The following is a 115,343-nucleotide window of genomic DNA, read 5'->3' as shown; positions in this document are numbered from 1 at the left end:
ATGTGTTCACTTTCGATAAATCAATCCGTTTATATTGAAAGGCAGCTTTTAAAGAATTATTTCGCATGGAGGGCCTCCTTTTCCTGCTGTGATTCTGTGACAGCCCGATATAAATCAGAACGGTTCAGCAAATCGTTATGAGAGCCTATGTCCAGAATTTCCCCTTGATCAAGCAGGAGAATACGATCTGATTTTTTAGCAGTGGTTATTTTCTGTGTAATTAAGAGTACAGTACACTGATAGTTATCCAGCGCTTTCAGGAACCGTGCTTCTGTAGCTAAATCAAGAGCACTGGTGCTATCGTCCAGCATTAAAATTTTCGGTTTACGGATAAGCGCCCGTGCAATGGATATGCGCTGTTTTTGTCCGCCTGACAGATTTACTCCTTTTTGACCGACTCTTGTTTCATATTGATGTTCCAAATTTTGAATGGTTTCATGAATTTGTGCATCCTTTGCCGCCTGAATCACTTCTTCCATTGTTGCATCTTTTTTTCCAAAAGCGATATTATCAAAAATGGACCCGGTAAATAAAAGCGGCGACTGCGGCACATAGCCGATACTATTTCGTAAAGCTTTAAATGAATAGTCCTCTAAAGATATATCATCTACATAAATCTTCCCTCCAGAGGCCTTATAAAGGCGGGGCATTAACTGGAATAAAGAAGTCTTCCCGGAACCGGTTGCTCCTATAATTGCAAGACGTTCACCGGAATTCACGGAAAAAGATATATCGGATAGTGTTTCATCTAATGCACCTGGATAGCGGAAAGAAACATCTTCATAAACGATACAACCTTTAGATACAGAATAATCCGTCTGCTTCTGCTCCTCCTGTTCTCCATCGTCTTCTATCAGTACCTCATTAATTCGCTCGACAGATGCTTTTGTTCTGGAAAGAGCCATGATAATGAAAGAAAACATAGAAATAGACATTGCTACACGTAGTGCATAATTAATCATCGTTACAACCTCTCCAATATTTGCCTGCCCATTAATCGTTTGAATACTTCCAAACCAAATAATAAAAATTAAACTTAAATTCATCACAAAAAGTAAAATTGGTCCAGTTGATTCTACGATTCGAAAAGTTTTACGTGTTGTTAATGCAAGTGTACGGTTGGCATCATCAAATCGGTTTTCTTCTGTGTAACGGCGTGTAAAGGCTTTGATAAGTCTCATGCCGGCAAGGTTTTCCTGCATCACTCGATTGACACTGTCCACTTGACTTTGTACCTGCTTAAATAATTTGCTTGAAATCTTTAATACCCATAAAAGAAACAGAATAAGAAGTGGAACAGTAATTAAAAAGATTAATGCCAGCCGGGCGTTTACCATAAAAGCCATAATAACACCGCCAATTACAGTCAAAGGTGCCTTTGCCATAACGCGCAGAAGCATGAAAACGGTATTTTGAATCTGCCGGATATCATTTGTAAATCTGGTAACTAAAGAGGATGTAGGATATTTATTCAATTTTGCATAGGAAAAGCTTTGAATCTTTGCAAATAATTCTTTTCGTAAATCATAAGCATAGGAAAAGCTGACATGAGACGAAAGAAAAGAGTTCAGAACTCCTGCAAAAAATGATAATAAAGCCAAACCAATCATAATCGATCCCCAAAATACAATATTCTGGATATCCTGATTCACAACCCCCTGATTAATCATTAATCCTAAGAATAGAGGAAGCAATAACTCTACTGCCAGCTCGATAAGCATAAGTGAAAATGCAATAATCGAAGGAAATTTATAAGGACCTAAATAAGAAAAAACTTTTCGCAAATAACCCACCTACCAACCAAAGAAGTAAAAGTATTCAGTTAAAAATAAATTGTTTATTTTATTATAGAATGAACGCCGATAAATAAGCCAGTATTTAGTTCGGGTTACGAAATGATGATTAAAGTCATCATACCCCCGTTATTATTGAAGCAGTTCAGGCATTATTCTATATTAATTGACATCACCAAGATACACAGGTAATTCCTTCCCCAAAGTATAAGCAATAATCTTTTCTCTTATTGCCTGGGGGTATAATCGATAATTCATTATATCTGATATCGGCAGTCTTTCAACACTTATTTGCCCGTCATCAGGCACAACACCATTTCCTATCTCTTTATTGCTGCTTATAATATCACATAAAAACATATATTCTACTTGGTGTAATTCAGAATCAAACTCAAAATGCTCATGGTTTTTACCGATATATTCTCTTATAAACAAGAGATTACCTATTTCAACATCTGCGTTTATTTCTTCTATACATTCTCTTTTTAACGTTTGATGCAGTGTTTCCTCATGTTCTTGACCACCGCCAGGTAAAATAAAATAATATCCATCTTTATCTAGTTTTTTAATGACTAACAGCTGCTTATCCTGAATAATAATTGCTTTTGCTGAGTTTCTTATGTTCATTGTAATCCTCCTTCATTTCAGTAATGTCTTTATAATTTCGACAACTTCTATGCGCCCGTCTATTAAGGTTTCAATTAACGGTTCTTTACCAAGCTTATTAGGTTTATTAGCCCAATAGTAATCTTCGTTTCTATTAATTTCCTCCACATCGCCAGTACCATCAAAAATATTATAGGCATCACCATCAAACGTTCTGTCATCTGTTTGTAATTTCACTATTTGATAAACCTTTCTATTACTATTTATAAATGAAGCAGCCCACATTTCTGCACCTGGCAAAGTTTTTGAGGTGTATAAACAAGACATTCTGGATGGATAATTCGTATATTTTTCCTTTCTAACTTGTTCTAAGGCTAGTTCTCTGTGTGTTCTGACTGTCCAATACTCTATATTTGAATTTATAAATTCGGAAAGTTCATCCACAGGATTATCACCATCTAATATTTTTTTACAAGTCATAACCCGATTATAGATTCCATTATAGCGGGTTTCGTCAAAAATGATTATTTGCCCGGCCTGCATAGGCTTTTCAGTAACGACATGATATAAATACGTTGCCATAAGTATTGTACCCCCTTCCTTAATTCATGATAATAATAAATTGTAATCGATCCCATACTAAAATTCCTCATTTTGCAGGTCCATCATTGACATATCCTAAAAACGTCAATTTACCGTCTTCGTTCTCTACAATACGATACGGTTCAATTTGATCAAAGTATCGCCTGACAAACCTACCTTCGCCTATCGGATAGATTTCAATATGAAGATTGCCTGAGAATCTTACAAAATATAATTTTCCATTAATAAAATCTACTTCGATCTTATCTTTCAGATATATACTGCAATACTTTTCAAGCTCGTGTGCACGAAGAGGAAATTCTTGATATTTTACCGGGATGTCTACCTCAACATGATGCAGAATATCTGCAATTGCATTGCCCAATCTATATTAATTGATAGCTTCATTTTCAAAAAGAATGTCATCATTTTTTATAACTTGAATAACTCCGTAGAAATCCCACAACTCCAGATATTTGTTGATATATGTATCTATTTTTGATTTTATTTCCTGCATCATCGTCCACTCCTTATAAATACTCTATTGATCCCCGCTCTCTAAAAAAAATTCTTCAAAACGAAAAAAGACACATCCATAATAATGTGTCTTTTTTCGTTTTGAAGAGAAAATATTCTCTATGAACCGCTTTTAGTAAGTGACTCCGATTGGGCTCGAACCAACGACCTCTTGCCTGTCAAGCAAGCGCTCTCCCAGCTGAGCTACGGAATCGTATGTAGGTACAATAAATATTATACAACCAAATCATCAAGAAAACAAGCTAACAATATTTGAGCGATCGTTATAATTTTATAATCTAAAGAAATTAGTAGAATACTGCAGCTATCAAACTAATAAAATACAATTGAACCAAGAATCTCTTCTTCTGCTTATCCATAAATATAATTATTTTCAGCACTATCATACTGGAATTTCCTTAATAAATCAGGATTATTATTATATTAAAACGAAAAATGAAAGCGTTGACATAAAAATCACATTCATTTATACTAACCAAAAATGAACAAATGACTTAAAGTTTGCACTTTTGTTCAAAATCAGTAAATAAGGCTCTTATAAGAAACGAAAAGGAGTGATTTACTTACCAAAATAAACATCTGAACTAATTGAAAAATTTTATTTTCATTATATTTAAACCAGATCAGAGGTTCTTATCAAAATCACTTAATACGAGCCTTCCTTTTTGTCCATCATGATGTGAATATGAAAGAGAGAAGTTACAGCAAAATTCAAATCCTGCCACATGCAGCATTCTTAAAAAACCACGACATTTACCGTGATTGTAGCCACGCAGGAAGCGAATGAAGTGTACGTGTACAGCAGCTATTTCTTCAAAATAGAAATTTCAGAGTAAATTGCTGGAATAAGGAGGAATCAATAGATGGTTTTAGGAATTAAAATAAAACAATGATTATCACTGGAATAACGATTGGGCGTAATGCTGATGCGATAAAATTTGAATTACAGGGGGAATTATAATGTCATTAGTTGCTATTTTAGCTGCCTTTGGCGGTGGAGTATTTGGTGCACTTATTGGTGGTACAACGGCCTTTATCTTTACCGGGTTTTTAGGAATGGCCGGAGTTGCTGCAGCAGTAGCAGCCGGCAGTACATTGATATTAGATTATATTGCTTTCGGCCCTTTCTTTGGCCCGCATGTAGCCTTTGTCGGAGCTGTAGCGGCAGCGGCTTATGCAGGAAGAATTAGCAAGAAGCGTTTAGAAAGCGCTACCTTTATTACCAATCCGGTTAATGCAAAAACAATTCTTGGCGATCATGAGGATAAAGATAAAATTTTTGCTGAAGATGACAGGCATGTTGATGGTGCAGATACAACTGTTCCTCTATTCAAAACAACTGACCCTATGGTACTTATCGTTGGAGGTATATTTGGGGTTTTAGGCTATCTTGTTGAATATCTATACGGTCCGGTCCTTGGTATTCCAATTGATACAATTGCTTTAACAGTTGCTACATTTGCTATTATTACCCGTTTTGTATTCGGCCATTCAGGTTTAACAGGTATTTTTCCTGCAAATGAAAAGCGGTTTCCGTTCTCAGGAAAAATGTTACTTTTCAACGCTATATGGGGGTTTGCATTTGCTGGTCTGGTAGGTTACGCGGCAATTGCATTAGATATTGATAGTATTGGTTTCACTATTAGTGCAGCATCGCTTATCTTCTTATATTTTGGATTAAAATTCCCTGTATCTCATCATGTATCCATGGTTGCCGGCCATGCAGCAATTGCCTTGGCAAGCCCATGGTTAGCAGCATTATTTGGTTTATTCGCTGTTATTACAGGAGAATATGTACAGCGTCTCTTTAATACACATGTTGATACGCATGCCGATATGCCAGCGATTGTAATCGCATTCTGGAGCTTTATTGTTCTGGGAGTTATTGCACCATTTATTTAAATAATTTTTGAAATAAGCTCATATTTGCTATTGATTTAGCAGGTATGAGTTTTTCTTATCCTCAAAATTTCCGGCAGCATATTTTCTAATACTATGATATGACTCTCACTTGCGTCTTTCTTTCAACTTAATCCTCTTATCAAATACATTTTTATCCCGTTTCTGAGCACAATATAAAATATTGTGTACAGTATAAAGGAGCGTATAATATGTCTAGTTACATCAGTATGTTTGTAGAGGTTATCTTTGGATTTTTTGCTTTATTTTTAATCACGAAAATACTAGGAAAGACACAAATTTCACAGATCACCCCATTTGATTTTATTTCTGCATTATTATTGGGTGAATTAGTTGGGAATGCTTTATTTGATCCAAAGGCAGGAATAGGAGAAATAGCCTTTGTTGTAGCTCTTTATGGTATTCTTATGTATATTGTGGAAATTATTTCACAAAAGTATAAGCGAACGCGGCATTTACTTGAAGGAAGTCCAACAATAGTAATTTATCGCGGAAAGCTTGTCAGGGATATGATGAAAAAAACCAAGCTGGATATTAATCAACTGCAGCATCTTTTAAGAGAAAAAGACGTCTTTTCCATCAGCGAGGTTGAATTTGCCGTGTTAGAAGCAAATGGAACCGTATCTGTTCTTAAAAAAACGGATTATCAAACTCCTACGCGCAAGGATTTAAAATTATCTCCTCAAGATGTAGCATTACCAATTACTCTTATTAATGACGGAGAAATTATAAAAGATAACTTGGAAGAGAAAAACCTTCCCGTTTCCTGGTTGGAGGAATCTATCCGTGAACAAGGGTATAAAGATATTTCAGAAGTTTTTTATGCAGAATACACAAAAGGAAATCCATTATATATTGTCCCTTTCTTTAATCGGGAGCATCAGAAATATAGCGATTTTGATTGAAATTAATTTTATAACTATTTGAAAGTACTTTGAATATCCACCTCATTGAAAACATTTTCTTAACATAACATGAAAATAAAAGAAGCATTCCTTTTATAATTAGAGGAATGCTTCTATACGTATTTATTAATATATCTGCCTTTACCCGTAATCAAGGAGGAGTCTAATGGCAGGTCTAACTGTTTTTGAGGTTCAGGTCTATTGCGAAAATAACGGTCATATGTTGCACTTAGCTCCTGATGCCTCCGTTCCAGCTGAACCTTAAAAGAACCTTCTATATGATGGTCTTTTTTCTGTGTCGGCTGCAGCCTTTGCTGATAATCAATATACTGTGAGTTCTGAACCGGAAGAATATATCCCATCCTCTGCACCTCCCTTGTATCTTCAATTATATATACCCCGTTTCAGAAATATGAAACCGTTTTATTTACACATTATTATATACAGATTATTTTATGTTGTATAGTCAGAATTTTATTTTTATTGAAATAGCCCTTCCCATAGCTACACTCGCCCACACCAACACTGGGAAGACACATATCCTATAAGGAAAGAAAATTCAAATTGTGAAAGGAGCATTTTCTCATGGGTTGTGGAAAAAATTATGATACCGGAAGTTGTGTTGCAGATATTTTAAAAGACATTGTTGATGCTCAAAACGATATTGTAGAAAACTGCTGTGATACGAGCTGTGAACAATCAATTAACGACCTTTTATGTACAAACGAGGTAAGTAATGATTTAGATACGGTACCTGTTATTCTATACTGCAAAGATTGCAAACCATTTAAAGGGTTCGGCACAACAAAAAATCATCACAACAAAATGAATCCAATTTTATCTAGTTTTATTTTCAGGGTAAAGAAAGTAGATAAAGACAATTGCGCTATTCTTGAGTTACTACTCAGTGATGGAGAAAGCTGTGGATTTGATCATATGAAGGATCCGACTGATCAAAATACAGAAGACCTGGAAGCAACAGGCATTTGTATCACAGTAGACTTAGATTGTTTTTGCCATGTTACCTGCCTGCCGGCAATCAGAGCATTTCATTAAAATAATTCTCATTAGAAAACTTGGTTGTCACCAAGCCTTTAGGTGACAGCCTTAGTTACACTTATGCAGTAAGAAAGTATAAACTTTCTTAACTGCCAAAAGAGACACCATCCAGGGAGACCCTCCCGGATGGTGTCTTTTAAAATCCTAATAATTGAATATTTTCGATATCTTTTATTGCAATCTCTATTTTATTTTTACGATTATTTAATTGTAAAGCCAATGTATCTGCATTGTTTTCACGAATCACGCCACGATACTTCTTCTTGGAAACTGTCATTATTTCACATTTTATCGGAGGAGCAAATTCAGAACGGTTTGTTAAATAATTTATTTTTTCAGCAATTGTCATTTCCATAAACTTCTTCTTGCTTGATTGCTGTTCTGTTGTTTTGGAGTTGTCTTCATCTGCATTTTTTCTATCTTTTGATTGTGTTTTTTTCATTGACGGAACAGATTTCATCTCCGTTTGCAGCTTTCGCCTGTAATCACCTACATAGTTTTCTTGCATTGGAGCTGAAAATTCCTGCAGCTGAGGCTGGCTAATGTAGAGTAAGGGGGCTTGCGCTTTATTTTTATTTGTCATCATTCATCCACCTCTTTTGGCTTTCTTAGCTTATCTTGTATAGTGTATGAACCTAGAATTTGATTTGTGTCTGGCCTCATAATTGCGCCAATTGACTAAATAAAAGGGACTGCCGCCAAAATGGTGACAATCCTCTTTTTCATCTTATTATCAAATTAAATAACTCATAAATGCAGTTGCCATTCCGAAATAAATCAATGTAGAAATAAGATCATTGATGGTTGTAATAAAAGGTCCCGATGCCACTGCCGGATCAATATTCAGGCGGTTCATCAGCATTGGAATAAGAGCACCTGCAAGCGTTGCTACGAGAAGAGAACCCATAATAGATAAACCTAAAAGAATACCTAAATAAATATTGCCCTGCCAAATAAAAATAATCGTAGCAAGAATGATTCCGCATAATATCCCATTAATTAGCCCCGTTAATGCTTCCCGGCCTAAAAGCTTCCATTTTCCGGTATTTTCAAACTCTCCCGTTGCCATTCCTCGTACAGATACAGCAAGTGCCTGCGTTCCTGAATTACCTGCCGTTCCTCCAATTAAAGGAATAAAGGCCGCTAAAATAGCTACTTGTTCCAAGGTCTTTTCAAAACTGGCAATTAACGTAGCAGTTAACATCCCTAAAAATAGCAGGATAACCAGCCAGGGAAGTCTTTTTCTTGCAGAACGAATCGCAGTATCATCTTTAATGTCCGTATTGGACATCGCTGCTAATTTGGAGTAGTCCTCACTTGCTTCTTCTTCCATAACGTCTAAAATATCATCAACTGTGATAATACCAAGAAGATGATCTTGAAAATCAACTACCGGAAGTGCGAGAAAATCATAATCTCTAAACATCTGCGCAACGTCTTCCTGGTCTTTTGCGACAGATACAGCCACCACTTTCGTACTCATAACTTCTTTAATTAAAGTATCACTGTCTGCAATGATTAAATCTCTGATAGATAGGACACCTACTAAGCGTTTACTGTTATCCAGAACAAACAAGTAATAAATCGTCTCTGCATCCGGTGCTTCTTTTTTTAATTGCTGCATAGTCTCCGCCACGGTCTGATCCTCAAAAAGTACAACATACTCCGTGGTCATGATACTACCGGCGGTTTTTTCTTCATAATGAAGAAGCTGCTTAATATCATCAGCAGATTCTTTATCCATGATTGTCAAATAACTGACTACTTTTTCTTTATCCAGTTCATTTAAAATATCTACTGCGTCATCGACAGGCATTTCGCTAAAAATCATCGCAGCATATCTCGGATCCATCTCCTCAAAAAACTCAACGACATCATCTAAATCAATGTTAATTAATATCTCTGACATTTCTTCAGGAGATAAATACGTGTATATCTGCGCTCTTCTGTCTTCATCCTGCTGCTGGAAAAACACAGCCTGATCATACGGATGGATTTCGAGAAATTCTGTTCGAAACTCCTCCATATTTCCATTTTCTAATGCTTCTTGAACTTTATCAATATGTTCTTGAAACTGTTCTTCATATTGAACATCATATTGATCCTTTTTCATAGCAGTTCCTCCTTTCTTTTCGCTAGTTTTTATATACTTACACATCCTACCCTATTTTACAAGAAGAGAAACAAATAGCAAGCCTTATCTATAATAAAAAGAGTGTCCATGGTGATCTTATCAGTTGTTATTTTGCTGATCAATCACTTAAAATCGTTTTTTATTATTAGATCTGTAAGCTGCCTGAAAACGCCGCTCCTATTAACATGGAAAAGGGTAATGTCTCCTTTTATCATCTTTCCCCCCCTTCTTTTTTATTGGTCATGGTAAATTTTATTACCCAACACTCACTTTATGTATTTCTTTTCTATTTGTCAATTATATTTTATGAACGCTATTATTTTTCGTTAAGGAAACATTTTATTCTGCTAATTTATTTTAATGATTAGGCTGCTATATTAAGTATGCTTAACACCATTGTAGAAGAAACGCTTAAAGACAAGAATACGTTTTACAACGAAGGAATATAATTTGTATTCAATTTTACATGTATTAGCTAAAAGAAAGTTATACTATAGAAGTAAAGCTACATTCATCGATAACAGGAGGATTTAGGATGCAGTTAGATATTATTGGAGATGTGCACGGATGTTTAGACGAGCTTTTGGAATTGCTGGAAACACTTGGATATCGTCAAGTGAACAACTTCTATTCTCACCCGGAAGGCAACAAGCCTGTATTTGTAGGAGATTTAACAGATCGCGGTCCAAATTCCATAGCTGTTATCCAGCTTGTCTATCAATTAGTTATAGAGCAGGAAATCGCCTATTATGTACCGGGAAACCACTGCAATAAGCTTTACCGTTATTTTTTAGGAAACCGGGTACAGGAAAAACACGGCTTAGAAACAACAGTTGCTGAATGGAAGAGCTTAAAAGAAGCTCAAAAAAAGAACATTCAGGAAAAGTTTATGACACTTTACGAGAACGCTCCTTTATATTTATATTTTAAAAACATGAATTTAGTTGTGGCCCATGCAGGGATTAAAGAAAATTTAATCGGAGAGATGAATTCACGTACAAAGACGTTTGTTCTCTATGGAGATGTTACCGGTAAAACAGATCATCAGGGCCGCCCTATTCGCCGGGATTGGGCAAAGCACTATAAGGGAGAGCCATGGATTGTTTATGGTCATACACCAGTTATAGAGCCGCGTCAAATCAACCGGACAATGAATATAGATACAGGCTGTGTCTTCGGGAATAAACTGACCGCCTTCCAATTTCCAAAACAGAGGCTTGTTTCTGTTCCATCAAAACAAGCCTTTCAGCTTGAACGTTTCACAGATTTCACTGGTGATTAATGGCCAATTTTTCTTTGCACGCAGCCATATCCAGTGGCAGCCCGCAATTAAATTTCATTCTTTTATTTTGAAAAGGATGTGTCCATTCTAATTCTGCACAATGCAGTGCCTGGCGGGAAATAACATCTGTTTTACCTCCATAGAGATCATCACCGAGCAGCGGATGGCCAAAATGGCTGAAATGAACACGAATTTGGTGCGTCCGGCCGGTTTTCAGTTGAACACGTAATAGAGCAGCTCCGGCAAGTACCGACAATGTCTGGTAGTCCGTAGCTGCTTCCTTCCCTTCTTTCCAATTTACCTCCCGTTCTATTATCGAGATTTTCTTCCGCGCGATTGGTGCATTTATAGTACCGGCAGGATGATTCATTTCCCCTGTAATAATCGCTTCATATGTACGTTTAATTTCATTCTTTTTTTGTGCCTCTGACAACAAAGCATGAACATAGCGGTTTTTTGCAATTAAAACAAGACCAGACGTGTCTTTGTCTAATCTTGTTACGATATGCACTGTTGCCGGATGACCAGTTGATTGATAATAGGCCAGAACTCCATTTGCTAACGAATTTTGACGGTCGTTCATAGAAGGGAGACATGCCTTCCCGGCCGGTTTATTTAATACTAAATGATCTTCATCCTCATACAGAATTGAAAGTTCCATCTCTGTTGCTTCAATACTGCCTGAAGCTTCTTCCGGAAAAATAACGGTTAATTGATCATTCAGCTTAAGTGTTTCTGTTATATAACTGTCCTCTGCATTAATTAAAAATTTGCCGCCCTCTTGTTTCATTGCAGTCAGCAGTCTTCTTGAAAAACCTTGTTTTTTCTGTAAAAAATCCTTAATGGTAAGCTTGGCGTTCATTTGATCAATCACCCAGCTTTTTTGTATGCTTGCAGTCACTTAGTCCACCTCAGTAACAAATGAATCTCTCACACGATGCCAAAAAGGAAACTGTCTGAATCGGGCAAAGCGTATTTTATCCTTTGCCACACGGCATTGAATCGATTTGACTTCATGATAATTTTTCGTGAAATGGTCAATTTGAATTAAGAAGGAATTATCAACCATCGGCTTTAAAAAACATGTATGGTGCTTAGGCAAGACTAATGGTGAACCGATAGTACGGAAAACACGATTATTAATCGAAGCATTTTCCGTTATTTGGATTGCTTCTAAGGATGGATGAATAATCGCTCCTCCGAGTGCCTTATTATAAGCTGTACTTCCAGAAGGTGTGGATATACAAATTCCATCTCCGCGGAATGTTTCAAAATGCTCGCCCTTCAATTCCACATCTAATACAACAGAGGATCCATCTGCTGTTTTAATCATTGCTTCATTTAAAGCAAGATGCCTGTCTTCCTTTTTACCTAAGTCATCACGGATGATTACTTCCATTAATGGATATTCTACAGTTTGAAACGGTGTCCTTGCAATCTCAACCAAGAGCTTCTCCACTTCTTCCTGCGTCCAATCCGTATAAAACCCTAAATGTCCGGTATGAACCCCGATAAAAGCTGTTTCCTTTAAACGATGGGTGTAGCGATGGAAAGCCTCTAAAAAGGTTCCGTCACCGCCAACTGAAATGGCCAAATCAGGCTCTTCTTTATCATATTCCAATCCATAAGACTCCAAATATTGCCGCATCATGTTTTTTATTTTATTTGATCGCTTGTCTCCTCTAGAAACAATTTTAAACTTCATTATATTTTCCCATCCTTTATCTATGATTTACGATGAAAAACACGTTGAGCTTCATGGATTTCGCTTCTGATTTTAGACATTTCTTCATCTAATTTAAATGCAGCCTCGGCAGCTTTTTGCAAACGCAATTTAACCTCTGAAGGTAACTTTCCTTCATACTTATAATTTAAAGAATGCTCATTGGTTGCCCAAAAATTCATCGCAAGTGTACGTATTTGGATTTCAGCTAAAACTATAATCTGACCTCTGACTGTTTCAACTGGATATTCGATAATCATATGATAAGATCTATAACCGCTATCCTTCTTGTGAAAAACATAATCTTTATCTTCAATAATTTGAAAATCACTGCGTTTTCGCAGCATCTCAACTATGGGATAAATATCGTCAACAAACTGACAGACAACTCTTATCCCTGCTATATCCTGTAATTTATCTAAATTCTCAAGAGGAATCTGTCTTTCCCGTGCTTTTTCTATAATGCTCGGGATTGGTTTTACTCTTCCTGTTACAAATTCAATTGGTGAATTGCTGGATTCTCTTTCGTATTCCGAACGAATCCCTTTTAACTTTACTTTTAATTCTTCTACTGCCTGCTTATATGGCGCTAAAGTTTTTCCCCAGTCCATCGAACCACCCTATATGTAAACTAATATGATCCTCTTTATTTTATCACAGAGTAGCATTAGTACAAAGGAAAGAGGAAATTAAAAAAATGCTGTCTATATTACAACCTGATTCCCCAAAAATACAAGCTGGTATTTTCTATAGAGGTAGATCTGGTTTCTCTGTCAGTTATGCAACATTGACTATTGCATAGAAGGTTTCTTTTTCCAGTTGTGTTATTGAAACTGCTTGTTAACCCTGCTCTCATAGTTATTTTTTGCAATGCTTCTCAATACAAGCCATAATAGAGATAATCTAATTTTAGAACTGGAGATTTATGAATGAGCCAAGAAGTAGAAATTGAATTTAAGAACCTGTTAACTATTCAGGAATATAATCTATTAGCTGAGGATTTATTTTCACAGACAGAAATGATAGAGCAGATAAATTATTACTTTGAAACAGATTCTTTTGACTTAAAGGTAAATCACTCTGCATTACGAATACGGAAAAAAAATGAAACATATACTTTAACATTAAAAGAACCCCATCCAGATGGGTTGTTAGAGACACATGACACACTGACAGAAAAAGAATTTATATCCTGGACTTCCGGCAAACCAACGGAAGCCCCCAATGTAATGAAACAGTTGAAACAACTATCTGTTGATCTGTCATCCCTGAATTATGTGGGAAGTATGACCACCTTCCGAAAAGAAATGCCTTATCAGGACACATTAATTGTTTTAGATAAAAGTATTTATTTAGATACAGAGGATGCTGAACTGGAATTAGAAGCAGCTTCAAAACACCATGGGGAAAAGATTTTTAACAGTTTATTAGCAAACTATCATATCCCTGTCCGGCAAACTCCTGCTAAAATAGCACGTTTTTTTCACCAAAAACAGAGTAATTCCTTGTAGGCTGTGACCATTTATAAACCGGTATTTATTCTCAGTAAACAACAATCATTATGTATCTACTGTAATAACTAATGAAACTTAATCTATCTGTTACGGTACAGATTATTTGATGAAGTGAATCCATATTGCTACAATACTATTACAAGGAGCACTAATTATGAAACAATTTAAAAGAGAAACTGTATATGATGGAATTGGCGGTTATGAGAAGATGGAGGAGATTGTGGAAACATTCTATGGATATGTTAAACAGAATCCTGTTCTGATACCACTATTTCCGGAAGACTTGACAGAAACAATGCATAAGCAGAAATTATTTCTCACACAACTTTTTGGCGGGCCCAGGCTGTATGAAGAAGAACGCGGGCACCCTATGTTAAGAAGAAGGCACCTTCCTTTTCCAATAACACCAAGTGCCAGAGACGCCTGGTTAGCTTGTATGAATCAGTCACTAGTAGAAAATAAAGTACAAGAACCATATTATACGGAAATGATTGAGCGTTTGACATTGACCGCCAATCATATGATGAACACCCCTGAATCTTAGAAAGGAGCATTCAAAATGAATGGGAATCAACAAGAACTATCATCTTCTAATCAAATAGACCCTGCTTTTAACTACATGAAATATGTGCAAAAACCGATTGAAATGTATGTTTTTATTGATCCATTATGTTCTGAATGCTGGGCACTGGAGCCTTATCTAAAAAAATTGTATGTTGAATACGGCCGTTTTTTTACGATAAAGCATGTGATCAGTGGACAACTAACTGCATTAAATCCAAATGGATTAAATAAAATCAAACAAAAAAAACCGTCCCGATTAGCTCCTTTTTCAACCAGCCATGAGGGCCTTGATTATCCTTGGGTTCCTGCTCTTGCTATTAAAGCTGCTGAATTACAAGGTAAAAAAGCCGGAAAACAATTTATCCGAAAAATGCAGGAGACTTTGTTTTTTAATAAACAGAATATCTGTAATGAAGAAATTCTATTAAAATGTGCAGTGGATGCTGCCTTAGATTTAGAAGAGTTTCAGAAGGATCTATTCTCTGAAACTTCCAAACGTGCATTGCAATGTGATTTGAAGCTTGCATGTGAGATGGAAGTAGATTATACACCCACCATTGTTTTATTTAACCAGGAAGTGGAAGACGACGGTGTGAAGCTTTCCGGTCTTTATCCATATGATATATATGAATTTGTATTGAAAGAAATTTTGCAGCGCACCCCCATCCCATCTGTGAAGCCGTCTTTAATTAATTATTTGAAGCTGCAGCAGACAGTGGGAACGAGAGAAGTATCTGTTATCTATGACTGGTCAATTGATCAAACGGAAAAAGAACTAAAAAAACTGCAATTCCAGCAAATTATTGAAAGAATACCTGAAAATAATGAATCTTATTGGAGATATCTCGGGACGATGTAAGTGGTGGTGCAACCATATTTAACAGGCCTGTTAAATGCACTTATTGATCTTCTAATACTATAAATAAAAACCTGATCCGAGTTGAGAGGCTTGGATCAGGTTTTTATTTATATAGTGCAAAAAAAAAGATACACGGGGCAGCGTGTACCTTTTCTTTCCGTCTTTGTATAATTACAAAGGGGGGATGGGAGAAAGTTTCATGATCAAACAAAAGGGGTATTTGTTTGTAATCAACTTACAATTATATTTTAGCAAGTTCCTTTTCAAATTTCAATAACTTTGTTCATCTTTTCACAAAATATTCACTTCTAAGAGGAACAACTCGGACATATAATTCAATACTAATAACCCAAAGCCATTTTTAATAAAGGAGGATTCCTTATGCGACGCAATTACTTTCCTCTCTTATTCATTTTATTAGTTATTCTTGCCTTTTTCTTCAATTTATTAGGATTTATGAATATGGTTCCAATTTATATAACGCTCCCTTTGTTACTCGCGTCCATTTATTGTATGCTCTCTTCCATTGCGCATCAGAACACAAAAGGATATCGACGATAAGATTGAAAATGAAATCAACTATATGTAAAACGGCCAGACAGCTTCATAGCTCATCTGGCCGTTTGATTTTCGTACGCAGCTATTCGCAATTCAAAATCTGTATTGCAACAATAGAGAATCTTTTACTTATCCAGTAACTCTTCCATTTCCGTCAGTTTTTCTTCAAAGACATCTAAAGCATCTAAAATAGCTTGTTTATGCGTCATATCTACACCAGCTTTTTTCAATACATCAATAGGATCCTCACTGCTTCCAGATTTCAAGAAACCTAAATAACGGTCTACAGCCCCTTCTTCACCATCCAGAATCTGTTTGGATAATGCAGTGGCCGCAGAATAGCCTGTTGCATATTGATATACATAATAATTCATGTAAAAATGTGGGATACGTGCCCATTCCAAGCCGATTTTCTCATCACTTACAACATCTTCCCCATAATACTTTTTGTTTAAATCATAATAAACTTCTGTCAGCCTGTCTGCAGTTAATGCTTCACCATTTTGAGCCAATACATGAATATCATGTTCAAACTCAGCAAACATGGTTTGACGAAATACTGTTCCACGGAAGCCTTCTAAAAAGTGATTTAGAATATACAGCTTTTCTTTTTCATCATCAAGGTGTTCTAATAAATAATCGTTTAATAAGGCTTCATTCGTTGTAGAAGCAACCTCTGCCACAAAGATAGAATAATTACCGTAGCGGAACGGCTGATTCTTTCTGGAATAGTAGCTGTGTACGGAATGTCCAAGCTCATGAGCCAGCGTAAATGTGTTATTCACATCATCCTGCCAGTTCAAAAGAATATATGGATTCGTTCCATACGTACCGGATGAATATGCGCCGCTCCGCTTCCCTTTGTTTTCTTCCACATCAATCCATCGTTCACCAAATGCCTCTTCTAAAATGCCTGCATATTCCTCACCTAAAGGCTTGAGACCTTCCTGTACATGTTTTTTCGCTTCATCATAAGTAACAGGCATTTTCACATCTTTGACTAATGGTGTGTATAAATCATACATATGCAGCTCATCTACACCAAGAATTTTCTTTCTTAATTTTGCATAACGGTGTAATAATGGTAATTTTTCATGCACTGCCTCGATTAAATTATCATAGACTTCTTCAGGAATATGATTATTATCCAGGGCTGCCTGTCGTGCACTTTCATAATTGCGAACTTTCGCATTGAAATTATGTGATTTTACTTCTCCACTCAATGTGGAAGCAAATGTATTTTTAAATGAACCATACGTGTCATACATTGCATTGAAGGCCTGCTCACGCACACTCCGGTCGGATGACTCTAAAAAGGTAGAGTATCTGCCATGGGTCAGTTCTACTTCTTCTCCATCTTCATTTGTGATGGACGGGAAGGTCAAATCTGCATTATTCAGCATACTGAATGTTTGTGATATTGCTCCCAACGGTTCGTCCGCTTCTGCAAGTAATACCTCTTCCTTCTCACTCAATACATGCGGGCGGCTGCGATTGATATCATCCAAAACCTTTTTATAATTTTGGAGCTCTTTATTTTCTTCCATAAACTGCTTGAGCTGCTCTTCCGGTATTTCCAGAATTTCTGGTACAAGAAAACTAAATTGACTGGATGCAGCAGTCAGCAGATTTTCTGCTTGTGCATTTAAACCTTGATAATAGGAATTTGTTGTATCCTGGTCTGTGCGCAGATGTCCATAAACATATAACTTACCCAGACGTTCTGATAACTCATCCTGCAGCTGAAATGCTTTTAATAGCGTATCCGAGGAGGTATTCAATTTTCCTTTATACGCTGCCAATTTTGAAATATCATTTTTCAGGCTTTGGAATTCTTCTTTCCACTTTTCGTCTGTTTCAAAAATATCCTCCAGACGCCAGGTTAACTCTTCAGGTATTTCATCACGCTTTGGTAATTGCTTTGTTGCTTTTGCCATACGATTATTGCCTCCCTTTTTTACAAATGAACAGTATTTTCAGTATTTGACTCATCTCAGGTTGCTTATTTAAAATGTTATACTGTTTTTATTCTTCTTATTTAGTATAACGAAATAAGTGGTAATCATGCTCGTATTTTGCTTTTTTTTCCGTGAAAAACTGTTTAAAAAAAGATTGATCTCCTAAAAAGGCTTGTTCTTGAGAGGAATAGCAGGTGATTTCCCGGTTTGTCCGAAGAATCGTGGAGGAGTGTGTTTCAATATAGCCTGCTTGCTGCAACTGCCCCAGATAAATCTCGAGCGCATCAGAAAAATCTGAGTTTTCTTTGCTGTAGAAGGAATAAAGTATATCTTTTATCTGGTTTATGTGTACGCTGTCACCTGTTTTTAAATCCGCCAAGCAGCATACATATAATTCTGCTTGCCATTTATAATATGGAACAGTTACGGAAGCAAGATATGGAGTAGGCAAAAAACAAATACTCGGTAAATACTGAAAGAGGTAGCCTCTTCTATATAGCCATTTACGCAGTTTAAATATTTCTCCATAGAAATCGTCTACTTTTGTACGTCGGCGAGATACCATTTTTACCCAAACGGCTGCAAAGTTTTCTGGTTTTGTTTCTTTTTGAAAGAGATGCTTAAAATGAAGTTTATGAAGAGGACACACCAGCTGCTTAGCAAAAAGCCTTGAGGCTTGAAGAGGATATAAATGATGAAGTACAGCAATTTCTGATATGAAGGGGTCGTAAAAAAATAATTGCGGATAATCCTTTTGTGGTGAAGAGCGGATAAACACATCCAAAAATTGATTAAGTTGAAACATATATGCTCCTTTTTGTTTCAAATATTTCGCTCCTAAAATCCAAACCGGCTTAATCCCCAATGAATTATAGCCTTGTACCCGGCTTAATACTACTTCTCTTGGTATTCTGGCACACTGAAATTCTACAGCAATTTTCTTCCCGCCAATGTTGATAAAAATATCAGCTCTTTGGGAAATCTCCGGGAAATAAGCTTCTAATTCTACCTGCATATTAAAGCGGTTTAACCAATTAAATAATTGCAGCTTCCCTTTTTCATGATACGGCCCTTCCCCTCCTCCCGAAAGCAGACATTCTGTGTTTGGCAAATGCGCAAAATGGGCTGTGACTCTTTCCCCTGACCGGATAATTACTCTTTCCTTACATGCTGGACAATAAAACAAATCTTTTTCCTGTTTCCAATCTGCTACCTTTTCCAGTGAATACCGGAATAGCAGAACAGACTCTCCTTTTTTATTTATAGCCCGCTGCAATTTTTATCACCTCCAGTACTATGTATTTCGACAGCATTCCTTCTTTTCCTGCTAAAATAGAAAAGAATTTATTTATACTGCGATATAGTCTGGATAGCGAAGTGTTTTTCGCTTCAATATGTAACTCAATGATATTGAGTAAAAAACCCATAAGAAAAACCTACAACAAATCGTTCATATGATTTCTTGTAGGCCTTATATTATACATCTTTAGGAAAATACTGGCGAACCTGTTCAAACGCATCACTTTCCATAATTCTCTTTCCATACTCTTCAAGCAAGTGAACAGAAATAGATGAGTCTGTCGCAAATTCAAGTACTTGACTGATGACGTCTTCCTGACGATGCTCATCTAATACATCATAGGAAAATTCGATATATAAATAGTATTTGTCATTGTAGGAATATAAAGTTTCTTCTCCAAAATCACTTACATTCTGCAGCTGGTGACTAAGCTGAATCATATTCTCAAATTCATCAAATTCTACAATAATCCATAAATTCTCTTCCATTAAATCATCCGTCTTCTCATCTTCATCTTCGTCTTCCTTTTTACTATCCCCAAACTTCTCATCCAAAATATTTTCAAGCTGATCGTCTACTGGCAAATCAATATTTCCATCCTCTGTTTCCAGTTCGAGATGTTCGCCGTTTTTAGAGACTTTTGCTTTTGTAACAATAATTTCAAGCCCTTTTTCCATAGCTTGAACTTGTATCCAAAGCGGCCCGTCAGGATTAAAATCTTCACGATAATTTACTTCATCCATCATCTGCCAAAATAATTGCTCGCTTCTTTCACGATTATACCAAATTTCTTCTTTTTCAAAACCGAGTTCTTCTATATCAACATAAGAAATATAAAATTTAATGGTGTTTTCATTAATTCTTTCTATCTCCACAGTAAGCTCCCCCTTGTTATTAAGATAGAATCATCTCCTGCATGTTCATCTTACACAATGCCTGAGCCGACAGCATGTAATCAATATTTATATAATAGATGTACCCAAATCAGTGTATTCCTAATCATGAATCCCTTTTATCATATTGTATGCAAAAATGCAATCCACAAGAAATGAATATGCCTAGTTATCATTAATTTTCTGAAAAAACAGTTGATGTTCCCGATTATTTCCTGCTAAATATCAATGTGTTCACACTTTTTATTTAGTTAGTTATTCTAACGTATTTCAAGTGTTTTGTCATTTATCAGGGCTTTTTCATTAGAAAAAGTTTTGTTTTCCACTAATAAAGATGCCTGCTTTGAAAGGATGCACTATTACAGCTTTCTGGGCATTTGTATTTCAGATTCAGCTGTCTGAGAAAACCAAGAAAATCACTTATTTTTTAAAAAGGGGTTTCCCTTAAGATACTCGCTCCGTCTTTAGTGTTCCCACAAAAGTGGTATATGCTCCAATATTTTTATAAACTAAACCTTTAAAAAACACTCTCTTACAGTCCGCAATCATAAGTAAAGGCACAGAAAGAATCTGCGCCTTTACTCACTTATTTATTTATTTATTATTAATTAACCATTCGCTGCGCTTCACGCAATTGGAATGTTCTAACTGTCCTTGGTAAGAAACGACGAATTTCATCTTCGTTATAACCAACTTGCAGCCTTTTTTCATCTAAAATAATAGGACGGCGTAATAAGCCGGGATTTTCTTGAATTAAATTAAATAAATCTTTCATAGGCAGCTGATCAATATTTACATTCAACTTTTGAAAAACCTTCGACCTTGTTGAAATAATCTCATCTGTTCCATCCTCAGTCATACGCAATATCTCTTTAATTTCATCGAGAGATAAAGGCTCAGAAAAGATATTACGTTCTGTAAAAGGAATATTATGCTCTTCCAGCCATGCTTTTGCTTTTCTACATGAAGTACAGCTTGGTGAGGTATAAAGTGTTACCATAAAACTTCACTCCTCAATCTATTTTATATTTTCGACAATCCTACTTGACTTTATTAAATAATAATAAGTCTAATCTATATATACTTATTATACACCAAACATCTAATAAAAGGTAGGGGGTGCGATAAAATGATTTATTTAATTTATCGTACCGCTTCTCACATATTTTAAGATTCCCTTATCCAATTGATAATAAACATATTTTCATAAATAAAATACTGCTGCATAAATCTCCGCACAAAATGAATCTGTCTATTCTCCCTTTATGCCAACCTTCATCCTTATTTTAACATTTTTCAATTGAAAACATTATATCAAAAATTCACCATAAAAAACTCTTGCTTTTTTTATTAAAAGGACATTATGATAATTAACATAACTTTCAATGTTAGGTTTTATGACATTTAATTTTTAAAGGGGGATATCCATTGAAAAAGGTGGAAGCAATTATACGACCAGAGAAATTTCAAGATTTACGGGAAAGATTAGCATCTATCGGGTTCGACGGCTTGACAGTAACAGAGGTAGCCGGAACTGGCAAACAAAAAGGAAAGGTTGGGGTATACCGTTCTACAGAATTCGAGGTTACCTTACTTTCCAAGCTAAAAGTGGAATTAGTTGTTTCTGAGGAAAGAGTAGATGATATTGTCACTCACATTATCGATGCTTGTAAAACAAATCAGATTGGCGACGGAAAAATTTTCATTTCTCCAATTGCGCAGGTAATTCGAATTCGTACTGGTGAAACTGGAACAGAAGCAATTTATTAAATTTCAGGAGGAAATCATATGTTAAAAAAAACCTTTATATCAGCGATCTTATTATTTTTATTTGTCACACCAGCATATGCCGCTGTGCCAACTGTAGAATCGTTAGAGCTGTCCATTAACCTTGTATGGGTTATGCTGGGGGCATTTTTAGTTTTCTTTATGCATGCAGGCTTTGCAATGGTTGAATCAGGATTTACCCGTTCTAAAAATACATTGAATATTTTAATGAAAAACTTTTTAACAATTTGCATTGCTTCTATACTGTTTTTTACAGCCGGATACGGAATTATGTTTGGCTCCTCTGCAGGGACTTTTATCGGAACGGATGGTTTCCTGTTAAGCGGGGTAGATGATATCGGGTTCTTTGTCTTCCAAGCAATGTTTGTTGCAACTTGCGCAACAATTATGTCTGGAGCAGTTGCTGAGCGGATAAAATTAGGCAGCTATACACTTATTGTTGTTGCAATGACTCTATTCATTTATCCAGTAGTCGGACACTGGATCTGGCAAGGAGATGGATGGTTAACCGCTCTTGGATTCAGCGATTTTGCCGGCTCTACAGTAGTCCATTTAACTGGAGCAATCGCAGCATTCATGGTTGTATTCATTCTTGGACCAAGAATTGGAAAATATAATGGTAAAAAAGTTAATGTTATCCCGGGACACAACTTACCGTTAGGAGCACTTGGCGTGTTTATCCTATGGTTAGGATGGTTTGGGTTCAATGGAGGCAGTACACTGGCAGCTGACCCCTCTCTTGTTCCGAATGTTATTGGTACAACTTTATTATCTACATCTGCAGCATTGATATCCTCTTCTTTTTATACGAAATTGCGCTTCAAAAAGGTAGATGCCTCTCTGTCGATGAATGGCGTTTTAGGCGGTTTAGTAGGTATTACTGCAGGAGCAGCAGAAATTTCATTGGGCGGTTCTATTATCGTCGGTCTTGTCTCTGGTATTTTACTTGTGGAAGCAATCCGCTTTATTGACACCAGATTGCGGCTTGATGATCCTGTCGGAGCTATTGCAGTCCATGGGGCATGTGGAATTTGGGGCACAATAGCTATCGGATTTTTCTCTATTGATACTGGTTTATTTTACGGAAATGGGTTTAGCCAATTAGGAATCCAGGCAATTGGAATTTTAGCAGTAATTATTTGGGTATCTGCAACTATTGGCGGATTTACTTATCTGTTAAACAAGGTCTCCCCTATCCGTGTTTCTGCCGGTGAAGAAAAAGCAGGGCTGGATTTCACTGAACATGGTTCCAGCGCTTATAATTTTAAAGATAGTTACCTGGAAGGAACAGCAAACACAAAAGCACCGCTGGCTCTGGCCGATAGACTTAATCACTCCGAACCTGCTGTGGAAGGCTCAACAAAGTCATAAACATTAAGAAAAGCTGTAGAACAGATTCTACAGCTTTTCTTTACTAATTTAACAAGCTTACTATTTTTTTCTTGAAATAGAAGGCACCATCTATTCAAGGATGGCATCCTCGATTTCCTCTTCGTATTTACATTTTAATTAGATTTCTTCCGCTTTTGCATACCAGCTAAAAGATTATCTGATTTTTCATCTTCATTATAATGCAAAACCTCTTCAGAAGGCTGATATTTTTTTCCGTAAATTTCTTTGTCTTTATATGTATGAATATCGTCATACATTTTTTTCATTTGACCATAAATCACTTCTTCTGAATCATCCTGCGGTGACCAATATAAAATCTCCATAGGTGTTTCTTCATTTGTTGCCAATGACCTGCGGTTATAGCCAATAGATCTTGCATGATGAAAACCTTCGCGGGAATAGAATTTTAATCTTTTTTCCGTATCTGTATCATCATAATCAATTGGCTCCACTTCCAAAATAATCGCCTTATTTTTTTCCTTGAGTTTATTCATCATTTGATGACCAATACCTTGTCCGCGTGTGTTCGAAGACACCCAGAGGTAATCGATAAAAATAAATGTATCAAATTCCGCATACATCAATACATGCTTTGGGCTTTCATCTTTAAAATAGACATCACCCTTTTCTTCCAGCAACAGCTCCATATGCTTCTTCGATTTCATTTCTTCCACTGGAAAATAATCGTTCAGTTTTTCATACCAATTCATTCAGGTTGCTCCTTTTCGATTATTGTCGTTTTATTATAACCGATATCATTTTAATTGTGAAATGATACCGGATAAGAACGGGCAAAACAAGGACTGCCTTTTCACAATAAGAAAGGACCAAATTCAATGGATTCGTTATAAAAGGCTGCAGAGCGTTCTCTGCAGCCTTTTATTATTTACCAATTAAATAATCTACGTTCTCTGTATAATTATTACCTGCGTTCCATAATAAATATTCTTCAATGTCATTATCATATAGTGCTTTAATTTGCGCTTCTACTTCTTCTTTACCATACTGAAATGTCGGTCCGCTGTATAGCCATGGGGCACTGAAATCCTGCAGCCATGGACGAGATACAGGCGGATCATCTAAAGCACCTAATACTTCATTCTCTACCTTCGAGTATTCATTAACTATATTATACGGTTCTTCATCCGGGTTGGAAATTCCAAAGTAAGAACCCCAATGGCTTGGATAAATCATAGATGAAATAATATCCACGTTCTCTGAGATTTTCGAGAAGTTTTGACCAATTCCCGGTGTTTCTTCAATTGTTGCAGCATACCCGAAAATATCTACGGATACATCCACATCGTAATCGCTTAGTTCTTCATGGGCATAATCAACAAAATCTGTCACTGCTTCGACACGCTTTTGAGTATTATCCATATCCAAATCTGCATAATCTCCCATGGAATATTCCAATTCTTCATCTCTTTCTTCAAAGCCTTCCGGGAATCGGACATAATCAAACTGGATTTCTTTAAAGCCCATTTCCGCTGCCATTTTGGCAATTTCTACATTATATTCCCAGACTTCTTTTTCAAATGGATTGACAAAAGCATCTCCTTTTGGATTCTTCCATACTTCCCCGTTTTCTTTATAGGATAGATCCGGGCGGGCTTCAGCTAAAATATTATCTTTAAAAACAACAATACGCGCAATGGGATAAATCTCTTCCTGTTCCAAACGTTCCATCATTGCATCAGGATCAGAAATAAATGTTGTTCCTATATCTTCATATACCGATCCTTCTTCAGGAGCGAAAGTGATATGTCCGTAATCCTCTTTCACATCAATTACCATTGAATTTAAATCAGTTGAAGATACCAAATCTATTAAACTTTCCATCTTTTCTCCGCCGGCAGAATTTCCAGTTACATAGATTCCCCGTACTGCATCCGGATATGTAAAGTTATAATCAGATGTAATGATAAAGCGGCTAAACCGCTGAGACAGATCAATTTCCGTTAAACCGGTCGTTCGCTCTTTATGCGATTTTGCTTCAACATCCGCACCATCCTCTGCATGAACTACATTTGCTTGTCCCAGCCCAGTAAATGCCGCACCGGCAACAGCAAAACTAACTAACAGGCTCTTCCATTTCCTCATCCAATCAATCTCCTACATATGTATTTTATTATAGTATAAAGGAATGGTAGTATTTTTTAAAAGGAAAACTCGAAAAAAGCGGAAAAAAGTTTTATTTTAAAATAAGACCTTATATTTTGTCATTTTCCAAATACTTGCATAGACTGCTTGCAATTTGTCAAAAATAAATTTATAATGAACTTAATTTAATATTAGAAGCATTGAAGAAGTTATAGTACATCTTTCCCGCTGATTTTTAGAGAGCTTGTGGTGCTGCAAACAAGTATCAAGGTTAGATGGAATTGGGCTTTGGAGCTTTATTTTAACAATGAAGTGATTCTATTTATAGAATAATCAGGGTGGCAACGCGGTTCATTCGTCCCTATTTTTGGGAATGAGTGGGCTTTTTTTATTGCCTGGGAAATACTTCAACCAACCCCAGCTTCTATTAAGTAAAGGCTACTGCTTCTTTGAATAATGCTCCAGTCATCTGAAGCATGAATAACAAATATCTTTTCTGCTTTTAAATAAATGAATGAGGTGAAGACATTGCAAACTATTTTTTCAGGAATTCAACCCAGCGGTACATTAACTTTAGGCAACTATTTAGGTGCCCTTCAACAATTTGTCGAATTACAGGATGAATATGATTGTTATTTCTGTATTGTTGATGAGCATGCAATAACAGTTCCACAAGACCGGTTAGCTTTAAGAAAGAACATTAAATCATTAGCTGCTCTTTACTTAGCTTCGGGGATTGATTCAAATAAAGTAACACTTTTTGTCCAATCAGAAGTTTCAGAGCACACACAGCTGGCTTGGATTTTACAATCGATTAACTATGTCGGTGAGCTGGAAAGAATGACACAATACAAAGACAAGTCAAAAGGACAGGAAGCAGTCTCTTCCGCTTTATTGACCTATCCTACACTGATGGCTGCTGATATCTTACTATATAATACCAATGTCGTTCCTGTAGGAGATGATCAAAAGCAGCACTTAGAGCTGACTCGTAATTTAGCACAGCGCTTCAATCACCGCTTTAACGATATCTTCACTATTCCAGAAATCCGTATCCCTAAAGTCGGTGCCCGTATTATGTCTTTACAGGAACCTACAAAAAAAATGAGCAAATCCGATACGAACCAGAAGGGCTTTATTTCTATGCTTGATGAGCCGAAACAAATCGAGAAGAAAATAAAAAGTGCTGTAACGGATTCAGAAGGTGTCGTAAAATTTGATAAGGAAAATAAACCAGGTGTCTCCAATTTATTAACGATTCATTCTGTATGTACAGGAGAGTCTATCGAGAGACTCGAAGAAAAATATGCAGGTAAAGGCTACGGAGACTTTAAACAAGGTGTAGCAGACGCTGTTATCAGTGTTTTAAAGCCAATTCAGGATAGATATAAAGATTTAATCGACTCTGAAGAGCTTGACCTTATTCTTGATAAAGGAGCTGAAAAAGCTTCATTTACAGCTGGAAAGACGTTAAAAAAAGCCAAGAAGGCTGTAGGGCTTGGCAGGGTTAGAAAATAAAAGTATTGAATAAAACCCAAGGAAACTGAATTTGCCCGTTTCCTTGGGTTTTTTTAATTTTGCTTAGATGTATTTTCTTCAGACTCCATTTCAGACTCCCACATTTTTTCCAGGAAAGCCTGTCCGCGGATTAGTTTTCTGCAAAGCTCTTCATGTGCTGAGCTCCATCCATCCTTCAATCCGTTATACAGTGCCTCCCAAACTTCCTGTTCATCCATATATTTGATAGAAGGGTATTTTTTGGGATCCCATTCCGTAAGCCAGTATCTCAGCTCTTGTTTATTATTCGTTGTCTTTAATTGATCTAATCCAATCATTAAAAGCTGCTTAAGCTGGCGTTCTCTTCTTGTCAGCCCATGAATAAAGGATGGCGGCATAGACAGCATATGATAATCCTTTTGATAATTCTCATTTTTAAATGTATACGATTTTTGCTCTGCTTTTTCAATCATGCTATACACCAATTGTTCCTGTCTGGGAATTAACCTGCTTTTTCTTACAGGAATATAATATCCCGCCGTATCAAAAGCAAGTATTTCCGCACCGTCTGTTACCACAGCAGCATATTCTAATACCGTTCTTTTTTGACCTTTTCGTATTGTGGCCCTTTTGTAAATACTATCGAGTAAATCCTTTGGGAGTTCGCGAATATCGTTTTCAATGTATTCGAAAAGCTCACTCGATATGTACAGCAGTGGAACTTGGTCTAACAATTCAATTGAATCAGACTTCCTCCATTCATGGAAGGGGCATACATTATATCCGTTCTCTTCCCCTTCAAACCAATTTACCCAAGCATCATGTAAATATAACATTTCCTAACCCCACCTTATCTTCCATTTAATATCTCTTAGTTCAAAAGAGGAGTATGTTCAAACCTTTGGTCATACTGTGACGTCTATTACTTCCTTTTGAACATGAAGGTTAAAATACATTATGACCATCTCCCATATTTTTATGCGAAATCCCTTATTTTTCTATGTTAAAATGACGGAGTGAAATCAATAAAAGCAGTAATCCTAAAGGAAAAAAATAGCACTCCGGTCTTCCAGCTATAAAAATAAAATAGTCTGCCCAGGTTAATCCGGCGGGGAGAAAATTGAAATATGCTATGATCGTAACACTGCCTGTAACTGTCATTCCAAACCCGACTAAAAATAAAAAGAAAGACCCCATAGTTTCGCCTCACTTGCTTGTCCATTTACTGTCATTCTATGTGCTTGTCCACCGAAAAATACGAGGTTTTATAAAATCTAAAAAAAGCCTATCTCTTTTTAGAGATAAGCTTCTTATCATTATGCTTCATATTTTTTAAAGACAAGTGCTACATTATGTCCGCCGAAACCTAGGGAGTTACTTATTACTGCATTAACTTCCTGTTTTCTGGCTTCATTTGGTACATAATCTAAATCACATTCAGGATCTGGATATTCATAATTGATCGTTGGAGGAACAATTCCATCGACAATTGCTTTAATGGAAATAATCGCTTCAATAGCTCCTGCCGCTCCCAATAGGTGACCAGTCATTGATTTGGTTGAAGAAATTGCTAAGCTGGAAGCTTTTTCACCAAAGACCGTTTTAATTGCCTCCGTCTCATATTTATCATTTAAGTTCGTACTTGTACCATGTGCATTCAGATAATCAATATCCTCAGAATTCAATTTTGCATCATCAATAGCATGCTGCATGGCACGGGCAGCACCTTCTCCGTTTTCCGCCGGTGCAGTTATATGATACGCATCCCCTGTTGCTCCATAGCCAACAATTTCTGCATAAATCCTGGCACCGCGTGCCTTGGCAGATTCAAGTGATTCTAAAATAAGAATACCTGATCCTTCACCCATTACAAAACCATTTCTTTCTTTATCAAATGGGCGGCTTGCTTTCTTCGGATCTTCTGTCGTGCTTAGTGCTTTTGCAGAAGTAAATCCTGCAAATGCCATATCGCTGATTGGTGCTTCTGTACCGCCAGTAATCATTGCATCGGCATCTCCGCGTTGAATTACTTTGAAGGCATCTCCAATAGAATTCGCACCAGAAGAGCAGGCAGTTACGGTACAAGCGTTAATTCCTTTGGCGCCTAATTGAATGGATACTTGTCCTGCAGCCATATCAGGAATCATCATTGGCACGAAAAATGGGCTGACACGTTTAGCACCCTTTTCCAAAAACTTGGAATGCTGGTCCTCCCAGGTCTTCATACCGCCAATGCCGGATCCAATCCAGACACCAATACGGTCTGCATTTTCATCAGTAATTTCCAGATTTGCGTCTTCCACTGCCATTTTTGCAGCCGCTACAGCGTATTGCGTAAATGGATCCATCTTACGTGCATCTTTCTTCTCCATATACGCAGCAGGGTCGAAATCCTTCACTTCTGCAGCTGCTTTAGCTGTGAATAATTCTTTATCCACCTTTGTTACAAAATCAATACCAGACTTCCCGTGAATGATGCTTTCCCACATCGTAGAAACATCATTGCCGACAGGAGTTACTGCCCCCAGCCCAGTTATTACGACTCTTTTTCCCACAATTTATATCCTCCTTTTACTAGATGAGACTTACCTGCCCCAGCGCATAGCAACCGCTCCCCAGGTTAAGCCTCCTCCAAATCCTACTAATACTACTAAATCATTATCTTTTATTTTACCCTCTTTTACTGCTTCAGATAAAGCCATAGGAATCGAAGCGGAAGAATTATTTCCAAAACGTTCAATGGATTTCGCCATTTTATCCTCGGAAATTCCTAATCGTTCTCTTGCTGCTTCCATGATTCGAATATTTGCCTGATGTGGAACAAGATAATCAACATCATCACGGGACAGCCCTATTTTTTCAACAACATTTATTGTAGACTCAGGCATCTGTCTCACCGCAAATTTAAAAACTTCTCTTCCATTCATTATTATATGGTCTTCTTTATTTAAGTAAAGTTCTTTGCCGCCGGCACCATTTGCGCCAAGTTCAAAAGAAAGTATGCCTTTCCCTTCAGATACCTCACCAATTACTGCAGCTCCGGCACCGTCCCCAAATAAAACGCATGTGGAGCGGTCTGTCCAGTCTGTAATTTTAGATAGCTTTTCAGTCCCGACAACGAGCACGTTTTTGTACGTACCTGCAGCGATAAATTGATTTGCCGTAATAACACCATACATAAATCCGGCACAGGCTGCGCCAATATCCATCGCAGCTGCGTTTACAGCTCCCAATCTATCTTGAATCAGACAAGCAATCGACGGAAAAGCTGTATCCGGGGTAACTGTTGCTACCAGGATTAAATCAATATCCGCTGCTTTTACATCAGCTTCTTTTAAAGCTTCTATGGATGCATGATACGCCATATCGGAAGTATCAATATCGTCTGTAGCTAACCTTCTTTCAAGGATTCCTGTTCTGGTTCGAATCCATTCGTCGTTGGTATCAACAATTTTCTCTAAATCATTATTTGTAACTACATTTGTAGGTAAATAATGGCCGGTCCCTAAAATACCGATACTCATCTAACCGCGCTCCCCTTCTTTATATAACATCACTATCAAACATTATGACTTGGTACTAATTTTAAGACAAAATGAATTGGATAGCAAGTTACAATTTCAGCTTCCCCCATGAACCCGCACTATCCAATCGCTTTGTTAATATTCATTTGGCAATAGACCTGTTTCAATATATTCTTCGATATCTTCTTCTACCTGCATTTTTACATATCCAGGGACAGAGGAATGAATCTCACCAAGGGAAATATAACCATCTTTAAAATCATAGGTGTAAATTTTCCCTTCCAGGTCTTGTTTATTAAATTCATCTGCTACTGATTTATACAATTCGCCAATATGTTGAATGGTACTGGTCAAAACAGCGTCAGGAGCAACCTCCATCTGATCCATCATATAACCAATTGCAAAAAGACCATCATTTTCTGCCTTTTTTATTATGCTTTCACTAAAAGCATCTCCGATCGGGTAGAAAATATCTACTCCCTGCTGCTTCATTTCAGTGTACTTTTCCAGAGCAAGATCAACATTATTCCAATCATTTATATAATCAAATTTTATATCCGCCTCTTTGTTTACATATTTTACTCCTTCAAAGAATCCCTCTATCTCAGGTTGCCAGACATAGGCAGCAATAATGCCTATATCATTACTGCTCGTCATATGGCCGGCAACCATTCCTGCGAAAAATCCCATTGCATGTGCATTAAAATTAATAGAAGTGACATTTTCCCGTGATTCTCCCCCATTTACATACACAAAATGAACATCAGGATAACTCTCTGCCAACGTCATAAAATACTCTCCGTAAATATTGCTGTGTCCATAAATTAAATTAACACCATCATTTACAAATTCGTCGACAGCTTGCTGCACCTGATGCATTGTTTCTATATTCTCTTCATAAAACACATCGATATCGTACTTATCGCCTATCTCCTGCATCGCTTGGTATCCTTGTTCTGTCCAAGGATTATTATCTATTTCTGCATCCGTTATAAAACCGACGTTTTGTATTTCACCTGTCTCAAAATAGGAACAAGCTGGCAGCGTGCAAATTATGAATAGAAGGATTATTGAATAGTAGATATATTTCACTCATAGCACACCCATTCTCTTACAGAAATCGCTTATTAAATGCTTTTATTGTTTTTATTGCTTCGTTTATATTTCTATTTTCCAGCAGAACCTGTTTTTTTTCAACTTTTGTGTTTGTTAAGTTATTGTTAACTGAAGTAACTTCAATTAATTTAGGCAAATGGGTCATTTTTATCCATTGTATCAATACATTTAAAAAGTCTGTAATATAAATAGCATTGTTCTCCCAATCTTTATCTGTGTAAGGAATAAGTCTGCCATCCATAACTAATCCAGTCTCATTTATCTCCATGCCTTCTCCAATAAGATAAGGCACTGAAATCACTGATGTATTCATATTATCCGGTACAATTTTCAGGCTGGTATCTGTTTGAATGTGAAATATTTTTTCAGCACTTTCCTTTATATTTTTTGTCTCTGAATCATCAATGACAATAGCAAGGTCATAATGGCTTGCTGCCTGATCTATTTCCTGAAAATTACTGTTCCTGCCAAAAAAATCCTCCAGTCCGGTATCAATTCTTGGATCCCGGATGCCTTCAATCTGGCAGCCTTTATCCAATAATCTTGTCACAACATGGTATCCAACCCAATGATTATGGGGAGTAACTAATATACGCATGGAAAAACACTCCTTTATAGTGATAGGCTTCTAATTGGTCTCCTTTTTGCACACAATCCAATAGAGACAGCGTGAATTTTTATGCACACATCTATAACTGTTTAATTCTAAAAAAATCCAGATTATATTATTACTCAACTTTCGCACCTAAAAAATAACTTGCTTATCATAGAAACAGGTGTTGATCGTTCCTTCCATGTATCATCTATCTCTTGACAGAGCAAAAACTCTATCCAGAAAGAAGGTAACATGTCAGGCCACCGCTGCGGCGGACCGTTTTGCTTTCCTAGGGGCACGCTCTTCAGCTAACTTTTTCCAAGAAGAGCACTTGGCAAAAGTGGATCTTCAGATGGTGCTAATCCCTCAGGAGTCAAAACGGTCCGCCTCCGCTAGAAGGGGGTTCTATATTGTTTAATACAACTGATCCAATAGAAATTAGATCAGTAAAGAACACCTTTTTCGTGATGCATGTAAAAATGTCCCGTCGCGATTACTTTCTGTGTATAAAAGCTATTCCTGATAGTTACTATCCCATGCTGTGTCATCATTTAAATTGTCAATTCAACCATTTGAAACACTACAATGATCTTTTTATCAAGTAAAAAACAATTATTTCATCCAACTCCATCAGGATATGATTTCTTTCATACGCTGTGAAAGCCTAACTGAGCGCAGACCAACCACGAAGACTCCTATGGGAACAGGGCGAGTTGAAGATCCACTTGAAAAGCGGTTTTCTTTTCAAGTTAGCTGAAGCCGCCCCCATGGAAAGCGTAGTGGTTGGGCGGAGCGGCGCTATACACAATCTCCATTTCCGTAGAAGGATGATTTGACAACATGCAAGCAGGATAATGAAGAACATGTTCATTCTGGAATAGGAAGGTATAGATGCTTATTCTCAGATGCGAAAGTTGATTTATTAATTTTTCATGAATTTTTTTGAATGTTTAAAGCAACGAAAGGCTTTTCATGTTAAAATAATATTTATGATGTGTCTTAGACAAGTTAGTAAAGTGAGGTGGACTTATGCGTTACATTATGACTATTTTTTGGGCTGTTGTAATTTCTTTAGCAGTCTCTTATGTACTGACAAGCATGGGTGCAGAACCGTTTGTTATACGTGATGCACTTATTTTAGCAGGCATCTTTGTATTAGCTGTTTTTGCCTTAGCCGGTTTTGTTCTAAAAGAGGATACCGAGTAAGTAAAACCCCTTGTCTAAATATATGCGACAGGGGGTTTCTATATTTCTAAAAACATTTATGAAGCTTAGTTGTTAAATAAAAGTTCTATATTTGTATTTTATAGCATATTTACATAAAAGGACATGCTTCTGAATTGAAATGTGAGGATGCCAGCTCTAAAGTTGATATCTCTAATATATTATAGAGATAAAAGGCAAGCTTCTGGCATTTTATAAATTGATTGTACCCCATTGTTCACTTTTAAAAATAACAGTACAATCATAGAAAAAATAAAGGAAGGTATAAAAAATGGATGCTTTAAGTAATTTATGGACACTGATTCAGTATCTTATTCTTGGTGTTGTTCAGGGCGTTACCGAGCCAATTCCGGTATCCTCCAGCGGGCACTTAATCATTGTCAGAGAACTGTTCAATATTGAGGCTAGAGGGCTTTCTTTTGAAATCTTTGTAAACTTCGCTTCCCTTTTGGCGGTTATGCTGATTTACCGCGAAGATATTGTACGTCTAATTGTTAATACGTGGAAGTTCTTATTTAAAGGGGATAAAACCGTAAAAAGCGACTTTATGTTTGTTGTTTATCTCGTTATTGCCACCATACCGGTAGGAGTTATCGGCGTATTATTTGGTGATGCACTGGGCGAGGCATTGAGCGGTACAAACGTAGTTGGAATCACATTATTAATTACAGCACTTTCTCTCTGGGTTATCCGGAATCTGCGTGGACGTAAACAGGATGGTGATTTATCAACAAAAGATGCCATTATTGTCGGACTCGTTCAATCTATTGCTGTAACACCGGGAATAAGCAGATCTGGAGCAACTATTGTAGCATCCATGCTTGTTGGAATGAAGAAGGAAACAGCTTTACGATTTTCTTTCCTGCTTTATATTCCGGTAAGCCTTGGAACTGGTATTCTTGAAATTCCTGAAATCGCCAAAGACCCGTCGATGAGTTATTTATGGGCACCTTACCTGGTAGCATTTATTGCTGCTTTTATAGCCACCTATTTTGCTCTAAAATGGTTTATGAATATTATGCGCCATGGAAAACTGGAGTATTTTGCATACTACTGTGTGGCCGTTGGTATCCTGGTATTGATTTTCTTATAATACTTAATAAACGAAGGCATCCGCATGAAAAATTAAAAATTGCGGATGCCTTCGTTATATTTTGCAGCAATAAAACAGCTTCTTTTTTGTCAATCCGGAATTCCTAAGGCAATTTTCGCATAACGGGACATGTTCTCTTTACCCCAAGGCGGATTCCAAACAATATTTACTTTTGTTTCTTTTACTTCTGGAATGTCTGATAAAGCATGCTTGATATCTGCTTCAATATGCGCAGATAACGGGCAGCCCATTGCAGTCAATGTCATCGTAACTACACATAAACCCTCATCTTCCAAATCCACATCATATATTAAACCGAGATTGACAATATCAATACCTAGTTCTGGATCAATAACATTCTCTAATGCACCCATTAGATTCTCTTTCATTGCTTCATCCATATGTCATCCTCCTTTCCCTATTGCTATTAAACCATAATTTCAGTACGTGTTCAAAAAGTATGCTAATGCTGTTTTCTTCCGAGGAAAGTGACTTCCTGGAATCGGGGCTGGGAATACGATTATTCGCCCCATTGAAAACCGCCGCAGCGAACCTATCCTTAGCAAGAACATCTGTGTTTTAAAGATTAAGTAGTTTTCTTGGCTTTTCTTAAAGTTAATAGAATCATTTCACATTAAATACCTTTCAAACCAGTCTGCTGCATGCTGCATTGCCGGGATACTTACCTTATGCTCTCTGTCCTTTTCCCCAATAAATTGAAGATGATCTGCATTTTTATATAACGGTTTTACAGTTTGATAAAAGGAGCTGGAATGCTCAAATGGAACTACCTTATCCTTTTCACCATGCCAGAACATTAATGGCCGCTCATGAAGAGATTCCATGTGGAAAGATAAATCAATTTCAGCCAGCTGTTTAAATAAATCATCTAATTCTTCTTTTGTAAATGGAGACTGGCCATTCTTCTCAACATAATACAGTAATTGTTTAGCGTATTCTTGTAATTTAGGTGTCCCCATCATCACAGCTGCTGTATTCACCCATGGATATTTTACGAGTGCAGCGCTTGTAGTGATACCTCCCATGCTAGTTCCGGCCACTCCGAGTCTATTTTCCTTTAAAAACTTATTTTTCATTAAGTATTGGCGAATGATATCCAGTTCACTAATATTTTTTAGTACAATTTCAAAGAAAGCCAATTGCCGTTCATTATCAGATAATCCGCTGCTTCTCTCGCCATGATGAAGTGCATCTGGCAAAAGCACACGAAAACCCTTCTCTGCAAGCATATAAGCTATCGGCAGATTCTGTTCTTTAGCACTAGTAAAACCATGAAAATAAACGACGACCGGTCGCTCTTCTCCCACAAACTTCTGATCAATAACATGTAAACAAGATATCTCCCCGATTGGTTCCCGATAAATTCCTATCATCTTTGACACGCTTCCTTTCACTTATCAACATACTACTTCTATTGTAAAGTTTTTGTAATATCTTTCGCAAATAAAGCAGCTTTTATTTAACTTTTCTTTACTTTACATATTTTCAAATCATGGTAACATAAAGTGAAACTCCATTCATTGGGGATTCTTTTCATCCCCTAATGAATGACGTAAGGAACAAAGGCTAAGTTCGCGACGTCGTGTCGCACCGCCTTTGTGACCTACATCCTGTAGGCCCGAACGAATCGGGCCGTTACTGGCTGCTAGATCTCCCGCTAAGAATTTTCATTCCTTCTCTATTCTTGAAGCGGGGAGTCATACAGCCAGTTACACTGCGGTCAAATCATAATGAGAGGTGACAGAATGGAAAATAAAAACAGACACTTAATCGCACTCGATTTAGACGGTACGTTATTGACAGATGATAAGAAGATAAGTGTAAGAAATAAACAGGCTGTATTTCAAGCGATAGAAGCCGGCCACATTGTTGTAATTGCCACAGGAAGACCCGGCCGCGCCAGTATTCAGTACTATCAGGAACTCCAATTAAAAACGCCCATGGTAAATTTCAATGGAGCGCTTGTACACCATCCTTTGGATACCAGCTGGAAAGGTATTCACACACCGATGCCCCTGACCACTGCCCATCGGATTATTGACATTTCCAACGCTATCGAAGTAAAAAATATATTAGCAGAAGTACAGGACCAGGTTTATTTAGACCAATACAGTGAAGATATTATGACTATCTTTAAAGGCTTTCCTGAGGAATCTCCTTATATTATTGGGGACATTAAATCAAAATTACAACATGATCCTACGTCTGTTCTAATTCATCCGGATGTTTCACAGGTAGAAGAGCTGAGGGATCATTTAAATGATTACCATGCCGAAGTCATTGAGCACCGTAAATGGGGAGCACCATGGAATATCATTGAAATCATCAAAAAAGGAATGAATAAAGCGGTTGGCCTCAAGCGTATTGCTGATGAATATAATATCTCCCGGGAAAATATTATTGCTTTTGGTGATGAGGATAATGATTTAGAGATGATAGATTACGCAGGCGTCGGGGTTTCGATGGGAAACGCCATTGATGAACTCGTCTCTGTTTCCAAGCATCAAACCTTAACCAATGAAGAAGATGGCATCAGCGTATTTTTAGAGAAATATTTAAATCTTGAAAAAACGAAAAGCGGAGAGCGCCCGTTTAAAAACGTAGAGATTGGAGCGGCACAACTGAGATAAAGGAAACATGCCCCTTTAGGGGTATGTCGACGTTAGGCTTCAGCCTGCTTTTAGTCGACCTTCCTTTACTTTAAACCGATGTTGACTTTCACCCCAGGGCATAAGTGCGGCGGTTTTGATGGGGCGAGTAATCGCAGTCCCAACTTTAGCTCTGTCTACGCCTGACGGCTTGCCAATCACTAAGTCTTCTTTATCGTAGGGTGTGACGTGAAATCTCTAAAGTTTGGCGCTCGGAGCTAGATAATTATATCTTTAGCATAAGAATATATCAATGAAAAAAATTATTATATAATCATTTTTTATAAGGAAGGCTGCCATTCAAAATATAGGCAGCCTTCCTTTCTTTATCTCTTATGGATTTTCTGTTAATATGAACTTATGAACAATTACATGAGGAGGTACTCACATGGCAGTACATATTTCCCCCACACCGAATCCAAACGCAATGAAATATACATCGGATAAGGTTATTTTTTCTGGGACAAGCAGTATTTCTGTTATGCCCGGCGATGTCAGTGAACATGAAATATTAAATGAATTAATGAAACTTGAAGACGTTGATAATGTATTTGGTTATCAAAATTTTATTACAGTTAACAAACATTTCGACGCGGACTGGGAAAATATTAACCCAAAGGTAGAAGAATTATTTGTGAAATTTGGTTATTAAAAAGAGGCCGGGAACTATCCTGCCTCTTCTTTTTTTACTCATTAATTTTAAGCTGCAAGTTGTTGTTTACTGAAAGAAAGCCCAATTGATCTACAATTTCTAAAGGATTGTCTAATCATTTGGGCTCCTTATCTCAAGCAAATATGTATTCTATAGACTACTGTTCTGTATCTATTGGTACAAAGTTTGCGTTAATTTCTTTATTATCTTTATTTTTTCCATACATAATAACAATTGGCGGCTCCTCATGCTCTAATATATCACCTGAAAAAGTCTCCATGATTCCAAAGCTTCGAAAGGCCTCTGGATCCTCTCCTTCAAGCCTGACACTTTCTTCCTCTTGAATAACTTCTCCATCCTGCTCAATTCTATAGAAAAAAACATCTGCCGAAGTCTTCACCTGACCAATAATATGGAATTGTTCCCCTTCTGCTGTAACATCAATTTCCTGAAATGTCACTGCATCCGTTGTCTGATTCTCTGTTTCAACACTGTCTTCAGGACCAGCCGGTTCGATAACTTCCTCTTCTCTATTCCCACAGCCTGCTAACAGCACCGCCGCGGCAATAACAACATACCAACGTTTCATACCATACACACCTTTTTAATCTTTTCTAAAGAACCCATAAATTCCGGCAGTTTCTACAATGTTTGTAAATGCCTCCGGATCTACTTCATTAATTATTCTTTCTAAATCATACAATTCATATCTTGTAATAACAAGGTACATAAGACTTTTATCTGTTTTTGTATATGCTCCCTTTGCAGGTAAAATCGTAATTCCTCTTATCATCTTATCGTGTATAGCTTTCTGAAGCTCATCTGTTTTCTTTGTAACAATCATCGCCGTAACCTTCTCATAACGGGTATGAATTGTATCAATGACACGGGTGGTTACATAAAGAGTCAGCATCGTGTACAAAGCATTTTCAGGCTCGTACATTATACCGGCTATAATAATAATTAAGGAATTCATAATTAAAAAATAGGTTCCGATCGGTTTATCTTTCAGACGGGATAATATCATTGCAACAATGTCCATGCCACCGGTAGAAGCTCCGGCTTTTAATGTTATACCAACACCAATACCTGCAATAACGCCGCCAAAAACAGCGTTTAATATAATATCATTAGAAATAGAAACCAGCGGCAATATTTCTAAAAACAAAGTTGAGAAAAATACGGATATAACACTATAAATCGTAAATCCCTTTCCAACCTTTATCCAGCCTAAAATAAGAACCGGTATATTTAAAAGGGCCAGTAAAACACCTGTGGACAGGCTAACGCCTAAGAAATCATTAAAAATACTGGATAATAGCTGGGCTGCTCCTGTAAATCCACTTGCATAAACATTTGCCCCAATAAGGAAAAAGTTTAAAGAAATAGCATTTAATAATGCACCGACTATAACAATAATTATCCTTTTTGCTTCAATATAAAACACAAAACAGCCTCCTTTATTAAATTTTTTGACTAAACATTCAATTAAACGTAAACTTGATATACAAAACACATTTTAGAGAAATGGATGTGATTAAAATGTCAATCACCATTCTAGCTGACAGCGCATGCGATTTATCCGAACATTATTATAACGAATATAATATTGAAATGATACCATTAACTGTTCATCTAAACGAAAAAGACTACCGGGACAGTATCGATATTAGTCCCAAGACAATCTATGATGCTATGCGGGAAGGCCAGACTCCAAAAACATCCCAGGCATCTGTCAATCAGTTTAAAGAAATTTTTACTTCCTATGCTAAAGCCGAAAAACCTTTGCTTTATATCGCCTTTTCATCAGAATTATCAGGAACCTACCAAGCTGCAAAGATTGTTGAACAAGAAATCAAAGAAGACTACCCAGAAGCACAGCTACATATTATTGATTCCAAATGTGCATCACTGGGACTTGGCTTAGTAGTATTAGAAGCTGCAAAAATGGCCCGGCAGAATATCTCTTTTGATGAACTTATTGCGCAAACTGATAAAAATGCTGGACGTATGGAGCATATATTTACTGTAGATAATTTAGAGTATTTATATCGCGGCGGACGTGTGAGCAAGACCGCGGCATTAGTCGGCGGCTTATTAAATATCAAGCCCCTTCTGCATGTTGAAGGTGGAAAACTCATTCCTTTAGAAAAAATTCGCGGAACGAAGAAAGTACTTAAGCGAATGATTGAGGTAATGGACAAGCGAGGCAATAACTTAGAAAACCAAATCATCGGAATCAGCCATGGTGATGACCTGCCTCGTGCACAGGAGCTTTCAAAATTGATACAGGACAAGTTTAGTGTAAAAGGAGAAAATATCATTATTGAAATGGTTGGATCTGTGATTGGTGCACATTCTGGTCCAGGAACCCTGGCCTTATTCTTCTGCAATAAGTAATAATATATTCTTGCTTGTACATCATATATTGGATGAAAAAATAGATTTGACGATAAAATAGCGTCAAATCTATTTTTTCATTTACTTTTTTAAACAGTATTTTTATTGAAAACGAATTAAGAAGTATTTTTTCTTTCCTCTGCGAATAACTGTGAAGGCATCTCCTAATCGATCCGGTTCATCTACAGTGTAATCCAACTCCTGTACACGATCTCCATTAATGTAGATAGCTCCGTTTTTAACATCTTCTCTTGCCTGCCGCTTGGATGAAGAAATAGAAGCATTCACTAATAAGTCAATCAGACCAACCGGCTCCTTCAAAACATCGTGATTAGGAACATCCTTAAACGCCTGTTCTACTTCTGCAACATTCAGCTGCTTTATATCTCCGCTGAATAATGCTTCAGAAATTCTTTGAGCCTGAACCAGCGCAGCTTCATCATGTATACTCTTAGTCATTTCCTCAGCCAGACGCCGCTGAGCAACACGTTTTTCCGGCTGACTTTCCACCTCTTTTTCCAATTCCGCAATTTCTTTATCAGTCAGGAAGGTAAAGTATTTAATAAAACGGATAACATCACGGTCATCTACATTAATCCAAAACTGGTAAAATTCATATGGTGATGTTTTTTCAGGGTCCAGCCAAATTGCATTGCCAGCAGTTTTCCCAAATTTCACTCCATCTGCGGTTGTAATAAGAGGTACTGTTAAACCATATACTTCTGCTGTTTCACCTTGATTTTCTCTGGAGCGGCGGATAAGCTCCAGTCCGGCAGTAATATTACCCCATTGATCACTTCCGCCAATTTGCAGTGTACAATTTTCTTCTTCATACAGTCTTAAAAAGTCTAAAGACTGCAGAATCATGTAACTGAACTCAGTAAACGTAATACCTTGTGCAAGCCTTGCTGAAACGGAATCCTTTGACAGCATGTAATTGATGCCAAAATGCTTCCCTGCCCCACGAAGAAAATCAATGATTGTCATATTTCCTAACCAGTCATGGTTATTACGGGAAATAACCTGATTGTCATTTGATTTATCATCCATATCAACTATTTTAGCAATTTGATTTTGAATACTTTCTGTAAATCCAAAAACAACCTCTTCCGTATTCAAGCTGCGTTCACTTGACCGTCCGCTTGGATCCCCGATCATCCCTGTCCCGCCACCGACTAAAGCAATCGGTTTATGTCCTGCCCGCTGAAATCTGCGCAGCATCGTTAAAGGAACCAGGTGGCCAATATGCAGGCTGTCTGCTGTCGGGTCAAATCCACAGTATAGTGTTACCTGATTATTTTCGAGATGCTTTTGTAATCCGTCCCGATCAGTAACTTGATTAATTAATCCTCTGTTTTCTAAGTCTTGTAAAATGTTCATGATTCTTCCTCCTTGATTTTTTGTTTCACCTGCAACTCCTGCTGTTAAATCCACTTTTTAAAGAGAGAAAATAAAAAAACCCGTCTCCTCTCATAAAAGAAAGGGACGAGTTGGATTCGCGGTACCACCCTTGTTGCTGTATTATACAGCCACTTAAGGTTTGTTAACGATGTTTTACACCGTTCTTCTTATCGACAAACAGCCAGTAAGAAGAAATGCTCCAGATTGTAATTCGCATGTGAATGTATGCTGACTTGCACCAACCGTCAGTTCTCTGATACAGGGATTCACAACGCTACTCCGATCCTTCAATGCTTCATAATTTATATGATACTATTCATAGCATAAATAACATTTCTATGCAACTATTTCTTATCGTCTTACTACCAAACTCCATTTTCTCTATGTTATAATAAATGTAGAATTAGGAGGTCTAATGTAGATTATGAAAGAAAACCTGCAACGTTTTTTTAATACTATAAAGAACTGGTGGAAAAAAGGTATTCTCCAGCAGGCATCAAGAATTACATATGACGTTGTTTGGAATATTGTATTATTTGTCATGATTATTGGTGTCATCGGCGGGATTTTCGTCGGTGGAATCGGACTTGGATACTTTGCATCACTGGTCCATGATGAACCGCTGAGAAGTGAAGCATCGATGGCAGAGGATATTTACAATTATTCTGAGACGTCCAGTATTTATTTTGCAAATGATGTTTACTTAGGAGATATCAGAAGTGATTTATATCGTGAAGAAGTAAAGCTTGAAAATATCTCGCCCACATTGGTTGATGCTGTTATTGCAACAGAGGATGAGTATTTTCCCGAGCATGAGGGTGTTGTGCCAAAAGCTATCTTAAGAGCAACGGCGCAGGAATTTCTAAACTCCTCTGTACAGACAGGAGGAAGTACACTCACGCAGCAGCTTATTAAGAATCAAATTTTGACGGATGAAGTATCATTTGATCGAAAGGCCAAGGAAATATTATTAGCAATGCGGCTGGAAAATTATTTTACAAAAGATGAAATCATAGAAGCTTATTTAAATATTATCCCTTATGGAAGAAATTCATCCGGTCGTAATATTGCAGGTATACAAACTGCATCCAAAGGTATTTTTGGTGTCGATGCTTCCGAGCTGACTCTTCCGCAGGCAGCTTACCTGGCAGGTCTTCCACAGGGTCCTTCCTCTTACACACCTTTTACAGCTGAAGGTGAACTGAAATCAGAGGAAGATTTACAGCCTGGGATTAATCGTATGAAAACGGTACTAAACCGTATGCAGGATATGGACTATATAACAGATGAAGAACTGGAAGAAGCTGCAAATTATGATATTGCCGGTGATTTTATTGATTCCGTCCCTTCTTCCACAGATCGATATCCTTACGTCACATATGAAGTGGAAAAACGGGCGAAGGAAATTATTAGGGGATTATTGATGGAAGAAGATGGAGTTACAGAGGAAGATCTGGCAGAAGATGATGATTTAAGGAAAGAGTACGCAGAGCGCACAGAAAAAGAAATGCGTGACGGAGGTTATCAAATTCATACAACGATTAACAAGGAAATGTATGATGCCATGGAAGAAGTCGCAAAAAATTATTCTGACTACGGTTATGCCCAAACCTACACTGCTACAAACAGTGATGGAGAAGAATATGAAGTGACACAGCCAATCCAGGCTGGAGCTATCATGGTTGAAAATAATTCCGGTAAAATTCTTTCTTTTGTAGGCGGACGCGGTTTTGATGAAGAACATCAGGTGAATTTTGCTACTGATACAAAACGTTCCATCGGCAGTACTATTAAGCCTTTACTTGACTATGCACCAGCGATGGAGGAAGGCATTATTCAACCGGCCACTTCTATAGCTGACTATCCGCGATCATTTGCGAATGGTACCTATGATTTAAAAAACTATGGAGGCGGCAATTATGGGCTTGTTTCTGCCCGTACTGCGCTTACTAACTCATATAATATTCCTGCCGTAGATACTTATATGAAAATTATTGATAAAGACCCTGCTGCGGAATATTTAGAAAAGATGGGAATCACTTCGTTAACAGAAGGAGATCATGTCCAGCCCTCTCTATCTATTGGAGCTATGGATCATGGTATATCTGTAGAAGAAAACGTCAATGCCTTTTCCACATTTGGCAATAACGGAAAATTTGCGGATGCTTATATGATCGATAAAATTACCAATGCTGAGGGCGATGTCCTTTACGAGCATAAAACAGAGCCTGTGGATGTATTTTCTCCACAAACGACTTATTTGACTGTAGATATGATGCGTGATGTTATTAATAATGGAACAGCTCGTTATATTAATTCCCAGCTTCAAAATACAAATGTTGACTGGGCCGGAAAAACCGGAACATCTCAAGACTATCACGATGCCTGGTTTGTTGCGACAAACCCAAATGTCACATTCGGTACCTGGATAGGCTATGAAAAACCGGCATCAATTGATCATCCTTATCATCTCACATACAGTCAGCGTAATATGAAGCTGTGGACAGAATTAATTAATGCTTCAGCTAAAGTCGATCCGGTTTTAGTGACACCAGAGAAGCGATTTGAACGGCCGGACGGTATCGTGGAACGAAGCTACTGTGCAGTATCAGGGAAGCTTCCGTCTGATTTATGTGAAGAAGTAGGACTTGTAAAAACAGATTTATTTGACTCCCGCTACGTACCAACCGAGAAAGATAACAGTTTAACAAAAGGCAGCAGACTTGTTCCTAAATCAGGCGATGATGGAAGCTCATTGAGTAAAGGAAATGGAATTATGTTTAACCCTGACTGGCTGAGAGAAGAAGGCTATGATAATATGAGCGACTTTTCAATGCTCTATCCAAGAACCGAAACTGATAAATGGTTGAAAATAGGTATTCCGGCCAGCATGTCCTCATCCAGCTCAAACGATGAGGACGATTAACAAAACTATATTTCAAGTAAAACTTCAAGCTATCAAGTGATTCTTTGACAGCTTGAAGTTTTTTTGTAATCCATTTCCTGTAATTATCAAAAAATACTAAAAAAAAGTAACTGTTTTCTGTATAATAGATAGTAAGAGCATTTTGTATTTCGTAAAGGTGGTGAATGAATGAAACATACAAAGGAATTTGATTCAATCCTTTTAGAAACAGATGCAGGAGCGCTAACAATTGAAGGGCCTGTTTCACGCTCACAGCTGGAGCAATATCATTTTCATGAGGAATTAACTGCATTTCGTCCTGCTGATAAGCAATTTGAAGCTCTCTTAGACATTTCTGAATTAAAAGAAGCACGAATTTTAATCGCCCGGACCACGGATACGATTATTGGTTATGTGACTTATTTGCACCCTGACCCGTTAGAACGATGGTCTAAATTTCAAATGGAGGATTTAATTGAGCTGGGGGCAATTGAAATTATTCGCAAATATCGTGGCGGCGGTGTCGGATCTACACTGCTCCGTCAATCTATGCAGGATCCGTATATGGAAAATTATATTGTTATTTCAACAGAATATTATTGGCATTGGGACCTTGATTACAGTCAATTAAGTATCTGGGATTACCGTAAAGTAATGGAAAAGATGATGGCTGCAGGAGGGCTGCTTCCTGCCCCTACAGACGAGCCTGAGATCAACTCTCACCCTGCTAACTGTTTAATGGTCCGAATAGGAAGCAATGTTCCACAGAAATCGATTGAGTTATTTGATAAAATGCGTTTTTTAGGAGCACATCATTATTAAAAGAGATATAACTGAAGGGGGATTTTACCATGCTGGTTGAAGAATTAATGAACAGAAATATGATAACGCTTCCACCAACAGCAACTATTAATGAAGCTCTGCAGCTGCTGGAAAAACATAAAATTAGGCACATTACTATTGTTGATGACGATATGGAGATTCTTGGCATCGTTTCTGATCGTGATGTCAGAGATGCAAGTCCATCTACATTTTTGGATACAAGTGATTTTCACATTCTCAACAAAGAAATCCAGACCATTATGACAAGCCCGGTCATCACCATTCACCCAATGGATTTTGTGGAAGAAATTGCTTATATTTTCTATGATAAAGAGATTGCCTGTCTGCCGGTTGTCAGCCGAAATAAGCTTGTTGGCGTTGTGACAGAAAAAGATATGCTTTATAAATTAATCCAGCTAACCGGAACGCATGAACAAAGCTCTCTCATCGAAGTCAAAGTACCTGATAAACCCGGTGAGCTTCCAAGAGTTGCGGCTGTTTTTGGAAATCATAATGTAAATATTGTTTCTGTATTGCTCTATCCTTATAAAGATCCAGACTATAAAATACTTGTCTTTCGTGTCAAAACATTAAATCCTATGCCTATTATTAATGATCTCCGGGAAGCTGGTTATACACTGCTCTGGCCAAATAATATTATGGAGCCGAAAAAATGACAAAGAAGGCCGGTTTTATCTACACTCCAGATTTTTTAAATTATCAATTCTCAGCAGACCATCCTTTTAATCATAAAAGGGTCCTGCTTACCAAAGAATTGCTGGAGGAACAAACCACATTAATAACGGAGGATTTAATTACGCCGCGTATTGCTGCAGATGAAGAGATTGCACTTTTTCATGATGCGTCTTATATCGAAGCAGTGAAAAGAGCCGGAAATGGAGACTTAAAAGAAGACCGGGCACAGGAATATGGCTTAGGAACAGAGGATACACCCATTTTTTCAAATATGCATCAGGCTTCCGCCCAATTAGTCGGAGGCACTCTCACAGCTGTTGATAAAATTTTAAATGGAGATTATAAAAAAATAGCCAATATTGGCGGCGGACTGCATCACGGGTTCCAGCGGAAAGCTTCCGGATTCTGTATTTATAATGATTGTGCGATTGCTATTAAATATTTACGTAAACAGGATGATCTAAAAGTCCTTTATGTTGATACAGATGCTCATCATGGTGACGGCGTACAGTCGGGCTTTTATGATGATCCAAATGTATGCACCTTTTCGATCCATGAAACTGGACGCTATCTTTTTCCCGGTACGGGCAATGTAAGTGAAAGAGGGATAAAAAGTGGACATGGCTACAGCTTTAATTTACCTATCGACGCATTTACAGAGGACGAGTCTTTCTTAGAATTATATGAAACAGCTTTACGTAAAATTGCTGCATTCTTTAAACCGGATATTATTGTGACGCAAAACGGTGCTGACAGCCACTGTCTCGATCCTTTAACACATCTTTGCGGAACCATGAAGTCATTTGAAAAAATACCTGTCATTGCCGCAGAAATCGCTGATACGTATTGCGATGGAAGATGGTTAGCTGTCGGCGGCGGCGGTTATGATATGTGGCGTGTTGTTCCGCGTGCCTGGGGACAGGTGTGGAATGTGATGAAAACAGGTGCGCCCTGCAAAGGACCGTTACCCGAAACATGGCTTGAAAAATGGCAAAAAGAATCCCCTGCCCCCCTCCCAGTAAGCTGGCAGGATGGGGCTGATATTCAGCCGAATATCCCGAGAAAAGCGGAAATTACAGAGAAAAATAAATTATTGTTGGAAGACATGCTTAAATATACTGCTATTATTTAATAGTGTTAGTATTTATAATGCCAAGTATTATAGATTGCTTACTCAACTTTCGCACATTAAAAAGTAACTTCCTATCCATAGGAACAGGGATTGATCATTTCTTCCGTATATCCATTGACAAAGATAGAAGGTAAAGTGTAAAGCTTTAAAGCGACCGCTACGGCGGACCGTTTTGCTTTCCTAGGGGCACGCTCTTCAGCTAACTTTTGCCAAGAAGAGCACTTGGCAAAAGTGGATCTTCAGATGGTGCTTAATCCCTTAGGAGTCAAAACGGTCCGCCTCCGCTAGCAGGATGTTCTATGCTGAAATAACTGAACAGATAAAAGGTAGATCTGACAGAATAAATTTATCGTGTTGCATGGTAAACATGTTCAGCAATCCTTTTTTTTGGTGCATGAAAGCTATTCTCGATATGAATTATTCATGCTGTCATGATTTGAACTGCTAAAAACGATGATTTCATCTAACTTCATCAGGATATTATTTTCTTCCATGCGCTGTAGAATCCTATTAGAGCGCAGGCCAACCACGGAGACTCCTAAGTGGTTCGCAGGCTAAACCCGTGACTCCTGGGGCCTAAGATTACTCACCCCATCGAAAAGCGTTGTCACAACTCCTGCACTTGCACGTCCTTGTGCATCGCAGGACGAGCTGAAGATCCACTTGAAAAGCGGGTTTCTTTTCAAGTTAGCTGAAGCCGTCCCCATGGCAGACTAAGATCGCAACGTCCTGTTGCAACGTCTGCACTAGTACGTCCTGTACGTCGGAAAGCGGAGTGGTTGGCCGGAGCGGAAGCTATACACAATAACCTGTTCAAAAAATGAAAAGATGAGTCAACTAAAAGCAAGCATGTTAATAGAGACCATGCACATTCTGGAACAGCAAGGTATAGATGTTTATTCTCAGATTCAAAAGTTGAGCTACTTATAAAAAAGACAAAGCAGATTATCATCTAACTGCTTTGTCTTTTTTGAATACTTTATTTCGTAGAGTCTCTAAACTCCATACGATGCGGCAATACAACGTTCTTCTCTTCTACGTCTTCATCATTCATATACTTTGTCAGAAGTCTCATACCAACTGCTCCAATATCATACGTCGGCTGAACAACTGTAGTCAGCTTAGGACGGACCATACTTGCTAAGCGGATGTTATCAAATCCAAATACCTCGATGTCTTCAGGTACATTCAGTCCATTATCCTGTGCGCCGTGAATAACACCTAAAGCAATTTCATCATACATAACAAATACAGATGCAGGACGGTTCTCTAATTTTAAAAAGTGCTCCATTGCTTCTATCCCAGTAGAATAAGCATAAGAACCCTTATAAATGTAATCCTCATTCGGCTCCATACCAGATTCTTTCAATGCACGCAAATATCCATTTGTTTTTAATGTATTCACACTTGTATCTGCCTGGCTTCCTACTAAAGCGGGCAGCTGGTTTGTCTTCTCAATCAATGTTTTAGTAGCTTCATATGCAGCCAGCTCATAATCAATATTAACAGAAGGAATAGTGTCTGTCGGATCATACGTAGAAGCCAGTACAACCGGAACAGAGCTTGTCTGGAACTGGTGAATATGCTCTTCTGTTATATTCCCGCCCATGAATAGAATACCATCTACCTGTTTTTCAAGCATCGTGTTGATTAATTCTATTTCCTTGTCCTTATTTTGATCAGAGCTGCTTAAAATAATATTATACTTATACATCGTTGCAATATCCTCTATTCCACGAGCAAGCTCTGAAAAGAAAATATTAGATATATCAGGAATAATAGCACCAATTGTTGTTGTTTTCTTACTTGCAAGTCCACGAGCAACTGCGTTAGGACGGTATCCTAATTGTTCAATAGTTGCTAATACTTTCTTTCTTGTTGTTGGTTTTACATTTGGATTTCCATTGACAACCCGTGATACGGTTGCCATTGAAACATTTGCTTCTCTTGCTACATCATAAATTGTAACAGTCATATTTATCTACCTCCTAAAATTCACTTTATACAAGAACTAATGCTGCATCTATTTATATATCATACGCTACCATGAAAAAAATTACAAAGTTTTCATGAAAACAAAATGAAAATTTTCATAAACACGTTTAAATAAATGTCCAAAAAGTATCCAACGGTTTTCGATGGGAAGAGTAATCACAAATGTTTTTCGATGGGACGAGTAATCGCAGTCCCAGGCCCAGACCCCAAATTAGAAGCAAGAAGATCACGTCAACGCATTTCCACAGGATGTGGTGGCTTCTGCGTTACCCACACAACGTGGACGATTTTTAGTAGAAGGTCATTACCTCGCCGCTTATCATTTTGGATATCCTCTTAAATATAACATACCTTATTACTATTATATCCAAACTTAAACCTTTGAAAACCTTTTACATCATTTATAGATATACTTTTGTCTTATACAAAAAAAACTACCTCAAAAATTATACCATTAATTTTTGAGGTAGTCTTTATAATAGTCTTTATTATTTTTTCAAACGATTTTCAACATCTTTAATTTCTTTAAAGAATTGATCAAAAGTAGGGATATCCATTTGTTGTGCTGAGTCAGACAATGCAACTGCAGGGTCTGGGTGAACCTCAGCCATAACCCCATCTGCACCAACAGCGATTGCTGCTTTCGCTGTAGGCAATAATAAATCTCTCCGGCCAGTTGAATGCGTAACATCAACAAATACCGGTAAATGTGTTTCCTGTTTTAAAATAGGTACTGCAGAAATATCTAATGTATTACGTGTTGCTTTTTCGTATGTACGAATTCCGCGTTCACATAACATAATATTTCCGTTTCCTCTGGACATGATGTACTCTGCCGCATTGATGAATTCCTGAATCGTTGCTGATAATCCACGTTTTAACAGCACTGGCTTGCCAGCATCTCCTGCAGCCTTTAATAATTCGAAGTTCTGCATGTTTCTTGCACCAATTTGTACAACATCAATATAATCAACTGCCTGTTCTAGATCAGCAGGATTTACAATTTCACTAATAACAGCTAAATCATATTCATCTGCTACTTTTTTCAGAATCTCTAATCCTTCTATTCCTAGTCCTTGGAAATCATAAGGAGAGGTTCTTGGTTTAAACGCTCCGCCACGAAGCAGCTTTAATCCTTTTTCTTTTACAGAAGCAGCTACAGCAGCTACCTGCTCATATCCTTCTACTGCACAAGGACCGAATACATAGCTGATTCCGCCGGCTCCGACTTGTTCACCCTTCAGATCAACCACTGTATTTTCAGCCTGTTTTTTTCTGGATACTAAGAGTGCTTTGCTGTTATCTTCTTCCTGAAGCTCAAGACTAGCTTTAAAGATTTCTTTAAAAATATGTTCAAGTGTCGAGTCTTGAAAAGGACCACTATTATTATTTTTAATCTTATCTAGCATTTCACGCTCACGCACTGGATCAAAGCGTTTAATACTCTGCTTGGTTTTTAAATCACCAATCTCTTGATTAATACTTGCTCTCTTGTTAATCAATTCTAGTATTTCCAGATTAACCTTGTCCATTTGCTGTCTTAACTGCTCCATTTCATTACTCATTTTACACTCTCCTCAAATCTCTTAATCATTTAGAATAATTAGAGACCATTATAGCTAAGATTTTTCTATTTGTCACCACTTAATTAATGTAAAATTTTAATTCTTAAAGAAAGTCGAAAAAAAGAAGCCTCATTTTTTGGACATGTCTGGAAATAATGTAAAGAATGTTTCCGATTTCAATCGTATAAAAGTTGTTGTATGTTTTCCTTGTGAAACGATTGATCTGTACTATTATGCCTGGAAAATTTATAAAAAAACATTGACGGGTGGAATACCCGTCAATGTTTTTTTAAGTATTATGATTTCTTATTTACTTCTTTTTTCACTTCATTAGCTGCCTGCTTTGTTTCTTTTTTTACTTCTGCTGTTTTTTTAGAAACTGTTTCTTCAGCTTCTGCTTTTTTATCTGCAGTCTCTTTTTTTACATCTTCTATTTTATCTGATATTTCATCTTTTAAATCAGATGCTTTATCCTTTGCGTCATCCAGCTTATCTCCAGCAGTATCTTTTAAATCTTCTGCTTTGTCCTGAGCATCGTTTAGTTTGTCTTCTACTGTCTCTCTTAAATCCGCTGTTTTCTGTTTTACGTTTTCTGTAATCTCCTGAGATTTACTCGCAACTGTTTTTGATAAGTCTGATGTTACATCCACTGCTTTTTTCGTTAAATCAGAAGTTGCCGAGTATGCCTTGTCTTTTAATTCTGATCCTTTTTCTTGAGCTGTTCCAGCTAATTCAGTTGCACGATTTTTTACTTGGATTGCTCCATCATTAATATCCCCGCGCAGTTCTTTCCCTGATTTTGGTGCAAGTAATAAAGCTGTGGCAGCTCCTACAAAGCTCCCCACAAGCGTACCAATAATAAAATCCTTCGTGTTAATTTGATTGTCTGCCATCTTTATAACCTCCTGAGATTTAATTAGAATTTGTTTTGCGCTTATTCCAATATTCAAAGATCGAAGCGCCCCATTTAACTGCCTGCGCAGCTTTTTCCTGGTCCTCTTTTGAGTGCTTAGAAATAATATTAGATAATTGCTGTAATGACTTATTAAAGTCCTCTACTGTATCACCTATTCCCTTTGCTCCCTGAATTAAACCATCAAGTTGAGACGATTTATGAGTTAAATCATCTACCAGGCCTTTTGATTTCTCAACAACCTCTGTTGCTTCGCCGGCAACCCCTTTGACTTGATGATCAATCTTACCTAATGTTTTAAGAACTTCTTCCATCGTTTTTTTTGTGTTAACTAATAAAATGACCATATAAATCATTAAAATGAGCAAGGCAGCTACGGCAATCGCCAGTGCACTATAGAGGATAACTTCCATATACATATCACTCCTTTGTTCCTTATTCGTCTGCGCCGGTTAAAAGCTTTATAAGGGATAGTATGTACTCTTTAAAGAGGTCTGTCCAAACAGCAAGTATCATGCAATGGACAATACAAAATTTCCTGTTTTGCCAGAAATTAGATTATTTACCTCCTTTAAAGTAATCATGATAGATGCAGGGTCATTTTTAAAAAGCGGTATTACTTCAAACATACCAGCTTTCATATGCACCATAATTTATTCTTACCCCGCATTTTCTAAAAATAAACTACATTTCCACTTAAAAAGATTTAATCCTTATTCCTATTGTATCTTATTTTTCTGTTTAAATACAACATCAACCTGTTTACTGGCTGAAGTATAACATAAATATTATATCCTTTTAAGGAAGAGCCGTTGCTCTGGTCAGGAATACCATACACTTCATATTGCTATCCAATTAAAAATTTCCGTAAAAAAAGCAGCGAAATCCAGTTCACTGCTTTTTATATTATGCAAATGTCTCTTCGTAAGATTTTTGGAATTTTTGGATATCCCCTGCACCCATAAAAATTAACACGCTGTCTTTATATTCTTGTAAAACCTCTGTATGTTCTAAATTTAAAATATTACTCTCAGGAATAAGATTTTGTAAGTCTTCAATGGTTAATTGGCCGGATTGTTCACGCGCAGATCCAAAAATATCACATAGATACACTTTATCTGCCTGGTTCAGACTATCTGCAAACTCTTGCAGGAATGTTTTTGTCCGCGTAAATGTATGCGGCTGGAATATAGCAACCACTTGCTTTTGTGGATATTTTTTCCGCGCTGTTTCAATCGTTACCGCAATCTCTTTAGGATGATGCGCATAATCGTCCACTACAACCTGAGAACCAATTTCCTTCTCTGTAAAGCGGCGTTTAACCCCTTTAAATGTACTTATTTCTTTCATACATTCTACCGGGAGTCCTTCATAATGGCATATCGCTATGACAGCAAGCGAATTTAAAATAGTATGATTCCCAAATGTAGGAATAAAGAAGTGTTCATAGTAGGTGCTTCGAACAAATACATCGAATTCCGTACCATGTTCTGTTTCTACAACATTTTTTGCCTGGAAATCATTTGTTTCATTAAAACCATAATAAATAATCGGCACCTTCGTGTGTATACCCTGCAGTTCTTCATCATCACCGCAGGCAACAATTCCTTTTTTTACACGGTCCGCCATTGATTGAAAAGCATCAACAACATCCTCTAAACTTGTAAAATAGTCTGGATGATCAAAATCAATATTTGTCATAATCGCATAGTCCGGTTCATAGCTTAAAAAGTGCCTGCGGTATTCACATGCTTCAAAAGCAAAATATTTACTGTCAACATGTCCACGTCCTGTCCCATCACCGATTAAATAAGAAATAGGATAAGCACTCTCTAATACATGTGATAGCAACCCTGTCGTAGTGGTTTTCCCATGTGCACCTGTAACAGCAATACTTGTGTATTGTTTTAACCATTCTCCTAAAAATTCATGATACCAATAAAATTTGCAGCCTTGCTCTTTTGCTTCTTTTATTTCAACATGATCCTCCGGAAAAGCATTTCCAGCAATAATTGTATAATCTGATTTAATATTATCTTTTGAGAAAGAAAAGATAGGGATATTTTTTTCTTCTAAAGATACCTGTGTAAAGATACGGTTATCAATATCTGATCCCTGCACCTTTTCACCTGAATCATGAAGGATTTGTGCTAGTGCACTCATTCCTGTTCCTTTTATACCTATAAAATGGTAAGTTGTCATAAAACGAACCTCCAACGTTTTTTCATCTATTCATTTTCATGTAATTTTGTCTATAATTATTAGCATTTTTTTCCATAGTTTGACTAACTGCTGTCCCATTCAATGGATTATAACAAATAAATAACTTATTTTAAAGCAAAATTTTTTATTTCAAAGCTTTTTGAAAGCAAATTTAAGAAAACGGATGCCTATATCCCATTCTATACAGATAATGTATCATATGTGCTTTTGCCTCAAAATTTCTTGCGCTTCTTGAAAAGCTCCCTTTATATTTTAGTAACTTTCAAGAATTATAGCAACTTTTTTCGCTCATCTTTTTTGCATCAAGAAAGAAGAGACAGCTTACATACTGTCTCTCTGTGTTTTTGTAATCAAAATCTCCCGTGCACGGCTTCCATTCTGCCCAGAAATAATTCCTCTTTGTTCTAATGAGTCAATCAGTCTTGCTGCACGGTTATAGCCTATTTTAAAATGTCTTTGCAAGGAAGACGTGCTTGCACTATTCTGTTGTAATACAAAATCGATGGCAGCATCTAAGAGGTCATCCTCCTCTTCATCTATCTGTATTTGTTCTAACAATTCTTCCTGTTCAAACAGATACTGCGGCTCAGCCATTGATTTTGCATAGCTTGCAACGCGTTCTATTTCTTCATCAGATACAAACGGTCCTTGTAAACGAACGCTTTTACCGGCGCCATTCTCCACAAGAAGCATATCCCCTCTACCAAGTAATTTTTCTGCACCGCTGGAATCAATAATGGTTCGGGAATCTACTTGAGAAGATACACTGAATGCAATTCTTGTAGGAATATTTGCTTTAATCAAACCTGTAATAACATCCACCGATGGGCGTTGTGTTGCAAGCAGAAGATGAATACCGCATGCTCTTGCTTTCTGAGCGATTCTGCTGATAGCATCTTCCACATCCTGCGGAGACATCATCATCAGATCTGCTAATTCATCAATGACAATAACAATAAACGGCATTTTTTTATCTGTTCTTCCTTCACGAACCACTTTTTCGTTATACCTTCCTATGTCTCTTACACCTTCACGTACAAAACGGTCATAACGGTCCTCCATTTCTGCTACAGCCCATTTAAGACTTTGTGTAGCAGCTTTGACATCTGTAATAACAGGCGAAACAAGGTGAGGTATACCATTATATGGAGCAAGCTCAACCATTTTCGGATCAATTAAAAGAATCCTTACATCCTCATGACTGGCATTGTAAATTAAGCTCACCAGGATTGTATTGATACAGACACTTTTACCGGAACCGGTAGCCCCTGCAATCAAACCGTGCGGCATCTTATTAATGTCAATTACTTTAGGCATTCCTTCAATCGTGAGACCCAGAGCTACACTTAATGGAGACCGGCTGTCTTTAAAATCATCGGATTCAATAATACGCTGAATACCAACCATTTCAGGATGAAGGTTAGGAACCTCAATGCCCACAGTATTTTTACCTGGAATAGGTGCCTCAATCCGGATATCCTTCGCAGACATATTCAATTTTAAATCATCTGCTAAATTTTTTATTTTACTAACCTTTACACCCATCTCCGGCTGCACCTCAAAGCGTGTTACAGACGGACCCTGTGTTGCTTTGACTACCTTTGCCTTTACCTGGAAATGCTTCAACGTTTCCTCCAGAAGATTTTGCTGCTCTTCCAGCCATTCTTCATCCTCCTCTGTGGATTTAACAGGAGGATCATTTAATAAATGTAAAGGAACATCTCTAGTTTTTTGCTCTTGGGGTGTACCAGTAAATGTATTAGCCGTTGCTGAGTTATCAACATGTACTTTACTGATTTTTTCTTCAGCTTTACGCAGCTCCCCTTCCCGCTTTTGATGCGCTTCCTGCAATCGCTGAAATGTTTCTTCACGTTTTTTCTGTTCATGTAAATTCTTTTTATCCCGCGGCGTCATCATTACATTAAAAGCCGTTGCAGTATTGGTTTGTTTATTGTAATCAGTTGTTTGGCTGCCGGCTGTCGTATGAATCGGATTTCTTTTTTGGGATTGGACATTCTCTTCCTGTCTGGAAGGTGTTTCCCGCTCAGCTATTTCTTTTATTTTTGTCTCTGTATCCTCTTCGGTATTGATTTCCGGCTCTTCTTCTTTCATTTCCTCTAATTCCGTTTTCTCTATTGAATTATCCTTCTGATAATTGTCTGATTTACTTTCTTCTTTAAGTAAATCAGCTTGATTTTCCTCAGACTGATATACTGCACTATTTGATGACAGCAGTATTTCCTGCTCTTCCGCCAGTGCTTCAGAATGGGCAGCTGCATCCTCTATAGCAGCGGCTATTTCATGATCTGTTTGATACTTCGCTTCTTTCCTCTGATAAGCAGGCACTTCATGGAGTAATTTAGACTCTCTTGACTGAAAACCATAAATCGGGGATGGCACCTCAGTTGGCTGAAAAGGGACATCCGGATTTTTCTTATATACTTTTCTGCCCGGTTTATCTTCTTCCCGCGATACCTTGCGTACGTGCAGCGAAGATTCTTTTCTTCTTTGATTTGGCAATGTACGGAGATTCTTTGCGTTTTTATCTGAAATGGTTTCTTTTCTTTGCCTGTTCTCTCTATGTCCGCTGCTCTCCCTGATTTGCCTTCTTTCTCTTCTTTCCTGTACGATTTCTTGATTTCTTCTTTTATAGCTTGGTTGTTTGTCAATTGTCTGTTCTTTCTTTTGGTCAACAGTATCAGGAATTACCGGAAACTTAAATGTTCGTCCGGAAGGATAATGGTATGTCATTTTTGTCTGGATATTTGGTTGTTTTTCAGAGTCTTCCACTTCAACCTCAATTAATTCTTCTACTTCCACTTCTTTTGTAAATATGTTTTTGAGCCGTTCTTTCCATTGCTCCCACCACATATGCATTCACTCATTTCCTTAATTGTTCATACTGTTTATTTTAGCAGTTTTTTACGGGTATTTACATTATTCCTGCGATAAAGTTTACCTGTTAAAAAATCCCCTGCCGGCACAAGGGATTTGTAAGTTAAAATGTAAATTCTTCACCAATCTGATAGGCATTGTCTAATACGTAAATACCTTTTTCCTGCGGTGCATTTGGTAAGCCCAGTTCTTTTTGCGAACAAACCATTCCATTGGAAGGTACGCCTCTTAATTCAGATGCTTTTATTTTCATACCGCTTGGCATTGTCGCTCCTACTTTGGCTACAACAACCTTTTGGCCTTCATCAATATTAGGAGCACCACAAACGATTTGTAAGGTTTCTTCTCCAACATCAATTTGACATACACTTAATTTATCCGCATTTTCATGAGCCTGCTTTGACTTAACAAATCCTACTACAAATTTCGGACGCAAATCAAATTCAAGGGGGTCATCTATTCCTTTTTGTTGGAAAAGTGTACGAATTTCTGCTAAAAACTCCTCTGTTAAAGGAATGGCACCACTTTTTCCATCTAAATTAAAGTATGTGGAAGCCCGGAAAATATTATATCCAAGCACCTCCCCTTCTGTTGAAGTTATTTTTGTAATATCATCATTTGTTTCTTCCTTTAATTCGTATCGATTTCCATCTTTAATAGGGATAATCAATACATCTCCAATTCCCTCGCGGTTATAAAAAACATCCATTACATTCACTCCTAATTTTTCTCAGGTCTATTTTTTGCCAATATAAATACCGGCTCTAATTTTTTATTTTCATAAACAAATGGCAAAGAAGTAATTGGAATTCTTCCATCTGCAAAAAACTTCATGGTCATCTGTGCTAAAATATCATATCCTGTTTTATTTTGAATATCACCTAAAATAAGAACATCCTGATGCGGCACAGCAACGGTCAATTCCCCTTTTGCATTCGCAAGCATTTCTTCTAAAAATGCTTCATTAAGAATACGGCTTGCATCATAACCATCCTGTGTCGCGAGAAAATAAAAATCATTTCCCGCTACCTGGTCTACTTTGGGCTGATAGGATAAGGAACGAATATTAAATGCCGCTATTTCATCCAGTCTTTCCTTCGTCCATTCTTCTTCCCCTAATAATTCTTCATCTATAAGACGATAGGACTTCCCTAAATCAAGTGCATAGAAAACCCTTGTTTCCGCAGTATGGTCTTTAAAAATAAGCTTCTTTCCAGCCTTTGTTTCCGTTGGGAAGGAAGGAGAACGCAGTACTGGAAAGATCTGCTTCTCCATTCCTTTCAAATGCTGTGTCTGATTCATGATTTTCAACGCTTCGTTGACATGCTCCACCATTTCATCGACAGCTTCCATGCCCCGCTCATTATATTTAACAATTAAATTAGGAAGGGAAACGGTCATGCCCTCTTTTGATTCCTTCCACTCAATCCGCACTGCATCATCATCACGCTTGTACACAATCCGATAATCGGGATTTTTCAATTTATCCTCCAGCAGATGCTTCATCTTGATGCTGGTCATTTTTGCCATGAAAATGCCTCCCTGCCTATTTAGCTAACCCGTCTAAAAAGGATTCAATTTCTTCTTGTGTTTTCCGGTCTTTACTCACAAATCTGCCTAGTTCTTCCCCTTTTTCAAACGCCAGAAAACTTGGAATACCGTAAATATCATATTCCTGGCAAAGCTCGATAAAATTATCCCGATTTACTTCTACAAATTGAAATTGCGAATAATTCTCTTCAATTTCAGGCAAGACCGGTTCAATCACACGACAATCCGGACACCAGCCCGCAGTAAATAAAAAAACAACAGGTCCTTCTTTAATATACACATTAAATTCCTCTGTATTTTGTAATTCTTTCATTTTTATACACCCTTTCTCTTTCTCTATAATAGCTTGCTGCCCATTTTCTTTCAATCAAGTTACCTTGTTTCATCTTTCCCTAAAGAAAATCTGTTTAGAAACTGTTCCGAATTACACTACGCCAGTTACATTAATTACCATAGGTTGTTATTTCTCCTTCTAAACAAATAACATTTTCACAAAAAGCCTTTTCTCACAAGTAATCAAATAACTTAACAATATTAAAAAAAACATTTACTATAAAGATAACATTGATTGGGAGGGATTGGAATGAATTTAACTGTTTATCTGGCTGGACAAATTCATGATAATTGGAGAGATGAGGTTAAAAAGCTTGCCGAGGAAAAAAAGCTTCCTTTGACATTTGTTTCTCCACAGACAAATCATGATCGTTCCGATGATATCGGCGAAGCAATTTTAGGAAAGCAGCCTGGTAATTTTTATCGCGATGATGCTGCTTCCAGCGTTAATAACTTCCGGACACAGGTCTTAATGCAGAAATCAGATATTGTTATTGCGCTTTTTGGAGAAGAGTACAAGCAATGGAATACTGCCATGGATGCAAGCACTGCTATAGCTTTAGGAAAACCGACGATTATTATTCGCCCGGAGAAATTAATTCATCCTTTAAAAGAGCTTTCAAATAAAGCAAATATTACGGTAGAATCTGTAGAGCAGGCTTTAGATGTTATTGCTTATATTTACGAATAATAAAATTCTGGTGATTAATAAAAAAACAGGCTCAAGGGCCTGTTTTTTTATTGTTACCTATTTATTCGCAAAATCAAGCTGTCCTTTAAGCAGCTGCACGACATGCGTAAACATATCTTCTCTTGACACAAGGTTATTCGTAAAAATACCAATCGCACCTTCATGACTGCGGACGTTTTCTTTTTTTGTATATGCGTCCATCACAATACTTAATTCCCCAGCTGTTTTAAGCTCATTTTCAATTTCTTTTGGAAGAGCTATTCTTGCTCCGCTGGCTGTAAATAGTTCTCCATCATCTGTAGCCAGTGCTCCCCAGTTACAGAGGAATAATGTATCATCTACATACATTACTCCTCCTTCCAGTCCGATTCCAATGGCACCGCTACTGCTCGCAGCACATGCCTTTGCACGATTAATCGCGCCGGCCCGTGTTTCTTCATCTGAAAAAGGCTGAACAGATACACTGGAAGGCACATCAAGTGAGCTTACTTCAAATCCCTGAAATACATTTTTAACTGCCTCTACTTTTGTCGGATTTTTTGATCCTATAATAACAGTTTCTTGCATACTATCAGCTTTGCTTTAACCCGGAAACAACTGTCTCATCAGTTGTTTTAACGAGTTTAACAATTAATTCTTTTGCAGCTGCATAATCATCTACATGAATGATGGATGCCGATGTATGAATATATCTTGAGCAGATTCCGACAACTGCTGAAGGAACTCCATCGCCTGATAAATGGACACGGCCTGCATCCGTACCACCTGGTGAAATAAAGTATTGATAAGGAATATCATTCGATTCTGCTGTATCAAGAACAAATTCACGCATACCTTTATGTGTAATCATTGTGCGGTCAAAGATGCGCAATAACGCTCCTTCTCCTAATTGTCCAAATGCTTTCTTATCTCCTGAAGCGTCGTTTGCCGGCGAAGCATCCAAAGCATAAAAAATATCAGGCTTTATCATATTTGCCGCTACCTGTGATCCGCGTAATCCGACTTCCTCCTGTACAGTTGCACCAGAATAAAGCTGATTTGGAAGAGTTTCTCCCTGCAGTTCTTTTAAAAGCTCAATTGCCAATCCACAGCCATAACGGTTATCCCAAGCTTTTGCCAGGATTTTCTTCTCGTTAGCCATCGGTTCAAATGGTGTGATTGGAACAATAGTATCTCCCGGACGGACACCAATACGTGCTACATCCTCTTTATCATCCGCTCCGATATCAATTAACATATTTTTTATCTCCATCGGTTTACCGCGTTGTGTATCTGTCAGTAAGTGTGGCGGAATAGACCCGATAACTCCAGTAACCGGTCCATTTTTTGTCATCACCTGAACACGCTGAGCCAGCATAACCTGACTCCACCAGCCGCCTAAAGTCTGGAAGCGGAGCATTCCGTTATCTGTAATCTGTGTCACCATAAAACCGACCTCATCCATATGGCCGGCTACCATTACCGTAGGTCCTTTACCATTTCTTACGCCAAACACTCCACCTAAATTATCCTGGACAATTTCATCCGAGTATTTTTCCAGTTCCTGTTTCATAAAATGACGAACGGCATGCTCATTACCTGGCGCGCCCTGTAATTCAGTTAAATTCTTAAATAATGTAAGCGTTTCTTTATTCATTAAAAAGCCTCCTAAGTATATTACTGCATCGACTAAAAAACTATCTTAGAGGATGTTCGAAAAAGGTCAATAAAAATGACACTGCGAATTTCTTCGTTGATTCACTATTAACACTACCGCAAGTATACTCGAAAAAGTAAAACTCTTTCCAGTATTTATGTTCAATTGTTTGTATTTCTCCGCAAAATTACGATATACTACACATATAGCAGACATTGAATCTTACTAAAACAGAGGTGAATAAATTGAGCAAAAAAAAGGTATTACTTGCAGCAGCACTCGGTATTGCTATCGGATATATTGCGCGTGAACAAGTAAGTAATCAAACAAAAATCACTCCAGAAAAAGCATTGAATCATGCAAAAGAAATGTTTAAACGTAATGGACCTATCAGCGGCTCCTGGATTTACATGAAACCGGAAGAATTAGAAAGAAACGGTCTGCTTTACGATGTGTACCGCGGTGGAGTAACCAGAAATATTGATGGTACTAACAAGCAATTTGATTTCTACGTAGACATAGAAACCGGCGCTGTTATAGATACAGAAGCAGCCGTTTAATACAATGCTTATTCAGGGCAGCCCTCTCATTTTGAGATTGCTGCTCTTTTTATTTCCCACTTTCCAAAATGATTCCTTTTATTCATAGGTGTAACGCACGCGCTCTACCTGATTTATTTTTTCTCCTGATTCATTAAACTTGACCGCCCGGAAATACGCATCATGATAAAAAGTGAACCACGCATTCTCTTTATACCCCTGTTCCATCCAGTATTCCTTTTGCAATACGGATTGAACCGGATAATCGTCATATGCAAGAACCCAGAGCTTGTTTTGATGCGCATGTGTCGGCATAATATCTGCCATATGTAAAAAGCTCTCCTTTTCACCCTGGAACCGGATAATAGCGTGTCCATCACTATGCCCTCCCGTATGAACCATCGTTAACCCCGGCAAAATTTCCACTTTCTCTTTAAAGGGATGAACCTGTTCTCTAATCGGCTTCCAATTTTTCTCCCAGTAAGTATTTACAGACCGGATATTAGGATGCCTCATCTCGTCCCACTCGACCTGAGAAACATAAATTTTTGCTTTTTTAAACACGGATTCATATTTACCCTCATCAGTAAGCTTTGTTAAACCATTCGCATGATCATAATGGAGATGTGTCATTAATACAATGTCAATGTCATCGACGGTAAATCCCAATTCCAGTAAAGATGCCTCTAATTTGGTTTCTTCCAATACACCGAAATTCCTTTTCTGCTTATCTGATAGTTTATTCCATCCAATTCCTGAATCAATTAATAAATAAGAGCCATCCAGCTCAATTAATATAGGATCTGTACGCAGCTCAATTTGATTTTTTTCGTTATTTGGATATTTTTTCTCCCACAACGCTTTTGGAACCACACCGAACATCGATCCGCCATCCAGATGTGTTACACCTCCGTTCAGCCAAGTGAGTTTCGCCCTGCCAACCTGTAAAGTTTCCATCTTTACCCTCCCTTTTCTTATAAGTTTATCTGATAAAACAACATCTTGCAATCGCTGTCATTAGAACTGAAAATCCGATTTTAAAACACAGAGAGCTGGTTACCATTTGCTTGGCAGCAATCTTTCTACGGATAGGCAGACATCAGGATTAATCTATTGTTAGCAGACTTTCCTTTTAATCATTGATTATTTTCATTACAGGCAGAAATATGGATAAGAAAAACCAAGAAAATCACTTGGTCTTTAAAATACTGGGGTTCTAGCCAAGGAGATGTCCGCTGTGGGAAGTCGCTTTCCGCGGGCAACGCCTCAGCCTCCTCAGAAGAAGACCACTTCTTGCGGGGTCTTCACCTGTTGCTTTTCCCGCAGGAGTCGACTTCCCTTCGCTCCCATCTAAGAAGAAATAAGTTTTATTTACTTTTTCACAAAGAAATAAAGCTAATTTTAGCGACGGTTTTCGATGGGGCGAGTAATCGCAGTCCCAGAAGAAATACACGGAGACTCCTGTGGGAATGCGCAGTGGGAAGACCCCGCAGAAAAAAAGTGCTCTTCTTTTTTTCTAGGAGATGAGCTCGGGGCCCACGGAAAGCGTAGTGTATTTCTGGGGTTGCGATTACTCACCCCATGAAACCCGTTGCAGCGGCTGACTTCAGCATTTTTATATACTTTCTTATCTTTTAAAAAAATATATTTTAATCCTCCCACAAAAAAAATGTGGCAAATTTATGAACTATCTGCTATGATTGTTAACGAATTCACATTCTTTTTCTTGTGAATTAAATCACATATATAAATGGAGGTATTAACATGAAGGAAAAAAGCTCAGCGATTATGATTGGAATTATTGTTCTTGCTGCTTTTATCATTCCATTTACACTTCTTAAAGGAGTTGAAAAATGGTATGGAAGCTTTCTTTTTTGGTTGATATTAACCTTAATTGTAATCGTATGCAATACAATGCTGACAAAAGATTGGAGCAATGAGGAATGAATGTATCGCTTATTTGGTGGGGGTTAGGAATTTATATTGCTGTATCTGTTTTTATCGCTTTTTTGTCACGAACCGGCAAGCAGACAAATATGGGAGCTTATTTCCTGGGAGACCGTAAAATGGGCGGTTTTGTTTCTGCACTAAGCTACAGTGCTACTACATATAGCGCGTTTATGCTGGTCGGATTAGCAGGGCTTACCTATCGTGGAGGTGTCGGGGCGCTCGGCTTCGAGTTAATTTATTTAATGGGTGTATCGTTAATCGCATTTTTTGGTCCCCGTTTTTGGATTGTGGGTAAAAAATATGGATATATTACACCTTCTGAAATGATTGGTGATCGTTATCAAAGTAAAGCTGTGGCCATTGCAATTGCTATTAGTAACTGTCTTTTTCTGATTCCATATAGTGCCGTACAGCTGGCTGGGGTAGGTTATTTATTACAGGGTGTATCCAATCAGCAGATTTCTTTCAGTACCGGGGTAATTATCGCTGTTATTTTAGCAATTGTATTTGCTTATATAGCCGGGATGCGTTCCGTTGCCTGGACAGATTCCTTGCAATCGCTATTTATGATTATCGGGTCCACTTTGGTTGTCCTCTTTCTAATTCATGAGTTAGGCGGGTTCACTGGATTCTTTCAACAGCTGGAAACCAGTCATCCAGAAATGCTGGCGGTGCCTGGTAATGGATATTTCAGCTTTTTAACATTTATCGGATTAACCATACCCTGGTTTTTCTTCAGCATTTCCAATCCGCAGGTCAGTCAGCGTCTATTTATGCCGGCTTCTTTAAAAAGCATGCGGCATATGCTGCTGGGCTTTATGATATTTGGATTAATTTATACCTTTGTATCTATCTTCTGGGGTTATTCCGCTTTCTTACTGGAGCCGGGCCTGGACAATCCTGATTTAGCAACGCCTGTTGTACTGTCTTCATCAGCGATACCGCCTGTTCTGGCTGTTATTGTAATGGTAGGTATTATTGCCGCCGCTGTTTCAACGATTGATTCTATACTGCTTACATTATCTTCTATGTTTGCAAAAGATGTATATGGAAATATTCGCAAGAATACCACAGATCGTGTCCAGCTTAAAATTGGAAAATTTATTATTCCTGTTATTGCTTTGTTAGCTTATTTATTCGCAGAACTGCAGTTAGATTTGATCGCCGTATTATCTGTGGCTTCTTCTGCAGGCTTAATCGTCGTTGTTCCGGCAATTATTGGCGCTTTCTTTTGGAAAAGAGGAACAGCAGCTGCTGTATTAGCTAGTACCATCATCCCCGGCGCCCTTGTTCTGATTTTAGAGCTGCTGCAGGCAAAACCGTTTGGACTGGCTTCTGGCCTATGGGGACTTATTCTATCAATATTACTGTTCATCTTTGTTAGTTTATTCACAAATGCTCCAACGCAAAAGGCAAATGAATTTATTGATTATATAAAGAAAAACCTTCAAAATAAAAAATAAAATTTATAAAAAAATCGTGTAGATAGAGTTACCTACACGATTTTTATGTTAATGAAGAAAGCATTTGACGCTGCTGCTTCTTAACAATTTTCATTTGTTCATCTATTTGCATCTGCAGATCTTGCGGAATTTGCTCCTGTTTGCTTTGCTGTAAAGTATGGTAGGTCTCCTCATACCTTTCATACATATAATATAGATTTTCTAATTCATGACGAGATAAAAAACGTACCAAATGAATACTCCCCCTTCTTTATATATAGTATTACTACTATATACAAAACAAAGGATAACTATACCCGTTTTCCTGATATTGACAAGCAAAAAATTTATCACTGGTAACCTTCTTTTATATAAAGAACTCAACTTTAGCACCTGAGAATAAACATCTATACCTTACTATTCCAGGATAAGCATGCTCTTCATTGTCCTGCTTGCATTTTGTCACCTTTTTATTGAATGGGGATTGTGTATAGCGAATGAATGAAATCATAGCCTGATGAAGTTGGATGAAATCATTACTTTTGCTTGATGGAAAGATCATTTTAGCATTTCAAATGATTGAATTGGCAATTTAATTGATAATACGGCATGAATAGTAAATATCAGGAATAGCTTCCATGAACAGAAAGTAATCGTGAGGGGCATTTTTATGTTCACCAGGAAAAAGATTTTCTTTACTGGTCTAATTTCTATTGGCCGAGTTGTATTAAATAGTATAGAACATCCTTCTAGCGGAGGCGGACCGTTTTGACTCCTAAGGGATTAGCATCATCTGAAGATCCACTTTTGCCAAGTGCTCTTCTTGGCAAAAGTTAACTGAAGAGCATGCCCCTAGGAAAGCAAAACGGTCCGCCGCAGCGGTAGCCTCACACGTTATCTTCTTTTTGGCTAGAGTTTATGCTTTGTCAAGAGTTAAGTGGAAGGAACGATCAACACATGTCCCCATGATAAGCAAGTTATTTTTTAAGGTGCGAAAGTTGAGTAAAGAAGGAGAAAAATTTCCTCGAAATAAGATCACAAATTATATTTCCTTAGCACAAGAAGGGGGATTGTGACATCACAATCCCCCTTCGTCTTATATTTACTCTTTACACTTAATCCTCTGCATGTAACCCTTTTTTACGGACATATTTTTCCAGTTTATCCAGTTCATAAAAAAGTTCCACAATACTATTCGCAACAGGAAAGACATAATGCCATTTTTCATAGTCTGTGCCTTGCAATGCGTCAATTAAATTATTAATCGTTACACCCATCGCCTGCTTTGTCTCTTTTTGCAAATCTCTATCCAAAACAATACGATCCTCATACATCAGAAAGACATTTTCACTATAATTATTGATTTCGCTAACCAGCTTTTTAATTAAGAAAGATTTGCCGGCTGCCATCTGTTCAATTTCTTTCAAATTCTTTTCCAGCTCAACAATCAATGTATGCTTTTTTCGCAATACCTGTATCATTTGTTTATAGATTACAATACTCCGAAAAAAAGCTCTGCGTTTTCGAATAAACAATCTATTTTTCTCATCCGTAATAATATCAAAATAATCTCTTATTTTGTTTATTTGCTTCTCCACTTTTCTTTCTTCGTCACGAATTTGCGGTACACTCATTGTGTTGCTCGGAATAACCCGCAATAGAAAATGAGAGCTCTCACTGGCTTCCTTAATCATCTGGAACAGAATCTTTTGATGATTCGGGGGATTTACAAATACATTAACAATAAAAGCAGAAACTACCCCAATCGCTACCAGAGATACACGGGATAAAATATAAAAGAAATTAATATGATCTCCGTGACTTGCTACCATCATACTAACAATGGTTAAAACCGTTAAATTAATTGTTTTGGTCAATCCCAGCTTAATATTGATTGCAATAGATAAAATAACAACTGCCCCGACTGAGATTGGATGACTGCCAAGTAAAAACACTCCTATGATGGCAAGCGTAGCTCCGACAGAGTTTCCAATAACCACTTCTTTAATATAATTAAATGAGCGCATAATAGACGGCTGCATTGCTATGACAGATGCAATCGCTGCGATAACAGCATATTCCATATCAAAAAAACTTGTAATTAATAATGTTAACGTTACTGCCAGCCCTGTTTTTAACATCCTGGGGCCTATATTAAATTCCATTCACCTGCACCTCTCTAGAAGTAGTATACAGCTTTCCTTCATGCGTGTCACGGAAATAAAATACCGTTTTTTCTTATGAATTTGAAAATAAAGCAGTTCAAATACATCTACCTTCTTATTCATTTAATAAGCTTTACAAACTGAATCTCTGGCCTCCGCTGCCAAAAATTCAGTCTGTAAAGCATAATTGCCTGTACTCAGATGTTTTTATTGCTAACTCAGAAATTATTATTTTCAATTACAAACCTTTTAACTGCATACATTTTCAGGTGAATATCATAGCTGGATGGACAGGTATTTCACCTCAACATACTCATCAATTCCGTGATGACCGCCTTCCCGGCCAAGTCCGCTCTCTTTAAAGCCTCCAAATGGAGCTTGCGCTGTAGATGGGCCTCCATCATTAATACCGACAATCCCATACTCTAATTGTTCACTGACTTCAATCGCATCCGTAAGATTCTCCGTAAATAAATATGCGGCTAATCCATAAGGAGTATTGTTAGCCCGGGCAATAACCTCTTCCTTGGATTCAAAAGTAGTAATTGGAGCCAGGGGACCAAAGGTTTCTTCATGCATACACAGCATTTCATCGTTCACGTTGGTTAATACAACCGGGCTAAAAAATAAACCATCATTTGTATTTTCATCACCTAACAGTTTTTTGGCTCCTTTGTTTAGAGCATCCTTAATATGATGCTGCACTTTTTCAACTGCAGACTGATCAATTAAAGGGCCAATCTCTACTCCTTCTTCTAGACCATTTCCTACTTTTAGCTGAGCGACTTTTTCCGCAAAAGCCTTTGCAAACTTCGATTCAATAGACTCATGAACATAAATTCTGTTGGCACAGACGCAGGTTTGCCCCGCATTACGATATTTAGAAGCAATCGCTCCATTCACAGCTTTTTCAATATCTGCATCCTTCATAACAATCAATGGTGCAAGACCGCCGAGCTCCAGAGAAATCTTTTTCACTGTATCAGCAGATTTCCGCATTAATAATTTTCCTACCTCTGTCGAGCCTGTAAATGATATTTTCCGAACCCGTGTATCCTCCATCCAGGCATCACTAATTTCACTGGAACTTCCTGTTACAATTTGAAGCACGCCCTCCGGAATTCCTGCTTCTATCGCAAGCTCACGCAGACGAATTGCTGTTAAAGGTGTAGCGCTCGCCGGTTTTACAACTGCCGTACATCCTGCTGCCAGCGCTGGTGCAACCTTGCGGGTAATCATTGCGGCTGGAAAATTCCATGGTGTAATCGCTGCAATGACACCAACAGGCTGACGGGTTACAACGATTCGTTTATCCCTCGCTGTCGCAGGAATCGTTTCGCCATAGAGCCTTTTCCCTTCTTCTGCGTACCAGGCAATAAAGCTGTTGGCATATTGAATCTCTCCTGCTGCTTCTTTTACAGGTTTTCCTTGTTCCATCGTCATAATTTCAGCTAATTCTGATTCATGCTGTTCAATAAGTTCATGCCATTTATCTAATAAAGCACTTCTTTCATAGACGGATTGCTTCGACCACTCCTGAAAGGCCTGATGTGCTTTATCAACTGCTTGCCCTGCCTCCTTCTTACCGCCCTTTAAGACTGTATCTACTACCTCGCCTGTTGCCGGATTCGTTACCTTAATAACTTCTTTACTATTTGTCATTAGAATACCCTCCAACTTTTATGATATGTTTCACTCTACCCCCAATTATACATTTTGAAATCATCAATTCCATCTATTTGAATGAATACAAGCTGATAAAATACGATTCCTCGCCATTCATTTTTTATTTTTTAACAACTCCACTTTCGCACCTAGGAATAAGTATCTATACCTTCCTATTCCATGATGAATATGTTCTTCATTATTCTGCTTGCATTTTGTTACCTTTTTATTGAAAGAAGATTGTGTATAGCGCCGCTCTGACCATCCACTACGCTTTCCATGGGGACGGCTTCAGCTAACTTGAAAAGAAAACCGCTTTTCAAGTGGATCTTCAGCCCGCCCTGCGATGCACAAATGTTTTTGATGGGGCGAGTAATCGCAAAAGCTCTTCGGTGGGACGAGTAATCGCAGTCCCAGTCCCAGGACGTGCAAGTGCAGGCGTTGTGACAACGCTTTTCGATGGGGTGAGTAATCGCAACCCCAGGAGTCACGGGTTTAGCCTGCGAACCACTACTTAGGAGTCTTCGTGGTTGGTCTGCGCTCAGTTAGGCTTCTACAGCGAATGAAAGAAACCATATCCTGCTTTTTTTATACTTTGTTACTCTTCTAAAAAACTCCCTGACAAAAATTATTGTCCGGGAGTTTTTATAATTACTATTTAGCTGCATAGCTGCGGATATGATCTTTAACACCGGCTAAGCAGATTTTTGCCGGGTCTTCATCAATATTCAGCTGCTTCTCACTGCCGTCTGTCGGGAGTGATTCTTCAAATACTTTCTCATATGCTGCTACAGAAACACATTCTCTATTTGCAAACATTGCTTGATGCTCTGCTGTTTGCAGATGCTCTTTATAACCTGGCTGAAGTTTGCCGGAGAAGAATTCACCGACAGCACCTGAACCATAGCTGTACAAACCGATGGTATCCCCTTCTTTTAATTCACCCTGATTCTCTAATAATGAAATCAGACTGAGATAAAGAGAGCCAGTGTAGATATTTCCTACATTACGATTATATTTAGTACTGATTTGATAATTATTTTTTAATCTTTCCTGGACTTTCTCAGGTGCATCTTCAATCACTGTACGCAGTGCTTTCCAGCCCATTTTTGTATATGGTAAGTGAAAAGCTATTGCAGCAAAATCCTCTAAGCTTCTTCCTGTCTGCTCTTGATAGTCTTTCCATACTTTTTGGAAAAAGGCGATATATTGCTCATTGGAGTACTTTCCATCCACATAAGCTGTTGTTGAATATACCGGTCTCCAAAAATCCATAATATCCTCTGTATAATAAGTGCTTTCACTTTCCAGCTCCAGTAATCTTGGAGAAGCACTTACTAAAATAGCAACTGCACCGGCGCCTTGAGTTGATTCACCAGGTGTATTCAAACCATAACGCGCAATATCAGAAGCTAATACAAGAACTTTTTTATCCGGGTGAAGCGCAATATGTCCTTTTGCCATTTGAATTCCTGCTGTTGCACCGTAGCATGCCTGTTTCAACTCAACAGCTCGCGCCCTTGGATTCAAGCCTAACAATTGATGTATATAAACAGCAGCTGATTTGGAATGATCTACCCCGGATTCTGTTCCAAAAATAACTAAATCGATTTTCTCTTTATCTTCATCATTTAAAATCTGATCTGCTGCATTAGCTGCTAAAGAAACCGGATCTTGTGTCACCGGCGGAACAGCCATTTCATCCTGGCCCAGACCAATGGTAAATTTACCCGGATCAATTCCTCGTGCTTTTGCTAAATCTTTCATATCTACATACAGGTGTGGTGCATAAAACCCCAGTTTATCAATTCCAATCTTCACTACTATTCCTACCCTTCCTCTTGCTATAATTAAGGCTGTTTTAGAAAATCACGTATTCTACCATTTCCAGAAAATCGAGATTTTTTATACTTGATACAGTAAAATTCCCTTGATATATAAAATAAAATCACATCAGAAAAAAGCTTTTTATATTTCCTTTGCAAAATATATCTTAATTATCCAGTCGACAATTCAAAACAATTATTATCGAAAAATACAATAATTAAATGATAATACAAGGATTGTTTAAATAGCAAACAAAATAGCGTCTTTTGTCTTTATAAAGGGTTCATAAACAGTCCATTTATTTAACGATTATTTCTGTTTTACTGTAGCCTTCTTTTGTTTTATGAACTTCTATCGCTGCCGGAAATACATCCTTCAGCTCCTGCACATGCGAAATGACGCCTATCATTCTTCCGGACTGCTGCAGCTGAATAAGTGCATCAATCGCTTTACGCAAGGATTCTTCATCCAATGATCCAAAGCCTTCATCAATAAACATTGTCTGAATAACGATATTGCCCTGGAAGCTTTGAATGACATCACTCATTCCAAGCGCGAGGCAAAGAGAAGCATGGAATTTTTCTCCTCCGGATAAGGTTTTCACATCTCTGGTCTGTCCTGTATATTGATCATAGACATCTAATCCCAGTCCGCTCTGTTTTCCACGCGATTCCTGCCGGTCACTTCTCGTCAGATAGAATTGCCCATTGGAAAGATCATTCAGGCGCAGATTTGCTGCCTCGATAATTTGTTCTAAATACTCCATCTGCAGATACCGCTCAAAAGAAACCTTTTTGGGATTTTGTCCCCGCAAAGTATCATATAAATCTGTTATTACCATCCGCTGCTTCTCCACATCAGCAGATTGAAAATTGAATTCCTGTAACTGCGTCATATAAAATGTCATATCTTTCTTTTCCTGCTGCAGCTGCTGCAGCTGTTCAAGACTGGACTTTGTTTCTTGTTTCCATTTATCTAAGACAGCTTCTATTTCAGACAGATCTTGTTTTGATTTTCCTTCTAATTTTTTCTCAAGCTCAGAAATTTGTTTTTCTAACTGATAGCCCTGTTTTTCATAATCGGTAAGTCTTTGTCTGACAGACTGATAAGCTGCTTCGTCCCATTTCGCTTCTTGATATGCCTGCTTTGTAAAACCGGACTGCTCTAATTTTTCTTGAAAAGTTTTCTCCAAGCCATCCATTTTCTGTTTCCATTTTGCCTGATTTTCTCTCAAATGATGCACATCAGCAGTCCATTTTGTAAACGCCTCATGTACTTTTCTGTAATTATCCTGTACATCTATCCAGCGCTGCTCCAGTTGTTGTTTTTTTGTTCTTAAACCGCTTATCTCTGCTTCTAAATCAGTAAGAACACGTAAATTTTCCGGAATCTGCATGTACTGCTGCTGATAAACAGCCTGCTTACTTTGATATTCGGATTGAAGCTGACTGACCTGATTCTGCTGTTTATTAACAGCTGTTTCGCTCTGTTTCTGTTCCTGCCGCATACTTACTAATTCTTTTTTACATTCGGATAAACGGACTTTAGATTGCTCCAGATGGCTCTCTTCCGCTTTTTTTTGTTTTCCTTTTTCAACGATTTCCTGATACCTTTGTTCGGGATCAGAAAATTCCAATTCATGCTGCGTGAGCTCCTGTTCTAATTCTCTTCCTTCAGATTGATAAGCCCTTATATTTGCTGTCTGCTCCCGCCAAATAGATTCTTTTTCATCCATTAGCTTTTTCGCCCGTTCCAGTTCTTCTTTACTGACTTCTGCTTCCTTCGTTGCTGCCGGCGAGGGGTGATCTAAACTGCCGCAGACCGGGCAGGGCTCTCCACCATGTAAATGAACAGCCAATACATGTGCCTGGTTAGCAAACCAGGCATGTTCCAACCGGTTATAACTTTCTTTCTCCTTCAGATAAACAGCTTCTTTATCCTTCAGGGCAGCCTTCCCTGTTTGGATCTGTACTACTTTTTCTTTATATTTTTTCATCAGCATTGCCTGCTCACGCAGTATTCTTAATTCTTCCTTTACTTCCTCCAGCTTGTCTTTATCTTTATCTAATAGCTGTTCTTCTTTTTCTAAGCGGTCAATTTGTTGACTCTGGGCTTTACGGAACCCTGTTAATTTTTCCAGCTGCTCCTCGTCCCTCTTTAAACGCCCCGCCAGATTCTGAATCTCCTTTTTCTTTGCTTCTAACTCTTTTACAACGGGCAAAAACCCTTCTAAACGGTTTACTTCTATCGAGACTTTTTCACGCTCGCCGGCATTTTCCTGCTCCTTTTTATAGGTATCTTCTGCCTGCTGCTTTTGCTTTTCCATTTCATTTCGTTTTGCTTCCAGCATTTGCAACGCCTGATTACCTTCCTGAAATTCCTTCCTTGCTTCATTTCGCTGTTGTTCATAAGGTATAATTAATTTCGCCTGTTCAGCAGCATATAATCCTTCTTTTAAGGCCGCCATTTCTTGCGCTTGATCTTTCCATGCTGTGAGATTCTTCTGATATATTTCTAATTCTGAAAAGTATTCATTAATCTGTTTCACTTGGTATAATTGATTTTGTGCAAAATCCTGCTGTTTTACCGCTTCTTTATAATAGGAATCTGCTTTTTCAATCACTTCTTTATTCTTTGCCAGCTCTGACTCTAAAGCTTCAATAATTTGACCTGCATTAACATGCTCCCTGCCCGCCAATTCATGTATATCAGAATCATCCGCGAGCTCCAAAGAGAAAATTTGGGCACGCAGCTGCTCCATCCGATTTAAAATACGCTGATTTTCCTGCTCTAATTTTGCTTTCTTCTCTTTAAGCAGTTCATTCATATATTTATAATGCTCTGTTTTGAACAATCGCCTTAAGATTTCTTCTTTGTTTTCTGTACCGGAAGTAAGCAGTTTGCGAAATTCCCCTTGTGGCAGCATAACAATTTGTTTAAATTGATCTGGTGTCAAGCCGATAATCTCTTCTATTCTTTGATCAATTTCACTTACCATCTGTCTGTCCACACAAGGTGATTCTCCCTCTTCACGCACTTCGTAAAATTCACATTTATCACCTGTTTTGCTCTTATTGCCATTCTTCACATGACCGAGCTGACGAAAAATACGGTATGTTTTATCCTGTATTTGAAAAACAAGCTCAGCCGATGTATGTATGTCTTCATCTGCAAAGTCACTGCGCAGCATGCGTTGATCTTCGCGGTCGGATCCGCTGGCTTTCCCATATAATGCAAAAGCTATTCCGTCAAATAACGTAGTCTTCCCTGCCCCTGTTTTTCCTGAAATCACAAAAAGGGTATTTCCCCGGAGCTCTTCAAAATCAATGATTTCTTTTTCTTTATAAGGTCCAAAAGCATTTAATGTTAGTTGTAATGGCCGCATTCTCTTTTCACCTGCTTTTATCTGGATACTTTCCGTTCACTGGCTGCATCCTGAATTTCTTGAAATAATTCATTCATTATTTGATTAATTTCTTCTGTTGCTTCCTTCTCCGTTACTTCCCGGTAAAATGAATCAAATAATTCCATTTCACTTAAACTCGTCTTAGGAGCCTGATTGTCTGTTTGGTTATTTGCAGCTATTGTTGTTCTGATTCTTTCGACATGCATGGCATTTGGAAAGATAGAACGTACCTTTTCCATTGGGGATAATATTGGCAGCTCATCCAGTAGTTGCACAAATACATAATCTTCACTTCGGGGCTGTTTATAAATATCCTCCATTTTCATTTTTAACGAACGAATTTCCCGTTTAGGAATAAGGAGTTTCTTCTCCACCTGAATATCTCCTTTTTCATCCAGCTCCACGACTAAATATCCTTTTTGATGATGCTCCTCTGATAAGGAATATTTCAGTATCGAGCCGGAGTAGCGGATTTTTTCTTCCAATACATGATGAGCCTGGTGAAGATGCCCCAGAGCTGTATAATGAAAATCTTTAAACAGATGTGCATCCACATGCTCTGCTCCGCCGATGGACAACGGCCGTTCTGAATCACTTGTATTTTCCTCTGTCTCTCCAAAAGGAGTTACAAAAGCATGTCCAACAAAAACATGGCGCGCTGCTTTATCCATATCTTCTTTTATCCGGTTAACTAAAAAAGCATTCGCATCCTGATGATTGCGTATATCCTCTTCTTGAAACAAGGCTTTCACCACACTTGGATCGGCATACGGAATGAGATGAAAATGAACTTCCCCAAATTCATCTGAAAGAATAACCGGTTTTAGATTTTCCGACAGCTGTCCGATAATATGGTAGCCATTTTCCTTCATCAGGCGACTGCCAAAATGAAGCCTGCCTGGACTGTCATGATTGCCCGCAATCGCTAAGACAGGAATACCTAATTGATTAATAATCCGGTCCAATGTTCTATCTAATAAATCAACTGCTTCTACAGGAGGCACAGCGCGATCGTATAAATCTCCGGCAATAATAACCGCATCTGGACGCTCTTTTTCAACCATTTCAACAAATTGATCCAGAATAAACTCCTGGTCTTCCGTCATATACACTCCTTGAACCAGTTTACCTAAATGCCAATCTGCTGTATGAATTAATTTCATTTTGACCCCTCCCAATAAACAAAAACTTCCTTTCACACTATTTCCGCTTTATACTGCTTTACTTAACTGTCTGACAAAGACTGGTTGCCTCTGACAGCAATACGCTGTTTTTATAATAAACCTTCTTTTTCGATTAAGTAGCTATATGGAATATCAAAAAATATATATCGTTCCTGTGATAACGGATAAGCATAAGTTCTAATAAGCTCTGAACGTTCAATATCTGTATATAAATCAGATAATATTCCTTTTTTCTCTATATTCATCCGCATAATATTTTCGAAAAAATACGGACGCCAGCTCCAATTTTTATGTATTCCCTCTTGTAATAATGTCCAATTCCCCTGATTATCCTTTTCTACGTTTGCGGATACTTGTAATCCAACACTATTACAGATATATATACGAAATACAAAATCTTCACAGCCTTTAGCAAGCTTTAATAACCAGGCATCATCGTTTCCTGGTTTCACCTGCGTTAGAAGCCCGTTAATGGTTCCATGAACTAAGTCTAATAATTCAAATTGTGCTTTTGCCTTCTGCTGCTCATAAGTCACGAATTCTCTAAAATACTCGGTTAATTTACTTTTACAGCAATCTTCCTCAATAAAATTCTGCTGCGGGTTAGTCAGATAACTACCTTGATAATATTCTCCCCCGCTTTTCCATGCAAAGTTCAATTGATTATAAGAACGTATCCCTTTAAATAATAAAGATGCACCTATTTTTCTGGATAGCATCGATACACCGAAATAAACATCCTTATATAAATGCGGCAGCAAATCATCCTTTAAAAAAGATGTGTCTACTTTTATAAAAGAAGGATGTAAGATAGCTAATTGATTTAAACTGCCGCTCGGGTAAGCTAATTCAATACTGATTTTAACACCTAAAGTTTTTAAATATTTAATGATATGATTTAGCTGGTCCATATTATCGGTCAGAGAGATATCTTTAATTTCCAGAATAATTTTATTCAGATCTAATCCTTTATCCTGATAATCATGTAATAAATCAATGAAGGTTTCTCCGTTATCACGAACGAGTAATTCCACATCATAATAAAAGGAAAGGTATCCCGAATAATTTTCCTGTAATTTCTTTTCAATCGCTTTTTGATGAATGTATTGATGTACTTCCAGACGAAATTCATCCGGGATAGAAGTATCGTCGAAGAGCCAATCCAAACGCTGCTTTCTGTCATTTTCATCTAAAAAATAAGCAATTACTTCATAACCGCTGATTAACTGTTTGTCTGCACGAATAATTGGCTTATAATAAGGAAGTAATTGTTCTAAATCTATTAAAATATCTAGTGGATCCATACTGACTCCCCTTTCATGTCATTATATCATATTCCATTTTAAACCTTTTTGCGCATTTTTTTATACGGATATTTTTTCATGTTTCTTTAATAATAACAAAATAATAAAGTGAAGCCTTCATCCAAAGTTTTTATTATCGTGAATTATGTTTTAATTGTCCAAAATTTCCAACAGACCGTTGGAAAGTCTTTACTACCATTTTTTATTATTGTCAAGTTTTTCCCGACATTTTTCGACATTTTTCAAAAATATGTAGAAGTTTTCATGAACATTTTGTGAAGTGTTTCTCAATGTCTTGTAATTTCTTTACATCAGTATTAATATTATGTCTGCTATAGAGTTATACTAAATTAATTGTGTGTTCAATAATCGATAGAACATTTTTTCGGTTTCCTTTGAACAACCTTTTAATAAAGTGAAACTTCATTCAGCAGGGATGAAATTCTTGCTGAATGATAGTTGAACCAATCGGGCCGTTACTGGCTGTTTGAACTCCCATATAAAGTATTTAATTTTTCTCAATTCTTGAAGTGGGACTCTTACAGCCAGTTACACTGCGATAAAAAACAGACAATCTTATACACAATCAAGGGAAGGGGTATTAACATGAAGTTAAAGTGGGCCTATTTAGCATTTTTAACAGGTATTGCCGGATTACTGGCAGGCTGTGAACCATTACTCGTACTTAATCCAAAGGGTCCCCAGGCAGAGACAACTGCAAATGTGATTTGGTTATCCATCTTTACAATGTCTTTCATTGTAGTTGCTGTCCTAGTAATGCTAGCAGTTATTTTATTTAAATATAGAGCATCAAAACAAGATCCTGATTATGAACCTCCGCATATTGAAGGCAATAAATATGTGGAAGGGATTATCGTCACAATTCCAATTCTAATTGTTGCTTTTTTATCTGTTGTCTCCACTATTTCAACACATCAAGTGGAAAGTCCTCCAGAAGGATATTCTGAAGATGAGCCGGTTGTTATCTACGCATCATCTTCTAACTGGAAATGGCATTTCAGTTATCCGGAGCAGGATATTGAAACAGTAAATTATGTTTTCATTCCAACAAATCAAAATGTGGAATTCCGCTTATATTCTCACGGCACGATTTCAAGCTTCTGGATTCCGCAGCTTGCAGGGCAGAAATATGCAATGGCTGATATGACAAACTACATGAATGTTGTCGCAGAGGAACCTGGAGAATATATGGGAAGAAACTCTAACTTTAATGGAGAAGGTTTTGCAGAGAATGAATTTACAGTAACTGCACTTCCTCCAAGTGAATTTGATTCTTGGGTCGAAGATATTCATAATACTGCCGATCCGCTTACAGAAGAAAAATTTGAAGAATTATTAGAGCCTGGACATTTAGGACAAATGACTTTCACAGGTACGCATTTGGAATTCAAACCTGCGCCTGAAGGAGAAAACAGTCCTCATGATCACGGAGGTTCCTCAGATTCAGAAGAGAACGGCGGTCATCACCATCACTAGTCATTTATTTGACGAAGCAGTACACTTCCCGAGTGTGCCTGAATATTTCTAAGCTCTAGAAAGGAGTTTTATCACAATGGATTTTTTTGATAGATTTACGATTCCACCCCATGATGATCCAATGCTTTATGCGTCCATCGTTGCAATTGGACTTGTAAGTATAGCGATTGTTTTCGGTGTTACCTACTTTAAAAAATGGGGTTATCTTTGGAGTGAGTGGTTAACAACGGTTGATCACAAACGTATCGGAATTATGTATATTATTTCAGCTTTGCTGATGCTTTTCCGAGGCGGCGCTGATGCTGTTATGATGCGGCTGCAAACAGCTGTTCCAGATAACAGTTTCTTAGATGCTCAGCACTATAACGAGGTTTTCACTACACATGGTGTTGTTATGATTTTCTTCATGGCAATGGCATTTATTATCGGTATGATGAACTTCGTTGTTCCACTGCAAATCGGTGCGAGAGATGTTGCCTTCCCTCGTTTGAACGCACTCAGCTTCTGGTTATACTTTGCCGGAGCAATGCTGTTTAACCTTTCCTTCGTAATCGGAGGATCTCCGGATGCCGGCTGGACAAACTATTATCCACTGGCAGGAACAGACTTTAGTGAACATGTTGGTGTTAACTACTACAACTGGGCACTGCAAATTTCCGGTATCGGAACACTGATGACGGGGATTAACTTTATCGCTACAATTATGAAAATGCGTGCACCTGGTATGACATTAATGAAAATGCCGATGTTTACCTGGTCTGCATTAATTACAAACCTGATTATCGTATTCGCGTTCCCTGTATTGACAATTGCTTTATTAATGGGAACACTGGACCGTCAATTCTTTACCAACTTCTTTACAACAGGAGATGGCGGTATGGATATGATGTGGGCGAACCTGTTCTGGATCTGGGGACACCCTGAAGTATATATTCTGATACTTCCAGCGTTCGGTATTTACTCACAAATTATCGCTACATTCTCACAGCGTAATTTATATGGTTATAAATCGATGGTCGCGTCGATGGTAATTATTTCCTTGCTATCCTTTATGGTATGGGTTCACCATTTCTTTACTATGGGACAAGGAGCAGTTGCAAACAGTATCTTCTCCATTACAACAATGGCGATTGCTGTTCCGACGGGAATTAAGATATTTAACTGGCTCCTGACGATGTGGAAAGGAAAAATACGATTTACGACACCAATGATGTATTCTGTGGCATTTATTCCACTGTTTACGATTGGTGGGGTAACTGGTGTTATGCTTGCAATCGCAAGTGCCGATTATCAGTATCACAACACAATGTTCTTAGTAGCTCACTTCCATAATGTAATCATCCCTGGTGTTGTATTCGCGATGATTGCCGGTCTCATTTATTACTGGCCAAAAATGTTTGGCTTCCTGCTGAATGAACGTATTGGTAAATGGGCATTCTGGAATATTGTTATTGGATTTTGTCTATCCTTCTTCCCAATGTACATTACCGGTTTAAACGGTCAGGCACGAAGAATGTACACTTATTCAGAAGCATCTGGATTTGGACCTTTAAGTATGGTGTCCTTCTTTGGAGCGTTACTCTTAGCAGTTGGATTCGCATTAATCGTTTATAACGTTTATTACAGCTTCCGATATGCACCAAGAAATGTCGGTGACGATCCTTGGAATGCACGTTCTCTTGAATGGGCAACCCATAATCCAGTTCCAGAATATAACTTTGCTATTACACCAAATGTTAATTCAAGTGAAGCATTCTGGGATTATAAGAAGAATGGACATGACCTATTTAAAGGCGGTATTAAGGACATTCACATGCCAAACAACAGTGGCTGGTCCATTATTTTAGCCGGTATCTTCTTCGTCTTTGCTTTTTGCTTTGTATTTCATGTATGGGTTGGAGTAATCATCGCATTCGTTGGAATTATCAGCTGTCTGCTGTATCGTTCCTTTGAAAAAGATGATGGGCATCATATTCACAAAGAAGAAATTGAAGAAACGGAAAAGAAATTTGGAGGTGCTGAGTAATGAAACTTGATTCTAAAAATCTGCCTCTTGAATATAGCACCGAAACCAATAGAATGAATATCCTGGGATTCTGGATTTTCCTAAGTGCGGAAATCATGCTGTTTGCGACGCTGTTTACATCCTATTTTGTTTATGTAGACCGCGGTGTAGGCAGTGGACCTGCCGGGGCTGAGATTTTTGAACTGCCACCGGTATTGATTGAGACATTTCTTCTCTTGACAAGTAGTTTTACGATTGGACTGGCGGTCCATGCAATGCGTATTAATCGTGTGAAAGCAATGATCGGTTTTATGATAGTGACACTTCTCTTAGGTGCTGGATTTCTCAGCGTGGAAGTATATGAATTTATTCATTACTTCCACATAGGTGCAACATTGCAGACTAGCGGTTTTACTGCAACACTCTTAACAACACTTGGAACGCATGGAGCCCACGTAACATTTGGTCTGTTCTGGGGTATCATGATTATTATTCAAATCCTTCGCAATGGCTTAAATGCGCGGACAGCGAATAAATCATTTATATTCTCTCTTTACTGGCACTTCTTAGACGTTATGTGGATCTTCATTTTCAGCTTTATTTACTTGAAGGGAATGATGTAGCATGAGAGAACTTTTTCCAATGAAGCAGGTTAACGGATATATCTTCTCACTGCTCCTCACTGTGGTTGCATTAAGTGTCTATTTCTTTGACATGTCTTTTGCAATGGGATTAACCATTCTTGTTGTTACAGCATTTATTCAAGCAGGGGTGCAGCTCGTTGTATTTATGCATGCCGGAGAAAGTGAAGATAAAGGCGGTATCTATGTCCATACAATTTACGGCGTAGTACTTGCCCTGTTAACTATCCTTGGTTCATTATTGGCAATGATATGGGGATATATGTATTAAGAATATTAAAAGCTCAGGCATTGACGCCTGAGCTTTTTTATATTCAACTATAACTGCCTCTGATTTTGATTCTTTCTCCTAATATTCTCTTCCACAGCAACAAGGAACAATCCCATAATAAAGATAAATGTACCGCCCTCTGCTAAGCCGATACCTATAGCTGTTACAAGAGTTATAGCGCTTACAAAATATCCGTATATAAACAGTACTGCACCAATTGTAATTAATGTCCCGCAAACTAGAGACAAGCCTTTTAATAATTTTTTATTCACTTCCATGTATCTCATCTCCTTTAATTATAGTATGCCTTTTGTTCAATAATTTGTCAATAACTTTGTGTCAATTTAGCGAACAAATGACTTTTTTCTTGACTCGTGACTTTCGATTTATTTTTTTGTTCTTACTTTTAAAAGCATGGAATTTCGTCTTAAAACGCTTTATACTTAAGATATAGAATAGTCACAGGAGGATGAAGGATGAAAAAGAAATTATTATCTGTATGTTTTGCACTGGTACTTATGATTGGTCTTTTACCTTCCCAGGCATTTGCTATTGATGCTGATGACCCTCAATTGGAAAGCTTTTTAGAGTCCATTGATTGGGAATTGGAAGATTATGAAGATTATCTGGCAGATTTTGATCTGGGTTTAGATGATTTTGATGATCCGGCCTATCTCGGTACACCACTCACTGATGAAGGTTTAGAAGAAATTTATGATACATATGATCTGACATATGATGAATTAAATGACCTGCTGTATGAAGAAGAAGGATTACTTGAAGAGGATGAAGAATTTCCGGATAGTATCTGGTACATGTTTATCGAGGATATTGAATTCAGCTTAGATTTAATTATGAATGACCCTCTTACTGCTTTAGATGAAGACCTTTCTGAAGAGAATTTAGAGGCTGTTGCGGAAGAATATGATTTTGGATCTATCGAGGAGCTCGAAGAACTTTTCAATTTATATGAAGATTCCATTAACAATTATACAACACTTTTTGAAATTGAAAATGCAGCTGAAATTTATGTAGCAATGGAAGACGGCTCTGGCTTAGATGATGAAATAGGGGGAGAAAATGAGGATGTATCAGAAGATGATGATCTTTGGGATGATAACGCTGACCTTTCTTTAGATATGCTGGATACTTCCATCTTATCAGATGAACCAATTTTTGATATTTACGCGATGATCACAGTTATGTTTTTAGAAGCAACATTAGATTTCAAATAATCTTACTATCGGGAACTAATACTTATTCATATTTTTTTCTACACAAAATAACCTTCTTCCATGAGATCAGACTGAATCTCTTCCCGGAAGAAGGTTTCGCATTATATAAAACTCTTATTTTTTAGTAACTGTCTAATTTCCATTAAATCGTATTCTTCTTCCATTTTTTCCTTTATAAATGCTAAAACCTCTACTGCTTCAATTTCAAAATATGTTATTTGATCAACGATTTTTATTGGTATAAATCCTTTAAAAGAATCCAGCCACTCCCCTATTTTATACATGGGTGCTTGAATAACCTTGCTCATTCCTAACAGGCTGATAACATACATCTTTATTTCACCGACCTTATATTTCTTTCATTTTTTCTTAAGTTTATTATACCTGTGAAGTTCATTTAAGGTACGGAATAATTAAGTAAAAATAATAACAATGAGGAGACATGCCGAAAGCCGGGTTATTGTTAAAAACTATTCCCGATATTTACTATCCCATGCTGTTGCTGTGTCATCATTTAAATGGCCAAATCAACCATTTGAAATACTAAAATGATCTTTTCATCAAGCAAAAAGCAATGATTTCATCTAACTCCATCAGGCTATGATTTCTTTCATTCTTGCGCTTAAATATGTATTATTGTTTTTTCATCCTATTTAATGATAAAGTAATAAAGTTAGCGTAATTATTAGTTCTTGAATAAAATATATATATGATAAACGAATGGAAAAGAAAGGATTAGACATCATGTTAGATTTTTTTCAAAATTTGAGCCCTGTCATGCAGGCTTTATTAGCAACCATTTTCACGTGGGGAATGACTGCACTTGGGGCAGCGATTGTATTTGCAACAAAAACCGTTCATCAAAAACTGTTAGATAGTATGTTAGGATTTGCTGGAGGTGTTATGATAGCAGCCAGCTACTGGTCATTGCTCGGGCCGTCTATCGAAGCATCAACAGATAATGCAATCGGCCCCTGGTTTCCTGCATTAGTCGGCTTTTTACTGGGAGGAGGATTTTTATGGGTTATTGATAAAATTCTGCCCCATCTTCATCCGAACACAGAAAAAAAAGATGCTGAGGGGTTTGCACCAGACAAAAGAAAACGCAGCACATTGCTCGTACTTGCAATTACAATCCATAACATCCCGGAAGGACTCGCTGTCGGGATTGCCTTTGGTGCATTAGCAAATCATAGTACAGAGGCCGCTTTAGCCGGAGCAGTCACTCTTGCCATCGGAATTGGAATTCAAAACTTCCCCGAAGGTGTTGCTGTTGCCATGCCATTACGCGGAGAAGGAATGTCCCGCGGAAAAAGCTTTATGTATGGCCAATTTTCAGGATTTGTCGAACCAATTGCTGCTGTAATAGGCGCATTGGCTGTTGCGCACATTGAACCGCTGCTTCCTTATGCGTTAAGCTTTGCAGCTGGGGCAATGATCTTTGTTGTTGCGGAAGAGGTTATTCCAAGCTCTCAGGAGAATGGAAACAGAGATTTAGCAACCATCAGTCTGATGATTGGTTTCGCCCTTATGATGGTGCTTGATGTCGCATTAGGCTAAGATTTGTATTCCCTCAAGTGAAAAGGATACCTGTGATTTTAGAATCATAAATCACAGGTATCCTTTTTTGTTTACTTAAAATAATCCTCTATCACTGTCTTGGAAATCCCCTGATCGAGAGCTTCAAACTCATCATATTGAATAGCTTCATAGAGTTCTTTTCTGGTTTGCATATTCTCTAATCCATTTTTCTGTGTACCCTCATCACGAATCAGCCCAAAAATACGCTCATAAGCCTTTGCAGCTACACGTAAAGAAGTCACTGGATAAATAACCATATCAAAGCCTGCGTTTTCAAATTCTGCTGCCGTTAAATAGGGTGTTTTCCCAAATTCCGTCATATTAGCCAGCAGTGGTGCATCTACTGCTTTCGCAAAAGAATGGAATTCTTCATTATTTTGCAGTGCTTCTGGAAATATAGCATCTGCGCCAGCTTCTACATAGCCTTTTGCCCGATCAATTGCACTATCTAAACCTTCAATAGCTCTGGCATCTGTTCTTGCCACAATATAAAGTGTCGGCGCTACCTCTTTGATTGCGGCTATCTTTTGCATCATTTCTTCCTTGGTAACGACATTCTTTCCATTTAAATGTCCACATTTTTTAGGGAGCTGCTGATCCTCCAGCTGTACTGCCGCTACATTTGCTTCCGCCATTTCTCTGGCCGTCCGGACAACATTCAGGACGCCGCCAAAGCCTGTATCAATATCTACAAGTAACGGTAAATTGGTTGCCCGGATAATGTCTTTGGCCCGGTCAGCTACCTCTGCTGAGGTGACAATACCCAAATCAGGTAATCCTCTGCTTGCAGTATAAGCAGCCCCAGATAAATATAGCGACTGAAAACCAGCCTGCTTTGCCACTAACCCTGCCATTGCATCATGCGCCCCAGGAATTTGCAAAATTCCCTTCTCCACTGCCATCTGGCGAAATTGTTCAGCTAATTCATGTTGTGGTAATGGACTATCTACAATCCAAGCCATTTTTTCTCACCCTCTAATCTAAAAATAATTCTATAAAATCAGTAATTGCCATTTGCTTAATCGTTTCATAATTTACCGTCTGCTGCTTAATACACTCTTTCTGTTTGTCTGTAAACTGTGTTGCTAAGTTAGCTTCATACTTTTTAATTATTTGCGGGAATGCTTCCTCTCTGCGGAACCGGTGTCCTAGAGGATATTCGCAATCAACGATGTCTGTGGAGCTGCCATCCATAAAATGAACCTGTACTGCATTTGCAATAGATCGCTTCTCCGGATCCAGATAATCCTCTGAATACTGCTTATTCTCGGTCACTGTCATTTTGTCGCGAAGTTCATCAATACGAGGATCTTTCGCTACATCGTCTTCATAATCCTCTGCCACGATATTTCCTTTTAATAATCCAATTGCTGTAATGTACTGCAGGCAATGATCTCTGTCCGCCGGATTATGGAGCGGTCCTTTTTTATCAATGATACGGATAGCCGATTCATGTGTAGAAATGGTAATCTCTTTAATTTCATCAATGCGGTTAACCACCTCCGGATGCAATTGAACAGCTGCTTCTGCTGCTGTTTGTGCATGAAATTCTGCCGGATAAGAAACCTTAAACAATACATTTTCCATCACATAGTTTTCGAGAGGTCTTTTTAATACCAATTCTTTTCCTTTAAAAAGAACATCCTGAAAGCCCCATCCTTCTGCACTCAATGCAGTCTGATAGCCCATTTCCCCCTTTACAGCCATAAGTGCCAGCCGGACTGCTCGGCTTGTTGCATCACCTGCCGCCCACGATTTTCTGGAGCCCGTATTAGGGAAATGACGATATGTCCGCAGGCTCGAATTATCAATCCAGGCATTTGATAATGCGTTGACGATTTCTTCCTTTCCTCCGCCCAGCATTTTCGTAACAACAGCTGTTGTTGCAACCTTCACGTATAATACATGATCCAGACCAACACGATTCAGACTGTTCTCTAAAGCAAGTATTCCTTGAATTTCATGCGCTTTAATCGACATCTCCAAAATCTCTTCCACGGTTAAAGGTTCTTCTCCCTTATTTAGCCGCAGCCTGCTGACGTAATCAGCAACAGCCAGAATGCCTCCCAGGTTATCAGAAGGGTGTCCCCACTCTGCTGCAAGCCATGTGTCATTATAATCCAGCCAGCGTATCATTGCGCCTATATTGAACGCTCCTTGTACCGGATCAAGCACATGAGGAGTCCCCGGCACCCTTACCCCATTTGGAACAACTGTACCGGGAACGATTGGACCCAGCAGCTTTGTACACTCCGGGTAATTTAAAGCAAGAATACCGCAGCCAATTGTATCAATTAATACATGATGCGCCGTTTTAATAGCCTCTTCACTGTTAATTTCTTTATTTAATACATAATCAGCAATCTCTTCTAAAAGTTGATCTGTCTGGTTTGTTTTTACGGATACCATCTGTTGTTTCCTCCCTGTTAATAACTTTTCCCTGTGTACGCTACTCTCGGTCTAAAAATGCGATTATTATCGTGCTGTTCGATAATATGTGCTGCGAGCCCGACCGTTCTTGCACTGAAGAAAATTGGTGTATAAAGCGGTATCGGGATACCAAGCTTCCAATAAACCGGCGCTGCATAATAGTCCAGATTTGGATATAAGCCCTTTTCTTCTCTCATAATAACTTCCCCTGCCTCACACATCTCTAAGAGCTTATAATCATTATCTTTTTCACACAGCCTTCGTAACGCTTCCTTTGTAATAGCTGCTCTCGGGTCCATTTTCTTCATATAAACCCGATGCCCGAACCCCATGATTTTCTCTTTATTTTGAAGCTTATGGTGAATTAAAGCCTCAAACGCATCCACAGAATCTGCTTCCTGCAGCATATACATAACTGCTTCATTCGCACCGCCATGTAAGTGACCTTTTAAGGAAGAGATAGCTCCGGTCAATGCTCCATACATATCTGAATTAGTAGAAGCGATAACACGTGAGGCAAAAGTGGAATTCGGCATCTCATGCTCACTGTAGAGTAATAATAATTGATCAAAAATTTCTATTTCCAGCTCTGAGGGTGATTTCCCTGTAATCATTGATAAAAAATTAGCACTGTAGCTGAGACTTTCATTTGGTTCAGCAATATCCAGCCCCTCTGTTGCAAAATAACTGTTTACCGTAATAAAAGGTAATTGACCTAATAGCCTATAAGCGCGCTCCTTATTTTTATCATTGGAACGGTTTTCAATTTCAGAATCGAATCCTGCTAATAACGAAATAACTGTACGCATCCCGTCCATTGGGTGCATTCCTTTTGGCAAAAGCTTAAATAAAGGCAGAACACCTTTAGGAAGGCTGTAAGATGTTTTAATTTTTTCTTCAAGACTTTTCTTTTCTTCCTGACTGGGAATATACCCTTCCAGTAATAAATGGGCAACATCAAAATATGTTTTATCTTTGGCTAATTCAATTAAGTCCTCTCCCCGGATAACTATTTTCTCCCGATCCACATCTAAAAAAGATATTTCTGTTTTGGCCGCAATCACACCATCTAGACCAGGAACAAACTCCTCACTTGTGCACATTATTTCTCCTCCTTAAAATGAAAGCGTAATCATTTTTTAACCAAATAAAAGCAGACTATTTCGAAAATGAAAATACCGGCTGTTGACCCGTTAAACGAACCGGATCTTTAATGACCGCCTGATCCCCATTCAGAAATGATATTTTCCTTATTTCTTGCTGCAGGCTCTACGATAAATGTTTTTCTTATATACAGTATAACCTTGAATAGAAAATTAGAAAAATATATAATACTAATAAATAACGATAGATTTTTTCTATATCTTAAATTTAGGAGGCTGGCAATTGAATTTACAGGATTGGGAAATGCTTGCTGCACTTTATGAAACAGAAAATATTACCCAGGCTGCTCATCAACTATTTTTATCCCAGCCTACTTTAACTTCAAGAATTCAAAAGCTCGAAAATCATTATGGAGTTCCGCTTATTCTTCGGAAACGACGCGGGATTACTTTTACCCCCGAGGGCGAGGAGCTTGCTCACCACGCTAAAAGAATGCTTCTTGAGCAGCGTAAAATGGAAGAAAAGCTGAGTAATATGCAGGATGAAGTGCAAGGAACGTTGCGGGTAGGTGTTTCCAATTTCTTTGCTGCAAATAAAATGCCGAAGCTGCTGCAGCGTTTTAAAGAAAAATATCCTGATGTGGAATGTCAGGTTGTTACAGGCTGGAGCAGTGATATGCACCGTCTATTATTAAATCATGATGTGCATATCAGTTTTATTAAAGGTAATTATGCCTGGAAGGAAAAGAAAGCGCTGTTATATGAGGAAGAAATCTGCGTCGCCTCTCCCTGGAATTTCACGTGGGACGAACTTCCCAAGCTTCCAAGGGTGGATTATTACACAGATGAACATATGCGGATTTTATTAGTTGATTGGTGGCATCAAAATTATATTGAGCGCCCTAATATTACAATTCATGTCAATCAGGTGGAGACCTGTAAAGAAATGGTTGTTCACGGACTCGGTTATGCGATAGTTGCTAATCTTGTCGTTCGTCCGCACCCTGAATTATTTATCAAGCCGATTACAGATCCAACCGGTGACTCCCTAAAAAGACAAACCTGGATGTACTACCAGGAAGATACCCTGCAAATGAATATTGTCCGTGCATTCGTTGATTTTGTTCAAACATTAGACGTAAAAGCTTTATAGTTCATGCTCAACAAAGCATGAATTAGTCTTTTTAATGGATTTCTTACAGAACTTTTAGTGATATGCCACAAAGCTCGCAAGCAGCCAGATCAGAAGAAAACTTATGATGATTGTTATATTAACTATAGTGCCGACTATTTTTGTATTATATTTATATCTAATTGCGTATACCACAGATGTTGTGGAGGCGGGCAGAATAAAACCGATTAAAACGGTATTGGCGAGCATTGGGTAATCAGAAAGCAGCCAAAAAAGACTAAACCCTAATACAAGTCCTGTTCCATACTTCACAACTAAATACTTCCCTATCAAAGGAATCCATGATTTCTTAAAGGAAAAATTTAAATAGAGGCCAAGTAATAACAGGGACAGGGGCATATTTGCTACAGAAATAATTTCTGCAGTCTCTAAAAACAGACCCGGTAAATGAAATCCTGAGAGGTTTAAGGCTACGACAACCATGTAAGTTAAAAATGGAATTGATCGAAGCAGCGGGCTGAATGCCTCCCGCAAATAAAATTTTGATGTCCCTTTTGCAAAATAGCCTGCTATAAAAAAGCATACTCCAAACACAATAACAGCATTACCTACATCAAGCATGCCAAAATGCTGAATACCTTCCCTCCCCCAGATAGCTTCTACAAGCGGGAAGGCGAATAGGCCGACATTAACGCCAGGAACCATCATGGCAGCCATTCCTTTTATACCTGTTTCCTCAGAGCGGAATGCCAAGATGCCTATGAATGCTGAAGCAAGTCCAAATAAAAAAGCAATGAAAATAAGTGAAACAAGTGATAAGGATATCACCATCTGATCAAATGTAACAATCACTAATGCTGGCAGAGTAATATTAAATACAATTCTTGCAATTGTCTGCCCGTCCGATTCTTTTAAAATTTTTATCCTTTTAAAAAAGTATCCAAGTAAAATAATGCATACAGAAATAATAAATTGCAGTTGAAACCCTTCCAAGATTTTCTACCCCTTTAATACATTAAAAAATGCACCTTTGTTATCTTATCACAGTCTTATTACTGTTCATACAGAAAGGCTTTATGTTTTTTAAACATTGGGGTATTCATTTATTGATGGAAGGATTTCAGTGCTGTGGATAGTTCTTTATCAAACCAGTTAGACTTGTATGTAATAAACAGAGATTGTATGATAATACTAAGCTTGGTTGTAGAGGTGGTATGAATGAAACTTATTTTATTTGATGGAGAATGCCATATTTGTGACAGCTTCGTTCAATTTATCCTCAATAGGGACAAAGAAAATCAATTTCTGTTTACTTCACTGCAAAGTGAGGCAGGAGAATTTATTCAAAAAAAATATCGGGTTCCGGATAATATCGACAGCGTTCTATTCATTGATGGAGATAAAGTTTATATCAAATCTGATGCTGCATTAAATGTATTGCAAAAATTAACATTCCCCTGGAAAATGCTGAAAGCCGGGAAAATCCTTCCATATTTTATTAGGGATGCCTTGTATGATTTTATTGCACGCAACCGGCATAAATGGTTTGGTAAAAAACAGGCCTGCCGTCTTCCCACAGCACAAGAACGCAAAAAATTTATAGAAACAATAGATGATTTAAAAAAACAAAAGCCTCACGTATAAAATAAAACTGCCTGTCCCGGGAGTTTCCCCATATCTCCCAGGATAAGGTGGCTGTACCGTCCGGATAGTGAGTATATCTGAAGTGCAGCTCAAACATTTTAACTGTTTAAAGCTCACTTCAGATATTCATCCTGCCCTGGAGATACATCCTCGTTCTATTTATTCGAAAGGCTTTTTGTCCAATTATTTATCGTCAATTTCTTCCTCAATGCCGTAATCCTCACTAAATTCTGTTCCGAAGTTTGTCCGCAGATTATCTGAATCATCCCGGACTGGTTCACCAACCCCAGAGAATAAAGTTGTAAGATAATAAATGGCACTAATTCCAACGAGTCCATAAATAATTCGAGAAAGGACAGCGGCCTGTCCGCCAAAAATAGCCGACACTAGATCAAATTGAAAAAATCCAATTAGTCCCCAGTTGATACCACCAATAATCAATAAAGTGACTGCAATAGCATGTAGTGTTTTCATTGTCTCTCACCTCCTCACTGCTTATCTTTTGCTTAATCCCTTATTTCATACTTCCACTGTTTGGGAATTGTTGTTTTATCAAAAAAAAGCCCTAATGATTTATTTCTCATTAGAGCTCTTCATTCAATGGTTCTTATTTAATTAGTCTTCAGCACTTTTTTTATTTTATCCAGAGCCCAATCAAGCTCTTCTTTACTGATAGTTAACGGTGGTGCAAAACGAATCGTGGTTTCGTGTGTTTCTTTACAAAGAATTCCGTTTTCTTTTAAGGCTTCACAAATAGGCCGGACTGGCTTGTTAAATTCTACACCGATAAATAATCCTTTAGAACGGACTTCCTTCAGATCAGGATGGTCAATAGCAGTTAATTCAATAGCAAAATACTCGCCCAGCTCAAGTGATTTACTGACAAGGCCTTCTTCTTCGATTACATCTAATGCAGCCATAGAAACAGCACAGGCCAACGGATTCCCTCCAAAAGTCGAGCCATGTGAACCTGGTGTAAACACATCCATAATATCCCTGTCAGCTGCAATAGCAGAAATAGGCATAACACCTCCGCCCAACGCTTTCCCCATTATATATATATCCGGCTCAACATTTTCCCATTCACAAGCAAACATCTTTCCTGTACGGGCAAAACCAGTCTGCACTTCATCGGCAATAAATAGTATATTTTCTTCGTCACAAATTTTCCTTACCTCTTGCAGATAACCTTCTGGCGGAATAAGTATGCCTGCTTCTCCCTGTATCGGTTCCAAAATAACTGCTGCTGTATTTGGCGTAATCGTTTCTTTTAAAGCTTGGACATCTCCATAATTTATCTTATAAATACCTGGCACAAACGGGCCATAGTTTATTGTTGCACCAGGATCATCAGATAATGAAATCGCATTCATTGTTCTGCCATGAAAATTACCTTTGGCAGCTATAATCTCCGCCTGATTATCCTCTATACCTTTTTTCTCATATGCCCATCTGCGGGCAGCTTTTATTGCTGTCTCCACTGCCTCAACCCCTGTGTTCATCGGCAAGACCTTATCTTTTTTTGTTAATTTGGCAAGCCGCTCTGTCCATGGCCCCAACAGTTCATTATGAAAAGCTCTGGAAGTAAGTGTCACTTTATCTGCCTGGTCCTTTAATGCTTGAATTATCTTAGGATGTCGATGCCCTTGATTCACCGCTGAATATGCACTTAACATATCCATATATTTATTTCCTTCCGGGTCCTTTACCCAGACTCCCTCAGCCTCTGAAACAACTACCGGTAATGGGTGATAATTATTTGCACCATAGGTTGAAGTAAGTTCCATTATTTCTTTTGATGTCACCATAAAGCAGCCTCCCTTGATTCATTCAGATTTATTCTCTTTCTTCTTAAGCATAATCATTAGTTTGAATAAACGTCAAGCCTCTTATCAAATTATGTAAAATGATTTCATACTTTCCTCTGATACCATCGATTTAACAGAAGTTTTATACGCGTAAAAAAGAAGCTCAGGCACGAAGATTAATCCCAACACCGTCCTGAGCCAATTATTTATTGCAATGTTTCCTGAAGGAGGTTCTCCACATCCTCATCTGTCAGTTGATAATTCCATAAATCCTTCGTTTGCACCATCTGTTCTATCAGCTTTCTCTTTTTCTGCTGGAGATCGTACATTTTATCTTCAATAGTTCCCTCTGTCAGCATGCGAATCACGGTAACATCATAAATCTGGCCAATCCGGTGCGCGCGGTCTATTGCCTGATCCTCTACCGCCGGATTCCACCACGTATCATATAAAATAACTGTATCCGCTCCAACTAAATTCAGTCCTGTTCCTCCTGCTTTTAAAGATATTAAGCAAATATCATTTTTTCCCTGATTAAATGAACGGCATATTTGCAGCCTGTCCTCAGAAGGCGTCTGTCCATCTAAATAGAAATAAGCTATCTCCTCTGTCCTCAATAAATCACCTACACGCTTCAGCATTTGTGTAAACTGCGAAAAAATAAGCATACGCTTGCCTGACCGCTTTGCATCCTTCACTATTTCCATTAAACGCTGAAGCTTGGCAGATTCTCCATCATAGTCCCGGATAAATAATGCCGGATCACAGCAAATTTGCCTTAAACGTGTGAGTCCTGCCAGAATTTTAATTCGATTTTTACGAATTGTCTCCTGATCCAAATGTTTAAATTTTGGATGTCTCAATTTCGATAAATACGAAATGTAGATTTGCTTCTGAGCTTCTGTTAATGGAACACGTTCAATATATTCCGTCTTTATTGGCATATCCTCCAGAACATCCCTTTTTTCTCTTCGAAGCATAAATGGATGGACTCTTCTCAGAACCTGATCATTGGTGAGCCCAGCAAAGTCTTTCAACCCGCCAAGCAATTCGGGAAATATAATATGAAAAATCGACCATAGGTCCTCCATTTTATTTTCTAAAGGAGTTCCGGATAAAGCAAATTGATAATCCGCTTTTAATTTTTTTACTGTCCGAAAAACCTGTGTTGCCGGATTTTTAAACGTTTGTGCTTCATCAAAAATAATGGTCTGGAAGGTCATATTTTTCTTCAGCCAATCGATTTCATTTTTTAAAACACCATAAGAAATAATCCAGATGCCCTTCCCGCGCAATGTTTTCTTTTTCCGATTTCTTTCCTGAATGGTGCCGTCCAGCATTCCTACCGAAAATCCTGGTGCAAATAATTCCCATTCCTGCTTCCACTGATAGCATAAAGATGTTGGACAGACAATCAGTACAGGTGCTTTTTTCTCCGTTTGCTGATGATATTTTGTCATACAAAAGGCAATAGCCTGCACCGTTTTTCCCAAGCCCATTTCATCTGCCAAAACACCGCCAAGTCCAGCTTCAGCCATTGCCAGCATCCAGCGGACACCATCCTTTTGATAAGGCTTTAAAATTGGCTCAATTTCCGCCGCTATCGGGTATTTCTCATTGGCCGGCACTTGAATATCATGAATTATTTCTTTCACAGCTGCTCCCTCAGCCAAATAGCCGTTGTCCTCCATCCGATGAGCAAACGATAACCCATCCTTCAATGACAGCTCAATTTCCTCCAAAATTTCAGAGGGTGTCATCGAAACAGAGAGCAGATATTTTTCCAATTCCTTGATCTCCTCTGTTTCCAACGATAGGAAGGAGCCATCCTTTAATCGGTAATATGGACGCTTTTCTTCTATTGCTTCCAGAATTTGACGAACCTCCTGCTCCCAGAAGCCTTTCACCTGGAAGGAAAAGGCAAGCCAATTCGTTCGATCGCGTTTATGCTTCACACGGACAATCGGTTGGAACCTTTTTTTACTGATCTGGTTTCGGACAGCATTTGTAACAAAAACATCCGCCATCTTATACAGTTCAGGCAGGTAATGATATAGAAAATCATATTCAAGCTGCTCATTTTGCAAAATAAAACTGCCTTCCGTATTTGCAAAACCGCTTCTTTCCAGAAACGCAATAATTTCCGCTTCCTTTTCCTTATCACGGCGAACCATTGCTGTTTTCTCAAATGGTGTTATCTTTTTATCTCCGTATTGAAATTCCACACCTGCCAGAAGGCGATTATGAACGCGGTCAATATAGACATTCGCCTTAAGCGGTGTATAGAGACTCTTCAGCGTTCCGGTTGTGTCCTCTACATCACCGATCCGCTCTAAAAGTACAGAAATAGATACAATTTGTTCCTTGCTGACAACGATTGTTCCCGAATCTTGTTTCCACAGCTGCTCACATAAATGAATCAGCTGTTTTTCTTCCTCTGTCAATAAATATAAGGAGCCGTTCTGATAAATAAGCTGATAAGCAAGCAAAAATATTGTACGGCTTCTTTCCAAAAATAAAATCGAATAATTTATTCCTGATTGACGGATACGAAAAGAAAATGAAGGCATTGCATCATAAAACCTTAATAGCTGCTTATGATAAGCATCAGCTTCCAAATACAGAGAAACGAGCGGACTGGAATGAAGCAATCTTTCCATACGCTCCCATGCTGTTGCCGGAATAGAAATCCAGCTTGTTTTATCCGTAAAAGCTTTTCCAATCATCTGCTGGTCTTCATAAGACTGAATAAGCTGTTCTAAAATCTGATTACAGTCATCTTCAAAATAAAATTTAGCAGCATCATATGAGATATTGTCAGCAATTGAAAATCGTGTCCCACGCTTTAATGCTTCCAAAAAGGCGATAATATCATTAACAGGGTTGCCATCAATTTGCACAGCCATTTGCAATGCTGCCCGTTCTGATTTTACGGGGATACGCAAGTAAAAATGAACCGGAATAGCCTGTCTAGTTTCAAAATAGCCGCGATGACGGAATTCCTTTTCTGATCTCCCTGTAAGTGAAGTACTGTCTGTTTCCGGCTCTCCCGTTTCATGGATACCAATTAAAACTGCAGCAATATGCTGGCAATCCAATGTATACGAGCCAAGCTTCGGACAGCTGCACCCTGCGCTTTCTATCTTATTATTTCGATACGTCAGCGTTATATGAAAATCATCTGTGGTTCTGACTGTTCCGATAATCTGCTGATCAAGAAAGGTCAACTGGACATTTCCCTTCTTCCAGAGGCGTTCTCCATATTTATAAGACAGCTCTCCGCACCGCTCTTTAATTTCCTGTTTGGATATCCATACCATCTTACTGCACGACCTTTTCATTCATTTCTCATACTTCTATGATTTCAGCCAGGCTTATATTCTGTCATAAATAAGCAACTGGTCAGATTTTTTTCATTTTATCCCTTCGATTATTTCACGAATTGGGTTAAATTGTAGTATGATATATCTATTGTTTATTATAAAGCAATAACGCTTGAACATCTAATAAAGAAATGATGATTTTAAACGTAGCTCCTGATCAAACTATCAGCAGACAGTACAGCTTTTAATCATTGATCAGTCTATCTATAGAAAGGATTTCGCTATGACAATTCAAGAAGAAGTAAAAAAAAGAAAAACATTTGCGATTATTTCGCATCCTGATGCCGGGAAAACGACGATGACGGAAAAATTATTATTATATGGTAACCTGATTCGTTCAGCCGGAACAGTTAAAGGAAAAAAATCAGGCAAATTCGCTACCTCTGACTGGATGGAAATTGAGAAACAGCGTGGTATTTCTGTTACATCCAGTGTCATGAACTTTCAATATGAAGGGTTTCATATTAATATTTTGGATACCCCCGGACATGAGGATTTCAGTGAGGATACCTACCGGACATTAACCGCTGTCGACAGCGTTGTAATGATTATTGATTCCACCAAAGGGATTGAAGCACAGACAATTAAGCTTTTCAAGGTTTGCCGTATGCGCGGTATCCCTATCTTTACCTTTATGAATAAATTAGACCGGGAAGGAAAAGAACCTCTCGCTTTATTAGAGGAGCTGGAAGAGGTATTAGAGATTGATACTTATCCGATGAATTGGCCTGCCGGCATGGGAAAAGGCTTCTTAGGAATCTTTGACCGGGATAATAAGCAATTTGTACAGCACCATCCGGGCGCTGAAGAAACCTATATTCCTTATCAGGAATTGGAAAATCATCCGGAGTTGACTGAAAATGGAACCTATCAGGATGCATTAAATGAATTAGAGCTTGTTGAAGAAGCTGGAAATACGTATTCGGAGGAAGCAATTTTAAACGGTGAGTTAACCCCTGTATTCTTCGGCAGTGCGCTGTCTCCATTTGGCGTTCAAACATTTTTTAATTCCTTTATCCGCTTAGCACCAAGTCCAGCACCACGAAAGTCAACCAAAGGTGCAGTTGACCCGCAGGAAGCAGACTTTTCCGGATTTATTTTTAAGATCCAGGCAAATATGAATCCTGCACACCGTGATCGTATTGCCTTTTTACGTGTATGCTCCGGAAAATTCACCCGCGGCATGAGTGTTCAGCTGGCCCGGACCGGAAAGGAATTAAAATTAGCCCAATCTCAGCAGATGGTTGCCTCATCCAGAGAAACTATCGAGGAAGCATATGCAGGAGATATTATTGGTATTTATGATCCAAATGCTTATCAAATTGGCGATACCCTGCTTACCGGTAAAGAAAAATATGAATTCGATGAGCTGCCGCAGTTCCCGCCGGAAATCTTTAAAAAAGTAATGGCAAAAAACGCATTGAAGTCGAAGCAATTCCGTAAAGGGATTGAACAGCTTGTCCAGGAAGGTGCCATACAGCTGTTCCGGGATAAGTTAACGGATTCCTTTATTCTGGGCGCAGTCGGGGAATTACAATATCAGGTTTTTACTTACCGCATGGAAAATGAGTACAATGCTGAAGTAATCATGGAGCCAATTGGGGAGCGTATCCCCAGATGGTTAAAGCCTGAACAGGCTGATGCTTCATTGTTTGATTCAGGAAACCTGCTGGTCCGCGACCGTCATGATCAGCCGCTCGTGCTCTTCCGCAATGAGTTTGCATTAAACTGGTTTAAAGATAAAAATCCGGATATCGAGCTGATTGACCTCTTTGAAACAAATAATTATCAATAAAAAAAGGATTTCTGCACCCGGTCAAATTGGGGCAGAAATCCTTTTTTCATCTCTCAACAATCGTCGTATATCTATACTTCTCGTTAGCGACTTTGCTTAGAAATGGAGACATCTCATTAGAAAATAAAATGGTTAAGTCATGCATAGCACGGGTACACGCAGTATAAAGCAAATATTTATCTGCAGCATGCGAATACACCTCTTCAGAAGCATCTGCAAGAATCACAGCATCAAACTCAATCCCCTTCGCCAAATAAACAGGAACGACAACAACGCCCTTTTGATAGGTTTTTGAATCCTCATTAATCTGTTTTATTTCTATCTCTTTATGCAGCTTCTGGTATATATCATCACAAGCAGCAGCTGTCTTTGCAATAATTGCAATCGTTTCATATCCTTCATGCTGCTTTTCCTCTATTTTATAAAGCAGCGCATCCTTTTCGGAAATCGACCTTGTCAGACGAATCACTTCTGGAAGTGCACCACTGCGATTAAAAGGCTCTACCGGTTCATCGCTTGGAGAAAAATAAGATGTAAAATCCGCAATCTGCTTCGTCGAACGATAGCTCTTTGTTAATACAATCCGTTCTGTACTATCCTCATATGAGATATTTTCTTGAATTGGGTTCTCCTTTGAGGCATAGGAATAGATTGCCTGGTTAACATCACCGAGCAATGTAAAACTGGCATACGGGTAAAGATGTTTTAGATACGCAAACTGAAACGGCGTATAATCCTGTGCTTCATCAATAACAATTAAGTGCACCGGACGAGTAACTTCATGACCAATTATTTCCCCTTTAAAGAAGTTATAAGCTGTTGCCAGTTCCCATGGAAGCTGTTTTTTCCGGAGCAGCCTTATTGCTTCTAACTTATATTGCTGGATAGCGTCATTTCCATTCAACTCTGCTATCAGGTCCATATACATCTTAAATGTATTGACAAAACGATTTTGACGTATCATTTTTTGTAAAGGAGCGAAAGTTTTACGAATAATTTTCTCTCTTAAAACCTTTTCTTCATCCTGGATACTGCTTTCCTCCTGCTCACTTTCAGCTTCATGATAAGCCTTCATATAATCATCCTTGGATAACAGCTGAATCTGATCCAGAACCCAATCTTTTTTGATTTCTTCTTTCTGGATTTCACGAATACGCTGCAGTAACCAATTCCTCAGCTGTTCCATTTTATTTGGAAGGCGCATATCTTTCTCCAGCGATGCAAAATAATTTTCTATCTCTTTTTTATCAATCAGTAATTCATTCCGGAAACGGATCGATCTGAAAGTAAGATTCGTCCGGTTTAATTTCTCTAAGTGTTGATTAATATCATCCATAAAAGCAATACTGGAAAAGTGTTGGATAGCTTCTAATTGCTTTTGCTGTTCTTTTTCCTCTAAACGCATCAGTTTTTCAATTTGGGTGAATGGTGAATCTACATGCAGTGCATTATCCGTTCCGTTTAAAACAAACTGATGGAAGGTTTGCTGGTTAACGGGCTCTTCACCTAATTCAGGCAGAACATTTGCTACATAGCTCGAAAATAAATCATTTGGAGATAATAATAACACCTGATTAGCCGTTAAATTGGTCCGATGATGATAAAGTAAATAAGCAATACGCTGTAGAGCCGCTGATGTTTTTCCGCTTCCTGCAGCACCTTGAACAACGAGCACTTTACTGCCGCGATGCCGGATAACTGCATTTTGTTCCTGTTGAATGGTAGAAACGATGGATTTCATTTGCGTATCTGCGGCCTGACTTAGGCTCTCCTGAAGCATCTCATCAATGATCGTTACTGATGTATCAAAAATTCCTTTCATTTTTCCATTACGAATCATAAATTGCCGCTTCAAGCTCATTTCACCATGAACGGTTTCTTCCTGACTCCTGTATTCTACCGGTCCTGGAGCATAATCATAATAAATTCCGGAAATAGGAGCTCGCCAGTCATAGATAAGAAAGTCCTTCTCTTCTTCATCCATTAAGGAAGAAGTGCCAATATAAATCTGCTCTATATCTTCACTGCCTTCTTCCTGAAAATCAATTCTTCCAAAATAAGGCTGATTTTTCAGGCGCTCTAATTGATTCATCCGCTGAAAATTTTTCCCATAATGCCGTTCTTTTTGAGCAAGGATATTCGATTGCTGCTTAATGCTTTCCTGTGTTTCAATGATATCATCCATCTCATCCATATTGACCGTAATATCATCCCAAAAAGTTTTACGCAGCTCTACGACATCCTCTTTGACCTTGGAGGACTGTTCCTTCAAAGCATTTTGTTTCTTTTCAATAATATCTAATACCTTCCCCAGCCGCTGATATTCAAATTCATGGTTATCATTTTGCTTATCCATCAACTTCCTCCTTTAAAACCGAAACAAATAGTTGACATATATATTCTTATACTGTATAATGATAATATATACGTATATATTATCAAGTATATCTTTAACTTTTATATTTTATCATTGTTGAATTAATTAATCAATACATAGATATAAAGCCTGCTATTTTTTAGTGGGCTTTTTTGCTGCTTACTTTTCATTTTTTTATTACCTAAAATACATAGTCAGTGATTTTTCTATATTGAATCGATCCTATTACTAACAATATATCATATTGGAGAACGAAACTTTTCTTCTATTTCCAATTTAGCCATGTTAAATGCTATTTTCATTCCATATTTCAAGCTTGCCCGATATACAGAAAGTAATCGTGATGGAACATTTTTATATGCACCACGAAAAAGATGTTCTTTACTGGTCTAATTTCTTTTGCTCAGCTGTATTAAACAGTATAGAATCCCAGNCGTTTTGACTCCTGAGGGATTAGCATCATCTGAAGATCCACTTTTGCCAAGTGCTCTTCTTGGCAAAAGTTAGCTGAAGAGCATGCCCCTAGGAAAGCAAAACGGTCCGCCGCAGCGGTGGCCTTACATGTTACCTTCTTTCTGGATAGAGTTTATGCTTTGTCAAGAGATAGATGGAAGGAATGATCAACACCTGTCTCTATAATTGGCAAGTTATTTTTTAAGGTGCGAAAGTTGAGCAATAATAAGTCATGTACATTTTTTTCTGTTAATTTATCAGCAGTACAAAGGATATTCGAAATATAGTTTGCTACCTGTTCATTAGCGCAACTCATACCTTCTAATACTCCTTTTGGAAAATGAGGTGTCAGCTTTTTCAGATCTTTCTTAGCAGCCTCTTCAGAAGTATCGTCACTATAATAAACCCCCAAAATATCATGAAAACTTTTTTGACTCTGTACCTGCTGCTCTTCTGCTAATGTTCGAAAGTTCTTCTCTAATTCTTTCAGTTGGGTTCTCAAGTCAAAATCCATCCTTTGTATTATTTTATTTAAATATATCATTTTTTTATAAATACCTGCCAGAACCAGACTTTTATTTATATGAAAAGCTGTCGACAATAAAAAAAACCCGGTGCCGAAGCACTAGGATCCTTTTGTTAATTTTAATGCAGTTTCATATAATACTTCCACACCAGCAGCAAGCTCATGTGTTGCCGTCCACTCTTCCGGACAATGACTAAGACCGTCTTTGCTGGGAACAAAAATCAATCCGACGTCTGTTATATCGGAAAGAACCATCGCATCATGCCCCGCTCCGCTGTGCATTGTTATATAGGATATATCTAACTGTTCACAGGATGCTTGCAGCAGAGAACGGATTTCCTGATTTAATCCCTTCGGCTCCATATACAGCGATTGCTCTACTTCAGCCTGGATACCATCCGTTTCATAAGATGCAATGAAGTCTTTTACCTTTTTTACTACATTTTTAATATGCTCTTCTTTGCTTGAACGAATATCGACAGAGAACTTCACTTTATCCGGGATAACATTGGCTCCATTTGGAAATACCTCATGTCTTCCTACTGTTGTAACTGTCCCTTCCCCTTCTTCTATTGCAATCTGTGGAAGCCTGGCAATAATGTTTGCCGCTGCTACCAACGCATCCGAGCGCCTATCCATCGGTGTCGTACCAGCATGTCCTGCTTTTCCTGAAATGGTTACTTCCAGTTGTGTTAATCCGACAATAGATTCCACTACACCAATGGAAATTTTCTCTTCTTCTAAAAGAGGTCCCTGTTCAATGTGCATTTCTAAAAATGCTTTTATCGTTTCCGGGTTACGTTTTACCTCTAAGGAAGGGTCTAAACCGATCTTTTTCATAGCTTCCGGTACAGAGATACCATTTTTATCATTTAGCTGTTCTATATCTTTCTTTTGAAGGTATCCGGCAATTCCTCTCGAGCCCATTAAACCGCCGCCGAACCTGGAGCCTTCTTCTTCAATCATTGCAATGACTTCCAGTGGATATGCCGGTTTAATTTGATTTTCCTGAAATAGAGCTGCTACTTCCAATCCGGCAACAACACCGGCTGGACCATCATAATCTCCTCCATTCGGAACACTGTCAAAGTGAGAGCCTACGATAACACTCGGAGCATCCTTCTTTTCGCCTTCCAGCTTGCCAAAAATATTACCGAGACCATCTTCCTTTACTTCCAGTCCATATGCTTCCATCTGCTCTTTTATATAGGTGCGGGCCTGTAGATCCTCTTCACTATATGTTAAGCGTGTCGTTCCTTGATTTGGTGTAGCTGTATATTTACTTAAACTTTTAATATGCTTTTCAATCCGTTCCTGACTAGCTTTCATGTTACGATACCTCCATTAAATACATACTTACAAGAAATTAACAAATACACCTGCTAGTATAACAGATACAATCGTCACGGTCACAAATCCTCCTACCAACATAGGGGAAAGCATATGACTCGTTAGAATTTCTCTTTCCTTTGGATCCTTTGTTAAAGAGTTGATAACCTCATTCGTAATAACATAGTCTGCCGGGAAACCATAGAAGGCCGTCAATGATATGGCGTATGCCATTGCCTTACTGACCTTCAAAAGCTTTCCAACAATAAATGAGAAAATATACATACCAATGACTGCTAAAAGAATACTGCCGACTAATAAATAAACGATATCAAGCATCATACCCGGAGTAGCATTTCTTAATCCATCAAGAACGTACAGCATTAAACCCATCATTGCAAAGCCAAAACCATTTGCTTTTTGCAATGCCTGCTTTTCCAAGAAGCCGATACTTCTTCCAATTACCCCAAATAACAGGCAAAGCACCATTGGACTGACAGTTACCAGCGGCTCCAATAAAGTAGAAACGAAATAAGCAAGAAAACCAGTGAATGCTAATCTAAAAAAGATGAAATAACTTGTATGATACTGTTCAGGCAGCTTTTTAAATAATTTCGCTCCCTCGTATTCTTTCGTTGTTTCTTTACCAGTATCATCAACTGATTTTAATTCACCACTGCGTATTTGTCCTAATAACCGTTTTCCTTCTTTTTTCAGCATAACGGATGTTAGCGGATAACCAGCAAATCCCTGCATAACATAAATAACAATTGCAAATACAGACAGGCTGACAAGGCCGGCATCTGCTGCTCCTTCTGACATAATCAATGAGGACACCAGTCCGCCCACTAATGGCGGTACGGCAACAACCATAGCCTGAAATCCAAAGAGTAAGGTACCAAAGCTGAGTAAAAAGACAACCACACCTAAAATACCGGCAAATGCAATTAGAATAGTTTTCCATTGCGCTTTCAGCTCTTGCAGGGATAAGAGTGTACCCATATTTACAATCAACAAATACATAAGTGCTGTAGCAACTACAGGAGGTATCCCTGCTACGGAAACAATATCTTCCGGGAAAAAGGTCCAATATCCAGCTAAAAACAATACTGCACAGACAAAAATCGATGGCACCCAGGCTTTTGTCCTGGCAGCAACAACATCCCCTATATATAAAATCAAAACAATAAATACTAACGCTAACATCTGTGACATGCTCATTCATCCTCCAAAATTTAATTGTTTCATTCTTGATGTCTGTCTTCAAAAAAGGTTATGAACATTTTTACGACTATAGACAATCAATATCTGATTTAACGATTCAATTGAAAAACTTTGTAAATTCAATATATAGAGATTAATATTGCATTCACATATTTTTCTGACTATTTAATGTATAACAAAAGATTTCGCTTTTTGGATACATTCTTTACCTGCATTACATAAAAGATTTTAATACCTAAAAATACTTCTCTGAAAAAAATTCATATTCTAAGAGTAAAAAATACAGCCCATTAGAATATGGCACTGCTTCGTTTTCAAAGTATTCAATGAATAATTTGTTTCCAGGTAATGCTTTCAAATCATTTGTCAATCATCAAATCATTTTGTCGATAATCGACATGTTATCACCAATAAGACCGCTCGTCAATAAGAATTTAACAGGCTGTACAGTTTGATATAACGGCGTTCTATTATATAACAGCTAATAAAATGTTATGGTGCTTGAGTTGGCATCGCTTTCTATATTTCATCGTAATTTTATTCATATGGAAAAATTTATAATAGAAAAAAGAACTTTAAAGCAGCATGTAAGTTCTCCCGTTAGAATTTAAAATGCCGCCAAAGTTCTTTTTTTCGTAAATTGTTTATTTTGTACTTCCCTACTTATCTTCATTTGATAAGTTTAATATATCTAACAGCTTAAAGAATAGGCTGATTAAAATTGCGACAATTGTTGCCAGACCCATCCCTTTCAGCTCTACTGTTCCCAGCTGGATGGTTGCCCCGCTTACACCAATTGCTAAAACGACACAGGTCAGGATCAAATTTTGAGATTTATTATAATCAATCTGCTGCTCTACAAGCATACGCAAACCGCTTACTGCGATAATCCCAAATAGTAATAAAGATATTCCGCCCATAACAGGTGTTGGAATAGACGAAATCAAGGCAGCCAGTTTCCCGCAGAACGAAAGAAGAATTGCCAGTACTGCAGCTCCGCCAATAATCCATGTAGAATATACTCTCGTAATCGCGAGAACACCTATATTCTCGCCGTATGTTGTATTCGGTGTTGACCCAAAAAAGCTGGAAATCATTGTGGAAATACCGTTACCAAATAACGAACGATCTAAGCCGGGATCCTTTATCATGTCTTTCTTTACAATATTCCCAGTAACCACCAAATGCCCAATATGCTCCGGCACCAGAACAAGTGCAGCAGGTAAGATAATAAGAATATCAGACCAATTAAACTCAATTTGATAATATGTCGGCATTTGAATCCAGGCAGCTTCACGCACTGCTGCATAATCAACAATTCCAAACATTGTTGCAATCACGTAACCAGTCACTATCCCAAGTAAAATTGGAATAATTTTTAAGAACCCCCGTAAGGTTACCCAGTAAATAATGGTGGCTCCCAAAGTCAACAAGGATATTGTAATAGCTGTCATATCTCTGGATGCGTCTGCTCCGGGCAACAGGCCTGCCATATCTGCAGCATTAGGCACAAGCTCCAGTCCGATAACCGCAACAATTGCGCCCATGGCAGCAGGCGGGAAAATCACATCGATCCAGCTGGTACCTGCGTATTTTACAATAATCCCTATTAAGGTTAAAACTAGACCGACCACAAAGAATCCGCCAAGCGCTGCACCGTATCCTCCGCCATTCGTCAGAACCATTGTAACCGGAGAGATGAAGGCAAAGCTCGATCCTAAGTATGCAGGGATCTTTCCTTTTGTAATAAGTATATAGAGCAATGTTCCAAAGCCGTTCATCATTAAAATGGTTGCTGGATCTACATTAAATAAAATCGGAACTAAAACGGTTGATCCAAACATAGCAAATAGATGTTGCAGGCTTAAAGGCAGGCTCTGTAATAACGGCGGCCGTTCATGTACTTGTATTTCCCTTGATTTCATAGCTATCTGTCCCTTCTATGTAAACTCTCTATTTATTATGCCGAACTTAAAAACACCTTACCCATGCGGAAGGTAAGGTGTCAGAATTCACAAAGGAACATTATCCTCTAAAGGAATATATATTTTGCTTTATCCGATTGACCTTACCAGCCTCACAGGACCAGATTAAAGGTTCATTACATACGATAATATCATATTACATTATGACAAATAAATGCCACAACTGTCAATCATTCATTTGAAAAGTTTAGAATTTTGCTTTACAGCGATAAATAACATGTCCTTTGGAAGAGAATTTCTCTTCATACTCTGTCTTCACATTTGTTTCATCTTCTATTGCATGAAGGTCCAGATTCACTTCCACTAGCTTCATCCCATATTCTGAAAAGCTGACTAAAGAATACTCAAATAAGCCCCTATTATCTGTTTTCAGAACGATTTGACCTTCATTAGGCAAAATATCCTGGTATTGTTCTAAAAAGCTCTTATAAGTCAAACGGCGCTTCTCATGACGATTTTTGGGCCATGGATCAGAGAAGTTCAAGTAAATTTGTTCAATTTCATTATCTGCAAATAAAGAACGGATATCATTCGCATCCTCGTTTAAAAGGCGGATATTGTCCAGACCTTCTTCATCTACCTTTTGAACAGTTGAAACAATAATACTTTTGGCAACTTCGATACCAACAAAATTAATATTTGGATACTGCTTTGCCATCCCTGTGATGAATTGCCCCTTACCTGAGCCGATTTCAACATGAATCGGATTGTCATTTCCAAAAACGCTGTTCCATTTCCCTTTATTCAAATCGGGATTTTCTAATGCAATATGATTTTTTTCTTTTAAATAATCGTCAGCCCAAGGCTTATATCTTTGTCTCATATAAATTATCCTCACTTTATTGCTTTACTTATGTAGTAACGTCAAAAACCACAATCCCGGGACGTAAAGAACGCAGCTTATATTCCTCCCTGTAAAAAGGAGATCAGATAAGTTAATCCGCAGTGAATAATAAATGATCATTCGTTTAAACTATTCTCAGGAATGAGGTGAATTAAGATGCAATTATCTATGGAAAATAAACTGCAGCTATTGTGTGATATTCTGGATGAACATCAGTCTAATGTTTCTGGTTCTCCTAATGAATATGCTCAGCTGGAACGGCTTGCTGCCTCCATATTAGCCCAAAAAGAACTTTCTGACCAGGATATTCAGGATGTTCTGACAAGCATTCATCAATATGGTAAAGAAGGATCTGCCATATCTGATTGCTCCAAACATATCGATGATCATCAGGATCAGATCAGTCACTGGATTAATACAGTCCAGCAAAATATATAAAAAGATTTCTTGAAAATTATGATACGATAAAATCTTTAATGGACCAGTTAATTTCCAGTAATTCTTTTAATCTTTGCTGAACCTTTCCATTCTCCTGACGTGCAAAATGCCAGCATAAGAATTGCAGATTATCCTGAAGCAGATACCAGTACATGCGAATAAACCATTGTCTATCCGGTTCTATTCCGTAATTGATAAGCCACTCTTCCCAATTTTCCCGGGGAATGTACCATTTTAAGAGCATACCAATATCCGTTGCTGGATCAGCAATGGTCGCATTATCCCAATCAATTAAATAAATCATATTTTCTCTTGTTAAAATTAAATTATTGTGATTCATATCACAATGGCATACTGCCAGCTTTTGATTTCTGGTGTAGGGAAGCATCATCTCTAATAAACCAATTGCTTCCTTTACCTCTTTATGTTCATGTATTAAACCATTTTCTTCTAACTGCAAACATAATTTTGCAAAACTTTCGTCTGAGGTCGTCGGTTTTTTCCCCATTTTTAACAGCATATGCATTAATTCAGAGGAATGATGTATTTTATACAACAAATCAGCCACAGCTTGCTGCTTCATTTCTTCTTCATTCAAAGAACGCCCTTCCAGCCATTCTTGAGCGGTAATAACATCACCATTTTCTATTCTCTTTGTCCAAATAAGCTTTGGTACAATTCCTTCTGCAGAGAGTACCGCTAAGAAGGGCGAGGTGTTTCTTTTCAGAAACAAACGCTTTCCATTTTTTTCAGCTATAAATGCCTCACCGGTTAAACCACCAGCCGGTCTGACAAGCCACCCTGTACCTAAAGCATGTTCGAGCCAGTTAATCATAATGTCTTCCCATCTTTCAAAATTAGCATTCAAGGATCGTCCGAAAAATCTTTATTTATCACTGTGTAACTGACTGCGGGTCTCTCACTTCAAGAAATTAAGAATATAATTCATTTCTAAGTGAGAGCCGGGCAGTCAGTAACGGTCCGGTTGTTTTGGGACTACAGGACAAAGGTTACGAAGGCGTTGTAATTACCCGCCATTGAGCAACTTCACTAGATGAAGTTGCTCTCTATGTAAAAGATGACTTTTGCTTTTTTATCTGATTACGAATACAGATAGTTAAGCAGCCCTTTACTATTTCCGATAAATAATATGATTCTTTTTAACGTGTTAAGTCTTTATTGTATCTATAAATGATCAAAATTACAATATCTATATAATTTATCAATTATATTAAAATAGAATGAAACTTCAATCAATCTGTTTTTCTTACTATTTATTTATGTATACCGCCTGTTTATCCCTTTTTATATAACAAGTCTGAAGTCTGCCGGTTTCTCCATCTGCCTGGTAGCTGACAGGAGATTCAACCTCAATTGTCATTTCTTTGACCTGAAATAATTCGACTTCCTTTAAATATCGATGCAGGCCAAAGATAACCAGCAGAAATAACAACAGAATTTTCTTTTTTGAAATCTGATGGATAACCAATACGGAAAGATCATTTGGATTTACTGTTGCATGAGGAACTACCTTTAGCCCTCCTCCGCAGTAGGGGTGATTTGCCGCCGATACCATCCAGACATTTTCTATATGTTTTGTCATTCCATTATACATCAAACGGATATTCATTGGTTGAAATCTCAAAATAGCTTGAATTAATGCAATGAGATAAATCAGCTTTCCCAATCTGAGATGATTAAGCCAACCTTTTAAACGGGATTGATTCGATATTTCTGTTGTAGCTGCATCAATTCCAATACCTATACTGTTTATAAACTTTTTTTCCCGGCCGTTTTCCGGCTGAAATGAACCGTTCCAAAAAGGGTGCTTAGCCGGGTTTGAAATTATATTCTGCCATTGTTTTTCAGCATTATTCCTTTGCCCTGTTCCTTTGGCAAAATCGTTTCCAGAGCCGCCCGGGATAAATGAGATAGGCACAGCCTGATTTGACCAGCCATTCATTACTTCGTGCATCGTGCCATCCCCGCCAATTACAATAACATGTTTTATAAGTTCATTTTTTGAATATGTTTCAGCAATGCTCTGGCCATCACCAGGCTGGTTTGTAAATAATGTTTTTCGCTCTATATTTTGATAGCTGGCCATTTTTTGAATTCGTTCAAAAACCTTTTTTGCATGACCATTTCCGGCATTCGGATTCACAATCAATAAATACATACTCAATTATCCTCTTCGTAAAGTAATCCGGCGGCTTATTCTTCTTCCCATTCCGGTCTTGGTATAGACTGCGATAAACTGTTTCGTAATAATGATTCAGCTACATTCAGCTGCCTTTTCTTAAGCGGTAAATGTACAGATCTTTTATCCTTAAACCATTCTGGGAAAGCCAGCTTATCAATAATCTCACTTTGATAAGGTGATGTTGCATATAAAATACGATTCGTTCTGGATATAACCATTTTCTTAATCGGAATATCAATATTCTCTGCATGGAGAAAACGTTCAATCCATTTTTCAGATCTTTTCAATGAAATTAATGGATTAACAATGCGGATAGGCTCTTCATTATTTTTTGCTGTAATGGTCCAGGTCCGTTCATCTCCAGCCATAATTACTTCATCTGTATCCAATTCTACAAAACGGAGTATTTCTACCCCGATTGGAGTAATAAGTATAATATCTGTTTCAACTGCCGCCTGCTTCACTTCAAATATCGGCCTGTACATCACTAGATATGTATCTGGCAAACGCTGTAATAAGAATCGTAATAAGGAGTCGTTATAATAACCAGAATCAACTATAGACACCTGCGAAACAGTTGATGACGCCCACTTCATTTGAATTTCTAATAACTGGTCCAGAAAAACCTGTTTTAATTCTTCCTCTGTATCAGGCACTTTGATTAAGTCTTTTTTTCGTTTTACTATCTTCTCATCAGGTGTTAGATCCTCTACAACAACCGGTGCTTTTATAAAACGCTCTTTCCATTTTTGCAGAATAGAGATTTTTTCCTCCGTATTTTCAGCATCTGCCTGCTCTTCTTCCTCCAGAGCAGGATCAAGCCATTCTGAATAGAATCGCTGCCACTGCTCTTTCTTTTGTCTGATATATTGTGTAGGATAGCGATATGTATCCCATTCATACCTTGAGATATAATCCTGTAGCTTAATTAACTGTGCCATCTATTCTCCTCTTTCTCATTAGAAACCCCGGCATTCGTCAGTTCTTTAGGTGAATGCTTTCATTACGGTTATGCAAATCAAAAATATTTATCCCGTGCTGTGCACTATAAAAAAGGTCTGCAAAGATCGTTTTATCTCCGTTTTACAAACTCATTTATCAATATACGCTCACAGTACTCATTCGTTGCTTTCAGTCAATGGAAAACTCTGAACAATCTCGTATTTGGGATTTGACGCGGGATGTACTTTATATAAATGAAAAGCATCCACCTTAAATTTATTGTCTAAGTCAGGCATATTCTCCAATACATCATTCCAAATCCTTTTTGTTAGGAATTTATCTTGATCTGCCCATTTCTTAGCTATTGTAATATGCGGAGTATATGCTCTTTTTTCTCTATTATATCCAATTGACTCACAGATTTGAACAACTTTCCTCTGAAGCTGGTTTAATACTGGATTATTCTCAATGCCCATCCAGAGAACCCGTGGCTGCTGCTGGTTTCCGAAAGTCCCCAGCTCAGATCTTTTTATATCAAATACTGAATATGCTTCTGCAAATGGAAGTTTGCTTTGGAGAGCATATGTTAAATTTCCGTCCATATCGCCTAAAAAAACTAGTGTGATATGAAAATCCGGCCTGCTTGTCCACCGTTTATATGGAAGCTGTTTTTTTAGGTTTATCTGCCACTCCGATAATTGCTTTGCAAGCTCCGGTTTCACCTGGATACCTATAAAATAATGAGACATGGTTAAAACTCCTTGTTTTTTAAACTGAAGCAATACGCCATTTCTTCCTCTGTCAGTGGACGATAAGCCCCTAATGGCAATTGGCTGTCTAAGCTTAATTTGCCCATTCGATATCGTTTTAAATAGGTAATCTTACAATTTACTGCTTCAAACATCCGCTTGATCTGATGAAATTTTCCTTCTGTAATCTCTATTTCAACCTCAGAAATCCCAGATTCTTCAGTTGCAGTTAATATTTTAAGTTCAGCTGGTTTTGTCCGATAGCCGTCATCCAGTGTAATACCCGCAGCAAATTGTTGAACAACATCCTGCGGGAGCTCTCCTTTAACCTTTGCACGGTACATTTTCGAAATATTTTTATTAGGTGATATCAGCTGATGTGCCAGATCCCCGTCATTTGTAATCAATAATAACCCCTCTGTATCTTTGTCCAGCCTTCCTACTGGAAAAGGCTGAAAATGCTTATCCTGCTCGGATAGCAGGTCAATAACCGTTTTATCTTTTCCATCAGCAGTTGCTGATACAACACCAGGAGGCTTATGAAGCATTAAATAAATAAATTCCTGGTAGATAACGGGCTCTCCTTCTACACGTACGCTGTCATCGTCTGGATTTACTTTAACAGAGCCATCTTTGATTACTTTATTATTTAAAGTGACTTTTTTTGCTTTCAACAACTTTTTTACATCTTTTCTGCTTCCGACACCCATATTTGCTAATAATTTATCTAATCGCATATGAATCTCCCTACTTCTATCTTTTCACACGTTTTAACCGGTTTAAACCTGGTACACTGCCATTAAATATATGATCCAGCAAAGTTGATTTATACGCTAAATAGAGATAAAACAACCCTCCTGCGGATACACCGGCAAGAAGCATGACAACCGTTGCCCAGCGTACTTCCTGATATGGCAGAAAGAAGCCAAAAGCAAATTTTAATACCGCAATTACGAAGCACATCATACCAGTAAAAATTAATATTAAAATCGTCCGTTTAATTGTTTGTTTAAATGAAAAATTCACGGTTCTCTTTAACCGCGCTAAATTTAGTCCAACCGCAATTCCTGCTGCAATCGCCGTACCTAAAATGGCGCCCTTGCCGCCAAACAGATGAATAAACTGGCTGTTAAAAATTACTTTCACTAACAAGCCGCCCAACAGGCTGACAACCGCATAATTCTGCTGGTTAACCCCCTGCAGCATTCCTGCAGTAACGGTAATCAGTCCAAACAGCAATGCTACTGGAGCGTACCACGCCATTAATGATCCGGTAATCTCAATATCCTCCAGCGTAAATAAAGCTCCAAAAATCTCGTCAGAAAGGATTGCAATCCCGGCAGCTGCTGGGATAACAAAAACCATAATAACCTGTAAAGCCTGGTTAATAAGCTTTTTATAAGCAGTTTGATCATTTTGTGTAAAAGCATTTGTTAATGATGGAAGCATTGCCATTGATAATCCTGTAGCAATCGTCATTGGAATAATAATTATTTTATGTCCCAAATTATTAATTACAGCTAATTCTGTATCATATAATGCACCTCTGCCGCTGGCAACCATTGCCGGCTGAAATGTAAACTGATCAACAAGCTGATACAACGGAATAGCTAAGCCGACTAATACAAATGGACCGGCATAGCGGAATAATTCCTTAAATAAATCAATTGTTCGAAAATCATGTGTTACTTCCTGTTTGGCAATTTGTTTATCAATAAACGGCTTTCTCTTCCGCCAATACCAGAAAAGAACCAAACATGATGCAAGTGCACCAATCAGTGCTGCAAATGCCGCAAAACCGACTGCTAATGTAATTGATCCATTAAAAAAATTTACGATAATATATGAGCCGGCCAAAATAGCTATGATTCGTACAATTTGTTCTATTGTCTGTGAAATAGCAGTTGGTCCCATCGATTGATTTCCTTGAAAGAACCCCCGGACAATACTCATCGCCGGAATAACAATTAGCGCAAAACTGACCATCCGGATAACAAAGGCTATATCATCCGGGGTTATTGGTCCGCCTTCTCCTTTAATTTGCTGTGCTCCTATCCAATCCGCCGATAAAAACATAACAAGGAATGCAATAACACCACTGACAAGCATTAATGCGCTGCCAGCCCGAAACATCCGCATCCCGATTTGATAATCGCCTAAAGCATTATATTTAGACACAAACTTTGATACCGCTGCAGGGATTCCAACGGTGGATAAACTGATAAAAATACTGTATGGAGTATACGCATATGTAAATAACGCGCTTCCTGCCGTACCAACAATTGCAAAAAACGGTATAACAAAAATCATTCCTAAAAACCTGGACAGGAACGATGCACCTGATAACAGCATTGTTCCTCTTAGCATATTTGACATTGTAACTTTTTCACCTACAATTAGATTAATAAAATAGATTGCTTTATTTTAGCACTTCCTATTAATTTTAGCATACTTTTTGGCTGCTTTCTTTGATTTAAATTGCTAAAAATCGACAAATCCTATAAAAACTCTTTATTATTACGAATAAATAATATATATTGTACATTTTTTTAGAAAATGCTACGATACGCATGGTAAAGAAAGGAATGAGAAAACTCTTGGATTATGATGTTGTTGTTATCGGAGGAGGTCCCTCCGGATTAATGGCTGCTATTTCAGCAGCTGAACATGGTGCAAAAACACTGCTTGTTGAAAAAGGAAAAAAGCTTGGCAAGAAATTAGCCATATCCGGAGGCGGCCGTTGCAATGTAACCAACCGTTTACCGCAAGAGGAAGTAATAAAACATATTCCTGGTAATGGTAAATTTTTATATAGTGCTTTTTCCGTATTTAATAATTATGATATTATTGATTACTTTGAAGGTCTCGGAATCGCTTTAAAGGAAGAAGATCATGGCAGAATGTTTCCGGAATCAAATAAAGCAATGGATGTTGTGAATGCACTTATTCATCAACTAAAAGTGCAAGGTGTTTCGGTTAAAATGAATACGAAAGTAGCTGCTATAGAATATGGTGAGGATATACATACAGTACACCTTGAAGAGGAAGCTTCTGTTAAAGCTGCAGCTATTGTTATTGCTGCCGGTGGAAAAGCTGTGCCACATACTGGCTCTACAGGAGACGCCTACCCTTGGGCTAAGACTGCAGGTCATACTGTAACCACACTATATCCTACAGAAGTGGCACTCACCTCAAACGAAGCATTTATTAAGCAAAAGAAGCTTCAGGGTCTTTCCTTAAGAAATATTCGTTTAAGTGTATTAAATAAGCGGGGAAAGCCAATCATCACACATCAGATGGATATGATTTTCACCCATTTCGGTATTTCCGGGCCAGCTGTTTTACGGTGTTCCCAATTTGTTGTCAAAGAACTTATGCGCGGCAGAAATGCTGTAGAAATGCATCTTGATATTTTACCGGAAATAACAGAAGATGATTTATTTAAGCAAATAAAAGATATCCTTTCAGAAAACCCCAAAAAAGCTTTTAAAAATGCAGTCAAAGGGTTAATCCCTGAGCGTCTTCTTGATTATTTAATGGAAAAGCATGATATTGGGGCAGAACAAAAATGTGCTAATATATCTAAAAGCACTACGCTTGAATTTGTGAAAAATATTAAAAACTTTTCCTTCCAAGTACATGGCAGTCTTCCTATGGAAAAAGCCTTTGTTACTGGTGGAGGTATCTCCATTAAAGAAATTGTTCCAAACACGATGAAATCAAAAATGATGCATGGATTATATTTTTGCGGAGAAATTTTAGATATACACGGGTATACCGGTGGATATAATATTACCTCTGCCCTCGTTACCGGCAGAATCGCCGGAATGAATGCAGCTTTGGACATAAAAACAGATGTTAATTAATGACTTTCATAATTTATTTTTCTGCGGAAATAATAAGATTGTCTGAACTGGCCTTTTATCCGTTGGTCAGCGGCTAATAACTGCCTTTTTCACATTTGTAGAAGGGAAGGATTAGTATGGAAAAAAACTCAATTTGGCTTCCACTGGTTGCCTCTGTCGGTATCGGCGCAGCTACATTTTATTCTATGACCAGTCAGCAGCAGAATGTAGGTCAGGCGCTGCAACAGGCAGCTCCATTTTTCAGCTCTAAACAAAAATCAAACTCGGCGAAAAAAGATCCTGAAACATTAGGGCCATTTGGAATGAGTTAATATGTCAGACTGGGAAGTATCCTTAGCGATACTTCCTATTTTTTTATATATCATCAAAATATTCAGCTGCTTGATTATCATAAACGTTTTAAAACAACTGTTACGGTAAAAGCAGCTATAAAATATTTACTACATACAAAGCAATAATTAAAGATAAGGGAAGGTTTCCGTTACCTCTTACGCTATTTCAAATAGCTAATTCGCGCTATTTAGCTTAGCATTAGGTACTATATTTGGTTATCTGTATTTTGTTATGTTATTAATCACAATGGCATTTCAGACAGGACAGAACATGTTACTTTTTTAATAAAAAATGAGAATGAGGATTCTATCACACATACTCAAGGGAAGTATATAATGGAAACTTTAACTAATCCATTTGAATTATTAGCTAATATCAAATGGATTTGGTTATTTTCTTTGGCAGTCACTTTTTGGAACAATAGTGAAATTGTAATGTTTACTTTTATGATCTTATTTAGTTTATTTATATTTTATTACTTGGCTGTAATGTTGGATACTATTTTAGTGAAAAGAATACATTTACTTACAAAAATAAAAGCAAACCCTTATCTAACCAATTTTGAAACAGTCATATTTTTTCTCGTTCTAACAATTTACCTTACTCATTCCAGCTGAATCATGATTTAAAGTATGTTTCAATCTATTTTTAAAAAGATAATTGCGTATCTAATATTTTAAAGACGAACATTCACCCATACATATTAAAGTTTTTCACATAAAAAAAGAGCCAAGCACTATTATGCTTAACTCCTTTTTCAATGTGCCTGGCAACGTCCTACTCTCGCAGGGGGAAGCCCCCAACTACCATTGGCGCTGAAGAACTTAACTTCTGTGTTCGGCATGGGAACAGGTGTGACCTCTTCGCTATCGTTACCAGACAAGGATTTTAAAAATCAGTAACAATCAATATTATAATCGTTTTTGAGAAAAAATCAAGTACTAATTTTAAAAAGTATGTATGGTTTTGCACCCTGAAAACTAAATAAGAGTAACGTGACATCAAAAACTTAGATAAGTCCTCAATCGATTAGTATCCGTCAGCTGCACGTGTCGCCACGCTTCCACCT

Annotated in this window: 106 protein-coding genes, 1 tRNA gene, 1 rRNA gene and 2 other annotated features (1 of these 110 running past the window's edge); of the genes, 36 read left to right on the top strand and 72 right to left on the bottom strand. The window is 37.9% G+C overall.

Going from position 1 to position 115,343, the window contains the following annotated elements; translation table 11 throughout:
* The 7 genes from IEX29_RS19055 to IEX29_RS19030 form a co-directional block, all read right to left on the bottom strand.
* A protein-coding gene (locus IEX29_RS19055) for an ABC transporter ATP-binding protein (protein WP_188736251.1) crosses the window boundary here: on the bottom strand, positions 1-67 show its 5' portion. 1,739 nt of this gene lie to the left of the window's left edge; 67 of the gene's 1,806 nt are visible here — the first part of the coding sequence; the start codon lies at positions 65-67; the stop codon falls past the left edge of the window.
* On the bottom strand, positions 57-1,784 hold the full coding sequence (locus tag IEX29_RS19050) for an ABC transporter ATP-binding protein (protein ID WP_188736250.1): 1,728 nt from the start codon (positions 1,782-1,784) through the stop codon (positions 57-59). Before IEX29_RS19050 ends, IEX29_RS19055 begins: the two co-directional genes overlap by 11 nt.
* 171 nt (positions 1,785-1,955) lie before the next feature.
* Complete coding sequence (locus IEX29_RS19045) at positions 1,956-2,420, bottom strand: NUDIX domain-containing protein (RefSeq protein WP_188736248.1); 465 nt, start codon at positions 2,418-2,420, stop codon at positions 1,956-1,958.
* A gap of 12 nt (positions 2,421-2,432) precedes the next feature.
* On the bottom strand, positions 2,433-2,981 hold the full coding sequence (locus tag IEX29_RS19040; protein WP_188736246.1) for a DUF2441 domain-containing protein: 549 nt from the start codon (positions 2,979-2,981) through the stop codon (positions 2,433-2,435).
* 67 nt (positions 2,982-3,048) lie between these two features.
* Entirely contained in the window at positions 3,049-3,366 is a 318-nt protein-coding gene (locus IEX29_RS19035) for a hypothetical protein (protein WP_188736244.1), read from the bottom strand.
* A 6-nt stretch (positions 3,367-3,372) separates the two neighbouring features.
* The gene (locus IEX29_RS27095; RefSeq protein WP_268239096.1) at positions 3,373-3,501 is read right to left on the bottom strand and encodes a hypothetical protein; all 129 of its coding nucleotides are present in this window, start codon (positions 3,499-3,501) and stop codon (positions 3,373-3,375) included.
* A 137-nt stretch (positions 3,502-3,638) separates the two neighbouring features.
* Positions 3,639-3,711: transfer RNA gene (locus tag IEX29_RS19030), tRNA-Val, on the bottom strand.
* A gap of 767 nt (positions 3,712-4,478) precedes the next feature.
* Between IEX29_RS19030 and IEX29_RS19025 the strand changes: the two genes are divergently transcribed.
* Together IEX29_RS19025 and IEX29_RS19020 are read left to right on the top strand one after the other, a co-directional pair.
* Complete coding sequence (locus IEX29_RS19025) at positions 4,479-5,420, top strand: DUF7973 family transport facilitator (protein WP_188736242.1); 942 nt, start codon at positions 4,479-4,481, stop codon at positions 5,418-5,420.
* A 209-nt stretch (positions 5,421-5,629) separates the two neighbouring features.
* Entirely contained in the window at positions 5,630-6,343 is a 714-nt protein-coding gene (locus tag IEX29_RS19020) for a YetF domain-containing protein (protein WP_188736240.1), read from the top strand.
* A 113-nt stretch (positions 6,344-6,456) separates the two neighbouring features.
* Here the strand turns inward: IEX29_RS19020 and IEX29_RS19015 are convergent, their stop codons facing one another.
* Positions 6,457-6,705 carry a hypothetical protein gene (locus IEX29_RS19015; RefSeq protein WP_188736239.1) on the bottom strand — a complete coding sequence of 83 codons (249 nt, stop codon included), beginning with the start codon at positions 6,703-6,705 and terminating at the stop codon, positions 6,457-6,459.
* A gap of 223 nt (positions 6,706-6,928) precedes the next feature.
* On the opposite strand from IEX29_RS19015, the gene IEX29_RS19010 reads away from it, so the two are divergent.
* Entirely contained in the window at positions 6,929-7,399 is a 471-nt protein-coding gene (locus IEX29_RS19010; protein WP_077600945.1) for a CotY/CotZ family spore coat protein, read from the top strand.
* Positions 7,400-7,538: 139 nt separating this feature from the next.
* Here the strand turns inward: IEX29_RS19010 and IEX29_RS19005 are convergent, their stop codons facing one another.
* Both IEX29_RS19005 and mgtE read right to left on the bottom strand, forming a co-directional pair.
* Positions 7,539-7,988: a CotO family spore coat protein gene (locus IEX29_RS19005; protein WP_188736237.1), complete on the bottom strand. Its 450-nt coding sequence runs from the start codon at positions 7,986-7,988 to the stop codon at positions 7,539-7,541.
* A gap of 147 nt (positions 7,989-8,135) precedes the next feature.
* Positions 8,136-9,515 carry a magnesium transporter gene (gene mgtE / locus IEX29_RS19000; protein WP_188736235.1) on the bottom strand — a complete coding sequence of 460 codons (1,380 nt, stop codon included), beginning with the start codon at positions 9,513-9,515 and terminating at the stop codon, positions 8,136-8,138.
* 556 nt (positions 9,516-10,071) lie between these two features.
* Between mgtE and prpE the strand changes: the two genes are divergently transcribed.
* Positions 10,072-10,818, top strand: coding sequence for a bis(5'-nucleosyl)-tetraphosphatase PrpE (gene prpE / locus IEX29_RS18995; protein WP_188736233.1), 747 nt, complete (start codon positions 10,072-10,074; stop codon positions 10,816-10,818).
* On the opposite strand, the gene IEX29_RS18990 is transcribed toward prpE, so the two are convergent.
* From IEX29_RS18990 to yjbM, 3 genes are read right to left on the bottom strand one after another with little or no spacing between them, the layout of a single operon-like run.
* Positions 10,805-11,719, bottom strand: coding sequence for an RluA family pseudouridine synthase (locus tag IEX29_RS18990; RefSeq protein ID WP_229720293.1), 915 nt, complete (start codon positions 11,717-11,719; stop codon positions 10,805-10,807). The two genes, prpE and IEX29_RS18990, sit on opposite strands and share 14 nt — an antisense overlap.
* The gene (locus IEX29_RS18985; protein WP_077600941.1) at positions 11,720-12,523 is read right to left on the bottom strand and encodes an NAD kinase; all 804 of its coding nucleotides are present in this window, start codon (positions 12,521-12,523) and stop codon (positions 11,720-11,722) included. It lies immediately after the preceding gene.
* A gap of 20 nt (positions 12,524-12,543) precedes the next feature.
* Complete coding sequence (gene yjbM, locus IEX29_RS18980) at positions 12,544-13,152, bottom strand: GTP diphosphokinase (RefSeq protein ID WP_188736230.1); 609 nt, start codon at positions 13,150-13,152, stop codon at positions 12,544-12,546.
* A 318-nt stretch (positions 13,153-13,470) separates the two neighbouring features.
* Here yjbM and IEX29_RS18975 point away from each other — a divergent pair, with 318 nt between their 5' ends.
* The 4 genes from IEX29_RS18975 to IEX29_RS18960 all read left to right on the top strand — a co-directional run bounded on the left by IEX29_RS18975 (position 13,471) and on the right by IEX29_RS18960 (position 16,039).
* Positions 13,471-14,052 carry a CYTH domain-containing protein gene (locus tag IEX29_RS18975; RefSeq protein ID WP_188736228.1) on the top strand — a complete coding sequence of 194 codons (582 nt, stop codon included), beginning with the start codon at positions 13,471-13,473 and terminating at the stop codon, positions 14,050-14,052.
* Positions 14,053-14,209: 157 nt separating this feature from the next.
* Entirely contained in the window at positions 14,210-14,599 is a 390-nt protein-coding gene (locus IEX29_RS18970) for a globin domain-containing protein (protein ID WP_188736227.1), read from the top strand.
* A 15-nt stretch (positions 14,600-14,614) separates the two neighbouring features.
* On the top strand, positions 14,615-15,478 hold the full coding sequence (locus tag IEX29_RS18965) for a ClpXP adapter SpxH family protein (RefSeq protein WP_188736225.1): 864 nt from the start codon (positions 14,615-14,617) through the stop codon (positions 15,476-15,478).
* Between the two features lie 381 nt (positions 15,479-15,859).
* Positions 15,860-16,039 (top strand): hypothetical protein, encoded by a 180-nt coding sequence (locus IEX29_RS18960; protein WP_188736223.1) that lies wholly within the window; start codon positions 15,860-15,862, stop codon positions 16,037-16,039.
* Positions 16,040-16,161: 122 nt separating this feature from the next.
* On the opposite strand, the gene pepF is transcribed toward IEX29_RS18960, so the two are convergent.
* From pepF to spxA, 4 genes are all read right to left on the bottom strand, one after another.
* Positions 16,162-17,973 (bottom strand): oligoendopeptidase F, encoded by a 1,812-nt coding sequence (pepF, locus tag IEX29_RS18955; protein WP_188736220.1) that lies wholly within the window; start codon positions 17,971-17,973, stop codon positions 16,162-16,164.
* A gap of 97 nt (positions 17,974-18,070) precedes the next feature.
* Entirely contained in the window at positions 18,071-19,270 is a 1,200-nt protein-coding gene (locus IEX29_RS18950) for a competence protein CoiA family protein (protein WP_188736217.1), read from the bottom strand.
* Positions 19,271-19,470: 200 nt separating this feature from the next.
* Positions 19,471-20,169: an adaptor protein MecA gene (gene mecA / locus IEX29_RS18945; RefSeq protein ID WP_188736215.1), complete on the bottom strand. Its 699-nt coding sequence runs from the start codon at positions 20,167-20,169 to the stop codon at positions 19,471-19,473.
* A gap of 622 nt (positions 20,170-20,791) precedes the next feature.
* The gene (gene spxA / locus IEX29_RS18940; protein WP_077600932.1) at positions 20,792-21,187 is read right to left on the bottom strand and encodes a transcriptional regulator SpxA; all 396 of its coding nucleotides are present in this window, start codon (positions 21,185-21,187) and stop codon (positions 20,792-20,794) included.
* Between the two features lie 428 nt (positions 21,188-21,615).
* Between spxA and IEX29_RS18935 the strand changes: the two genes are divergently transcribed.
* Both IEX29_RS18935 and IEX29_RS18930 read left to right on the top strand, forming a co-directional pair.
* Positions 21,616-21,957: a P-II family nitrogen regulator gene (locus IEX29_RS18935; RefSeq protein WP_188736213.1), complete on the top strand. Its 342-nt coding sequence runs from the start codon at positions 21,616-21,618 to the stop codon at positions 21,955-21,957.
* Between the two features lie 18 nt (positions 21,958-21,975).
* Complete coding sequence (locus tag IEX29_RS18930) at positions 21,976-23,346, top strand: ammonium transporter (RefSeq protein ID WP_188736211.1); 1,371 nt, start codon at positions 21,976-21,978, stop codon at positions 23,344-23,346.
* Between the two features lie 134 nt (positions 23,347-23,480).
* On the opposite strand, the gene IEX29_RS18925 is transcribed toward IEX29_RS18930, so the two are convergent.
* Positions 23,481-24,077 carry a GNAT family N-acetyltransferase gene (locus IEX29_RS18925; RefSeq protein WP_188736210.1) on the bottom strand — a complete coding sequence of 199 codons (597 nt, stop codon included), beginning with the start codon at positions 24,075-24,077 and terminating at the stop codon, positions 23,481-23,483.
* Positions 24,078-24,249: 172 nt separating this feature from the next.
* Positions 24,250-25,470, bottom strand: coding sequence for a putative glycoside hydrolase (locus tag IEX29_RS18920; RefSeq protein WP_188736208.1), 1,221 nt, complete (start codon positions 25,468-25,470; stop codon positions 24,250-24,252).
* A 191-nt stretch (positions 25,471-25,661) separates the two neighbouring features.
* Positions 25,662-25,836, top strand: a binding site (T-box leader).
* A gap of 162 nt (positions 25,837-25,998) precedes the next feature.
* On the opposite strand from IEX29_RS18920, the gene trpS reads away from it, so the two are divergent.
* The gene (gene trpS / locus IEX29_RS18915; protein WP_188736206.1) at positions 25,999-26,988 is read left to right on the top strand and encodes a tryptophan--tRNA ligase; all 990 of its coding nucleotides are present in this window, start codon (positions 25,999-26,001) and stop codon (positions 26,986-26,988) included.
* Positions 26,989-27,041: 53 nt separating this feature from the next.
* Here trpS and IEX29_RS18910 read toward each other — a convergent pair whose 3' ends face one another.
* The 6 genes from IEX29_RS18910 to IEX29_RS18885 all read right to left on the bottom strand — a co-directional run bounded on the left by IEX29_RS18910 (position 27,042) and on the right by IEX29_RS18885 (position 32,205).
* Entirely contained in the window at positions 27,042-27,803 is a 762-nt protein-coding gene (locus IEX29_RS18910; protein ID WP_188736204.1) for a YjbA family protein, read from the bottom strand.
* Between the two features lie 154 nt (positions 27,804-27,957).
* Positions 27,958-28,164 carry a YuzI family membrane protein gene (locus tag IEX29_RS18905; RefSeq protein WP_188736203.1) on the bottom strand — a complete coding sequence of 69 codons (207 nt, stop codon included), beginning with the start codon at positions 28,162-28,164 and terminating at the stop codon, positions 27,958-27,960.
* Positions 28,165-28,283: 119 nt separating this feature from the next.
* Positions 28,284-29,525: a beta-ketoacyl-ACP synthase II gene (fabF, locus tag IEX29_RS18900; RefSeq protein WP_188736409.1), complete on the bottom strand. Its 1,242-nt coding sequence runs from the start codon at positions 29,523-29,525 to the stop codon at positions 28,284-28,286.
* Positions 29,526-29,552: 27 nt separating this feature from the next.
* Entirely contained in the window at positions 29,553-30,491 is a 939-nt protein-coding gene (locus IEX29_RS18895) for a beta-ketoacyl-ACP synthase III (RefSeq protein ID WP_188736201.1), read from the bottom strand.
* Between the two features lie 135 nt (positions 30,492-30,626).
* On the bottom strand, positions 30,627-31,583 hold the full coding sequence (locus tag IEX29_RS18890; RefSeq protein WP_188736199.1) for a BMP family ABC transporter substrate-binding protein: 957 nt from the start codon (positions 31,581-31,583) through the stop codon (positions 30,627-30,629).
* A gap of 19 nt (positions 31,584-31,602) precedes the next feature.
* Positions 31,603-32,205: an NAD(P)-dependent oxidoreductase gene (locus IEX29_RS18885; protein WP_188736197.1), complete on the bottom strand. Its 603-nt coding sequence runs from the start codon at positions 32,203-32,205 to the stop codon at positions 31,603-31,605.
* A gap of 1,026 nt (positions 32,206-33,231) precedes the next feature.
* On the opposite strand from IEX29_RS18885, the gene IEX29_RS18880 reads away from it, so the two are divergent.
* Together IEX29_RS18880 and IEX29_RS18875 are read left to right on the top strand one after the other, a co-directional pair.
* Entirely contained in the window at positions 33,232-33,408 is a 177-nt protein-coding gene (locus IEX29_RS18880) for a DUF2929 family protein (protein ID WP_077600920.1), read from the top strand.
* 289 nt (positions 33,409-33,697) lie between these two features.
* A complete protein-coding gene (locus IEX29_RS18875; protein ID WP_188736195.1) occupies positions 33,698-34,519 on the top strand; it encodes an undecaprenyl-diphosphate phosphatase in 822 nt (273 codons plus the stop codon).
* An 89-nt stretch (positions 34,520-34,608) separates the two neighbouring features.
* Here the strand turns inward: IEX29_RS18875 and IEX29_RS18870 are convergent, their stop codons facing one another.
* Both IEX29_RS18870 and IEX29_RS18865 read right to left on the bottom strand, forming a co-directional pair.
* Entirely contained in the window at positions 34,609-34,920 is a 312-nt protein-coding gene (locus tag IEX29_RS18870) for a metal-sulfur cluster assembly factor (RefSeq protein ID WP_188736193.1), read from the bottom strand.
* 228 nt (positions 34,921-35,148) lie between these two features.
* Positions 35,149-35,913, bottom strand: a complete 765-nt coding sequence (locus IEX29_RS18865) for an alpha/beta fold hydrolase (RefSeq protein WP_188736192.1) — start codon at positions 35,911-35,913, stop codon at positions 35,149-35,151.
* A gap of 372 nt (positions 35,914-36,285) precedes the next feature.
* Between IEX29_RS18865 and IEX29_RS18860 the strand changes: the two genes are divergently transcribed.
* Entirely contained in the window at positions 36,286-37,170 is an 885-nt protein-coding gene (locus IEX29_RS18860; protein ID WP_188736191.1) for a Cof-type HAD-IIB family hydrolase, read from the top strand.
* Between the two features lie 406 nt (positions 37,171-37,576).
* The gene (locus IEX29_RS18855) at positions 37,577-37,840 is read left to right on the top strand and encodes a NifU N-terminal domain-containing protein (protein WP_188736189.1); all 264 of its coding nucleotides are present in this window, start codon (positions 37,577-37,579) and stop codon (positions 37,838-37,840) included.
* Between the two features lie 157 nt (positions 37,841-37,997).
* Here the strand turns inward: IEX29_RS18855 and IEX29_RS18850 are convergent, their stop codons facing one another.
* Both IEX29_RS18850 and IEX29_RS18845 read right to left on the bottom strand, forming a co-directional pair.
* Positions 37,998-38,429: a putative periplasmic lipoprotein gene (locus IEX29_RS18850; protein ID WP_188736187.1), complete on the bottom strand. Its 432-nt coding sequence runs from the start codon at positions 38,427-38,429 to the stop codon at positions 37,998-38,000.
* Positions 38,430-38,444: 15 nt separating this feature from the next.
* Entirely contained in the window at positions 38,445-39,287 is an 843-nt protein-coding gene (locus IEX29_RS18845; RefSeq protein ID WP_188736185.1) for a YitT family protein, read from the bottom strand.
* Positions 39,288-39,382: 95 nt separating this feature from the next.
* On the opposite strand from IEX29_RS18845, the gene fakB reads away from it, so the two are divergent.
* A complete protein-coding gene (fakB, locus tag IEX29_RS18840; protein WP_188736183.1) occupies positions 39,383-40,240 on the top strand; it encodes a DegV family protein in 858 nt (285 codons plus the stop codon).
* A 102-nt stretch (positions 40,241-40,342) separates the two neighbouring features.
* Here fakB and tyrS read toward each other — a convergent pair whose 3' ends face one another.
* Positions 40,343-41,620 carry a tyrosine--tRNA ligase gene (gene tyrS / locus IEX29_RS18835; RefSeq protein WP_188736181.1) on the bottom strand — a complete coding sequence of 426 codons (1,278 nt, stop codon included), beginning with the start codon at positions 41,618-41,620 and terminating at the stop codon, positions 40,343-40,345.
* Positions 41,621-41,718: 98 nt separating this feature from the next.
* Positions 41,719-41,941, bottom strand: a binding site (T-box leader).
* Between the two features lie 124 nt (positions 41,942-42,065).
* On the opposite strand from tyrS, the gene IEX29_RS18830 reads away from it, so the two are divergent.
* The 4 genes from IEX29_RS18830 (at position 42,066) to IEX29_RS18815 (ending at position 47,196) form a co-directional block, all read left to right on the top strand.
* Positions 42,066-44,567, top strand: coding sequence for a transglycosylase domain-containing protein (locus IEX29_RS18830; protein WP_188736179.1), 2,502 nt, complete (start codon positions 42,066-42,068; stop codon positions 44,565-44,567).
* Between the two features lie 168 nt (positions 44,568-44,735).
* Positions 44,736-45,368 carry a GNAT family N-acetyltransferase gene (locus tag IEX29_RS18825; RefSeq protein WP_188736177.1) on the top strand — a complete coding sequence of 211 codons (633 nt, stop codon included), beginning with the start codon at positions 44,736-44,738 and terminating at the stop codon, positions 45,366-45,368.
* A gap of 29 nt (positions 45,369-45,397) precedes the next feature.
* Positions 45,398-46,045: an acetoin utilization AcuB family protein gene (locus IEX29_RS18820; RefSeq protein ID WP_188736175.1), complete on the top strand. Its 648-nt coding sequence runs from the start codon at positions 45,398-45,400 to the stop codon at positions 46,043-46,045.
* A complete protein-coding gene (locus IEX29_RS18815; RefSeq protein ID WP_188736173.1) occupies positions 46,042-47,196 on the top strand; it encodes an acetoin utilization protein AcuC in 1,155 nt (384 codons plus the stop codon). Before IEX29_RS18820 ends, IEX29_RS18815 begins: the two co-directional genes overlap by 4 nt.
* A gap of 979 nt (positions 47,197-48,175) precedes the next feature.
* Here the strand turns inward: IEX29_RS18815 and ccpA are convergent.
* The 10 genes from ccpA to IEX29_RS18770 form a co-directional block, all read right to left on the bottom strand.
* Positions 48,176-49,171: a catabolite control protein A gene (ccpA, locus tag IEX29_RS18810; RefSeq protein ID WP_188736171.1), complete on the bottom strand. Its 996-nt coding sequence runs from the start codon at positions 49,169-49,171 to the stop codon at positions 48,176-48,178.
* 508 nt (positions 49,172-49,679) lie between these two features.
* Positions 49,680-50,756 carry a bifunctional 3-deoxy-7-phosphoheptulonate synthase/chorismate mutase gene (locus IEX29_RS18805; RefSeq protein WP_188736169.1) on the bottom strand — a complete coding sequence of 359 codons (1,077 nt, stop codon included), beginning with the start codon at positions 50,754-50,756 and terminating at the stop codon, positions 49,680-49,682.
* Between the two features lie 296 nt (positions 50,757-51,052).
* Positions 51,053-51,649, bottom strand: a complete 597-nt coding sequence (locus tag IEX29_RS18800) for a YtxH domain-containing protein (protein ID WP_188736167.1) — start codon at positions 51,647-51,649, stop codon at positions 51,053-51,055.
* 19 nt (positions 51,650-51,668) lie between these two features.
* Positions 51,669-52,082: a DUF948 domain-containing protein gene (locus IEX29_RS18795; RefSeq protein WP_188736165.1), complete on the bottom strand. Its 414-nt coding sequence runs from the start codon at positions 52,080-52,082 to the stop codon at positions 51,669-51,671.
* A 99-nt stretch (positions 52,083-52,181) separates the two neighbouring features.
* A complete protein-coding gene (locus tag IEX29_RS27090) occupies positions 52,182-52,310 on the bottom strand; it encodes a hypothetical protein (protein ID WP_268239095.1) in 129 nt (42 codons plus the stop codon).
* A 265-nt stretch (positions 52,311-52,575) separates the two neighbouring features.
* Complete coding sequence (gene murC / locus IEX29_RS18790) at positions 52,576-53,871, bottom strand: UDP-N-acetylmuramate--L-alanine ligase (protein ID WP_188736164.1); 1,296 nt, start codon at positions 53,869-53,871, stop codon at positions 52,576-52,578.
* A gap of 342 nt (positions 53,872-54,213) precedes the next feature.
* Positions 54,214-56,769, bottom strand: a complete 2,556-nt coding sequence (locus IEX29_RS18785) for a DNA translocase FtsK (RefSeq protein ID WP_229720292.1) — start codon at positions 56,767-56,769, stop codon at positions 54,214-54,216.
* Between the two features lie 121 nt (positions 56,770-56,890).
* On the bottom strand, positions 56,891-57,496 hold the full coding sequence (gene ytpR / locus IEX29_RS18780) for a YtpR family tRNA-binding protein (RefSeq protein WP_188736162.1): 606 nt from the start codon (positions 57,494-57,496) through the stop codon (positions 56,891-56,893).
* 11 nt (positions 57,497-57,507) lie between these two features.
* A complete protein-coding gene (locus IEX29_RS18775) occupies positions 57,508-58,317 on the bottom strand; it encodes a DUF1444 domain-containing protein (protein WP_188736160.1) in 810 nt (269 codons plus the stop codon).
* Positions 58,318-58,333: 16 nt separating this feature from the next.
* Positions 58,334-58,651: a thioredoxin family protein gene (locus IEX29_RS18770; protein WP_188736158.1), complete on the bottom strand. Its 318-nt coding sequence runs from the start codon at positions 58,649-58,651 to the stop codon at positions 58,334-58,336.
* Positions 58,652-58,921: 270 nt separating this feature from the next.
* Here IEX29_RS18770 and IEX29_RS18765 point away from each other — a divergent pair, with 270 nt between their 5' ends.
* Positions 58,922-59,362 carry a YtoQ family protein gene (locus IEX29_RS18765; protein ID WP_188736156.1) on the top strand — a complete coding sequence of 147 codons (441 nt, stop codon included), beginning with the start codon at positions 58,922-58,924 and terminating at the stop codon, positions 59,360-59,362.
* A gap of 57 nt (positions 59,363-59,419) precedes the next feature.
* Here IEX29_RS18765 and IEX29_RS18760 read toward each other — a convergent pair whose 3' ends face one another.
* Together IEX29_RS18760 and IEX29_RS18755 are read right to left on the bottom strand one after the other, a co-directional pair.
* Complete coding sequence (locus tag IEX29_RS18760) at positions 59,420-59,929, bottom strand: DUF84 family protein (RefSeq protein ID WP_188736154.1); 510 nt, start codon at positions 59,927-59,929, stop codon at positions 59,420-59,422.
* Between the two features lie 4 nt (positions 59,930-59,933).
* A complete protein-coding gene (locus IEX29_RS18755; RefSeq protein ID WP_188736152.1) occupies positions 59,934-60,998 on the bottom strand; it encodes a M42 family metallopeptidase in 1,065 nt (354 codons plus the stop codon).
* Positions 60,999-61,243: 245 nt separating this feature from the next.
* Here IEX29_RS18755 and IEX29_RS18750 point away from each other — a divergent pair, with 245 nt between their 5' ends.
* On the top strand, positions 61,244-61,558 hold the full coding sequence (locus IEX29_RS18750) for a PepSY domain-containing protein (protein ID WP_077600895.1): 315 nt from the start codon (positions 61,244-61,246) through the stop codon (positions 61,556-61,558).
* A 78-nt stretch (positions 61,559-61,636) separates the two neighbouring features.
* On the opposite strand, the gene IEX29_RS18745 is transcribed toward IEX29_RS18750, so the two are convergent.
* Complete coding sequence (locus IEX29_RS18745; protein ID WP_188736150.1) at positions 61,637-62,494, bottom strand: YtnP family quorum-quenching lactonase; 858 nt, start codon at positions 62,492-62,494, stop codon at positions 61,637-61,639.
* A gap of 807 nt (positions 62,495-63,301) precedes the next feature.
* Between IEX29_RS18745 and IEX29_RS18740 the strand changes: the two genes are divergently transcribed.
* The gene (locus IEX29_RS18740; protein ID WP_188736148.1) at positions 63,302-63,484 is read left to right on the top strand and encodes a hypothetical protein; all 183 of its coding nucleotides are present in this window, start codon (positions 63,302-63,304) and stop codon (positions 63,482-63,484) included.
* Complete coding sequence (locus tag IEX29_RS18735; RefSeq protein ID WP_188736146.1) at positions 63,481-64,950, top strand: sodium:solute symporter family protein; 1,470 nt, start codon at positions 63,481-63,483, stop codon at positions 64,948-64,950. Before IEX29_RS18740 ends, IEX29_RS18735 begins: the two co-directional genes overlap by 4 nt.
* Positions 64,951-64,993: 43 nt before the next feature.
* On the opposite strand, the gene IEX29_RS18730 is transcribed toward IEX29_RS18735, so the two are convergent.
* The 7 genes from IEX29_RS18730 to IEX29_RS18700 all read right to left on the bottom strand — a co-directional run bounded on the left by IEX29_RS18730 (position 64,994) and on the right by IEX29_RS18700 (position 76,480).
* Positions 64,994-65,182, bottom strand: a complete 189-nt coding sequence (locus tag IEX29_RS18730; RefSeq protein WP_188736144.1) for a hypothetical protein — start codon at positions 65,180-65,182, stop codon at positions 64,994-64,996.
* An 862-nt stretch (positions 65,183-66,044) separates the two neighbouring features.
* The gene (locus IEX29_RS18725) at positions 66,045-67,094 is read right to left on the bottom strand and encodes an FUSC family protein (protein ID WP_188736142.1); all 1,050 of its coding nucleotides are present in this window, start codon (positions 67,092-67,094) and stop codon (positions 66,045-66,047) included.
* A 276-nt stretch (positions 67,095-67,370) separates the two neighbouring features.
* Positions 67,371-68,756, bottom strand: coding sequence for an NAD-dependent succinate-semialdehyde dehydrogenase (locus IEX29_RS18720; protein WP_188736140.1), 1,386 nt, complete (start codon positions 68,754-68,756; stop codon positions 67,371-67,373).
* 657 nt (positions 68,757-69,413) lie between these two features.
* Complete coding sequence (locus IEX29_RS18715) at positions 69,414-70,580, bottom strand: hydroxymethylglutaryl-CoA synthase (protein WP_188736138.1); 1,167 nt, start codon at positions 70,578-70,580, stop codon at positions 69,414-69,416.
* A 304-nt stretch (positions 70,581-70,884) separates the two neighbouring features.
* Entirely contained in the window at positions 70,885-73,971 is a 3,087-nt protein-coding gene (locus tag IEX29_RS18710; protein ID WP_188736136.1) for an AAA family ATPase, read from the bottom strand.
* 17 nt (positions 73,972-73,988) lie between these two features.
* A complete protein-coding gene (locus tag IEX29_RS18705) occupies positions 73,989-75,155 on the bottom strand; it encodes an exonuclease SbcCD subunit D (RefSeq protein WP_188736134.1) in 1,167 nt (388 codons plus the stop codon).
* Positions 75,156-75,265: 110 nt separating this feature from the next.
* Positions 75,266-76,480 (bottom strand): EAL domain-containing protein, encoded by a 1,215-nt coding sequence (locus IEX29_RS18700; protein ID WP_188736132.1) that lies wholly within the window; start codon positions 76,478-76,480, stop codon positions 75,266-75,268.
* A gap of 606 nt (positions 76,481-77,086) precedes the next feature.
* On the opposite strand from IEX29_RS18700, the gene qoxA reads away from it, so the two are divergent.
* The 4 genes from qoxA (at position 77,087) to qoxD (ending at position 80,894) form a co-directional block, all read left to right on the top strand.
* Positions 77,087-77,977 (top strand): cytochrome aa3 quinol oxidase subunit II, encoded by an 891-nt coding sequence (gene qoxA / locus IEX29_RS18695; protein ID WP_188736131.1) that lies wholly within the window; start codon positions 77,087-77,089, stop codon positions 77,975-77,977.
* A 76-nt stretch (positions 77,978-78,053) separates the two neighbouring features.
* Positions 78,054-80,003 carry a cytochrome aa3 quinol oxidase subunit I gene (gene qoxB, locus IEX29_RS18690; protein ID WP_188736129.1) on the top strand — a complete coding sequence of 650 codons (1,950 nt, stop codon included), beginning with the start codon at positions 78,054-78,056 and terminating at the stop codon, positions 80,001-80,003.
* Positions 80,003-80,605 carry a cytochrome aa3 quinol oxidase subunit III gene (qoxC, locus tag IEX29_RS18685; RefSeq protein WP_188736127.1) on the top strand — a complete coding sequence of 201 codons (603 nt, stop codon included), beginning with the start codon at positions 80,003-80,005 and terminating at the stop codon, positions 80,603-80,605. Before qoxB ends, qoxC begins: the two co-directional genes overlap by 1 nt.
* Before the next feature lies 1 nt (position 80,606).
* Positions 80,607-80,894, top strand: a complete 288-nt coding sequence (qoxD, locus tag IEX29_RS18680) for a cytochrome aa3 quinol oxidase subunit IV (RefSeq protein WP_188736125.1) — start codon at positions 80,607-80,609, stop codon at positions 80,892-80,894.
* Between the two features lie 47 nt (positions 80,895-80,941).
* Here the strand turns inward: qoxD and IEX29_RS18675 are convergent, their stop codons facing one another.
* A complete protein-coding gene (locus IEX29_RS18675; protein ID WP_188736123.1) occupies positions 80,942-81,172 on the bottom strand; it encodes a hypothetical protein in 231 nt (76 codons plus the stop codon).
* A 198-nt stretch (positions 81,173-81,370) separates the two neighbouring features.
* Between IEX29_RS18675 and IEX29_RS18670 the strand changes: the two genes are divergently transcribed.
* The gene (locus tag IEX29_RS18670; RefSeq protein ID WP_188736121.1) at positions 81,371-82,129 is read left to right on the top strand and encodes a processed acidic surface protein; all 759 of its coding nucleotides are present in this window, start codon (positions 81,371-81,373) and stop codon (positions 82,127-82,129) included.
* A 101-nt stretch (positions 82,130-82,230) separates the two neighbouring features.
* Here IEX29_RS18670 and IEX29_RS18665 read toward each other — a convergent pair whose 3' ends face one another.
* On the bottom strand, positions 82,231-82,437 hold the full coding sequence (locus tag IEX29_RS18665) for a hypothetical protein (protein WP_229720291.1): 207 nt from the start codon (positions 82,435-82,437) through the stop codon (positions 82,231-82,233).
* A gap of 436 nt (positions 82,438-82,873) precedes the next feature.
* Between IEX29_RS18665 and IEX29_RS18660 the strand changes: the two genes are divergently transcribed.
* Positions 82,874-83,689, top strand: a complete 816-nt coding sequence (locus IEX29_RS18660) for a ZIP family metal transporter (protein WP_188736118.1) — start codon at positions 82,874-82,876, stop codon at positions 83,687-83,689.
* 71 nt (positions 83,690-83,760) lie between these two features.
* Here the strand turns inward: IEX29_RS18660 and prpB are convergent, their stop codons facing one another.
* From prpB to mmgD, 3 genes are read right to left on the bottom strand one after another with little or no spacing between them, the layout of a single operon-like run.
* Positions 83,761-84,672, bottom strand: a complete 912-nt coding sequence (prpB, locus tag IEX29_RS18655; RefSeq protein ID WP_188736116.1) for a methylisocitrate lyase — start codon at positions 84,670-84,672, stop codon at positions 83,761-83,763.
* A 13-nt stretch (positions 84,673-84,685) separates the two neighbouring features.
* Positions 84,686-86,119 (bottom strand): bifunctional 2-methylcitrate dehydratase/aconitate hydratase, encoded by a 1,434-nt coding sequence (locus tag IEX29_RS18650; RefSeq protein WP_188736114.1) that lies wholly within the window; start codon positions 86,117-86,119, stop codon positions 84,686-84,688.
* A 17-nt stretch (positions 86,120-86,136) separates the two neighbouring features.
* Positions 86,137-87,243 carry a citrate synthase gene (mmgD, locus tag IEX29_RS18645; RefSeq protein ID WP_188736112.1) on the bottom strand — a complete coding sequence of 369 codons (1,107 nt, stop codon included), beginning with the start codon at positions 87,241-87,243 and terminating at the stop codon, positions 86,137-86,139.
* A gap of 283 nt (positions 87,244-87,526) precedes the next feature.
* On the opposite strand from mmgD, the gene IEX29_RS18640 reads away from it, so the two are divergent.
* Positions 87,527-88,396, top strand: a complete 870-nt coding sequence (locus IEX29_RS18640) for a LysR family transcriptional regulator (RefSeq protein WP_188736110.1) — start codon at positions 87,527-87,529, stop codon at positions 88,394-88,396.
* Between the two features lie 54 nt (positions 88,397-88,450).
* On the opposite strand, the gene IEX29_RS18635 is transcribed toward IEX29_RS18640, so the two are convergent.
* A complete protein-coding gene (locus IEX29_RS18635) occupies positions 88,451-89,368 on the bottom strand; it encodes an AEC family transporter (protein WP_188736109.1) in 918 nt (305 codons plus the stop codon).
* 225 nt (positions 89,369-89,593) lie between these two features.
* On the opposite strand from IEX29_RS18635, the gene IEX29_RS18630 reads away from it, so the two are divergent.
* A complete protein-coding gene (locus IEX29_RS18630; RefSeq protein WP_188736107.1) occupies positions 89,594-90,019 on the top strand; it encodes a thiol-disulfide oxidoreductase DCC family protein in 426 nt (141 codons plus the stop codon).
* A 183-nt stretch (positions 90,020-90,202) separates the two neighbouring features.
* Here IEX29_RS18630 and IEX29_RS18625 read toward each other — a convergent pair whose 3' ends face one another.
* The 3 genes from IEX29_RS18625 to IEX29_RS18615 form a co-directional block, all read right to left on the bottom strand.
* The gene (locus IEX29_RS18625) at positions 90,203-90,493 is read right to left on the bottom strand and encodes a DUF378 domain-containing protein (RefSeq protein ID WP_188736105.1); all 291 of its coding nucleotides are present in this window, start codon (positions 90,491-90,493) and stop codon (positions 90,203-90,205) included.
* 137 nt (positions 90,494-90,630) lie between these two features.
* Positions 90,631-91,827, bottom strand: a complete 1,197-nt coding sequence (locus IEX29_RS18620; RefSeq protein ID WP_188736103.1) for an ornithine--oxo-acid transaminase — start codon at positions 91,825-91,827, stop codon at positions 90,631-90,633.
* A 206-nt stretch (positions 91,828-92,033) separates the two neighbouring features.
* The gene (locus tag IEX29_RS18615) at positions 92,034-95,147 is read right to left on the bottom strand and encodes a DEAD/DEAH box helicase (RefSeq protein ID WP_188736101.1); all 3,114 of its coding nucleotides are present in this window, start codon (positions 95,145-95,147) and stop codon (positions 92,034-92,036) included.
* Between the two features lie 286 nt (positions 95,148-95,433).
* On the opposite strand from IEX29_RS18615, the gene IEX29_RS18610 reads away from it, so the two are divergent.
* Complete coding sequence (locus tag IEX29_RS18610) at positions 95,434-97,005, top strand: peptide chain release factor 3 (protein WP_188736099.1); 1,572 nt, start codon at positions 95,434-95,436, stop codon at positions 97,003-97,005.
* Between the two features lie 46 nt (positions 97,006-97,051).
* Here the strand turns inward: IEX29_RS18610 and helD are convergent, their stop codons facing one another.
* The 6 genes from helD to trmB all read right to left on the bottom strand — a co-directional run bounded on the left by helD (position 97,052) and on the right by trmB (position 105,722).
* On the bottom strand, positions 97,052-99,361 hold the full coding sequence (gene helD, locus IEX29_RS18605; RefSeq protein WP_188736097.1) for an RNA polymerase recycling motor HelD: 2,310 nt from the start codon (positions 99,359-99,361) through the stop codon (positions 97,052-97,054).
* 607 nt (positions 99,362-99,968) lie between these two features.
* A complete protein-coding gene (locus tag IEX29_RS18600; protein WP_229720290.1) occupies positions 99,969-100,349 on the bottom strand; it encodes a hypothetical protein in 381 nt (126 codons plus the stop codon).
* 111 nt (positions 100,350-100,460) lie between these two features.
* Positions 100,461-101,690, bottom strand: coding sequence for a Zn-dependent hydrolase (locus IEX29_RS18595; protein ID WP_188736093.1), 1,230 nt, complete (start codon positions 101,688-101,690; stop codon positions 100,461-100,463).
* A gap of 27 nt (positions 101,691-101,717) precedes the next feature.
* A complete protein-coding gene (locus IEX29_RS18590) occupies positions 101,718-102,905 on the bottom strand; it encodes a hypothetical protein (protein ID WP_188736091.1) in 1,188 nt (395 codons plus the stop codon).
* Between the two features lie 668 nt (positions 102,906-103,573).
* Positions 103,574-104,839 (bottom strand): uracil permease, encoded by a 1,266-nt coding sequence (gene uraA, locus IEX29_RS18585; protein ID WP_188736090.1) that lies wholly within the window; start codon positions 104,837-104,839, stop codon positions 103,574-103,576.
* Positions 104,840-105,086: 247 nt separating this feature from the next.
* A complete protein-coding gene (gene trmB / locus IEX29_RS18580; protein WP_188736088.1) occupies positions 105,087-105,722 on the bottom strand; it encodes a tRNA (guanosine(46)-N7)-methyltransferase TrmB in 636 nt (211 codons plus the stop codon).
* A 189-nt stretch (positions 105,723-105,911) separates the two neighbouring features.
* On the opposite strand from trmB, the gene IEX29_RS18575 reads away from it, so the two are divergent.
* Complete coding sequence (locus tag IEX29_RS18575) at positions 105,912-106,181, top strand: YtzH-like family protein (RefSeq protein ID WP_229720289.1); 270 nt, start codon at positions 105,912-105,914, stop codon at positions 106,179-106,181.
* A 16-nt stretch (positions 106,182-106,197) separates the two neighbouring features.
* On the opposite strand, the gene IEX29_RS18570 is transcribed toward IEX29_RS18575, so the two are convergent.
* The 6 genes from IEX29_RS18570 to IEX29_RS18545 all read right to left on the bottom strand — a co-directional run bounded on the left by IEX29_RS18570 (position 106,198) and on the right by IEX29_RS18545 (position 112,451).
* Entirely contained in the window at positions 106,198-107,016 is an 819-nt protein-coding gene (locus tag IEX29_RS18570; RefSeq protein WP_188736084.1) for a phosphotransferase family protein, read from the bottom strand.
* Positions 107,017-107,451: 435 nt separating this feature from the next.
* The gene (locus IEX29_RS18565; protein ID WP_188736082.1) at positions 107,452-108,360 is read right to left on the bottom strand and encodes a diacylglycerol/lipid kinase family protein; all 909 of its coding nucleotides are present in this window, start codon (positions 108,358-108,360) and stop codon (positions 107,452-107,454) included.
* Between the two features lie 35 nt (positions 108,361-108,395).
* Positions 108,396-109,325, bottom strand: a complete 930-nt coding sequence (locus IEX29_RS18560) for a nuclease-related domain-containing protein (RefSeq protein WP_188736081.1) — start codon at positions 109,323-109,325, stop codon at positions 108,396-108,398.
* A gap of 177 nt (positions 109,326-109,502) precedes the next feature.
* Entirely contained in the window at positions 109,503-110,075 is a 573-nt protein-coding gene (gene thpR, locus IEX29_RS18555; RefSeq protein WP_188736079.1) for an RNA 2',3'-cyclic phosphodiesterase, read from the bottom strand.
* A 2-nt stretch (positions 110,076-110,077) separates the two neighbouring features.
* Positions 110,078-110,812: a pseudouridine synthase gene (locus IEX29_RS18550; protein ID WP_188736077.1), complete on the bottom strand. Its 735-nt coding sequence runs from the start codon at positions 110,810-110,812 to the stop codon at positions 110,078-110,080.
* Between the two features lie 16 nt (positions 110,813-110,828).
* The gene (locus IEX29_RS18545; protein WP_188736075.1) at positions 110,829-112,451 is read right to left on the bottom strand and encodes a putative polysaccharide biosynthesis protein; all 1,623 of its coding nucleotides are present in this window, start codon (positions 112,449-112,451) and stop codon (positions 110,829-110,831) included.
* Positions 112,452-112,672: 221 nt separating this feature from the next.
* On the opposite strand from IEX29_RS18545, the gene IEX29_RS18540 reads away from it, so the two are divergent.
* Together IEX29_RS18540 and IEX29_RS18535 are read left to right on the top strand one after the other, a co-directional pair.
* Positions 112,673-113,941, top strand: a complete 1,269-nt coding sequence (locus tag IEX29_RS18540; RefSeq protein WP_188736404.1) for a BaiN/RdsA family NAD(P)/FAD-dependent oxidoreductase — start codon at positions 112,673-112,675, stop codon at positions 113,939-113,941.
* Between the two features lie 116 nt (positions 113,942-114,057).
* Complete coding sequence (locus tag IEX29_RS18535; protein ID WP_188736073.1) at positions 114,058-114,252, top strand: hypothetical protein; 195 nt, start codon at positions 114,058-114,060, stop codon at positions 114,250-114,252.
* 786 nt (positions 114,253-115,038) lie between these two features.
* On the opposite strand, the gene rrf is transcribed toward IEX29_RS18535, so the two are convergent.
* Positions 115,039-115,154: ribosomal RNA gene (gene rrf, locus IEX29_RS18530) — 5S ribosomal RNA — on the bottom strand.
* Positions 115,155-115,343: the final 189 nt, after the last annotated feature.

Origin of the sequence: Oceanobacillus neutriphilus (assembly GCF_014645515.1) — a bacterium.
Lineage (GTDB): Bacteria > Bacillota > Bacilli > Bacillales > Amphibacillaceae > Oceanobacillus > Oceanobacillus neutriphilus.
The sequence above is the reverse complement of the archived record's forward strand: the minus strand, read 5'-3'. Positions and strand labels throughout refer to the sequence as shown.

What these genes read in the sequence shown, in the direction of transcription:
- IEX29_RS19045 (WP_188736248.1), bottom strand. Translation starts at nt 2,420, where the DNA reads ATGAACATAAGAAACTCAGCAAAAGCAATTATTATTCAGGATAAGCAG.
- IEX29_RS19040 (WP_188736246.1), bottom strand. Translation starts at nt 2,981, where the DNA reads ATGGCAACGTATTTATATCATGTCGTTACTGAAAAGCCTATGCAGGCC.
- IEX29_RS27095 (WP_268239096.1), bottom strand. Translation starts at nt 3,501, where the DNA reads ATGATGCAGGAAATAAAATCAAAAATAGATACATATATCAACAAATAT.
- IEX29_RS19025 (WP_188736242.1), top strand. Translation starts at nt 4,479, where the DNA reads ATGTCATTAGTTGCTATTTTAGCTGCCTTTGGCGGTGGAGTATTTGGT.
- IEX29_RS19020 (WP_188736240.1), top strand. Translation starts at nt 5,630, where the DNA reads ATGTCTAGTTACATCAGTATGTTTGTAGAGGTTATCTTTGGATTTTTT.
- IEX29_RS19015 (WP_188736239.1), bottom strand. Translation starts at nt 6,705, where the DNA reads ATGGGATATATTCTTCCGGTTCAGAACTCACAGTATATTGATTATCAG.
- IEX29_RS19010 (WP_077600945.1), top strand. Translation starts at nt 6,929, where the DNA reads ATGGGTTGTGGAAAAAATTATGATACCGGAAGTTGTGTTGCAGATATT.
- IEX29_RS19005 (WP_188736237.1), bottom strand. Translation starts at nt 7,988, where the DNA reads ATGATGACAAATAAAAATAAAGCGCAAGCCCCCTTACTCTACATTAGC.
- mgtE (WP_188736235.1), bottom strand. Translation starts at nt 9,515, where the DNA reads ATGAAAAAGGATCAATATGATGTTCAATATGAAGAACAGTTTCAAGAA.
- prpE (WP_188736233.1), top strand. Translation starts at nt 10,072, where the DNA reads ATGCAGTTAGATATTATTGGAGATGTGCACGGATGTTTAGACGAGCTT.
- IEX29_RS18985 (WP_077600941.1), bottom strand. Translation starts at nt 12,523, where the DNA reads ATGAAGTTTAAAATTGTTTCTAGAGGAGACAAGCGATCAAATAAAATA.
- yjbM (WP_188736230.1), bottom strand. Translation starts at nt 13,152, where the DNA reads ATGGACTGGGGAAAAACTTTAGCGCCATATAAGCAGGCAGTAGAAGAA.
- IEX29_RS18975 (WP_188736228.1), top strand. Translation starts at nt 13,471, where the DNA reads ATGAGCCAAGAAGTAGAAATTGAATTTAAGAACCTGTTAACTATTCAG.
- IEX29_RS18970 (WP_188736227.1), top strand. Translation starts at nt 14,210, where the DNA reads ATGAAACAATTTAAAAGAGAAACTGTATATGATGGAATTGGCGGTTAT.
- IEX29_RS18965 (WP_188736225.1), top strand. Translation starts at nt 14,615, where the DNA reads ATGAATGGGAATCAACAAGAACTATCATCTTCTAATCAAATAGACCCT.
- IEX29_RS18960 (WP_188736223.1), top strand. Translation starts at nt 15,860, where the DNA reads ATGCGACGCAATTACTTTCCTCTCTTATTCATTTTATTAGTTATTCTT.
- pepF (WP_188736220.1), bottom strand. Translation starts at nt 17,973, where the DNA reads ATGGCAAAAGCAACAAAGCAATTACCAAAGCGTGATGAAATACCTGAA.
- spxA (WP_077600932.1), bottom strand. Translation starts at nt 21,187, where the DNA reads ATGGTAACACTTTATACCTCACCAAGCTGTACTTCATGTAGAAAAGCA.
- IEX29_RS18930 (WP_188736211.1), top strand. Translation starts at nt 21,976, where the DNA reads ATGTTAAAAAAAACCTTTATATCAGCGATCTTATTATTTTTATTTGTC.
- IEX29_RS18925 (WP_188736210.1), bottom strand. Translation starts at nt 24,077, where the DNA reads ATGAATTGGTATGAAAAACTGAACGATTATTTTCCAGTGGAAGAAATG.
- IEX29_RS18920 (WP_188736208.1), bottom strand. Translation starts at nt 25,470, where the DNA reads ATGAGGAAATGGAAGAGCCTGTTAGTTAGTTTTGCTGTTGCCGGTGCG.
- IEX29_RS18910 (WP_188736204.1), bottom strand. Translation starts at nt 27,803, where the DNA reads ATGTTATATTTACATGATGCTTGGGTAAATTGGTTTGAAGGGGAAGAG.
- IEX29_RS18905 (WP_188736203.1), bottom strand. Translation starts at nt 28,164, where the DNA reads ATGGGGTCTTTCTTTTTATTTTTAGTCGGGTTTGGAATGACAGTTACA.
- IEX29_RS18895 (WP_188736201.1), bottom strand. Translation starts at nt 30,491, where the DNA reads ATGAGTATCGGTATTTTAGGGACCGGCCATTATTTACCTACAAATGTA.
- IEX29_RS18885 (WP_188736197.1), bottom strand. Translation starts at nt 32,205, where the DNA reads ATGCGTATATTAGTTACTCCCCATAATCATTGGGTTGGATACCATGTT.
- IEX29_RS18880 (WP_077600920.1), top strand. Translation starts at nt 33,232, where the DNA reads ATGCGTTACATTATGACTATTTTTTGGGCTGTTGTAATTTCTTTAGCA.
- IEX29_RS18875 (WP_188736195.1), top strand. Translation starts at nt 33,698, where the DNA reads ATGGATGCTTTAAGTAATTTATGGACACTGATTCAGTATCTTATTCTT.
- IEX29_RS18870 (WP_188736193.1), bottom strand. Translation starts at nt 34,920, where the DNA reads ATGGATGAAGCAATGAAAGAGAATCTAATGGGTGCATTAGAGAATGTT.
- IEX29_RS18865 (WP_188736192.1), bottom strand. Translation starts at nt 35,913, where the DNA reads ATGATAGGAATTTATCGGGAACCAATCGGGGAGATATCTTGTTTACAT.
- IEX29_RS18860 (WP_188736191.1), top strand. Translation starts at nt 36,286, where the DNA reads ATGGAAAATAAAAACAGACACTTAATCGCACTCGATTTAGACGGTACG.
- IEX29_RS18855 (WP_188736189.1), top strand. Translation starts at nt 37,577, where the DNA reads ATGGCAGTACATATTTCCCCCACACCGAATCCAAACGCAATGAAATAT.
- IEX29_RS18850 (WP_188736187.1), bottom strand. Translation starts at nt 38,429, where the DNA reads ATGAAACGTTGGTATGTTGTTATTGCCGCGGCGGTGCTGTTAGCAGGC.
- fakB (WP_188736183.1), top strand. Translation starts at nt 39,383, where the DNA reads ATGTCAATCACCATTCTAGCTGACAGCGCATGCGATTTATCCGAACAT.
- tyrS (WP_188736181.1), bottom strand. Translation starts at nt 41,620, where the DNA reads ATGAACATTTTACAAGACTTAGAAAACAGAGGATTAATTAATCAAGTT.
- IEX29_RS18830 (WP_188736179.1), top strand. Translation starts at nt 42,066, where the DNA reads ATGAAAGAAAACCTGCAACGTTTTTTTAATACTATAAAGAACTGGTGG.
- IEX29_RS18825 (WP_188736177.1), top strand. Translation starts at nt 44,736, where the DNA reads ATGAAACATACAAAGGAATTTGATTCAATCCTTTTAGAAACAGATGCA.
- IEX29_RS18820 (WP_188736175.1), top strand. Translation starts at nt 45,398, where the DNA reads ATGCTGGTTGAAGAATTAATGAACAGAAATATGATAACGCTTCCACCA.
- IEX29_RS18815 (WP_188736173.1), top strand. Translation starts at nt 46,042, where the DNA reads ATGACAAAGAAGGCCGGTTTTATCTACACTCCAGATTTTTTAAATTAT.
- ccpA (WP_188736171.1), bottom strand. Translation starts at nt 49,171, where the DNA reads ATGACTGTTACAATTTATGATGTAGCAAGAGAAGCAAATGTTTCAATG.
- IEX29_RS18805 (WP_188736169.1), bottom strand. Translation starts at nt 50,756, where the DNA reads ATGAGTAATGAAATGGAGCAGTTAAGACAGCAAATGGACAAGGTTAAT.
- IEX29_RS18800 (WP_188736167.1), bottom strand. Translation starts at nt 51,649, where the DNA reads ATGGCAGACAATCAAATTAACACGAAGGATTTTATTATTGGTACGCTT.
- IEX29_RS18795 (WP_188736165.1), bottom strand. Translation starts at nt 52,082, where the DNA reads ATGGAAGTTATCCTCTATAGTGCACTGGCGATTGCCGTAGCTGCCTTG.
- IEX29_RS27090 (WP_268239095.1), bottom strand. Translation starts at nt 52,310, where the DNA reads ATGAAAGCTGGTATGTTTGAAGTAATACCGCTTTTTAAAAATGACCCT.
- murC (WP_188736164.1), bottom strand. Translation starts at nt 53,871, where the DNA reads ATGACAACTTACCATTTTATAGGTATAAAAGGAACAGGAATGAGTGCA.
- IEX29_RS18785 (WP_229720292.1), bottom strand. Translation starts at nt 56,769, where the DNA reads ATGCATATGTGGTGGGAGCAATGGAAAGAACGGCTCAAAAACATATTT.
- ytpR (WP_188736162.1), bottom strand. Translation starts at nt 57,496, where the DNA reads ATGGATGTTTTTTATAACCGCGAGGGAATTGGAGATGTATTGATTATC.
- IEX29_RS18775 (WP_188736160.1), bottom strand. Translation starts at nt 58,317, where the DNA reads ATGGCAAAAATGACCAGCATCAAGATGAAGCATCTGCTGGAGGATAAA.
- IEX29_RS18770 (WP_188736158.1), bottom strand. Translation starts at nt 58,651, where the DNA reads ATGAAAGAATTACAAAATACAGAGGAATTTAATGTGTATATTAAAGAA.
- IEX29_RS18765 (WP_188736156.1), top strand. Translation starts at nt 58,922, where the DNA reads ATGAATTTAACTGTTTATCTGGCTGGACAAATTCATGATAATTGGAGA.
- IEX29_RS18760 (WP_188736154.1), bottom strand. Translation starts at nt 59,929, where the DNA reads ATGCAAGAAACTGTTATTATAGGATCAAAAAATCCGACAAAAGTAGAG.
- IEX29_RS18755 (WP_188736152.1), bottom strand. Translation starts at nt 60,998, where the DNA reads ATGAATAAAGAAACGCTTACATTATTTAAGAATTTAACTGAATTACAG.
- IEX29_RS18745 (WP_188736150.1), bottom strand. Translation starts at nt 62,494, where the DNA reads ATGGAAACTTTACAGGTTGGCAGGGCGAAACTCACTTGGCTGAACGGA.
- IEX29_RS18740 (WP_188736148.1), top strand. Translation starts at nt 63,302, where the DNA reads ATGAAGGAAAAAAGCTCAGCGATTATGATTGGAATTATTGTTCTTGCT.
- IEX29_RS18735 (WP_188736146.1), top strand. Translation starts at nt 63,481, where the DNA reads ATGAATGTATCGCTTATTTGGTGGGGGTTAGGAATTTATATTGCTGTA.
- IEX29_RS18725 (WP_188736142.1), bottom strand. Translation starts at nt 67,094, where the DNA reads ATGGAATTTAATATAGGCCCCAGGATGTTAAAAACAGGGCTGGCAGTA.
- IEX29_RS18720 (WP_188736140.1), bottom strand. Translation starts at nt 68,756, where the DNA reads ATGACAAATAGTAAAGAAGTTATTAAGGTAACGAATCCGGCAACAGGC.
- IEX29_RS18710 (WP_188736136.1), bottom strand. Translation starts at nt 73,971, where the DNA reads ATGCGGCCATTACAACTAACATTAAATGCTTTTGGACCTTATAAAGAA.
- IEX29_RS18705 (WP_188736134.1), bottom strand. Translation starts at nt 75,155, where the DNA reads ATGAAATTAATTCATACAGCAGATTGGCATTTAGGTAAACTGGTTCAA.
- IEX29_RS18700 (WP_188736132.1), bottom strand. Translation starts at nt 76,480, where the DNA reads ATGGATCCACTAGATATTTTAATAGATTTAGAACAATTACTTCCTTAT.
- qoxA (WP_188736131.1), top strand. Translation starts at nt 77,087, where the DNA reads ATGAAGTTAAAGTGGGCCTATTTAGCATTTTTAACAGGTATTGCCGGA.
- qoxB (WP_188736129.1), top strand. Translation starts at nt 78,054, where the DNA reads ATGGATTTTTTTGATAGATTTACGATTCCACCCCATGATGATCCAATG.
- qoxC (WP_188736127.1), top strand. Translation starts at nt 80,003, where the DNA reads ATGAAACTTGATTCTAAAAATCTGCCTCTTGAATATAGCACCGAAACC.
- qoxD (WP_188736125.1), top strand. Translation starts at nt 80,607, where the DNA reads ATGAGAGAACTTTTTCCAATGAAGCAGGTTAACGGATATATCTTCTCA.
- IEX29_RS18675 (WP_188736123.1), bottom strand. Translation starts at nt 81,172, where the DNA reads ATGGAAGTGAATAAAAAATTATTAAAAGGCTTGTCTCTAGTTTGCGGG.
- IEX29_RS18670 (WP_188736121.1), top strand. Translation starts at nt 81,371, where the DNA reads ATGAAAAAGAAATTATTATCTGTATGTTTTGCACTGGTACTTATGATT.
- IEX29_RS18665 (WP_229720291.1), bottom strand. Translation starts at nt 82,437, where the DNA reads ATGAGCAAGGTTATTCAAGCACCCATGTATAAAATAGGGGAGTGGCTG.
- IEX29_RS18660 (WP_188736118.1), top strand. Translation starts at nt 82,874, where the DNA reads ATGTTAGATTTTTTTCAAAATTTGAGCCCTGTCATGCAGGCTTTATTA.
- prpB (WP_188736116.1), bottom strand. Translation starts at nt 84,672, where the DNA reads ATGGCTTGGATTGTAGATAGTCCATTACCACAACATGAATTAGCTGAA.
- IEX29_RS18650 (WP_188736114.1), bottom strand. Translation starts at nt 86,119, where the DNA reads ATGGTATCCGTAAAAACAAACCAGACAGATCAACTTTTAGAAGAGATT.
- mmgD (WP_188736112.1), bottom strand. Translation starts at nt 87,243, where the DNA reads ATGTGCACAAGTGAGGAGTTTGTTCCTGGTCTAGATGGTGTGATTGCG.
- IEX29_RS18630 (WP_188736107.1), top strand. Translation starts at nt 89,594, where the DNA reads ATGAAACTTATTTTATTTGATGGAGAATGCCATATTTGTGACAGCTTC.
- IEX29_RS18625 (WP_188736105.1), bottom strand. Translation starts at nt 90,493, where the DNA reads ATGAAAACACTACATGCTATTGCAGTCACTTTATTGATTATTGGTGGT.
- IEX29_RS18620 (WP_188736103.1), bottom strand. Translation starts at nt 91,827, where the DNA reads ATGGTGACATCAAAAGAAATAATGGAACTTACTTCAACCTATGGTGCA.
- IEX29_RS18615 (WP_188736101.1), bottom strand. Translation starts at nt 95,147, where the DNA reads ATGGTATGGATATCCAAACAGGAAATTAAAGAGCGGTGCGGAGAGCTG.
- IEX29_RS18610 (WP_188736099.1), top strand. Translation starts at nt 95,434, where the DNA reads ATGACAATTCAAGAAGAAGTAAAAAAAAGAAAAACATTTGCGATTATT.
- helD (WP_188736097.1), bottom strand. Translation starts at nt 99,361, where the DNA reads ATGGATAAGCAAAATGATAACCATGAATTTGAATATCAGCGGCTGGGG.
- IEX29_RS18600 (WP_229720290.1), bottom strand. Translation starts at nt 100,349, where the DNA reads ATGGATTTTGACTTGAGAACCCAACTGAAAGAATTAGAGAAGAACTTT.
- IEX29_RS18595 (WP_188736093.1), bottom strand. Translation starts at nt 101,690, where the DNA reads ATGAAAGCTAGTCAGGAACGGATTGAAAAGCATATTAAAAGTTTAAGT.
- IEX29_RS18590 (WP_188736091.1), bottom strand. Translation starts at nt 102,905, where the DNA reads ATGTCACAGATGTTAGCGTTAGTATTTATTGTTTTGATTTTATATATA.
- uraA (WP_188736090.1), bottom strand. Translation starts at nt 104,839, where the DNA reads ATGAAATCAAGGGAAATACAAGTACATGAACGGCCGCCGTTATTACAG.
- trmB (WP_188736088.1), bottom strand. Translation starts at nt 105,722, where the DNA reads ATGAGACAAAGATATAAGCCTTGGGCTGACGATTATTTAAAAGAAAAA.
- IEX29_RS18575 (WP_229720289.1), top strand. Translation starts at nt 105,912, where the DNA reads ATGGAAAATAAACTGCAGCTATTGTGTGATATTCTGGATGAACATCAG.
- IEX29_RS18570 (WP_188736084.1), bottom strand. Translation starts at nt 107,016, where the DNA reads ATGATTAACTGGCTCGAACATGCTTTAGGTACAGGGTGGCTTGTCAGA.
- IEX29_RS18565 (WP_188736082.1), bottom strand. Translation starts at nt 108,360, where the DNA reads ATGTATTTATTGATTGTGAATCCGAATGCCGGAAATGGTCATGCAAAA.
- IEX29_RS18560 (WP_188736081.1), bottom strand. Translation starts at nt 109,325, where the DNA reads ATGGCACAGTTAATTAAGCTACAGGATTATATCTCAAGGTATGAATGG.
- thpR (WP_188736079.1), bottom strand. Translation starts at nt 110,075, where the DNA reads ATGTCTCATTATTTTATAGGTATCCAGGTGAAACCGGAGCTTGCAAAG.
- IEX29_RS18550 (WP_188736077.1), bottom strand. Translation starts at nt 110,812, where the DNA reads ATGCGATTAGATAAATTATTAGCAAATATGGGTGTCGGAAGCAGAAAA.
- IEX29_RS18545 (WP_188736075.1), bottom strand. Translation starts at nt 112,451, where the DNA reads ATGTCAAATATGCTAAGAGGAACAATGCTGTTATCAGGTGCATCGTTC.
- IEX29_RS18535 (WP_188736073.1), top strand. Translation starts at nt 114,058, where the DNA reads ATGGAAAAAAACTCAATTTGGCTTCCACTGGTTGCCTCTGTCGGTATC.